Origin of the sequence: Burkholderia sp. 9775_39 (genome assembly GCF_015712225.1) — a bacterium.
GTDB lineage: Bacteria > Pseudomonadota > Gammaproteobacteria > Burkholderiales > Burkholderiaceae > Burkholderia > Burkholderia cenocepacia.
Genome location: NZ_JACCQC010000011.1, coordinates 111,681 through 221,926, shown reverse-complemented (window position 1 = coordinate 221,926; position 110,246 = coordinate 111,681). Strand labels below are relative to the sequence as shown.

Genomic DNA, 110,246 nt, shown 5'->3' with positions numbered 1-110,246 from the left:
ACAAGCAGATGGGCTGGGACACGTCGAAGGTGAACGTGAACGGCGGGGCGATCGCGATCGGTCACCCGATCGGTGCGTCGGGCTGCCGGATCCTGGTGACGCTGCTGCACGAGATGGTCAAGCGCGACGCGAAGCGCGGGCTGGCGTCGCTGTGCATCGGCGGCGGGATGGGCGTTGCGCTCGCGGTCGAGCGCGTCGGAGCAGCGGCCTGACGACACGGTTCGCTTGCGGCGTGGGCCAGTGCCGCGGGCGAGCCGGACGGTTTTCGCGCAACACAGGCAGTCAACAACAAAGCGCGGTGCCGATGCGCGACGCGTCCGCGAAGCGGGCGGGGGCTGCGCATCGAAGCGGTGGGGCGGCGGCATGTCCGATGCCGTCGCCCCGCCTTTCATCGATTACTTTTTTGTCGGTAATTCATAGTATGACTAAGCGAATTGCAGTTGTGACGGGTGGGATGGGCGGCCTCGGCGAAGCGGTCAGCATCAGGTTGAACGACGCGGGTCATCGGGTAGTCGTCACGTATTCGCCGAACAACACCGGCGCGGACCGCTGGCTGACCGAGATGCATGCGGCCGGCCGCGAATTCCATGCGTATCCGGTGGACGTGGCCGATCACGATTCATGCCAGCAATGCATCGAGAAGATCGTGCGGGACGTCGGCCCGGTCGACATTCTCGTGAACAATGCGGGCATCACGCGCGACATGACGCTGCGCAAGCTCGACAAGGTCAACTGGGATGCGGTGATCCGCACCAACCTCGACTCCGTGTTCAACATGACGAAGCCGGTCTGCGACGGCATGGTCGAGCGCGGCTGGGGCCGCATCGTCAACATCTCGTCGGTGAACGGCTCGAAGGGGTCGGTCGGCCAGACCAACTATGCGGCCGCGAAGGCCGGCATGCACGGCTTCACGAAATCGCTCGCGCTCGAGATCGCGCGCAAGGGCGTGACGGTGAACACGGTGTCGCCCGGCTATCTCGCGACGAAGATGGTCACCGCGATCCCGCAGGACATCCTCGACACGAAGATCCTCCCGCAGATTCCGGCGGGCCGGCTCGGCAAGCCCGAGGAAGTCGCGGCGCTGGTGGCCTATCTGTGCTCGGAGGAGGCCGGCTTCGTGACGGGCTCCAACATCGCGATCAACGGCGGTCAGCACATGCACTGACGCGCGGCGGCCCGCACGGCGTTCGCGCCCGGGCGGGCCGCGTTCCGCACCATTCCGTGCCGAAGCGGCAGGCGCGCCGCTTCGGCCTCGCATTCCGGAGAACGCATGGGCGACACCTGGATGGGACTCGTGATCGGCGGCTCGGCACTGGCCGTCGCGCTGACGATGGCGATCGCGCTCTACTGGCTCGAGCGGCGCCGCGCGCGGCTGCTGCGGAATTTCGATCATCGCGATTGCTGGCTCGTCGCGTACGGCAAGTGCTTCGCGCGCAGGCCGGCGCGGTCGTTGCGCCGCATGCGCGGTGCACGGTGAGCGCGGCGCCGACGCGTCGCGATCGGTGAACGCTCGATCGGCGATCGATGGGCGATCGATGGGCTGTCATGCCCCGCGCGCATGCCGTCGGCCACGCGCGAGGGATGCGCGATCAGTCGTTCCTTTCGCTCTTTCCGGCAGACTCGCCCGAGTCGTTCTTGTGGAAGATCCGCTTCGTCGTGCGCTTGGTGGCTTCCCAGCCTTCGCGCGACGCATGCGCGACGCCGTGCCCGACCGCCTTCGCGGCGCTCGCGGTCGCGTGGCCGAAGCTGCGCGCCGCGTCGCCGGTCTTGTGCGCGGCTTCCTTCGAATCGCGCTTGATGTCCTGCTTCACTTCCGACATGTCCGCGTGGGCGAGCGGGCCGAGCAGCGCCAGAACGAGCGCGGCGCCAATGAACTGACGAACTTTCACGACCGGTTTCCTTGAGGTAAGCCTCTTCATCGAGGATTCGTGTTGCCGGCGGGCGCCGGTTGAAACGCGCCGGCGGCCGATGCGTCGAGCATCACCGCCGCGCGGCCGGACAGCAGCACGCGCTCGCCGCAGCGCAGCGCGAAGCCGTACAGCACCGAGCGGCCGTCGCCGCTCATGCGTTCCGCGTCGACGGTGAGTGGCTGCTCGAAGGTGTCGAGCCGGTCGACGAACGCGTCGACGTTGCGCACGCTCGCGAGATAGCCGACGCGCGGGCGCGCCTCATGCGCACCGAGCAGCGCGCCGTGTACGGCCATCGCCTGCGCCGCGTACTCGATGCCGCAGACCGACGCGAGCCGCCCGTGCGCGCGCAGCGGGTTGTGCGGATCGCGGTGGCTCGTCGCGGTGCAGCGAATTCGTTCGGCATCCCACGCATCGACCGAATCGAGCACGCACATCGTGCCGGCGTGCGGAATGTGCGCGGCAATCCACGCGTGGTCGAGCGGCGCGGTCAATACGACCGTCGTGGTCATCGCGCGCGCTCCGCGAAAGAGTCGGGCATCGCGACGTCGACCTGCACGCGCGTATCGGCCAGGTAATCGAGCACGACGCGCGTCGATTGCCGCGTGGCGAGCGCGTCCAGCAGCGGCAGCACGCGGGCGGCCGGATTGCCGGCGCGCAGTGCGTCGAGCTCGGCATGCGCGAGCGTCGTGGCGGGCGCATCGGTGAGCTGCACGTCGATGCGGGCGAGCGTGCGTTCGCTCGCTTCCGGCGCGAACACGAGCGCGACGCCGAACGCGTCGCCGATCGGCCGCACCGCACGCAACGGTTCCGGATAGTCGGTGTCGTACGCGATCAGCAGGCTCGGCACGCGATCGACGACGACCTGGCACAGGCTTTCGAGCAGGCCGGCGGCAAAGCTGCCGTCGTGCGCGCACAGCACGTTCGACGTCGCCATCGCGCGGGTCGCGATGCTCCAGTAGCCGGCCGGGGCGTTGTGCACCGAGTTGTGGAAGCGGGTCGGCGACAGCTGGCGATCGTCGCCGGCCAGCGTTTCGCAGATCGCGTGGCAGTTCTGGCCGTCGCCGCCGGATGCGCTGAACACGGTCGCGAGCGTCGCGGCATCGCGGCCGCTCGCGGCCACCGCCGCGTGGCCGACCGCGAGCGCGGCGCGCACGACGGGGCCCGTGCGACGCCGCTCGGCGGACGGCAGCCCGGCGGGCGGCGGCAGTTCGGTGCGGGCGGCCGCGTAGGGCGCGCGGCCCGCGAGCACGTCGGCCGCGTGCGGCCAGTCGGTCAATCCCGGCCCGACGAGGCCGACGCTTTCGATGAACGCGGTGAGTGTCATGGCGGGCCTCAACGGCGGGCGCGACCGGCCACGTGCCGGGCGCGGCCGAGGATCAGGCTGCAATTCGTGCCGCCGAAGCCGAACGAATTGGAGAGGACGGCGCGCACGCGCGTGTCGCGGCTCGCGAGCACGTAGTCGGCGACGAGCGCCGGGTCCGGCTGCGTCGTGTTGACGCCGGCCGGCACGAACTGCTCGCGCAGCGCGAGCGTGGCGACGATCGCCTCCAGCGCGCCGGCCGCGCCCAGCGTGTGGCCGGTCGCGCCCTTCGTCGAGCTGCACGGCGTGCGGGCGAACAGCGCGCCGAGCGCGCGGCTTTCCGCTGCATCGTTGCTCGGGGTCGCGGTGCCGTGCAGGTTCACGTAGTCGATATCGTGCGCGCCGAGGCCGGCGGCCGCGAGCGCCTGCTCGATCGCGGCGCGCGCGCCGAGCCCTTCCGGATGCGGCGACGACATGTGATGCGCATCGCTCGATTCGCCGATGCCGAGCAGCAGGATCGCGTCGTCGTCGAGCGCAGCGGGCGGGTCGGGCACACGTTCGACGAGCGCGAACGCGGCGGCCTCGCCGATCGAGATGCCGTCGCGTGCCGTGTCGAACGGCCGGCATGGCCGGCGCGACAGCAGTTCGAGCGAATTGAAGCCGTACAGCGTCGTCAGGCACAGCGAATCGACGCCGCCGACGACGGCCGCGTCGATCAGCCCGGCCTCGATCATGCGGCGCGCGGAGCCGAACGCCTTCGCGCCGGACGAACACGCGGACGAGATCGCCATCGCCGGCCCGCGCAGCGCGAAATACGCGCGCACGAACGCGGCCGGCGAATACGGGTTGTGCGTGTGCGCATAGCGGAAATCGGCCGGCAGCGCGCCGCTCGCCGGATCGCGGCGCTGGTACGCGCGTTCGGTTTCGAGGATGCCGGCCGTGCTCGTGCCGACGAACACGCCGATGCGTGCGGCGCCGTAGCGCGCAGCGGCCGCCGCGACGCGGGCGTCGAAGCCGTCCTGCGTCAGGCCGAGTTGCGCGAGGCGGTTGTTGCGGCATTCGAAGTCGGCGAGATCGGCGCGCACGGGGTGCGCATCGACGCCGTCCACCGCGCCGATCCACGTGTCGAGATCCGCGCGCTCGAAGTTGCACGGCACGAGCCCGCCGCGGGCGCGGCGCAGCGCACCGAGGGTCGCGTCGAGGCCGCGGCCGATGCAGCTGGTGGCGGTGAAGTGCGAGAGCAGGAGAGGGTTCACGAGGGTCGCATCCGGTGGCCGGAACGGGCGCCGCAGCAGGGCTGGCAGGCGCGCCGTTCGCGGTCAGATTTTATCAAACGGGGGTGCCGGCACGCGCGGCTGGCCGGGCGGTTCGGGCGGTTCAGGCGCGAGCGCCGCGCGCAACGTGGTCCAGTGCAACTGCGCGTCGGCGGCCGCGCGCAGCACCGCGTGCAGCACGTCGAGCACGACCGGTTCGCCGCGCGCATCGCGTGCGGCATGACCGTCGTGGACCAGCAGGATGTCGCGCGCCTCGAGGCCGTGAAGCAGGCGGCGCGTGACGGTCGCGGCGTCGCGCGCCCGCGTGTCGAAGCCGCGCCGCGTCCAGCTCGCCAGTTGCAGCCCGAATTCGCACAGCACCGGTTCGAGAAACGGATTGCGCAGGCCCGCCGGCGCGCGGAAGAACAGCGGGCGCGTGCCGGCGATGTCGGTCAGCGTCTGCTGCGCGGCCGCGATCTCGCGCCGCAGCGCGGCCGGCCCCGACAGCGAGAACGTATGGCGGTGCCGCTGGCTGTGGTTCTCCACCGCGTGACCACGCGCGACGATCGCCTCGATCCACCGCGGATGGCGGCGCGCGAGATCGCCGATGCAGAAGAACGTCGCACGCGCGTCGTAACGGTCGAGCAGGTCGAGCACGCGCGGTGTGACGTCCGGGTCCGGGCCGTCGTCGATCGTCAGCGCGATGCGGCGGCCCGCGCCGGCCGGCAGGCGCGTCCAGTTCGGGCCGAGCAGCGTGCTGCGCGGCCACAGGCCCGCCGCGGTCAGCGCGAGATGCGATGCGACCGCGCCACCGACGGCCCACGGCCACGTGGCCGGTTGCGCGACCACGGCGGCGGCCGCGCCCGCGTGCAGTGCCGCGGCGCCCGCGATCAGCGGCGTCGGCTTCCAGCGGCGTGCGTCGCCGGCGTGGCGCGGCGGCATGGACGACGACGCGTTCATGCGCGGCCTCCACGTTCACCATGACCGATCGTCGCCGCGGCGCGCGGCGCGAGAATCGCCGCGAACGCGAGCGCGAGCATCGCGCCGGGGCCGACGGTCAACCCGAAGGTTTCGAGCAGCGGCACGCGCGACAGCGCGAGCAGCCCGAAGCCGGCGACCGTCGCGAGGTTCGCGATCAGCAGCGATACCAGCGTGTACGGCGTGACGGGCTGCGCATCCGCGCGCCGGCAGAAGAACAGCGCGTAGTTCGAGCCGACCGCGACGATCAGCAGCATCCCGACCAGGTGCAGGATCGTCAGTTGCACGCCGGCGAGCGCGAAGCCGGCCGTCACGACCAGCACGGCCGCGACGAGTGGCGCAAGGGCGCGCGCGGCGCGGCGCGGCGATCGCAGCGCGATCAGCAGCAGCACGGCGATCGCGGCGAACCCCGCGAGCGACAGCCGGATGTCCTCGTGCACGTAGCTCACGTACAGGCGATCGGCTTCGGCCTTCATGTCGACGAACAGCGCATCGGGCACGCCCGCGCGCGCGACGGCGGCGCGAATCGGTGTCGCGTCGAGGCTCGACGCCGGTTGCGCGGTGCGTGCGGCGTCCGGCGCACGCAGCGGCAGCATCGCGCTCCAGCGGTCGTCGCGTTCGGTCAGCAGCGCGTCGACGGCGAGCGCCATCGACGTGCCGTGCAGGTCCGCGCGCGTCAGCAGCGGCGCGTGACGCGCGGCGTCGACGTCGGTGAGGAACGGCGCGAACAGGTCGGGCTTCACCGCGATCGGCTGGTGCGCGACGGCATCGCGCATCCGCGCGGCAAGCGTGTTCGCATCCGGCAGGCTCGCCTGGCGGGCGCGCTGCGCGGCGTCGCTCGGCAGGTAGCGGGCCGGATTGTCGAAACCGCCGAGCGTGCCGCGCTCGACGAGCGGCTGCAATTGCGCGGCCACTTTTTCCGCGCCTTCGAGTGCGGCCTGTTCGGTCGGCGCGGTAATCACGACGAGGTAGCGCACGTCGGGCGCGCCGACGTCGGCGCGCAGCCGGGCGTCGAGCGCCTGCGCCGGTGCCGGTACGGGGCTGAGCGCGGCGAGCTCGCGGCTCCACAGGCCGTCGCGATGCAGCGCGAGCGTCGCGCAGGCGGCGACCACGAGCACCGCGAGCGGCCAGCGCAGCCGCGGCGCGGCGTCGGCCGCGCGCGCGAGCACGGCGCCGACGCGCGAGACGTCGCGGATCGCGACATGCTCGCCGCGCAGGTGCGGCAGCACGAAGCGCGTGACGAGCGCGGCGGCCGTCAGGCCGACGATCGAATACAGCCCGAGCTGCACGAGGCCCGGGAAGCCGGAGAACAGCATCGACGCGAACCCGCACACCGACGTCAGCACGCCGAGCCGGATCGTCGGCCAGTACGCGGCGACCCACGCGCGCGTCGCGTCGGCCGGGTGTGCCGTGCCGCGCGTGCCGGCCTGCGCCGATTGCACGAACAGGTAGATCGAATAGTCGACGGCTTCGCCGATCAGCGTCGTACCGAACCCGAGCGTCAGCCCGTGGACCGTGCCGAACGCGACGCTGACCGCCGCGATCCCGGCCGCGACGCCCGTCAGCACCGGCAGCAGGCCGAGCGCGAGCGTGCGCGGCGACCGGTACAGCGTGAGCAGCAGCGCGACGATCAGCACGACGCTCGCCGTCGACAGCCGCTCGACGTCGTGCCGGATCGTGTCGCGCGTGTCGACCGAGAACACGCCGGGGCCGGTCATCGCGAGCGTGGTGCCGGCCGCATTCGGTACGGCCAGCGTCGCGGCCGCGAACGCGCGGCGCACGGCGTCGATCGCGCGGGCCTGCGCATCGGTATCGGAGCCGGCGGCGGCCGTCTGCACGACCAGCACCGCGCGCGTGCCGTCGCGCGACGCCCACACGCCGTCGCGGCTCGCCGGTTCGGCCGCGCTGTCGAGCCCGTCGACGAGCGCGGCGACTTCGCCGGTCGGGTCGCGCGGCAGCATCGCCTTCGCGACGAGGCCGGCCGACGAACTCAGCAGGTCGAGGCTGTCGCCGAGCGCCTGGTGCAGGCCGTCGGCGCTGAAGCGCTGCGGCGTGACGGCCGGGCTCAGCAGGTAGCGATGAGCGAAGACGAATTGCCGGTCGCGCGCGTCGTTCGCGGCTTCGCCGTTGTGCACGGCCGCGAACCGCGGATCGGTGCGCAGCGTGCCGGCGACGCGCCGCGACAGCGCGGCGCGCGTGCCGGCATCGCCGCCATCGATCGCGACGAGGATCAGGCGCGACACGATGCCGTCGCGCAACTGGTCGACGAGCACGCGCTGCCCGGCGCTCGGCGCATTCGGCAGGAACGCGGACAGGTCGGCCGTGAACTGCGCGCGCCCGATCGCGACGCCGCACGCGGCGAGCGCGAGCAGCCACACGAGCACCGCGCGCTGCCGCCACGCGGGTGGGCGACGCGTGACGGGCGAGGGGCGCGTACGATCGTCCATCAGTTCGCGTGCGCCGCGACGGGTTGCAGGCGCATCACCGAACGATCGCCGTCGGCCTGCCGGATCGCGACGCTGCGCAACACGTCACGCGTGCCGTCGAGCGTGATCGTGCTGACGACCTTCAGCATCCGCGAGTCGAGCGGCGTGAGCGTCAGCGTCCAGTCGTCGCCGCGTCCGGCGAGGGCGACCTTGTACACCTGTTCGAGCGCGAAGCGGTTGCCGGCGAGCGTCGCGCGGATGCTGTCGATGAACGCGCCGAGTTCCGGATAGCGCGCGAGCGCGAGCGTGTATTTGCGGTTGTTGCGCTCGACGGTGAGCATCTCGCCGTCGACGACGAGGTGTTCGGGCGTCGGGCGCAGCGTGTGCTTTTCCAGATGATCCGGCGCGACGAACACCAGTTCGCCCGACGATTCGATCGGCTGCGTGGCGATCGACAGGGTCTTCGTCTCGGTGAAGGTCGCGCGGCCCGACTTGTGCTGCGCGAGCGTCGACATCAGCCGGTCGAGGGTCCAGGCCGTTCCGGTATCGGCCGCGTGCGCCGGCACGGCCAGCGCGATCGCGGCGGCGGTGGCGGCGACCACGCGGATAACACCGGCGATGCGGGGCGACGAAAACGGGAGCAGGCAGCGGCGAACGGCGGTCATGCGTCGGAATCCCTCGTGGCGGGCAGGTCGGCGCCGGCGTGCGCCGCCTCGCGGCGCGCGGTTGCGGCCACGGCATCGCCGCCTTGCCAGAAATCGAAATAGTTGAACCAGTTGTACGGCGCCGCGCGGCAGTACCGGTCGAGCAGCGCGACGTAGCGCGCGAGCGCCGCGTCGACCGCCGCCGCGCGCGCATCGCGCCGCACGTCGGAGAAATCGGCGAGCGTCTCGAAGTGCACATCGTAGCGGTTGCCGTCGCGATAGAGGCCCGTCATGAAGATCACCGGGCGCTTCAGCATCGCGGCCATGTAAAGCGGCCCGAGCGGGAACGCGGCCGGCGCGCCGAGCAGCGGCACGCGCCGCAGCGACGCGGCCGCGTCGTCGAGCAGCGTGCGGTCGGCGAGCATGCCGACCATGCAGTTCGCGTCGAGGCGCTCGCGTACCTTCAGCATCGAGTCGACCTGGCCGAGCGGAATCACCTCCGGCTGCGCGGCCGGGTTCACCGCCGCGAGCGTCGCGTTGATCTTGCGCGCGTTCTTCTCGTACATCGTGACGACCACGCGCAGGTCCGGATGCGTGCGGCCGATCGCGCGCACGACTTCGAAGCTGCCGAGATGCGCGCCCATCAGGAACGCGCCGCGTCCGCCCGCGAGCGCATCGTCGACGAGCGTTTCGCCGTGCAGCCGGATGTCGAACAGGTCGAAGCGCCCGTTCATCAGGTACACGCGATCATGGATCGTCGCCGCGAACGTGAACACGTGCCGATAGACGTCGCGCCAGCGCGCGGGGCGCCCGAGCACGCGGCGCAGGTAGTCGCGCGACGCCGCGCACGCGGCCGGCGAGAACAGCACGAAATACGTCGCGATCAGGTGCAGCACGATACGCGCGCGCGGCCGGCCGAAGCGCAGCGAGATCCACGTCATCACGCGCAGCAAGCCCGCGTTGCTGCGCTCCTGGCGTTCGGCCCATGCGGTGCGCTTCATGGCTGCGCGCCATCCTGCACGGACGGTGGTGCGGACAGCACGCCGGTCGCGACCTCGCGCGACCCGGTGCGCACCGTGAAACGGATCGCGCCGCTGGCCGCCGCGTCGTACGCGAGATCGAGCGGTTCGCCGGGCGCGACCGGGCTCAGGAATTTCGCGGACCCGAGCCGCCACGCATGCAGCGGACGGTTCATCGCCGCGCCGATCATGTGGATCGCGTGATCGAGCAGCACGACGCCCGGCACGACCGGATGGCCGGGGAAGTGGCCGGGCAGCGCGGGGTGATCGGCGGCAATCGTGAACGCGAGCGCGGACGAGGGCGTGCGGGCCGGGCCGCGCCCGGCCGGCGGCGTGGGCGTCGCGCCCGTGGCACGCGCATGTTGCGCCACGAGCGCCGCCAGCACGTCGCGCGGCAGCTTGCCCGTTTCGTTGCGCGGCAGCGCATCGACGAACACGAGCGGGCGCGGCATGAACGCCGGATCGATCCGCTCGCGCAGCGCGCGTTGCAGATCGGCGGCCGAGAGCGTCGGCGCGACGACCAGCGCGACGAGCCGCGTGACCGGCTCGAGGGCGGTGTCGCCGTGCGCCGGCGCGGCTTCGTCCGGCATGAAGAACACGCCGTCGACCACCTCCGCGATCGCGTTGAGCTGATGGTTCAGGTACGCGAGCGACGTGCGCTTGCCGGCGATGTTGACGAGGTCGGCCTTGCGGCCGTGCAGCAGGAACCGGCCGTCGCCGAGCAGTTCGAGCGCATCGCCCATCGGCACGGGCGCCTCGACGTGCCCGCCCGATACCCACACGGTCGGCCCGCTGTCGTCGCCGTCCGGTGCGTCGCGGGCATCGAGCCGGATGTCCGGGAACCGTTCCCACGCCGCGCCTTGCGACGTGCGACGGGTCGCGATCTGACCGGTCTCGGTGCTGCCGTAGATCTCGACGAGCGGCGCGTCGAGCGCGGCCTCGGCTTCGCACGCGAGCTTTTCCGACAGCGGCGCGGTGGCCGACAGCACCAGCGCCGCGCGCGGCAGCGCATGGCCGGCGGACAGCAGCGCGCGCAGGTGGATCGGCGACGTGACGAGCACGCGCGGCTGCGGGAGCGCGTCGAGTTCGTCGCGAATGTCGCTCGGGTAGAACGGCTGGCGGTTGCTGAACGCGAGGCCGCCGATCAGCGCGAGCAGCACCGTCGACTCGAAACCGTACATGTGTTGCGCGGGCACCGTGCCGATCAGCGTCGCCGCACGGCCGTCGAGCAGCCCGAGCCGCTCGGCCGCCGCGCGCACGCAGCCGACCAGGAAGCCCCAGGTCTTGCGGTGCGGCACCGGCGCGCCGGTCGAGCCGGACGTGAACACGTAGGCCATGATCCGCGCGGCGTCGATTTGCGGGACGGCGAACGGCGCATCGGCCGCCGGTTCGCCCGGCGCGGCGTCGGGATACGCGAAGCGCGGCAGGTCGATCGCGCAGTCGGGCGCATCGTGCAGGCAGAACGCATCGGGCGCGAACGACGCGAGCTGGCGGACCATTTCCGGCGTGTGCGTCGACGGCAGCAGGCTGATCTTGCCGGCGACGAGCGCCGCGCACAGGCTGACCGCGAAGCGATAGCGGTCGCGGCACACGTTGAACACGTGGCCGCCGGCGGGCAGCGCGGCGGCCACGCGCGCGACGTCGGCGACGAACGCGCGCACGGTGACGGGAGAGCCGTCGCGCCAGGCGATCGTCCGGTCGGGCGAGGAATGGAATACCAGCGGGTGAGTCGGCATAAATCGGTCAAGACGGGAACGAAGGCCGGCGCGGCCATGGAGCCGCGCCGGTCATGAATTCATCGCGAGGCCTGCGATGCGTGGGTCGACGCGCGATACGCGCGCACCGCGTCGACCATTCGCGGCTGCGGCTCGTGCGGCAGCGCGACACGCCGGCACGCATGCTCGGCGGCGAACATCACGGCGACGAGCGGCAGCGACAGGTAGTTCGCGAAAGTCGACCACGTGACGATCGGCGCGGTCGCGAACAGCAGCGTCGACACGGCGGCGGTCGCGACGAAGAACAGCGTCCACGCGAGCGTGATCCGGCGCGTGTAGCGCGCGACGGCCGGCGTGACGGTGCCGTGGATCATCGCGGCGAAGCGGGTGCACAGCGGCACGTCGCCGGCCACGAGCGTGCGGCCGAACAGCAGCGCCATCGCGACGTTGAAGCTCGCGTGCTCCAGATACAGGCCCCATTCGAAGTGCTGAGCGAGCGGCGCGCGCGCGGCCCACAACGCGGCGGCGGCCAGCAGCCATGCCGGCACGAGCCACGCGCGCCGCGGCGAGCGCAGCGCCACGCCGAGCGCGAGCAGCAGCGGCGGCACGAGCGCCATCGCGAGGCCGACGCCGTGCGCGCCCGGTGTCGCGCTCGCGTAGTGCGCGCCAATCTGGTACGCGGCCACGGCGCCGACCGCTGCGACGCCGCGCACGACGGGCAGCAGCCGGCTCATCGACGGCCTCCGGGCGCACGGCGCGCGCACCGGCCGGCGGCCGGGCTGCAGCGGCTGACGGGCGGGCGAACCGGAACGGGGCGCAAGGGCGGACGCGGCATCACTGGAAACATCGGGCGGATCGTGGCCGGACGCGGGGTCGGGCCGTCAAACATCATATGAATGGCGGCCGGGACGCGAGTCCGGGCCGATGGTCGGGCACGCTCATTTTAGGGCCGCGGCGGGGCGGCTTCGGGCCGCCCGCGACCGGGTTTTGTAACCGATTGTATGGCACCGGGCGAACGGTTTCGCGGGGTCGGTCCATTTCCATCCAAAGCGGCTCAAGCGTCTCGTCCATTCCCGTGCGCAACGGGCCGCGGCGCCGGCTAGCGAGTCTGTAACCATTCGCGGTATACGACCCGATACCCATCGTCTAGAATCCGCGTAACTTTTACAAACGATCCCCACATGACGCAGGCGGGGAAGCCGGCAGACGCCGGAGGGACGGAGATTTGCACGCGCCGGGCGTGCACGACGGTTGCCGTTTCCGGGCGCCTCCCGCTGCCATGGGCCGCCTGCCCGCACGCATGATGAACGCACTGGAACAAGAGCTCGCCACGCTGATCATCGGCGAACTGAATCTCGAAGACGTCCCGCTCGAAACAGTGACGGCCGACACCCCGCTGTATGGCGAAGGTTTCGGGCTCGACTCCATCGACATCCTGGAAATCGCGCTGCTGATCTCGAAGAAATACGGCTTCGAACTGCGCTCGGACAATCCGGACAACCAGACGATCTTTGCGACGCTCGGTGCGCTGGCTGCCTACGTCGCCGCGCATCGCACGAAGTGACGGCGTCGCTCGGCGGACGATGCGCGACGGCATCGATCGAGGGGAAAACGCGATGAACGGAGCAAGGCGATGCGGGCGCTCGTGACGGGCGGCAGCGGTGTGCTGGGGCAGGCGATCTGCACGGCGCTCGCGCAGGCCGGCCATGAAGTGTGGGTGCATGCGAACCGCCATCTCGCGCAGGCGGAGGCGGTCGCGCAGCAGATCGTCGCGGCCGGCGGCGCCGCGCACGCGATCGCGTTCGACGTGACCGACGCCGACGCGACGCTCGCCGCGCTGCAGCCGTTCATCGACGATGCGCCGGTGCAGATCCTCGTCAACAACGCGGGCATCCACGACGACGCGCCGATGGCCGGCATGTCGCGCCGGCAATGGCACAGCGTGATCGACGTGACGCTCAACGGCTTTTTCAACGTCACGCAGCCGTTGCTGCTGCCGATGATCCGCACGCGGCGCGGACGGATCGTCAACATCGCATCGGTGGCCGGTGTGACCGGCAATCGCGGGCAGGCCAACTACGCGGCCGCGAAGGCGGGGCTGATCGGCGCGACGAAGTCGCTGTCGCTGGAGCTCGCGTCGCGCGGCATCACCGTGAACGCGGTGGCGCCGGGCATCATCGCGTCGCCGATGGCCGAACAGGCGTTTCCCGCCGAACGCATCAAGCAGCTCGTGCCCGCGCAGCGCGCGGGCCGGCCCGACGAAGTCGCGGCGATGGTCGCGTATCTCGTGTCCGACGCCGCGGCCTATGTGACGGGGCAGGTGTTGTCCGTCAACGGCGGGCTCGCATGACGAAGCGCGCCGCGTGGGCCTGACGTAACGCAACGCGGTGCAGGGCCGCGTGATCGCGCGGCCCGTGCCGCATCGTGAGGAAATCGAAGTGTCCGTGCATCCAGTCGACGCCGAACGGCGTCCGTGTCCGATGTTGCCCGCCGCCGCGCCTGCGGCCGCGCCGTTCGCGCACGGCGGCGGCCTCGCGCTGCGGCTCGTCCAGGCGAGCCATGCGAGGCTCGTCGCGCTGCTGCACGATGCGCGCGGCCGGGATGACGGATTCGATCGCGTGTTTCCCGGCGCGCTGGGCGCGGTGTGCATCGGCGCGGCGGGAACACCGGACGCCTCGCGCGCGGCCGCCATGGCGCGGATGCTGACCGATGCCGCGCCCGGCCTGCCGGTCGCACCGGTACAGATGGCGCTGCTCGGCGCCGACGTCGCACCGGACGATGCGGTCTGCGAAGTGTGGCAATGCGATGCGCACGACCTGCGCAGCGAACGGCGCGGTGCGCTGCATTACCGCTACAGCGAAGCGGCGGGGCTCGTGTTCGGCAGCCTCGTCGTGCACGAGACGGATGCGGCGTACGATGCGCGGCGCGACGGCGGCACGCCGCTCGAACGCGCGACGTTCGACGCGTACCGCGCGCTGTTCGAGCTGCTCGATACGCTGGGCATGCCGCATCCGCTGCGGATCTGGAACACCGTGCCGGCAATCAATGCGGTGCAGTTCGCGATCGAGCGCTATCGTCAGTTCAATATCGGCCGTCAACAGGCGTTCGACGCGTGCCGCCGCGCACTGACGGGCGGCGTGCCGGCCGCGTGCGCGCTCGGCTCGGTCGTGCCGGTCGCCGGCGATGCGTCGCCGGCCGCGCCGCTCGCGATCCATTTCCTCGCGAGCCGCACGCCGGCCGATTCCATCGAGAATCCGCGCCAGGTGAGCGCCTATCACTATCCGGCGCAGTACGGCCCGCGCGCGCCGACGTTCGCGCGCGCCGCCGCGTGGGCCGACGGCGACGCGACGCCGGTGCTGTTCGTCTCGGGCACCGCGAGCATCGTCGGGCACCGTACCGTGCATCGCGGCGACGTCGTCGCGCAGACGCGCGAGACGGTCGCGAACCTCGCGGCGGTGCTCGAGCAGGCCGCGCGGCAGGGGCACGGCCCGTTCTCGCTCGCGGACCTCGGCTATCGCGTCTACGTGCGCGACGCCGGCGACCCCGCGGCGCTGGCCGCGATCGGCCGCGTGCTGCGCGAGGCCGCCGGTCCTCACGTGCGGCCGCTGTTCGTGCATGCGGACGTGTGCCGCGACGACCTGCTGGTCGAGATCGAGGCCAGCGCCGGTCATGCGATGGAGTGGCTGTCATGAAGCGCGAGAGCCTCACGATCCGGCCACCGGTCGGGCAGGCGGCCGGGGTCGGCGAAGCGTGCCGGCGTTCGTCGGCCGGTCATACACTTTTGTCAGGATCCCCGTCTTCGTCATCGGCTGTTTCCATGTTCAAGCTGCACGCGTCGCCCACTCATCTCGTCCTGATTCCGAGCTACAACCCGGGCGCCAAGGTCGACACGACCGTGCGCCATGCGCGCGCGCAGTGGAACCCGGTGTGGGTCGTCGTCGACGGCAGCACCGACGGCAGCGCCGAACGGCTGCAGGCGATGGCCGAGCGCGATCCCGGCTTGCGCGTGATCGTGCTGCCGGAGAATCGCGGCAAGGGCGCCGCGGTGCTCGCGGGGCTCGACGCGGCGGCCGCGAGCGGCTTCACGCACGTGCTGACGATGGATTCCGACGGCCAGCATCCGGCCGACCTGATTCCCGCCTTCATGGCGGCATCGCAGGCCGCGCCCGATGCGATGGTGCTCGGCGTGCCGAAGTTCGACGCGAGCGCGCCGCAGTTGCGTGTGCAGGGGCGCCGGCTGTCGAACGCGTGGGCCGACCTCGAGACGCTGTGGGCCGGGATCGGCGATTCGCTGTACGGTTTTCGCGTGTATCCGGTCGCGCCGCTGGCGGCGATCATGCGGCGCCAGCCGTGGATGCGCGGCTTCGACTTCGATCCCGAAGCCGCCGTGCGGCTGTGCTGGGCCGGCGTGCGGCCGATCCGCATCGACGCGCCGGTGCGCTATTTCGGCCGGGACGAAGGCGGCGTGTCGCACTTTCACTACGGCCGCGACAACGCGCTGCTCGCGTGGATGCACCTGCGCCTGTTCGCCGGCTTCGCGATGCGGCTGCCGATGCTGGTCGCCCGGCGTCTGACGCGGCGGCGCGACCAGACGGCCTGAGCGAAGAGCCGGCCGTTTCCTTCGCGGTCGCCGCCCCGCGTGCGGCGATTACCCTGCTTTTCGTCGCCAATCCGGTGCCGGATCGCCGCGTCATGTCAATCCACCGAGTAATGAACGTGTCATCCGATGTAAACATCTGGTAATTTTCTGCCGGATTATGCAAAATCGCCGCTCCCAAATACAACTATCGAGGGATTCCGGGATGCAACTCAAGAAAGCGGTGGCGGCGTGTGGCGTGGCGTTTCTGTTGAGCGCATGCGGCGGGGTACAGAGCCTTGACGCGAACAGCCTGACGTCGGCGGGGACCAACCTGTACAAGGCAGCGACGCTGTCGGACAGCGACATCGCCGCGCTGTCGAACGAATCGTGCAAGTCGAGCGACGCCGAATCGAAGATCGCGCCGGCGAACAGCGCCTACGCGAAGCGCCTGACGAAGGTGATGAAGGGCTTCGGCGACATGACGCTGAACGGCCAGAAGATCAACTACAAGGTCTACCTGACCAAGGACGTCAACGCGTGGGCGATGGGCAACGGCTGCGTGCGCGTGTACAGCGGCCTGATGGACATGATGAACGACGACGAGCTGCGCGGCGTGATCGGCCATGAAATGGGCCACGTCGCACTCGGCCACTCGAAGAAGGCGATGCAGACCGCATACGCGGTGAGCGCGGCGCGCAGCGCGGCCGGCGCGGCCTCGCCGGGCGTGGCGGCACTGTCGAGCTCGCAGCTCGGCGACATCACCGAGAAGTTCATCAACGCGCAGTTCTCGCAGTCGCAGGAAAGCGCGGCCGACGACTACTCGTTCGACCTGATGAAGCAGAAGGGCATGAGCCAGAAGGGCCTCGTCACCGGCTTCCAGAAGCTCGCGCAGATGGACGGCGGCCAGAGCTCGATGATGAGCTCGCACCCGTCGTCGGCGAGCCGCGCGCAGCACATCCAGGATCGCATCGCGAAGGGCAGCTGATCGCGCGGCGGAGCGCCGGCCGTTCGCGCCGGCGATCGGCAAGCGACATGAAAAACCCCACGCTCGTGGTTCGGGCGTGGGGTTTTGTTTTGGGCCGTGCCTGCGCGCCGCTTACGGCACCATCCCCGGCAGCACGTACGCCTGCACGAGCGTGATCAGCCCGACGATCACCGCGAACAGCAGGCTGTGCCGCACCGTGAAGCGGAACAGCTCGGATTCCTTGCCGACGAGGCCCGTCGCCGCGCACGCGACCGCGATCGATTGCGGCGAGATCATCTTCGCGGTCACGCCGCCCGTCGTGTTCGCGGCGACCGCGAGCGTCTCCGGCACGCCGAGCTGATGGGCGGTGGCCTGCTGCAGCGAGCAGAACAGCGCGTTCGACGACGTGTCCGAGCCGGTCAGGAACACGCCGAGCCAGCCGAGGAACGGCGAGAAGAACGGGAACGCTGCGCCGGTCCCGGCCAGCATCAGCGCGAGCGTCGACGACATCCCCGAGTAGTTCGCGACGAACGCGAACGCGAGCACGAGGCCGATCGACAGGATCGGGCGCGTCAGTTCCTTCAGCGTCTCGCCGAACGTGACGCAGGCGTCGCGCGGCTTCATCCGCAACAGCGCCATCGAGATCAGCGCGGTCACGAGAATCGCGCTGCCGACCGCCGACACGAGATCGATCTTCAGCACCGCGTCGAGCGCCTTCGGCGTCGCGGCGATCGGCGCGGTCTTCACGACGAGCTGGTCGAGCCCGGCCACGTGAAATTTCAGCACGGTCGACGCGAGCGCGCCGTGCGCGGCGAACAGCGCCTTGAACGGTGCGATGCTCCACACGGTGACGACGGCCGTCAGGATCAGGAACGGCGACCACGCGCGCACGGTCTGCGCGAGCGTGTACGGCGACGGCTGGCGGCTCGTGCCGGAGCCGTTGCCGCCTGTACCGAACCCCGCGAGCGCCGCACCGCCGCCGGACGCGACGATGCCGCCCGCCGTCTGCTTCGCGCGGCTCGGCTGCCAGACCTTCAGGAACGCGGCGAGCGCGACGAGGCTGACGAGCGACGACGTGATGTCCGGCAGCTCGGGCCCGATGTGGTTCGACGTGAAGTACTGCGTCACCGCGAAGCTGCCGCCCGCCACGAGCGCGGCGGGCCAGGTCTGCCGCACTCCGCGCAGCCCGTCCATCATGAACACGAGCCAGAACGGCACCGCGAGCGACAGCAGCGGCAACTGGCGGCCGGCCATCGCGCCGATGTGGAACGCATCGATGCCCGTCACCTGCCCGGCGACGATGATCGGGATGCCCATCGCGCCGAACGCGACCGGCGCGGTGTTCGCGATCAGGCACAGCCCGGCCGCGTGCAGCGGCTTGAAGCCGAGGCCGACGAGCAGCGCGGCGGTGATCGCGACGGGCGCGCCGAAGCCGGCCGCGCCTTCGAGGAACGCGCCGAACGAGAAGCCGATCAGCAGCATTTGCAGGCGCTGGTCGTCGGTGATCGACAGCACGGACGCGCGGATGATGTCGAACTGGCCGGTCTTCACGACGATCTTGTACAGGAACACGGCCGCGACGATGATCCACGCGATCGGCCACAGGCCGTACGCGAAGCCGAAGCCGGCGGCCGCGAGCGCCTGCGGCACGGGCATCCCGTACGCGAGAATCGCGACGCCGAGCGACAGCAGCAGCGTGATCGCGGCCGCGACGTGGCCCTTCATCCGCAGCGCGGCCAGCGCGACGAAAAAGAAGATGATCGGAATCGCGGCGACGAACGCCGACAGCCCGAGGCTGCCGAGCGGGGTGTAGATCTGGTGCCAAACCTGCATGGGTGTCTCCTCCATGGATTTATCGGGGTACGGGTTTGAAAGCGGGTGCTATTCGGGCTGGCCGCGTGCGCGCAGCAGGTCGGACAGGCTGCGCGGCGCCGGTTCGAGCGGCGTGCGGTGCTGCGTCCAGCCCATCTGTTTCGCGGGCGTCAGCGCGCGCAGGCGCGTCGCGGTCCAGCGGAAGGCGCGGTACGCACGCGGATGCGCGAACGCACCCGACCAGAAGCGCCACACGAGTTCTTCCGCGCGGTGGTAGTTCGCGCCCTGGCCGCGCAACGGATGCGCGACCGGCTCGTCGGGCTTGCGGTTCGCTTCGGTGCGCAGCCGCACGAGCAGTTGCGGGATCGGGATCCGCACCGGGCACACCTCGCCGCAGGCGCCGCACAGCGTCGACGCGGTCGGCAGGTCGGCCGTCGCGTCGAGGCCGAGCAGGTGCGGCGAGATGATCTTGCCGATCGGGCCCGGGTAGGTCGTGCCGTACGCGTGGCCGCCGATGCGCGTATAGACGGGGCAGTGATTCATGCACGCGCCGCAGCGGATGCACTGCAGCGTCGCGCGCAGTTGTTCGTCCGCGTACGCCTGCGTGCGGCCGTTGTCGAGCAGCACGAGATGCAGCTCGCGCGGGCCGTCGCGTTCGCCGTCGCGGCGCGGGCCGGAGATCAGGTTGAAGTAGGTCGTGATCGCCTGGCCGGTGGCCGAGCGCGTGAGCAGGCTCGACAGCGGCACGATGTGCTCGAGCTTCTCGACGACCTTCTCGATTCCCATGATCGCCACGTGCGTGTCGGGCACCGTCGTCGACAGGCGGCCGTTGCCTTCGTTCTCGACGAGCCACAGCGTGCCCGTGTCGGCGGCCGCGAAGTTCACGCCCGACAGGCCGATGTCGGCCTCGGCGAACGCACGGCGCAGCGCGCGCCGGCCGGTCTGGATCAGTTCGTCGACGTCTTCCGTGTAGCGCGTGCCGGGCAGGTGCGCCGCGAACAGTTCGGCGATGTCGCCGCGGGTCTTGTGGATCGCCGGCATCACGATATGCGACGGCTTTTCGCCCGCGAGCTGCACGATGAATTCGCCCATGTCGGATTCGATGCAGTCGACGCCGTGCTCCGCGAGGTAATGGTTCAGCTCGATTTCCTCGCTCGCCATCGACTTGCCCTTGATCACGCGGCGCGCCTTCTTTGCCTGCGCGATGCCGAGCACGATCGCGTTCGCGTCGGCGGCGGTTTCGGCCCAGTGCACGTGCACGCCGGCTTCGGTGAGCTTCGTCTCCAGCCGTTCGAGCAGCACGGGCAGTTGCGCGAGCGCATGCTGCCGCACGGCTTCGCCGAGATCGCGCAACCGTTGCAGCTCGGTGTCGTCGGGGAACTGCGTCGCACGCTTGCCCTGCAGGAAGTCCATCGCGCCGCGAAAGCTCTGGCGCAGCGCCGGATCGTCGAGCGCGGCGCGCGCACGGGTCTTGAAGTCGCCGGGGGCGACGAATTGCAGCGGGTGGTTGCTCATCGCGGCAGGTCCTCGCAGGCGGGGGCGGCCGGCGGCGCGGCCGAATCGGTGACGATCACGACCCACAGGCGGCGCGGGCCGTGTGCGCCATAGGCGAGCGTCTGCTGGATGTCGGACGTCTTCGACGGGCCCGATACCAGCACGAGATTGGTCGGCATGCCGGCTTGCCAGCGTTCCGCGTGCACGGCGGCGTGCAGGTCCGCATGCACCGTGTTCGCGTGAACGAGCGCGATGTGCAGCGGCGGCACCAGCGACACCGTGCGCGGCGTGCCGGCATCGGGCGCGAGCACGACGGTGCCGGTGGCCGCGATGCCCGAGCGCGCGACGGTGAAGCCGGCGTCGATCGTGTCGAACAGTTCGGCCTTCCATGCGTCGATCGGCCGGTCGAACGGTACGGGTGCGACCGTCTCGGGCAGCGCGCGGGCGAGCGCCGCGGATTCGGCGCGGACCGGGTCGAGCAGCAGGCGGCGCACGCCGGCGTCGGCGAGCCGCGCGGCCAGCTGCGCGGGCCATGCGTCGGCGCTCGCGCACCAGACGTCCGCGTGCGAGGCGGCGAGCGCGGTCTGCATCGTCTGCGCGAGCGCCAGAGGATCGGGCGCGACCCGCGTACGCCGTGCCGCGTAGTGTGTGTCGATGCGCGCGTCGAGTGCAGCGGCCGCGTTCGTCGCGACATCCGGGGCGGCCGCGCGCAGCCGCGCGAGGATCGCGTCGCGCGCGCTCATTGCGACTCTCCGCGCAGCGAGCCGGCGCCGGCCGTGCGGCGCCACAGGAAGCTCGCGAGATGTTCGACCGGCAGCGACGCGCCGGCCTTGGCCGCAGCGTGGCCGATGTTCAGCAGGCAGCCGCAGTCCGCGGACACGAGCCGGTCGCAGCCGGTCGCGCAGGCCGACGCGACCTTGTCGCGCACCATCGCGCCGGAGATGTCCGGATGCTTCAGCGAGAACGTGCCGCCGAAGCCGCAGCATTCGGATTCGCGTTCGTGTTCGATGCGCGTCACACCCGGCAGCGCGTCGACGAGCGCGACCCCGTGCACGCGCGTGCCCATCTCGCGCCGCGCCGCGCACGACGTGTGCAGCACGACGCGTTCGTCGGGCCCGGCGCCGGCCGCGATCGCGTCGAGCCGTACGTCGAGCACGTGGACGAGGAATTCGGCGAGTTCGTAGGTCCGCTCCGCGATCGCGCGCGCCTTCGGGCCGTGAACGGGATCGTCGGCGAACAGCGCCGGCCAGTGGTGCCGGATCATGCCCGCGCACGAGCCGGACGGCACGATCACCGGCCACGGTTGCGCGAACAGGTCGAGCTGCGCGGCCGCGACGCGGCGCGCTTCGTCGGGATTGCCGCTGCTGTAGGCCGGTTGCCCGCAGCAGCTCTGGCCGCGTGGATAGTGGACCGTCAGGCCCTCGCGTTCCAGCAGGCGGACCGCGTCGAGTCCCGCTTCGGGGACGAACAGGTCGACCAGGCAGGTCGCGAACAGATAGACGTGCGCGGGGGCGGTGGGGTACGGCCTTGGGTTCATGTCTCGCTCCAGAGGCGACGGCCCGGCATGCGGAGCGTCGATTTCGCTGCATAATTCCCGCGTCCGCGCCGTAGCTCAAATTGGTTGGGCCAATCGGCGCGGCACGTATTCCGCGGGGAGACGCGACGATGGCAGCGATGACGGCACGGGGCCGGACCGAAGTGGTGATGCGCAAGATCGAGACGGCGCTGCTCGACGGCACGTGGCCGGCCGGCGCGCGGCTGCCGGCCGAGCGCGTGCTCGCGCAGCAGTACGGCGTCGCGCGCAATACGGTGCGCGAGGCGACCCAGCGGCTCGTCGCGCGCGGGCTGCTGCAGAGCCGGCGCGGCGCGGGCGTCTACGCGACGGACCAGTTGCGCGCCGGCATCGCGTCGCCGTGGGGCCAGCTGGTCGCCGACCATCCGGCGCTGCGCGACGACATCCTCGAATTCCGCCGCGTGCTGGAAGGGGCGACCGCCTATTTCGCCGCGCTGCGGGCCGATGCGAACGACCGGCGCCGGATCCGCGCGCTGCTGCGCGAGCTCGAAACCGCGCACGCGAACGATGACGCGGCCGTCGAGGCCGCGACCGACGCGAAGCTGCACGAGGCGATCGCGCTCGCGTCGCACAACACGATGTTCCTGCACCTGCATACGAGCGTGATCGGAATGTTGCGCGAGCACATTTCGATCAACGTGGCCGGGATGACGATGGAGGACGAGCAGGCATCCGAGTTGCTCTTGCTGCAGCACCGGGTCGTGTGCGAGGCGATCTGCGCGCAGCGGCCCGAAGAGGCGCGCACCGCGATGCAGACGCATATCGACTACGTGCGCAGCCATTTCGAACGCAGCGGCGATACGTCGTGAGATTGGTCGGACCAGTGACGGCGGCAGCCCGCGCGGCGGCCGGTCGCGCATCGCGCGCCACCCTGCCCGGCGCGCGGTGCGGCTGCGCGGCCCGCGCGATTGACCGGTTCGTCGGGCGCCTACTAGAATCGACCGGAACCGCTTGTCAGCCGCGCGCCGCGGCGATGACGTGCCCATTGATCCGATTGTCGAGGAAGCTTCCGTGCTCACGTCCTTGATCCGGCGCGCACCGGTCGCGCTGTCGTGGCGCGCCGCCTGCCGCCAGGCCCGCGCGCTGGTCGTCTGCGCGCTGCTGCCGCTCGCCGCGTGCGCGACGCATCCGCCCGCCACCTCGCTCGATCGCCCGGTCTCCCGCGCGTTGTCCGCCGATACCGCGACGCCGCTGCGCGATGCGCTGGCCGCGCCGGAAGCCGCGCATCCGGGGCAGTCGGGCTTCCGGCTGCTGGCCGACGGCGCCATCGCGTTGCAGATGCGCATCGCGCTCGCGCGAGCGGCGACGAAGACGCTCGACATGCAGTACTACATCGCGACCGAGGATACGACCGGCAAGCTGCTGCTCGGCGCCGCGCTGTACGCGGCCGATCGCGGCGTGCGCGTGCGGATGCTGGTCGACGACCTGAACTTCGACGATATCGACCGCGTGATGGCCGCGCTGAATACGCACCGGAACATCGAGATCCGCGTGTTCAACCCGTTCGGCGCGTCGCAGCGCGGCATGGTCGAGCGCACGACCAACTTCTTCACGCGGATCGACAGCTTCACGCGCCGGATGCACAACAAGGCGATGATCGCCGACAACCAGATCGCGATCGTCGGCGGCCGCAATCTCGGCGACGAATACTTCAGCGCGAGCCCGACGCTGCAGTTCCGCGATCTCGACGTGCTCGCGGCCGGCCCGGTGACGAACGACATCTCGAAGAGCTTCGACGACTACTGGGCGAGCGCGAGCAGCTATCCGTTGCGCGTGCTCAATCATCAGACGTTCGATCCGAAGGATCTCGACGCGATGCGCGACGAGCTGCGCGACCACTGGCGCAAGAACGCCGATCCGTACAACGCGAAACCGCTGAACGCGACGCCGCTCGCCCGGCAGATCGCGCGCGACGAACTCGAGCTCGTGTGGGCGCCGGCCGAATTCGAGGTCGATGCGCCGGACAAGGTCGCGCGGCCGACCGGCACCTACGTGAGCCCGCCGATGCAGCGGCTGGCCGAGCTGACGCGCGGCGCGCAGAAGGAATTCCTCGCGTTCTCGCCGTACTTCGTGCCGCACGACGCCGGCGTGAAGATCCTCGGCGACACGGCCGCGCGCGGCGTGCGCGTCGCGATCGTCACGAATTCGCTCGCGGCGACCGACGCGGTCGCGGTGCAGGCCGGCTATGCGCCGTATCGCGTGCCGTTGCTGCAGCGCGGCGTCGAGCTGTACGAGTTCAAGTCGCAGCCGGACCAGCAGCCCGCGCGGCTGTTCGGTTCGCGCTCGCGCGCGAGCCTGCATGCGAAGGCGTACGTGATCGACCGGCAAATCCTCGTGATCGGCTCGCTGAACCTCGACCCGCGTTCCGCGTACCTGAACACCGAGCTCGCGCTCGTGATCCACAGCCCGGTGCTCGCGCAGCAGGCCGCGGCGATCTTCGCGCGCGTGACGCAGCCGGACGAAAGCTACCGCGTCACGCTCGCGAAGCGGACCGACGGCAGCCCGCCCGCGCTCGAATGGACGGGCACCGACGGCGGCCAGCCCACCACCTATCACGTCGACCCGCATGCGGGGCTGCTGCGCAACGTGATGACGGGCATCTTCACGCTGCTGCCGGTCGACGACCAGTTGTAAGGGCGGGAACGGCTCCGGCAAAACCCGCGATACCGGTGCGCGGGGAAAGGTGATATGGTTGTGCGCGCAACGATATGTGAATCGTGAGGGCGCCGCCGGTCCGCTCGCACCATGCGGGCGCGGAACGCGCCGAACGGCGTGCCGCCGCACGGGCGTGTACGCACCGCGCGCGGCGCCGGCACGCGATGGACGATGCGCGCCGCCATTCGCCCGGGGCCGCGCGCCCCCGCAACCGGAGTTCCTCATGCAACGTGTACCGAACCAGCCGTTCACGCGTCCCGCGCGCTTCTCCGAAGCCGAATGGCAGGCGCGGGTGCAGCTCGCGGCCGCCTACCGCATCTTCGATCATCTCGGCTGGACCGAGCTGATCTACAACCACATCTCGCTGCGCGTGCCGGGCGAGGACGGTCATTTCCTGATCAACCCGTTCGGGCTCCATTACCGCGAGGTATGCGCGTCGAATCTCGTGAAGATCGACATCGACGGCAACGTGATCGGTCACTCCGACTGGCCGATCAATCCGGCCGGCTTCACGTTCCACAGCGCGATCCATGCGGCGCTGCCCGATGCGCACTGCGTGATGCACGTGCACACGACGCCGACGATGGCCGTGTGCTGTTCGCGCGACGGGCTGTCGTTCTCGAATTTCTATTCGGCGCAGCTGTACGGGAAGATCGCGTATCACGACTTCGAAGGCATCACCGTGCATCTCGAGGAAGGCCGGCGCATCGTCGAGAGTGCGGGCGGGCGGCCCGTGCTGCTGTTGCGCAACCACGGACCGGTGACGATCGGCGCGACGCTCGCGCAGACGTTTTCGCTGATGTGGTTGCTCAACCGCGCATGCGAGGTGCAGGTCGCGACGCATGCGATCGGCGACGCATTGCCGATCGCGCCGCCAGTGCTCGAAGGGTGCGTGCGCGATTCGCTGAATTTCGATCCGAAGCATGGCGCGGGACAGGACGCGTTCGACGCGCTGCAGCGTATCGTCGACCGGATCGATCCGGGCTACCGCGCGTGACGCGGGCGGTAGCCCGGTGAGGGCGCCGGGCTAGAACCGGTAGCCGACGCCGGCCTGGATCACGTCGGTGTCGCGGTCGTAGCGCGTGACCACGCGGTTCCAGGTGACGCGCGTGAGCCAGCGGTCGGAGATCCGGTAGCTGGCCGAGATCGACACGATGCCGGAGAACCGGCCGTCACCCGGGCCCGGCTGGCCTTCGCGGTTGCGCTGGTTGACGGTGAAATACGCGCCGGCGCCAGCCGACAGCGTGACCTTGTCGTTCAGGAACGCGCGCGTGAGCCACAGCTCGGACGCGATGCCGTTGCGGCGAACCGACTGCTTCGCGCCTTCGTACATCCACGTCGCGGTCCAGTCGAGCGAACGCGTGAGGCCGCGCCGGTATTCGATGCTGCCGCCGAGCGTCGACGGCGACGAGCGGCTGTTCAGAATCGTCTCGCCGAGCATCGCCGTGACTTCGTTGTGCGTGACCTTGCGCGTGCGCGGCAACGCGGTGTCGCGCGGGCCCGGCGTGTCGGGTGCATCGAGCTGATAGCCGACGCCGAACATCACCGACGTCGTGTCGGGCCCGCCGAACACCTGCGCGCGGTTGACCTGAAGCTGCGCGATCCAGCGGCGCGACGTGTAGTACGCGGCGCGCACGCTCATCAGCACGCCCCAGCCATGCGTATTCGAGTAGCCGCGGCCTTCGGCGGCCGGCACCGTGTCGAAGTAGCGATACGGGCCCGCGCCGGCCGACAGCACCAGGCGGCGGTTCGCGAGCGGCACGCGGCCCCAGAACTGCACTGCCTGGCCGTCGCGGTGATGATTCGGAATGTGCCCTTCGTTGTACCACGTGAAGCCGAGCGCGGTATGCGGGCTCAAGCCTTCCTGGTAATCGAACGCCCAGGAATACGTGCGTTGGCCGCCGCCCCACAGCGGGCCGGTGAACAGCGCGAATTCCTGTGCGTCGGCGGGCGCGCCGTAGAGCGCGGCGACGGAGCAGAGGCCGGCCACCAGCGGGCGGACACGGGCGGGGCGGGTCGGGCAGGGCATCGGGAGACGGGCCGGCACGGTTCACTTCTTTCCAGTCACGACAACACGCGGTCATTGTCCTGCGCACGAAAACACGTGTCGACCCGGCTGCGCGCAATAACGTATTACGCACATCGGGACAACATGCGGGTTGCGGTACTGGTCGACACGCGTTTCGATCGCGACGTGTGCGCGACGAAGCATGATTCGTCCTGCTTGATGATGAGCAGGGCCAAAGCGCGGCGTTCGCGCGCGGCATTCCGCTTGCCGTTCGAGACACGCAAAAAAAACGCGGCCGGGGTGGCCGCGTGAATACTCGCAGACTCCTTCGGACGAAGGAAACAAGCAACTGTGAAACGAAGTGTAGCGAAAGCCCGTGCACGGATTCAGGGGCCGTGCTGCAAAGGTCTCTTCCAGGTTTCGGCAGGCTGCCGGAGCGGGCGCCGATCGACTACCATCACGGGTGACGCCGCCGCCCGGGCGGCGTACCACGTCGTACAAGGAGAATCCATGCTCAAGCTGCGTTTGCTCCAGGTCGCGTTATGCGCGGGCGTGCTGGCGGCCGGCAGCGCCGCTGCCGAAACGGTGCGCCTGTCCGCCAGCCTGCAGCCGTCGAGCGAAGTGCCGCCGACGGCGACCAAGGGCTCGGGCGCCGTCGCCGCCACCTACGACACGGCCACCCACATGCTGCAGTGGACGGTCACTTACGAACACCTCACGGGGCCGGCCACGGCCGCGCATTTCCACGGGCCCGCGCCGGTCGGCCAGAACGCCGGCGTGCAGGTGCCGATTCCGAAGGACGAGCTGGCGAGCCCGATCAAGGGTTCGAAGGCGCTCACCGACGCGCAGGTCACCGACCTGATGGGCGGCAAGTGGTACTTCAACATTCATACGAAGGAACACCCGTCCGGCGAGATCCGCGGCCAGGTGATGCCGGCGAACTGAGCGCCGGCGTTTGATATAGAGGCACCTGTCGAGCGGCGCGGGAGCGTTCGCACGTACCATCGTCACACTGCGATGACGGAGTGCGTCCGATGAGTTGGCAAAGCAAGTTCGCCTGCTGGCTGCTGCGCTGGCAGTTTCGTCCGGAAACCATGCGCGAGGTGCTCGACCCCGCGCGTGCCCGGCGCTTCACCGACCTGCGGATGTTCGTGCCGCGCCGCCCGCCGTCGGGCTACCGGCTGCGGCAGTGCTACGGCACCGGTGACGCGCCGCTGCGCGGCGAATGGCTCGAGCGCACCGACACGGGCGCGGGCCGCGGGCCCGGCCGCACGCTGCTGTATTTCCACGGCGGCGGTTACTACTTCTGTTCGACGAAGACCCACCGACCGCTGGTGTTCGGCCTGACGAAGCGCGCGGGCGTCCGTTCGTTCTCGCTCGACTACCGGCTCGCACCCGAAAACCGTTTCCCCGCCGCGCTCGACGATGCGCTCGCCGCCTATCGGCAACTGCTGGCGCTCGGCACGCCGCCCGAGTCGATCGTGCTCGGCGGCGATTCGGCGGGCGGCGGCCTCGCGCTCGCGACGCTCGTCGCGCTGCGTGATCGCGGCGAGCCGCTGCCGGCCGGCGCGATCCTGTTCTCGCCGTGGACCGACCTGGCCGGCACTGGCGGCACGATGCGCAGCAACGACGGCGTCGATCCGATGTTCGCGGCCGCGGCGCTGCCGAAGGCGGCGAAGCTGTATCTCGGCGACGAGCCCGCGACGAATCCGTACGCATCGCCGCTCTACGCGGACTTCACGGGTCTGCCGCCGCTGTACATCCAGGCCGGCAGCACCGAGGTGCTGCTGGACGATTCACGCCGCGTCGCCGAGAAGGCAAAGGCGGCCGGCGTTCAGGTCGAAATCGAGGTGTGGCCCGACATGCCGCACGTGTGGCAGCTGTACGCGCCGATGGTGCCGGAAGCGCGCGACGCGCTCGACCGCGCGGCCGCGTTCCTGCGCCGCGTCGCGGTCGAGCGCGCGGTTCAGCGCGTGGGCGAGGCGTCGATCGCCTGATAGGCGGCCTTGACGGCCACCGAGCCGTACTTGCGTTCGAGCCGGCGCACGGTGAAGTGGCCGTGCGCCATCTGCTGGAAGTGGTCGATGAACAGCGTGTTGACGGTCGCGCCGAGCACGGCGCCGATCGCCGGGATCGACTTCGCGGCCATCTGTTCGGTCACCTGCACCGAGAAGCGCGAGGCCACCGTCTGCACGAGCTTGAACACGGCCGCCGAGCTGTGCGCGGCGATGCCTTTCGCCGTGATGTCCGACGACGCCTTCGAGATCGCCTGCGCGAGCGCGCCGCGCAGCACGAAATAGCCGAGATCGGCGTCTTCCTCCTGCTTGTCCGGGTTGCCGCCCATGCCGAGCACGGCCAGGCACTGCAACTGCGTATCGACCGACGTCAGGTCCTCGCCCTCGCTGCGCGCGATGTCGCACACCGAGCGGAAGATCAGCGTGGTCGTCACCGGCAGCTCGACCGGCAGCGCGAGAAAACCGAACGCGCCGCCCGCCGCGCCGGTCGTCGCGACCGCGAGCTTGTGCAGCAGGTTACTGGGTTTCTCGGGCTCCGCGTCCGGCGCCTGCGGCTTGCCGAGCGTGCGCAGCGCGATGTTCAGGCACTTGCGCAGCGCGAGCTGCGTCGCGTCGTTGATCTTGCCGGTCGCGAAGTCCGGCAGCCGCGCGATCATCTTCTCGATCGGCGCGCCGAGCACGCCCGTCAGCTTCATCGTCAGCGACGGGCTTTCCAGCACCTGTTTCGCGCGCCGCAGCGCGTCCCGATCCTCCGGCGACAGCGCCGTCGCGGGGGTGATTGAAATCGGTTCCATCTTTCTCCTTGGCCTGAGCGGGCCCTGAACCATCGCCAGCCTAGATTACTCTGGCATGCTAGAATTTTGAGATTCTTTGACTCGGCAAAAGTTGCATCGACAAAAAATGGCCGTTCACACCGCCGCCCACCATTCGAGCGGGCAAGTCCTGCCGTTCCGCGAGTCGCTGCTGGCGATGATCGGGATCTCGTTCGTCACCATGCTGGTCGCGCTGGACCAGACGGTCGTCGGCACGGCGCTGCCGACCATCGTCGCCGAACTCCGCGGCTTCGACCTGTACGCGTGGGTCGCGACCTCGTACCTGCTCAGTTCCGTGATCACGGTGCCGATCTTCGGCCGGCTCGGCGACTATTACGGCCGCAAGCCGTTCGTGATCGCGTCGATCGTCGTGTTCACCGGCGCGTCGGTGCTGTGCGGGATGGCCAACGACATGCTGACCCTCGTGCTCGCGCGCGGACTGCAGGGAATCGGCGGCGGGATGCTGGTCGGCACCGCGTTCGCGTGCATTCCCGATCTGTTCCCCGATTCCGTCGTGCGGCTGCGCTGGCAGGTGCTGATGAGTTCCGCGTTCGGCATCGCGAACGCGGTCGGCCCGTCGCTCGGCGGGTTCCTGACCCAGTCGTTCGGCTGGCGCTCGGTGTTCTACGTCAACCTGCCGATCGGCATCCTGTCGCTGATTTTCGTGTGGCGCTACCTGCCGCATCTGCGCCACGTCGAACACGATCGCAAGATGCGGCTCGACTGGCCGGGCGCGCTCTTGATCGCGCTGTCGCTCGGTGCGCTGCAACTGTTCGTCGAATGGCTGCCGAAGTACGGCGTCATGAGCTGGGCGTCGCTGCTGCTCGTCGTCGCGGTCGCGGCGGGCGTCGGCCTGTGGCACTGGGAGAAACGCTGTGCGCAACCGATTTTGCCGTTCGACATGTTCGGCAACCGTGCGCTGTCGGCGCTGTTCGTGCTCGCGATCCTCGCCGGTTTCTCGATGTTCTCGCTGCTGTTCTACGCGCCGCTGCTGTTCCAGGGCGGCTTCGGGATGTCGCCGAAGGAGGCCGGGCTCGTAATCACGCCGCTCGTCGTGTTCATCACGATCGGCAGCATCATGAACGGCCGCGTCGTCACGCGCATCCGCAACCCGAACGCGATGCTGCACGTCGGCTTCGTGCTGTTCGCCGTCGCGTGCGCGGGCATCGTCGTGGCGACCCACACGACGCCGGCCTGGATGCTGATGGCGCTGATGGTCGCGGGCGGCATCGGGCTCGGTTTCGTGTTGCCGAACCTCACCGTGTTCGCGCAGCAGACGGCCGGCCGCGAGCATCTCGGCATCGCGACGGCGCTCTTGCAGTCGCTGCGGATGGTCGGCGGGATGCTGGGCACCGCGCTGACGGGCACGCTCGTCAACCAGATGTATTCGAGCGGTGTGCGCAACGCGCTGTCGGCCGACCACGCGATGCAGTGGCACGCGCGGCTCGCCGATCCGCAGATCCTGATCGATCGCGCGGCGCAGGGCGGTCTCGTCGCGGAGTTGACGCGTGCCGGGCATAATGGCGCGCTGCTGCTGGAAGCGGCCCGCGAATCGCTGGTCGGCGCGATTCACCTGGGGGTCGCGATGGCGGCCGTCGTCGCCGTGGTGTCGGTGTGGCAGTGCCGTCGCGTGCCGCCGATCGCGCTGCGGCGCAAGATCGAACCGCACGTCGCGGCCGACTGACCGGTCAGGCGATCGAGCGATTCGACGACTCAACGATTCACCGGAACGAAATCAGCGCATGGAAGAACAGGACCGCGTCGCGATCTTGCAGCAATTCGGACGCACGTATCGCGCCTTCATGACCGCGTTCGAAGCGCACGTCGGGCAGCCGATGCCGCGCTGGCGCATCATGGTCGCGCTGCACACGATGGACGGGCATGCGTCGCAGAAGAAGCTCGTCGAAGTGCTGCGCATCGATCCGGGCGCGCTCACGCGCCAGTTGAAGTCGCTCGACGCGCTCGGCTGGATCGAGCGCGAATCGGACGCGCGCGACAACCGCGTGACCAACGTCACGCTGACGGAAGCCGGCCGCGCGGCGTTCGACGCGTGCCTGCCGCGCCGCAAGGCGTTTCTCGACCAGACGATGGCGCAGTTGCCGGACGATGTGCTGAATGCGCTGTCGGGTGCGCTCGCGATGCTGGAATCGCGGATCGCGGATGTCGGGTCGACGCCGGTCGCGCGTTGATGCGCGGGGCCGGGCGGTACTTGAGCGCCGCCGGCCGCCGCTTCATTTCATTCTGATCAGGTGACGGTTTACAGCTCGATGCGCGTGCCGAGCAACGCGAGGAACTGCGCGAGCCAGGCCGGATGCGCAGGCCACGCGGGCGCGGTGACGAACGGCGCGTCGGTCACGGCCGCGTCGACCGGGATGTCCGCGTATTCGCCGCCCGCGAGCTTCACTTCCGGCGCGCAGGCCGGGTAGGCCGAAATGCGCTTGCCGCGGATCACGTCGGCGGCCGCGAGCAGTTGCGCCGCGTGGCAGATCGCCGCGATCGGCTTGCCGGCCTCGGCGAACTCGCGCACGAGCGAGATCACCTTCGGATCGAGTCGCAGGTATTCGGGCGCACGGCCGCCCGCGATCGCGAGCGCGTCGTAGCGCGCCGCATCGACGTCGTCGAATGCCGCATTCAACGTGAACTGGTGGCCGGGCTTCTCGGTGTAGGTCTGGTCGCCTTCGAAATCGTGGATCGCGGTCTTGATCTTGTCGCCCGCGCGCTTGCCCGGGCAGACTGCATCGACGTGGTGGCCGACGGCCTGCAGCGCCTGGAACGGCACCATCGTTTCGTAGTCTTCGGCGAAATCGCCGGTCAGGAACAGGATCTTCTTCGCGGCCATGGCTTTCTCCAGTGAAGCAGCGTTGAAGGCCCGGTCGCGCCGTGCATGACGGCGACGACGGGCCCCGAGGACGAAAGCGCAGTGTACTCCGGCAGATTGAAGCGCGCGTGACGGCCGCCGCGCGCGAGCGGCAGGGCGGCGTCGCGCGCGGCGTGCGTCAGAAGAACGTTTCGACGACTTCCGTCACGCGGAATTGCGGATCGAGCACGAGCACCTGGCGCCACTTGTCGAACGTCAGGCACGGGTGCGAGATGTCGAACGCGACCATGTCGCCGACCTTCACGTCCGCGCCCGGCGGAATCTGCAGGTACGCGTGCTGGTCCATCATCCCGGTGACGGCCCAGCCTTCGGTGGCGGCGACGTCGCGCGGCGCGCTGTCGCGGCCCGGGCGGAAGTGGCGCGCCGGCTCGGGCAGGCCCGCGTCGAACGCCGCATCGCGCTTGCCGAGCGCGACGATCGCGCGATCGGGCTCCGGCACCGACTGCACGTACGCCCACAGCTGCAGCGCCGGCAGCAGCCCTTCGCCCATCGAGCGGGCGATCGGGTTGCGCGCGAACACGTCGCTCTGCGCCTTCTTGTAGATGCCGACGTCGTGCGTCAGGTAGCAGCCCGGACGCAGCACGACTTCCGCGAAGCCCGCGTCGGACGCCTTCCTGAATTCTTCCGCGACCACGTCGTACCACGCCGAACCGGCGCCGGACAGGATCGCCGGCGTGCGCGCGAAGCGGCCGGCTTCGGCCAGCTCGCGCGTGAGCGCGACCGCCTGCTGCAGGAACGCGCGGATCTCGCCTTCCTCTTTCAGCACGCCTTCATAGAGCTCGATGCCGGCCAGCTTCAGCGTGTCCGGATAGCGCGCGATCGCGGCCAGCACGGCCTCGCGCTGCGCGGCATCGCGCACGCCCGCGCGGCCGCCCGGCACGCCGAGCTCGATCAGCACGTTCAGCGACTTCTGCGCGGCGCCGAAGAAGCGGCCGAGCTGGTCGACGCTCTCCGCGGAATCGACGAGACAGAAGAACTCGAAATCGGGATCGGACAGCAGCCCCGCGATGATCGTCATGTTCTGGCGGCCGACCAGCTGGTTCGCGAGCAGCACGCGCCGCACGCCGCCGTGATACGCGGCCTGCGTCTGGTGCGCGGTGGCGAGCGTGATGCCCCACGCGCCAGCGTCGAGCTGGCGGCGGAACAGTTGCGGCGCCATCGTCGTCTTGCCGTGCGGCGCGAACTTGACGCCGTATTTCTGCACGAACGCCTGCATCCAGTTCAGGTTGTGCTCGACGCGATCCTCGTAAAGCACGGCGGCCGGCAGACTGACGTCTTCCGCGAGCAGGTTCCATTCGAGCCGGCCCGCGTCGCCGAGCGGCACGCTCGCGCTCGGCAGATTGCCCAGGCCCTTGCCGAACGGATCGATCGTCGCTTCCTGATAGTTTGTAACTTTCATGTCATCCCGCTCCATCATCACTATGCATTGCACTGAAGTTGACATGCAGATGGTACAGAAAGTAGCATCGGCGCGGTGATGTTATTTAATAACATCCAGCTTCGTATCCTTTTCCGCAGATGAATACGCCCGCTTCCCCGTCCGCTCCGCCAGCCGCCGAGCCCTATCCGGCTCAGGCCGCTCCGCCGGTCCTCGACATCGTCGCGCGGATCGCCGAATGCGCGCCCGAGTTGCGCGAGGCCGAGCGCAAGGTCGCCGCGTTCATCCTCGCCGATCTGGCCCGCGCCGCGCATGCGAGCATCGGTGCGCTCGCGCGCGACGCGGAGGTCAGCGTCGCGACGGTCACGCGTTTCGCGAAGGCCGTCGGCTGTCGCGACGTGCGCGAACTGAAGGTGCTCGTCGCGCAGGCGGCGGCCGTCGGCCAGCGCTTCCTGGTGCCGTCCGACGACACGCCGGCCGACGACGCGAGTCCCGCGTCGATGGTCTACGACGAGATCCGCGTGGCGCTCGCCCACAATCACCAGCTGTTGCGCAACACGTCGTTCGACGCGGCGGCCGACCTGCTCGCCGGCGCGAAGATGACGTACGTGTACGGGCAGGGCGGCGGCTCGACCGCGCTCGCCGACGAGCTGCGCTTCCGGCTCGTGCGCTTCGGCCGGCCGGTCGCGAGCTACCAGGACAGCCTGCTGCAGCGGATGGTGGCCGCGACGCTGTCGGGCGACACCGTCGTCGTCGCGTTGTCGGTGAGCGGGCGCGTGCCCGAGCTGCTCGAGAGCTGCCGGCTCGCGAAGCGCTACGGCGCGAAGCTGATCGCGATCACCGCGCCGGCGTCGCCGCTCGCGAAGCTCGCCGACCACCTGATCCCGGTCGTCGCGTTCGAAACCGATTTCATTTACAAGCCGTCGACCTCGCGCTACGCGATGATGATGGCGATCGACGTGCTCGTCACCGGCGTCGCATTGCGGCTCGGCGATGCGGGCCGGGAATCGCTGCGCCGCATCAAACACGCGCTCGACGCGCACCGCGGCGGCGGCGACCGTCAACCGGTAGGAGACTGACCATGCATTCGCATCCCGAAGCGGCCGATACGCTGATCGTCGGCGCGCAACTGTACGACGGCACCGGCGCGCCGCCCGTCACGCGCGACGTCGCGATCCGCAACGGCCTGATCGCGGCGATCGGCAACCTGTCGAACTGGCTCGCGGAGCACGTCGTCGACGCGAACGGCCGGGCGCTCGCGCCGGGTTTCGTCGACGTGCATACCCACGACGACACGCACGTGATCCGTGCGCCGGAGATGATCCCGAAGATCTCGCAGGGCGTGACGACCGTGATCGTCGGCAACTGCGGGATCAGCGCATCGCCGGTGACGCTCGCGGGCGACCCGCCCGACCCGATGAACCTGCTCGGCGAGCGCGGCGCGTTCCAGTACCCGACCTTCGCCGCTTACGTCGCGGCCGTGAACGACGCGCGCCCGGCCGTGAACGTCGCGGCGCTCGTCGGCCACACGGCGCTGCGCAACAACCAGATGGACCGCCTCGACCGCGCGGCGACCGACGGCGAGATCGCCGGCATGCGCGCGCAGCTCGAGGAGGCGCTCGCGAACGGCGCGCTCGGCCTGTCGTCGGGTCTCGCGTACGGTTCCGCGTTCGCGGCGCCGACCGAGGAAGTGATGGCGCTCGCCGAGCCGCTCGCCCGCTCCGGTGCGCTGTACACGACGCACATGCGCACCGAGTTCGACGCGATCCTCGACGCGATGGACGAAGCCTATAGCGTCGGCCGTCACGCGCAGGTGCCGGTCGTGATCTCGCACCTGAAATGCGCGGGCCCGTCGAACTGGGGGCGCAGCACCGAGGTGCTCGCGTCGCTCGAAGGCGCGCGCCGCTACCAGCCGGTCGGCTGCGACTGCTATCCGTACAGCCGCAGTTCGTCGACGCTCGACCTGAAGCAGGTGACGGGCGACATCGACATCACGATCACGTGGTCGGAGCCGCACCCGGAAGTCGCGGGCAAGCTGCTGAAGGCGATCGCGGCCGACTGGGGCGTGACCGAGCAGGAAGCCGCGCAGCGCATCCGTCCGGCCGGCGCCGTGTACCACAACATGTCCGAGGACGACGTGCGCCGGATCCTGTCGCATCCGGCGACGATGGTCGGTTCGGACGGCCTGCCGAACGATCCGCTGCCGCATCCGCGGCTGTGGGGCGCGTTTCCGCGCGTGCTCGGCCATTACGTGCGCGACACCAACCTGCTGCCGCTCGAGGAGGCGATCCGCAAGATGACGTCGCTGTCCGCGCGTCGCTATGGCATCCCGAAGCGCGGCGAGGTACATGTCGGCTATCACGCGGACCTGGTGCTGTTCGATCCGGCGAGCGTGATCGACGCCGCGACGTTCGAGAAGCCGCAGCAGCCCGCGCACGGGATCGACGCCGTGTGGGTGAACGGCGTGCTGACCTATGAAAACGGCCAACCGACCGGCGAGCGCGCCGGCGGTTTCGTCGCGCGCGGCGAGCGCGTGCCGGCCAGTGCCGATGCGGCGTTCTGAACGCGCGCATTCCGATCTTCCGTGCGCGCCGCAGCAGCCGGCGCGTGCATCCGTAACCGAAATGTGAGGAGTGAAACGATGAAGCGATATGGCGTAGGCGAAGCGAAGGGCACCGGCGGCCAGGTGATGCCGTTTGCACGGGCGGTCGAGGCCGACGGCTGGCTGTACGTGTCGGGCCAGACGCCGATGGTGAACGGCGAGGTCGTCGAAGGCGGGATCGTCACGCAGTCGAAGCAGGCGATCGAGAACGTGATCGCGATCCTGAAGGAAGCCGGCTACGGACTCGAGCACGTCGTGCGCTGCGGCGTGTGGCTCGATGACGCGCGCGATTTCGCGTCGTTCAACAAGGTGTTCGTGTCGTACTTCGGCGAGCATCCGCCGGCACGCGCGTGCGTGCAGTCGAGCATGGTCATCGACTGCAAGGTCGAGGTCGATTGCATCGCGTACAAGCCGCCGGTGAAGTAACGCGGCCGCGGCGAGTCGATACGCGCAACGGGCCCGGTGTGAACTGCACCGGGCCCGTTTTGTCATTTTCCGGGCGCGGTCCGACGGACTCGACGCCGTCACGCGGCTGCAACCGTTGCAACGCATTCAGCCCGTTGGTGTAACGTGCTGTCCGAACGACTGAAAGGACATGTATGGAATGGGCTGCACTGGTGCCGGAGCTGATCTGCTCGGACCTTGCCGGAAGCGTGCGCTTCTATCGTGACGTGCTGGGTTTCCGGATTCGCTTCGAGCGTCCGGAAGACGGATTCGCGTACCTCGAGCTCGGAGGGGCTCAGCTGATGCTCGAGCAGCAGAGCCCGGAAAGCTGGCTGACGGGCGCGATGGAGCCGCCGTTCGGGCGGGGAATCAACCTGCAGATCGAGGTCGATGCGGTCGGCCCGATTCATGGCCGGATCGTCGCCGCGGGCGTGGCGCTGTTCGCCGACCCCCGAACCTCCTGGTATCGGCAGGACGACATCGAACACGGCCAGATCGAGATGCTGGTGCAAGATCCCGACGGCTACCTGCTGCGCCTGGTGGAAATCCTCCCGGAGCGCCCGGTGCAAGGATGAACCAGGCCGTCCGCCGCCCGGAAGGGGCGGGCGAACGGTCGCCGGCGGGTTTCACTGCCGCGCGGTCCGCGCGTTGTCCGGCATCGGCTGGTTGTAATTCGTGCGGAACGGATTGATGTCGAGCCCGCCGCGGCGCGTATAGCGCGCGTACACCGCGAGCTTCACCGGTTTGCACGCGTGCAGGATGTCGAGGAAGATCCGCTCGACGCACTGCTCGTGAAAGCCCGTGTGATTGCGGAACGAGATGATGTAGCGCAGCAGCCCTGCGTGGTCGATCTGCGGCCCGACGTAGTGGATCTGCACGCTGCCCCAGTCGGGCTGGCCCGTGACCGGGCAGTTCGAGCGCAGCAGGTCGGACACGAGCGTCTCCTCGACCGGTGCTTCGTCCTCGCCGTCGGCCGCCGACAGCAGCGACGGATCGGGTTCGTACACGTCGGCGTCGAGGTCGAGCCGGTCGAGCGACAGCCCGTCGAGCTCGTCCATCTCCAGCTTGCGGAAATCGTGCGCCGACACCAGCTGGACCGACACGCTCGCGCCGCACGCGGCCGACACGTCGCGCTTCAGCACGTCGCGCACCGCGTCGACCGAGTCGAACTTCGACTGTGCGAACGAGCCGAGATACAGCTTGAACGACTTCGATTCGACGATGTTCGGCGATTCGGCCGGCACGTAGAACGTCGCGATCGCGACCTGCGGCTTGCCGCGCGCGTTGAGCCACGACAGTTCGTACGCGTTCCAGATGTCGGTGCCGAAGAACGGCAGCGCCGACGTGATGCCGAGCTGCTCGCGCGCGCCGGCGCGCGGGATCGGGAACAGCAGCGACGCATCGTACTGCGCCGCGTAGACGGTGGCCTTGCCGAGCGGGGATTGTTCGGGATTCATTGCACGCAGCCTTTACGACAGGAAGAGGCGGTAAGCCGGGTTGGCGCTCTCTTCGACATACGGATAGCCGAGCGCCGCGAGGAAGCGTTCGAATTCGGCGCGATCGGCCTGCGGCACCTGCAGCCCGACGAGGATCGAGCTGTAGTCCGCGCCCTGGTTACGGTAGTGGAACAGGCTGATGTTCCAGTCCGGCGCCATCGACGACAGGAACTTCATCAGCGCGCCCGGCCGTTCCGGGAATTCGAAGCGGAACAGGCGCTCGTCGAGCGCGAGCGGCGAGCGGCCGCCGACCATGTAGCGGATGTGCTCCTTCGACAGCTCGTCGTGCGTCAGGTCGACGCTCTTGAAACCGTGCGACTCGAAGTTCGCGGCGATCTCCGCCGATTCGCCGCGACGGCGGATCTGCACGCCGACGAAGATGTGCGCGGACTTCTCGTCGGCGATCCGGTAGTTGAACTCGGTGACGTTGCGATCGCCGACCAGCGAGCAGAAGCGCTTGAAGCTGCCGCGTTCCTCGGGGATCGTGACCGCGAACACCGCTTCGCGCGCTTCGCCGACCTCGGCGCGCTCGGCGACGAAGCGCATCCGGTCGAAGTTCATGTTCGCGCCGGACGTGACCGCGACGAGCGTCTGGTTCTCGATGCCTTCGCGTTCCGCGTACAGCTTCGCGCCCGCGACCGCGAGCGCGCCGGACGGCTCGAGCACGCTGCGCGTGTCCTGGAACACGTCCTTGATCGCCGCGCACAGCGCGTCGGTGTTGACCGTCACGACGCCGTCGAGGAATTCGCGGCACAGCCGGAAGGTTTCCTCGCCGACGAGCTTCACCGCGGTGCCGTCCGCGAACAGGCCGACCTCGCTCAGCTCGATGCGCTCGCCCGCGTCCAGCGACTGCTTCATCGCGCACGAGTCCTCGGCCTGCACGCCGATCACCTTGATCTCCGGACGCACCGCCTTCACGTACGCGGCGACGCCGGACGCGAGCCCGCCGCCGCCGATCGGCACGAAGATCGCATGGATCGGGCCCTGGTGCTGACGCAGGATCTCCATCGCGATCGTGCCCTGGCCGGCGATCACGTACGGGTCGTCGAACGGGTGAACGAACGTGAGGTCGCGCTCCTGCTGGACCTTCACCGCGTGCGCGTATGCATCGCTGTACGATTCGCCCGCCTGGATCACCTCGACGCTCGGGCCGCCGTGCGCGCGCACCGCGTCGACCTTTACCTGCGGCGTCGTGACCGGCACGACGATCACGGCCTTGATGCCCATCCGGGCCGCCGAGAACGCGACACCCTGCGCGTGGTTGCCGGCCGACGCCGTAATCACGCCGCGCGCGAGCGCATCCGTCGGAATGTGCGCCATCTTGTTGTACGCGCCGCGCAGCTTGAACGAGAACACCGGCTGGTTGTCCTCGCGCTTCAGGTAAACGGCGTTGCGCAGCCGGGCCGACAGGTTGCGGGCGGGTTCGAGTTCCGTCTCGATCGCGACGTCGTAGACGCGCGCGGTGAGGATTTTCTTCAGGTAATCGTGGGATGCCATGGGCGCTCGCGTGCAGTGCGGATGCAGACGGTAAAGGGTCAATGATAGCGCCAAGGGTCCGCCCGTACGCAAGCGGCATGCCGGGCGGGCGGCTGCGGGCGGCCGGGTGGGCGTGCCGGCAGGGGAGGCGCGCCGCCGGGCGCCGTTTTTTATCGGCTTAACCGCGTGGTTACCGACCGGACGGACGGCGAATGATCGCATGAAACCGCGCCGAGCCCCGCCCGGCGCGGCTCGCGGCGATAGCCCCACGACCTGTCCGGCGTGTCACGGACCGCCCGATCATGGGTTAGAATTCCGTTTTGAATCAAGGATTCGGAAGATGCAGAGGCACCCTCGGATCGCACCGTTGAAGCCGACGCCGCGCGCAGCCAGCCCCGCGGCCGAACGGCATGCGCGCCGCGCGCGATCGTGCTGATGATCCCGAGTGCCGCCAGGCCCTGTCGCCGGCCAGGAGGGGCGAGTCGCCCGCTCCGGCCCCATGAAGGACAGCCGCGCGCCTGGTAACAGAACAGATTTCCCCAAGATTGCGCCCACGCGCTTGCCGACGCCCGTGCACGGTGTATCGGCCCTCCGAGTCGTCCGAACATGAACGCACCACAAGTTTTCGATCCGCATGGCGCGGCCGCCGCCGTCGCCGCCGACCCCGCGCCCCGCCTGCGCGAGATTCCCTACAACTACACGTCCTTCTCGGATCGCGAGATCGTGATCCGCCTGCTCGGCGAAGAGGCGTGGTCGGTGCTCGACGAGCTGCGCGCCGAGCGCCGTACGGGCCGCTCGGCGCGGATGCTGTATGAAGTGCTCGGCGACATCTGGGTCGTGCGTCGCAACCCGTACCTGCAGGACGACCTGCTCGACAACCCGAAGCGCCGCGCGCTGCTGATCGAGGCGCTGAACCACCGTCTGACCGAGATCGGCAAGCGCCGCAGCGCGGATCTCACCGAGCATCGCGACGACGCGGGCCGCGAGCGCGCGTCGCGCGTCGAGATGCTCGAGACCGCCGCGCAGCGTGCGGTCAACGAGTTCGCGGACGAATTCGACAAGATGGCCGAGCTGCGCCGCCGCGCGACCAAGGCGCTCGGCCGCTGCACGCAGAAGGACAACATCCGCTTCGACGGGCTGTCGCGCGTGTCGCACGTGACCGACGCGACCGACTGGCGCGTCGAATACCCGTTCGTCGTGCTGACGCCCGATACCGAAGCCGAGATCGCCGGCCTGATCAAGGCGTGCTTCGAGCTCGGCCTGACCGTGATCCCGCGTGGCGGCGGCACCGGCTACACGGGCGGCGCGGTGCCGCTCACGCCGTTCTCCGCGGTGATCAACACCGAAAAGCTCGAACAACTGGGCGCGGTCGAGCTGACCGAGCTGCCCGGCGTCGCGCACAAGGTGCCGACGATCTTCTCCGGCGCGGGCGTCGTCACGCGCCGCGTGACGGAAGCGGCCGAGGCGGCCGGCTACGTGTTCGCGGTCGATCCGACGTCGCTCGACGCCTCGTGCATCGGCGGCAACGTCGCGATGAACGCGGGCGGCAAGAAGGCCGTGCTGTGGGGCACCGCGCTCGACAACCTGGCCTGGTGGCGGATGGTCGACCCGGACGGCAACTGGCTCGAAGTCACGCGCCACGAGCACAACCAGGGCAAGATCCACGACATCGCGGTCGCGCGCTTCGAGCTGAAGTGGTTCGACGGCGCGTATGCGCCGGGCGAGAAGCTGCTCAAGAGCGAGATGCTCGAGATCGAAGGCCGCCGGTTCCGCAAGGAAGGGCTCGGCAAGGACGTGACCGACAAGTTCCTCGCCGGCCTGCCGGGCGTGCAGAAGGAAGGCTGCGACGGGCTCATCACGTCCGCGCGCTGGGTGCTGCACAAGATGCCCGCGCACACGCGCACCGTCTGCCTCGAATTCTTCGGCCAGGCGCGCGAGGCGATCCCGAGCATCGTCGAGATCAAGGATTACCTGTTCGAGACGTCGAAGCAGGGCGGCGCGATCCTCGCGGGCCTCGAGCACCTCGACGAGCGCTACCTGCGCGCGGTCGGCTACGCGACCAAGAGCAAGCGCAACGCATTCCCGAAGATGGTGCTGATCGGCGACATCGTCGGCGACGACGCCGACGCGGTCGCGCACGCGACGTCCGAAGTGATCCGGATGGCGAACGGCAAGAGCGGCGAAGGCTTCGTCGCGGTCAGCGCGGAGGCGCGCAAGCGCTTCTGGCTCGACCGCAGCCGCACGGCCGCGATCGCGAAGCACACGAACGCGTTCAAGATCAACGAGGACGTCGTCATCCCGCTGAACCGGATGGGCGAGTACACCGACGGCATCGAGCGGATCAACATCGAGCTGTCGCTGAAGAACAAGCTGCAGCTGGTCGACGCGCTCGAAGCGTTCTTCCGCGGCGGCAACCTGCCGCTCGGCAAGACCGACGACGCGAACGAGATCCCGAGCGCGGAACTGCTCGAGGATCGCGTCCAGCAGGCGCTGGAACTGCTCAAGCGCGTGCGCGCGCGCTGGGAATTCGTGCGCGACCGGCTCGACCAGCCGCTGCGCGAGGCGCAGCACTACCTGGTGCAGCTCGGCTACGAGGCGCTCGCCGAGAAGTTCGCGGATCGTGCGGACGAACAGCCGGGCGCGACCGTGTTCCACATCACGCAGGACCGCACGGTCCGCATCTCGTGGAAGCAGGAAATCCGCGCGGAGCTGCGCGCGATCTTCAACGGCGGCGCATTCAAGCAGATCCTCGACGAGGCGCAGGCGATCCACAAGCGCGTGCTGCGCGGCCGCGTGTTCGTCGCGCTGCACATGCACGCGGGCGACGGCAACGTCCACACCAACATCCCGGTCAACTCCGACAACTACGAGATGCTGCAGGACGCGCACGCGTCGGTCGCCCGCATCATGACGCTCGCGCGCTCGCTCGACGGCGTGATTTCCGGCGAACACGGGATCGGCATCACGAAGCTCGAATTCCTGACCGACGACGAGATCGCCGAATTCCGCGCGTACAAGCAGCGCGTCGACCCGAACGGCCGCTTCAACAAGGGCAAGCTGCTCGACGGCGCCGACCTGCGCAACGCGTACACGCCCAGCTTCGGGCTGATGGGCTACGAATCGCTGATCATGCAGCAGTCCGACATCGGCGCGATCGCCGATTCGGTGAAGGACTGCCTGCGCTGCGGCAAGTGCAAGCCGGTGTGCGCGACCCACGTGCCGCGCGCGAACCTGCTGTACAGCCCGCGCAACAAGATCCTCGCGACGTCGCTGCTGGTCGAGGCGTTCCTGTACGAAGAACAGACGCGCCGCGGCGTGTCGATCAAGCACTGGGACGAGTTCAACGACGTGGCCGACCACTGCACGGTGTGCCACAAGTGCGCGACGCCATGCCCGGTGAAGATCGATTTCGGCGACGTCACGATGAACATGCGCAACCTGTTGCGCAAGATGGGCAAGAAGAAGTTCAACGCCGGCAACGCGGCGGGCATGTTCTTCCTGAACGCGACCAATCCGCAGACGATCAATGTCGCGCGCGGCGTGATGATGGGCGTCGGCTACAAGGTACAGCGCTTCGCGAACGACATGCTGAAGAAGGTCGTGACGAAGCAGACGCAGCACCCGCCCGCGACGACCGGCAAGCCGCCGGTGGTCGAGCAGGTGATCCACTTCGTCAACAAGAAGATGCCGGGCAACCTGCCGAAGAAGACGGCGCGCGCGCTGCTGGACATCGAGGACAACAAGATCGTGCCGATCATCCGCAACCCGAAGTCGACGACCGTCGATTCGGAGGCGGTGTTCTACTTCCCGGGCTGCGGCTCCGAGCGCCTGTTCTCGCAGGTCGGGCTGGCCACGCAGGCGATGCTGTGGGAAGCGGGCGTGCAGACGGTGCTGCCGCCGGGCTACCTGTGCTGCGGCTATCCGCAGCGCGGTTCGGGCCAGTACGACAAGGCCGAGAAGATCGTCACGGACAACCGCGTGCTGTTCCACCGCGTCGCGAACACGCTGAACTACCTCGACATCAAGACGGTCGTCGTGTCGTGCGGCACCTGCTACGACCAGCTCGCGGGTTACGAATTCGACAAGATCTTCCCGGGCTGCCGGATCATCGACATCCACGAGTTCCTGCTCGAGAAGGGGATGAAGCTCGACGGCGTGACGGGCACGCGCTACATGTATCACGACCCGTGCCACACGCCGATCAAGACGATCGACCCGGTGAAGCTGGTCAACGAGCTGATGGGTTCGGAGAAGGACGGCTACAAGATCGAGAAGAACGATCGCTGCTGCGGCGAATCGGGCACGCTGGCGGTCACACGGCCGGACATCTCGACGCAGGTCCGCTTCCGCAAGGAGGAAGAGATCCGCAAGGGCGCCGCGAAGCTGCGCGCGATTCCGGTGGTCGCGGGCGACGCGCCGGCGCCGGCCGCCGCGGCCGCGAACGGCCCGGACGTGAAGATCCTGACGAGCTGCCCGTCGTGCCTGCAGGGCCTGTCGCGCTACAGCGAGGACGCGAACCTCGAAGCCGACTACATCGTGGTCGAAATCGCGCGTCAGGTGCTCGGCGAGAACTGGATGGCCGATTATGTCGCACGCGCGAACCATGGCGGGATCGAGCGCGTGCTGGTCTAATGCGGGCATGACGAGCGCCCGACCGGGCCGGGAATGAGCGGGCGCCGGCGCGGCATGCCGGCGCCCGTCCACATGGGAGCGACGATGGAATGCGTGTTTTGCCGTGAAGACGGCGGCGAGGTGCTCTGGCAGGACGATGCGCTGCGCGTCGTGCTTGCCACCGGCGAGCACGAGTATCCGGGCTTCTGCCGGGTCATCTGGGCCGCGCACGTGGCCGAGTTCTCCGATCTCGGCGAGCCCGAGCGGGCACATCTGATGCGCGTGGTCTACGCGGTCGAGCGGGCCGTGCGCCGCGTGATGCAGCCGAACAAGGTGAATCTCGCGAGCCTCGGCAACATGGTGCCGCACGTGCACTGGCACGTGATTCCGCGCTTTTCCAACGACGCCCATTTTCCGCAGCCCGTGTGGGCGCCGCGCCAGCGCAGCGTGTCCGAGGCGCTGCTGCGTTCGCGCGCGGCGCAGGCCTCGCTGCTGCACAATGCGGTGCGCGAGGAAATTCAACGCATGACCGATTCGAGGCAAGCATGAGCGGTTTGACTTCCACGACGCCGATTCCGTCCGGCGTCGTCGTGCACGCGGTGTCGCGCGTGCTCGAATTGCAGTACCCGAACGGCGAGAGTTACCGGATTCCGTTCGAGCTGATGCGCGTCTATTCGCCGTCGGCCGAGGTGCGCGGCCACGGGCCCGGCCAGGAAACGTTGCAGACCGGCAAGCGCGAAGTGACGATCACCGCGCTCGAGGGCGTCGGCAACTACGCGCTGCAGCCGACGTTCTCCGACGGCCATTCGACCGGGATCTACTCGTGGGACCTGCTGTACGAGCTGGCGACGCAGCAGGACGCGCTGTGGCGTGACTATTTCGACAAACTGAAGGCGGCGGGCGTCGAGCGCGACGCGCCGATGCAGGCGGCCGGCGCGCCGCACGGCCACTGCCACTGAAATCGACGGCGCCCGCTCGGCGCCGTCTTGCCATTTACTGAGGATCAACGCGATGAGCAAAACCCACTTCGGCTTCGAGAGCGTCGAGGAAAACGAAAAAGCGAAGAAAGTGGCGGGCGTGTTTCATTCGGTCGCGAGCAACTACGATCTGATGAACGACCTGATGTCGGCGGGCATGCACCGCGCGTGGAAGGCGTTCACGATCGCGCAGGCGAACGTGCGCCCCGGCTTCAAGGTGCTCGACATCGCGGCCGGCACCGGCGACCTGACGAAGTCGTTCGCGAAGGCGGCCGGGCCGACGGGCGAGGTCTGGCATACCGACATCAACGAATCGATGCTGCGCGTGGGCCGCGACCGGCTGCTCGACAAGGGCGTCGTGACGCCGTCGCTGCTGTGCGACGCCGAGAAAATTCCCTTCCCGGACAACTACTTCGACGTGGTCACGGTCGCGTTCGGGCTGCGCAACATGACGCACAAGGATGCCGCACTGGCCGAGATGCGCCGCGTGACGAAGCCCGGCGGTCGCGTGATGGTGCTGGAATTCTCGAAAGTCTGGGATCCGCTGAAAAAAGCGTACGATCTGTATTCTTTCAAAGTATTACCGTGGCTTGGCGACAAGTTCGCGAAAGATGCCGAAAGTTATCGGTATCTTGCTGAATCTATCCGGATGCACCCCGATCAGGACACGCTGAAGACGATGATGGAACAAGCGGGCCTCGATGCCGTCAAATATTACAATTTGTCAGGTGGCGTGGTAGCTTTACACCTAGGGACCAAGTACTAAGGGGTTCTTTCCATACATTCGCCTTACATCTGGAGAAGCTGATGTCCGAAACGCGTTCGTTGTTCAACCGTAGCAAGCCGTCGAAGCCGTGGGCTCGACGGGTCGGCACGCTGCTGATGGTCGGCCTGCTCACGGCCGGCACGTTCGCATCGCTCGACGCTGAAGCCAAGCGCATGGGCGGCGGGCGCAGCATCGGCCGCCAGAATTCCACCGTCACGCAGCGCCAGGCCACGCCGCCTGCGCAACAGCCGATGCAGCAGGCCGCGCCGTCGCAGGCGCAGCGCACGAACCCGGCTGCCCCCACGCCGGCCGCGCAGCCCAACCGCTCGCGCTGGCTCGGGCCGATCGCCGGCCTCGCGGCCGGTCTCGGTATCGCGGCGCTGCTGTCGCACTTCGGTCTCGGCGGCGCATTCGCGAGCATGATGGCGAACGTCATCGTGATTGCGTTGCTCGCGATGGTCGGCATCTGGCTGATCCGCAAGTTCATGAACCGCCGTCGCCCGCAGGAGCCGGCGTATTCGGTCGGCGGCGCCGCATCGTCGTCGGGCGGCTACTCGCAAAGCCCGTCGTTCCAGCAAGGCAATGCCGGCAGCAACTACGCGGGCAGCGGCAGCAGCTATGCGAACGAAGCGCAGGGCGTGTTCGGCGGCGGTGCGGCGGCCGCCGGCGCGGCTGCGGCGGCAGCGGCGCCCCTGCAGGTGCCGGCCGGCTTCGACACCGAAGCGTTCCTGCGCAGCGCGAAAGTCTATTTCGTGCGCCTGCAGGCCGCGTGGGACCAGGGCAACCTGGCCGACATCCGCGAGTTCACGACGCCCGAAATGTTCGCCGAGATCAAGATCGACCTCGATTCGCGCGGCAACGACGCGAACCAGACCGACGTCGTACAGCTCGACGCGGAACTGGTCGCGATCGAGGATCGCGGCATCGAGCAGTCGGCGAGCGTGCGCTTCCACGGCCTGATCCGCGAATCGGCGAATACGTCGGCGGCGCCGTTCGACGAGGTGTGGAACCTGTCGAAGTCGGGCAGCCAAGGCTGGCTGCTCGCGGGTATCCAGCAGATCAACACGCACTGAGCGTGGCCGGCGGCCCGCGCCGCCGGGCACCCGGGCGACGGCCGCCGCACTGCGACCGCTTGCCGCCCGGGTGTACGGTCAGGCACGGTCCGCCATCGATCCGACGTTACAATAGAAACCCGCGTGGGCGCCCGGCCTGCGCGGGTTTTTTCTTTCCCAGCCCGATGACCTTTGCCGCCAAGCCTTTTGCTGCTGCCGTCAATCACCTGCTCGCGCGCGAATCGTGGGCACGCGACCGCCTGATTCCCTATGCGGGCAAGACTGCCCGGATCGACGTGCCTCCCGTCACGCTCACGCTGCTGGTGCAGCCCGACGGTTATCTGTCGGCCGTCGACGCGCACGATGCGCAACAGGTCGACGTGTCGATCGCGCTCGCCGGCGACACGGTCGCCGCGTTCCTGCAGGGCGGCCAGGCGGCCGTGATGAAGCACGTGAAGATCGAAGGCGACGCGGAATTCGCGACGCAGATCGCGAAGCTGGCCGAGCACCTGCGCTGGGAACCGGAAGAAGATCTCGCGAAGCTGGTCGGCGACGCGGCGGCGTACCGGATCGCGACGGTCGTGCGCGACGCCGGCGCGCGCGCACGCCGCACCGGCCGCAATGTGCTCGATTCCGTCGCCGAATACTGGCTCGACGAGAACCCGCAAGTCGTCCGGCGCACGTCGCTCGGCGGCTTCGACGCCGAGCTGGCGCGCGCACGCGATGCGCTCGCGCGGGTCGAAAAGCGGGTCGAGCGACTCGAACAAAAAATCGGCGCGCGCACGGGCTCCGGCCCGCGCGGCGCGCACTGAGGGCCGCAGGGCATGCGCATTTTCCGTTTCATCAAGATTGTCTACACCGTCATCCGCTTTGGCCTCGACGAAGTGATGCTGTCCCGGATCGACGACCGGCGGGTGAAGCTGCTGCTGCGGATCACGACGATCGGTCGCCGCTTCTCCGATCCGCCGGCCGTGCGGTTGCGTCACGCGCTCGAAAGCCTGGGCCCGATCTTCGTGAAGTTCGGCCAGGTGCTGTCGACGCGCCGCGACCTGCTGTCGGTCGATTTCGCGAACGAACTCGCGAAGCTGCAGGACCAGGTGCCGCCGTTCGATTCGGCCGTCGCGATCGCGATCATCGAGAAGTCGCTCGGCGCGCCGGTCGACGAGCTGTTCGACGAATTCGAGCGCGAGCCGATCGCGAGCGCGTCGATCGCGCAGGTGCACTTCGCGAAGCTGAAGCAGGGCGTGCACGCGGGCAAGGCCGTCGCCGTCAAGGTGCTGCGGCCGAACATGCTGCCGGTGATCGATTCCGACCTCGCGCTGATGCGCGACATCGCGACGTGGACGGAACGCATGTGGGCCGACGGCCGGCGCCTGAAGCCACGCGAGGTCGTCGCCGAATTCGACAAGTACCTGCACGACGAGCTCGACCTGATGCGCGAGGCCGCCAACGGCAGCCAGCTGCGCCGCAACTTCGCGGGCCTCGACCTGCTGCTCGTGCCCGAGATGTTCTGGGATTTCTCGACGTCGCAGGTGCTCGTGATGGAGCGCATGACCGGCGTGCCGATCAGCCAGGTTGAGACGCTGCGCTCGGCCGGCGTCGACATCAAGAAGCTCGCGCGCGAAGGCGTCGAGATATTCTTCACGCAGGTGTTCCGCGACGGCTTCTTCCACGCGGACATGCACCCCGGCAACATCCAGGTGAGCCTCGACCCGAACACGTTCGGCCGCTATATCGCGCTCGATTTCGGGATCGTCGGCGCGCTGTCCGATTTCGACAAGAACTACCTCGCGCAGAACTTCCTCGCGTTCTTCAAGCGCGACTACCACCGTGTCGCGACGCTCCACCTCGAATCGGGCTGGGTGCCGCCGGAGACCCGCGTCGAGGAGCTCGAAAGCGCGATCCGCGCGGTGTGCGAGCCGTATTTCGACCGCGCGCTGAAGGACATCTCGCTCGGCCAGGTGCTGATGCGCCTGTTTTCGACGTCGCGCCGCTTCAACGTCGAGATCCAGCCGCAGCTCGTGCTGCTGCAGAAGACGATGCTGAACGTCGAAGGGCTCGGCCGCTCGCTCGATCCCGAACTCGACCTGTGGAAGACCGCGAAGCCGTATCTCGAGCGCTGGATGACCGAGCAGATTGGCCTGCGCGGCTGGTACGAGCGGTTCAAGGTCGAGGCGCCGCAGTGGAGCAAGACGCTGCCGCAACTGCCGCGCCTGATCCACCATGCGCTGGCCGCGCGCCACGATGCGCCGCGCGCCGCGAGCGAGGAACTGATGCGTCAGGTCCTCGTCGAGCAGAAGCGGACGAACCGGCTGCTGCAGGCGTTGCTGATCTTCGGCCTGGCCGTCGGCGTCGGGGCGCTCGTCGCGCGCGTGCTGCTCGCGCTCGCGTACGGCGCTTGATCGAAAGGAGCACGGCGATGTCCGATCCGAAGCAACCGGCCGCACCGTCGGCCACCGATTTCGCGACACGCGACCCGGGCAGCGCGTCGTTCTGGAACGAGCGCTTCGAGCGCGGCGTGACGCCGTGGGAATTCGGCGGCGTGCCGGACGGCTTTCGCGTGTTCGCGCAGCGGCTGGCGCCGCGCGCGGTGCTGATTCCCGGCTGCGGCAGCGCGCAGGAGGCCGGCTGGCTCGCGCAGGCCGGCTGGCCGGTGCGGGCGATCGATTTCGCCGCGCAGGCGGTCGCTGCGGCGAAGGCGCAGCTCGGCGCGCATGCGGACGTCGTCGAGCAGGCCGATTTTTTCCAGTACCGGCCGCCGTTCGACGTGCAGTGGGTGTACGAGCGTGCGTTCCTGTGCGCGTTGCCGCCGAGCCTGCGTGCCGACTATGCGGCGCGCATGGCCGAGCTGCTGCCCGCGGGCGGATTGCTGGCCGGCTATTTCTTCGTGGTGGCGAAACCGAAGGGGCCGCCGTTCGGGATCGAGCGCGCGGAACTCGATGCGCTGCTCGCGCCGCACTTCGAGCTGGTCGAGGATTTGCCCGTGACCGATTCGCTGGCCGTGTTCGACGGGCACGAGCGCTGGCTCACGTGGCGTCGCCGCTGATGCGCGGGCGTCGCGGCCATTGCCGGAGCGCGCCAGGGTTTCGGCTATAATTCAAGGTTTTGCAAGCCGTTTCCAGTTTCTGCGGGAAAAATATCATGCCGATCTACGCCTATCGATGCGAAGCGTGCGGTTTCGCGAAGGACGTGCTCCAGAAGATGAGCGACGCGCCGCTGTCGCAATGCCCTGAATGCGGGAAGGATGCTTTTCGCAAACAGGTGACCGCCGCCGGTTTCCAGCTGAAGGGCTCGGGGTGGTATGTCACCGATTTCCGCGGCGGCTCGGGCGGCACCAGCGCGCCGGCGACGGCGTCGGGCGACGCGGCGCCGGCCGCACCGGCGGCTGAAGCCGCACCCGCCGCGGCCGCGCCGGCTGCGGCGAGCAGTTCGGGCAGTACCTCGACGACGAGCGCCGCGCCGGCTCCGGCCGCAGCGCCCGCCGCCGGTAGTTGACCGTCGCGGCCCGTCCGGGTCGCGACCAACCCGCGCCGCCGGCGCGGTTCATTGACGGCAGATGATGAAAAAGACGACCCTGAAAACGGTGTTCCTGACCGGCCTGCTGGTTCTCGTCCCGCTCGCGATCACGCTGTGGGTGCTCGGCCTCATCATCGGCACGATGGACCAGACGCTGCTCCTGCTGCCCGAATCGTGGCAGCCCGAGCGGATGCTCGGCTTCCATCTGCCGGGGATCGGCGCGGTGCTGACGCTCGCGTTCATCTTCGTCGTCGGGCTGGCCACGCAGAACTTCATCGGCCAGAAGCTCGTCACGTGGTGGAACGCGGTCGTGCGTCACATCCCGGTCGTCGGGCCGATCTACACGAGCGTCAAGCAGGTGTCCGACACGCTGCTGTCGAGCAGCGGCAATGCATTCCGCAAGGCGCTGCTGATCGAATACCCGCGCCGCGGCTCGTATACGATCGCGTTTCTGACCGGCACGCCCGGCGGCGACGTGGTCAACCATCTGACGGAAGAGTACGTGAGCGTGTACGTGCCCACGACGCCGAACCCGACGTCGGGCTTCTTCCTGATGCTGCCGAAGAGCGAAGTCATCGAACTCGACATGTCGGTCGATGCCGCGCTCAAGTACATCGTCTCGATGGGCGTCGTGGCGCCTTCGGCGCCGGCTCCGGCGCCCGCCCGCCGTCCCGTCGAGCCGCCGCTGTAAGTAAAGAATCATCGCCCGGGCCGCGCGTTGCGGCGCCCGTTGATCAAACCGAACGAAAGCAAACATCATGTCGATGCGTACTGAATACTGCGGTCTCGTGACCGAACACCTGCTGGGCCAAACCGTGTCGCTGTGCGGCTGGGTGCAGCGCCGCCGCGATCACGGCGGTGTGATCTTCATCGACCTGCGCGATCGTGAAGGCCTCGTGCAAGTGGTGTGCGACCCGGATCGCGCCGAGATGTTCGCGACCGCCGAAGGCGTGCGCAACGAGTTCTGCGTGCAGATCAAGGGCCTCGTGCGCAACCGTCCGGAAGGCACGGTCAACGCCGGCCTGAAGAGCGGCAAGATCGAAGTGCTGTGCCACGAACTGAACGTGCTGAACGCGTCGGTCACGCCGCCGTTCCAGCTCGACGACGACAACCTGTCGGAAACGACGCGTCTCACGCACCGCGTGCTCGACCTGCGCCGCCCGCAGATGCAGCACAACCTGCGCCTGCGCTACCGCGTCGCGATCGAGGCGCGCAAGTACCTCGACGAGCAGGGCTTCATCGACATCGAGACGCCGATGCTGACGAAGAGCACGCCGGAAGGCGCGCGCGACTACCTCGTGCCGTCGCGCGTGAACGCGGGCCAGTTCTTCGCGCTGCCGCAGTCGCCGCAGCTGTTCAAGCAGCTGCTGATGGTCGCGAACTTCGACCGTTACTACCAGATCACCAAGTGCTTCCGCGACGAAGACCTCCGCGCGGACCGTCAGCCGGAATTCACGCAGATCGACTGCGAGACGTCGTTCCTCGGCGAGCAGGAAATCCGTGACCTGTTCGAAGACATGATCCGTCACATCTTCAAGACGACGATCGACGTCGAGCTCGACGCGAAATTCCCGGTGATGCCGTACTCGGAAGCGATGGCGCGTTTCGGTTCGGACAAGCCGGACCTGCGCGTGCAGCTCGAATTCACCGAATTGACCGACGCGATGAAGGATGTCGACTTCAAGGTGTTCAGCACGCCGGCCAACGCGAAGGACGGCCGGGTTGCGGCGCTGCGCGTGCCGAAGGGCGGCGAGCTGTCGCGCGGCGACATCGACGGCTACACGGAATTCGTGCGCATCTACGGCGCGAAGGGCCTCGCGTGGATCAAGGTCAACGAGAAGGCGAAGGGCCGCGACGGCCTGCAGAGCCCGATCGTCAAGAACCTGCACGATGCATCGATCGCGGCGATCCTCGAGCGCACCGGCGCCGAAGACGGCGACATCATCTTCTTCGCGGCCGATCGCGCGAAGGTCGTCAACGACAGCCTCGGCGCGCTGCGCCTGAAGATCGGCCATTCGGAATTCGGCAAGGCGAACGGTCTCGTCCAGGCCGGCTGGAAGCCGCTGTGGGTCGTCGACTTCCCGATGTTCGAATACGACGACGAAGATGCACGCTACGTCGCCGCGCACCATCCGTTCACGAGCCCGAAGGACGAGCACCTCGAGTACCTCGAGACCGACCCGGGCCGCTGCCTCGCGAAGGCGTACGACATGGTGCTGAACGGCTGGGAAATCGGCGGCGGCTCGGTGCGTATCCACCGCGAGGAAGTCCAGAGCAAGGTGTTCCGCGCGCTGAAGATCGGCGCGGAAGAAGCGCAGGCGAAGTTCGGCTTCCTGCTGGACGCGCTGCAGTACGGCGCGCCGCCGCACGGCGGTATCGCGTTCGGTCTCGACCGCATCGTCACGATGATGGCCGGCGCCGATTCGATCCGCGACGTGATCGCGTTCCCGAAGACGCAGCGTGCGCAGGATCTGCTCACGCAGGCGCCGAGCCCGGTCGACGAGCGTCAGCTGCGCGAGTTGCACATCCGTCTGCGTCAGCCGGAGCAGCCGAAGGCGTAACGCGCTTCTCGCCCCGGTCGTGTGCGTGGTCACGCGCACACGACGCCCATGAAAAAGGCGCAGTGATGCGCCTTTTTCATTTTTTGCGGTACAGTCGCAGCACTTGCCGCACGTTCGGGCGCAGGCCCGGCGCACGGCCCTGTGCCGCATGAAACAAAGATGACGAAGCCGCCGAAAATCCCCGAATCCGTTCTCGTCGTGATCTACACGCCCGACCTCGATGTGCTCGTGATCAAGCGTGCCGACCAGCCCGATTTCTGGCAATCGGTCACCGGCTCGAAGGACGCGCTCGACGAGCCGCTCGCGCTCACCGCCGCGCGCGAAGTGGCCGAGGAAACCGGCATCGCGGTCGGCACGCCGGACGTGCCGGCCAGCGCGCTCGTCGACTGGCACCACCGGATCGAATACACGATCTATCCGCAATACCTGCATCGCTATGCGCCGGGCGTCACGCGCAACGTCGAGCACTGGTTCGGCCTGTGCGTGCCGCATCGCGTCGACGTGACGCTGTCGCCGCGCGAGCATGTCGACCATGCGTGGCTGCCGTTCCGCGAGGCGGCCGCTCGCTGCTTCTCGCCGTCGAACGCCGAGGCGATCCTGCAATTGCCCGCGCGCGTGGCCCTCGCGCGTGCGCCGCACGGCTCGTCCGCATGAATGCGGAGACCCGCAAGCGCTTCGCGCAATTGCGGCAGATGTTTCTGCAGGAGCGCGGCTCCGCGTCGCGGCTCGCGTTTACGGCCGGCAACACGGTGCGGCTGTGCGAAACCGGCGGCGAATTCTTCCACGCGCTGATCGAGCGGATCGACGCCGCCCGCGAGCAGGTGATGCTCGAAACCTACATCTTCTGCGACGACGCGGCCGGCCGCCCGGTGTCGGACGCGCTGATCCGCGCGGCGCAGCGCGGCGTGCGCGTGCGGGTGATCACCGACGGTATCGGCACCGCACGCCTGCCGCTGTTCGACACGTGGGCCGAGTCCGGCGTCGAGCACTGCATCTACAACCGTTTCCTGTTCGGCCGCTTCGGCTTCTCGCGCACGCACCGCAAGCTCGCGGTGATCGATCATGCGGTCGCGTTCTGCGGCGGCATCAACATCGTCGACGACTACACGCAGGGCAGCGCGACGCTGCCGTTCCCGCGCTGGGATTTCGCGGTCGAGATGGCCGGGCCCGCGGTGTCCGACGTGCGTGCCGCGTTCGAGCTGCAATGGCACCGGATCCAGTTCGGCCACAAGCCGTACGCGCAGTACGCGGCCGGGCTGCACGGCGGCGAAGCGTTCCCGGACATGTTCCGGCGCTGGATGCGCAGCCACCGGTGGATCAAGGCCGGCGCGCTGCGGGTCGTGACGGAGCCGAGCGTCGCGTTCGTCGCGCGCGACAACGTCGTGAACCGCCGCGCGATCGAGAAGGCCTATCTCGCGGCAATCGGCCAGGCGCGCCAGCGGATCCTGCTCGCGAATCCGTATTTCATGCCGGGCCGCAAGCTGCGTCGCGCGCTGACGGGCGCGGCGCGGCGGGGTGTCGACGTGCAGGTGCTGATCGGCCGCAAGGAATTCGCGGCGCTCGATACGGCCGTACCGTTCCTCTATCACACGCTGCTGCGCGCGGGCGTGCGCGTCGCCGAATACGACAAGACGATCCTGCACGGCAAGGTCGCCGTGATCGACGACAACTGGGCGACGGTCGGCTCGTCGAATCTGGACGCGCTGAGCCTGATGCTGAACAATGAAGCGAACGTCGTGCTGGTGCGCTACGATGCAGTGACGAACCAGTTGCGCGACGCGATCGCCACCGCGTTCGCCGAAGGCCGGGAGATCGATGCCGCGCACTACGCGGCGCGCCCGCGCGTCGAGCGGCTGCTGAACTGGCTCGCGTACACGACCTACCGTGTCGTGATGAAGGCGCTGACGGTCGGCGGTTACGACTGACGCCGACTAAGTATTCGCTTCAAAAAATCTGTCCGCACGTTCGTGCGGAAAAGCCGCTCCGGTCCCGCCGGAATCGCGCAAAATAGCGGCTCGGTTAGACACCGGTTTCTAATAATTTCCTTGTTTCGCGAGCGGCCGCACTCAATAATAGTACGGCCGTTCGATTTTATTCGAACCCCCGAACGGTTACAGAAATAGCTATGCGAAAAGGCGAACAGACGCGTGCCGCGATACTTGAAGCTGCTTTGGACCTCGCCAGCCGTGACGGGCTGGAGGGGCTGACGATCGGCCTGCTGGCCGAGCGCATGCAGATGAGCAAGAGCGGCGTGTTCGCGCACTTCGGATCGCGCGAAGACCTGCAGGTCGAGGTCGTCCGCGAGTACCACCATCGTTTCGAAAACGAGGTGTTCTTTCCGAGCCTGCGCGAGTCGCGCGGTCTGCCGCGTCTTCGGGCGATGCTGGCGCGCTGGATCGAGAAGCGCATCCAGGAGGTGACGACCGGGTGCATCTACATCAGCGGCGCAGTGGAGTACGACGACCGGCCGGACAGCCCCGTGCGCGAGCAGTTGATCGCGAGCGTGACCGCCTGGCGTGCCGCGTTGCTGCGCGCCATTTCGCAGGCGATGGAAGAAGGGCATCTGCGCACGGACACGGATCCGGAACTGATGCTCTTCGAGTTGTACAGCTTCACGCTCGGCCTGCATCACGACGCACGCTTCCTGCATTCGCCGGACGCCGTGCGCCTCACGTGGGCCGCGCTGGAAAAGACGATTGTTTCGTATCAGAGCGAGAGCCGTTAGCGGCGCGTGACCCGCCCGCCAGGAGCTCGAGCCGTTTTGCCCACCTTTGGAGAGAGTCATGGGACAGTACGCCGCGCCGCTGCGCGACATGCAATTCGTGTTGCACGAGCTTCTGAACGTCGAAGCCGAAGTCAAGCAAATGCCCAAGCATGCGGACCTCGACGCCGACACGATCAACCAGGTCCTCGAGGAAGCGGGCAAGTTCTGCTCCGAGGTACTGTTCCCGCTGAACCAGGTCGGCGACCGCGAAGGCTGCACGTATGAAGGCGACGGCGTCGTGAAGACCCCGACCGGCTTCAAGGAAGCGTATCAGCAATACGTCGAGGCCGGCTGGCCGGCGCTCGGCTGCGATCCGGACTACGGCGGCCAGGGCCTGCCCGCGTTCGTGAACAACGCACTCTACGAAATGCTGAACTCGGCGAACCAGGCGTGGACGATGTATCCGGGCCTGTCGCACGGCGCGTACGAATGCCTGCACGCGCACGGCGCGCCGGAACTGCAGCAGCAATATCTGCCGAAGCTCGTGTCGGGCGAATGGACGGGCACGATGTGCCTGACCGAGCCGCACTGCGGCACCGACCTCGGCATCCTGCGCACCAAGGCCGAACCGAACGGCGACGGCTCGTACTCGATCAGCGGCACGAAGATCTTCATCTCGAGCGGCGAGCACGACATGTCGAAGAACATCATCCACCTCGTGCTCGCGCGCCTGCCGGACGCGCCGCAAGGCACGAAGGGGATCTCGCTGTTCATCGTGCCGAAGTTCATTCCGGACGCCGCGGGCGAGCCGGGCGAGCGCAACGGCATCAAGTGCGGCTCGATCGAACACAAGATGGGCATCCACGGCAACTCGACGTGCGTGATGAACCTCGACGGCGCGAAGGGCTGGATGGTCGGCGAGCCGAACAAGGGCTTGAACGCGATGTTCGTGATGATGAACGCCGCGCGCCTCGGCGTCGGCATGCAGGGCCTCGGCCTCACGGAAGTCGCGTACCAGAACTCGCTGACGTACGCGAAGGAGCGCCTGCAGATGCGCTCGCTGACGGGCCCGAAGGCACCGGACAAGCCGGCCGACCCGATCATCGTGCACCCGGACGTGCGCCGCATGCTGCTCACGCAGAAGGCCTACGCGGAAGGCGCGCGCGCATTCACGTACTGGTCCGCGCTGCAGATCGACAAGGAGCTGTCGCACGCCGACGAAGCGGTGCGCAAGGAAGCGGCCGACCTCGTCGCGCTACTCACGCCGATCATCAAGGCGTTCCTGACCGACAACGCGTTCGAGTCGACCAACCACGCGATGCAGATCTACGGCGGCCACGGCTTCATCTCCGAGTGGGGCATGGAGCAATACGTGCGCGACGCGCGGATCAACATGATCTACGAAGGCACGAACTCGATCCAGTCGCTCGACCTGCTGGGCCGCAAGGTGCTCGGCGACATGGGCGCGAAGCTGAAGAAGTTCGGCAAGCTCGTCACCGAATTCGCGGAAGCCGAAGGCGTGAAGCCGGAGATGGCCGAGTTCATCAACCCGCTCGCCGACATCGGTGAAAAGGTGCAGAAGCTGACGATGGAAATCGGCATGAAGGCGATGCAGAACCCCGACGAAGTCGGCGCGGCCGCCGTGCCGTACCTGCGCACCGTCGGCCACCTGGTGTTCTCGTACTTCTGGGCGCGCATGGCGCGTCTCGCACTCGACAAGGAAGCGTCGGGCGATCCGTTCTACAAGTCGAAGCTCGCCACCGCCCGCTTCTACTTCGCGCGTCTGCTGCCTGAAACGGCATCGACGATCCGCGCCGCGCGCGCCGGTTCGAAGACGCTGATGGAAGTCGACGAATCGCTGTTCTGACGCGATTCAGGGCGGTGCGCGCCGCGCGCCGCCCGGACGCAACGGTTCCTGGTACTCACTTCGCCGTGCAGCCCTCACATTCCGCGCTGCACGACACTATCCGGAGACATCCCGTGAGCAATTTCCTGATTCGCAAGGTCGCCGTGCTGGGCGCCGGCGTGATGGGCGCGCAGATCGCCGCGCATCTCATCAACGCGCGCGTGCCGGTGCTGCTGTTCGACCTGCCGGCCAAGGAAGGCCCGAAAAACGCGATCGCGCTGAAGGCGATCGAGAACCTGAAGAAGCTGTCGCCCGCGCCGTTCGGCGTGAAGGACGATGCGAAGTACCTCGAAGCGGCGAACTACGAAGACGACATCGCGAAGCTGGCCGAATGCGACGTCGTGATCGAGGCGATCGCCGAGCGGATGGACTGGAAGCACGACCTGTACAAGAAGGTCGCGCCGCACATCGCTTCGCACGCGATCTTCGCGACCAACACGTCGGGCCTGTCGATCACGAAGCTGTCCGAAGGTTTCTCGGACGAGCTGAAGTCGCGCTTCTGCGGCGTGCACTTCTTCAACCCGCCGCGCTACATGCACCTCGTCGAGCTGATTCCGACCGCGCATACGCGCCCGGAGATCCTCGACCAGCTCGAAACCTTCCTGACGAGCGTCGTCGGCAAGGGCGTCGTGCGCGCGAAGGACACGCCAAACTTCATCGCGAACCGCGTCGGCATCTTCTCGATCCTCGCGGTGATCACCGAGGCCGCGAAGTTCGGCCTGCGCTTCGACGAAGTCGACGACCTGACGGGCAGCCGCCTCGGCCGCGCGAAGTCGGCGACGTTCCGCACCGCGGACGTGGTCGGCCTCGACACGATGGCGCACGTGATCAAGACGATGCAGGACAACCTCGCCGACGATCCGTTCTTCCCGGTCTACCAGACGCCTGCCGTGCTCGCCGAGCTGGTGAAGCAGGGCGCGCTCGGCCAGAAGACGGGCGGCGGCTTCTACAAGAAGGAAGGCAAGGCGATCAAGGTGCTCGACGCGAAGACGGGCACCTACGTCGATTCGGGCGCGAAGGCGGACGAAACGGTCGGCCGCATCCTGAAGCGTCCGCCGGCGGAACGCCTGAAGCTGCTGCGCGAGACGGATCATCCGCACGCCCAGTTCCTGTGGTCGATCTTCCGCGACGTGTTCCATTACATCGGCGTGCATCTCGAGTCGATCGCCGACAACGCGCGCGACGTCGACCTCGCGATCCGCTGGGGCTTCGGCTGGAACGAAGGTCCGTTCGAAGGCTGGCAGGCCGCCGGCTGGAAGCAGGTCGCCGAGTGGGTGCAGGAAGACATCGCGGCCGGCAAGGCGCTCGCGAACGTGCCGCTGCCGTCGTGGGTGCTCGAAGGCCCGGTCGCCGAGAAGGGCGGCGTGCACACGGCCGAAGGCTCGTGGGCGCCGGCCGCGAAGCGCTTCGTGCCGCGCTCGGACCTCGCGGTCTACGGCAAGCAGGTATTCCGTGCGCCGCTGCTCGGCGAAGCGGGTGCCGATCCGAAGACGTACGGCAAGACGCTGTTCGAGACCGACGCGGTGCGCGCATGGGTCGACGACCGCGCCGGTGAAGACGACGTCGTGATCGTGTCGTTCAAGTCGAAGATGAACACGATCGGACCGAGCGTGATCGACGGCCTCGTGCAGGCGATCGAACTCGCGGAGAAGGACTACAAGGGCGTGGTGATCTGGCAGCCGACGTCGCTGAAGCTCGGCACGCCGGGCGGCCCGTTCTCGGCCGGCGCGAACCTCGAGGAGGCGATGCCCGCGTTCATGATGGGCGGCGCGAAGGGCATCGAGCCGTTCGTGAAGAAGTTCCAGGAAGGCATGCTGCGCGTGAAGTACGCGAACGTGCCGGTCGTCGCGGCCGTGTCGGGCATCGCGCTCGGCGGCGGGTGCGAGCTGATGCTGCACAGCGCGAAGCGCGTCGTGCACGTCGAGAGCTACATCGGTCTCGTCGAAGTGGGCGTCGGCCTCGTGCCGGCGGGCGGCGGCCTGAAGGAAGCGGCGCTGCGCGCGGCGGACGCCGCGACGGCCGCGAACGCGACCACCGACATCCTGAAGTTCGTCACGAAGTCGTTCGAGAACGCGGCGATGGCGAAGGTGTCGGCGTCCGCGCACGACGCCCGTGCGATGGGCTACGTGAAGTCGTCCGACACGATCGTCTTCAACGTGTTCGAACTGCTCGACACCGCGAAGAAGGAAGCGCGTGCGCTGGCCGACACCGGCTACCGCGCACCGCTGCGTGCGAAGGACGTGCCGGTTGCAGGCCGTTCGGCGATCGCGACGATCAAGGCATCGCTCGTCAACATGCGTGACGGCCGCTTCATCAGCGACCACGACTACCTGATCGCGAGCCGCATCGCCGAAGCCGTGTGCGGCGGCGACGTCGAAGCCGGCAGCCTGGTCGACGAAGAATGGCTGCTCGCGCTGGAGCGTCGCGCATTCGTCGAGCTGCTCGGCACGCAGAAGACGCAGGAACGGATCATGGGCATGTTGCAGACCGGCAAGCCGGTGCGTAACTGAGCGAGCGGATAACTTTGTATGGGGCCCGGGCCGGCGCTGAAGCGCCCGCTCGGGTCGACAGGAGTCTGAAATGAGCAAACAACTGCAAGACGCATACATCGTCGCCGCCAGCCGCACGCCGATCGGCAAGGCCCCGCGCGGTGTCTTCAAGAACACGCGGCCGGACGAGCTGCTGGTCCACGCGATCAAGTCGGCGGTCGCGCAGGTGCCCGGCCTCGACACGAAGGTGATCGAGGACGCGATCATCGGCTGCGCGATTCCGGAAGCCGAGCAGGGCCTGAACGTCGCGCGCATGGGCGCGCTGCTCGCCGGCCTGCCGCAGACGGTCGGCGGCGTGACGGTCAACCGCTTCTGCGCGTCGGGCATCACCGCGCTGGCGATGGCGGCCGACCGCATCCGCGTCGGCGAATCGGACGCGATCTTCGCGGGCGGCTGCGAATCGATGAGCATGGTGCCGATGATGGGCAACAAGCCGTCGATGTCGCCGCACATCTTCGATCGCAATGAAGATTTCGGCATTGCATACGGGATGGGCCTGACCGCCGAGCGCGTCGCCGAGCAGTGGAAGGTGAGCCGCGAAGACCAGGACGCGTTCTCGGTCGAGTCGCACCGCAAGGCGCTCGCCGCGCAGCAGGCCGGCGAGTTCAACGACGAGATCGCCGCCTACACGATCAGCGAGCGTTTCCCGAACCTCGCGACGGGCGAAATCGACGTGAAGACGCGCGAGATCAAGCTCGACGAAGGTCCGCGTGCGGATACGTCGCTCGAAGGCCTCGCGAAGCTGCGCACGGTGTTCGCGAACAAGGGCTCGGTCACGGCCGGCAACAGTTCGCAGACGTCGGACGGCGCGGGCGCGCTGCTCGTCGTGTCGGAGAAGGTGCTCAAGGAATTCAACCTGACGCCGCTCGCGCGCTTCGTGAGCTTCGCGGTGCGCGGCGTGCCGCCGGAAATCATGGGCATCGGTCCGAAGGAAGCGATTCCGGCCGCGCTGAAGGCCGCCGGCCTGAAGCAGGACGATCTCGACTGGATCGAGCTGAACGAAGCGTTCGCCGCGCAATCGCTGGCGGTGATGCGCGACCTCGGCCTCGATCCGTCGAAGGTCAACCCGATGGGCGGCGCGATCGCGCTGGGCCACCCGCTCGGCGCGACCGGCGCGATCCGCGCGGCGACCGTCGTGCACGGCCTGCGCCGCCGCAACCTGAAGTACGGGATGGTCACGATGTGCGTCGGCACCGGCATGGGTGCGGCGGGCATCATCGAACGCCTGTAAGCGGGACGCGACGACAAGCGACGACGGTGCGCGGGCCACGAGCTCGCGCACCGTTTTTTCATTCCGGTAGAGACAGTCAAAGGAGACGGTTGTGGCCGACATTCAAGTGGAACGCGCCGACGGCGTGATGACGATCACGATCGCGCGCCCGGCGAAGAAGAATGCGCTGACGGCGGCGATGTACCAGACGATGGCCGATGCGCTCGCCGATGCGCAGGAAGACAAGGCGGTTCGCGTGATCCTGCTGCGCGGCAGCGACGGCAATTTCAGCGCGGGGAACGATCTCGAGGATTTCCTGAAGTCGCCGCCGAAGGACGACACCGCGTCGGTCTTCCAGTTCCTGGCGCGGATCAGCAGCGCGAGCAAGCCGGTCGTGGCGGCGGTGCCGGGCATCGCGGTCGGCGTCGGCGTGACGATGCTGCTGCACTGCGATCTGGTCTACGCGGCCGATACCGCGACGTTCTCGCTGCCGTTCGTGCAGCTCGGGCTGTGCCCGGAGGCCGCATCCAGCGCGCTGCTGCCGCGTCTGGCCGGCCATCAGGTCGCGGCCGAGAAGCTGCTGCTGGGCGAGCCGTTCGACGCGCTGGAAGCGCACCGGATCGGCATCGTCAACCGCGTGCTGCCGGCGGCCGAACTCGACGCGTTCGCGGCGAAGCAGGCGGCGAAGCTGGCGGCATTGCCGGCGGCATCGCTGCGTGTGACGAAGGCGCTGCTGAAGGAGACGGGCGGCGTGGCGACGCCCGCGCGGATGGCCGAGGAAGCGCGCCACTTCGCGACGATGCTGCGCGCGCCGGAAGCGCGCGAGGCGATGACGGCGTTCTTCGAGAAGCGCAAGCCGGATTTCCGTCAGTTCGACTGACGGAGCGGGCCGCGCCGGCGGCGGAGCGCCGGCGCGATCCGTTGATTGCGGTCAGGCCGTGCCGTAGTCGACGTGGCCGGTTTCGCGGCAGAAACTGACGAGCCGCAGGCCAGCCGCCTTCGCGATCTCGATCGCGAGCGACGACGGCGCGGAGATGGTCGCGACCAGCGGGATGCCGACCCGCGCGGCCTTGCGTACGAGCTCGTAGCTCGCGCGGCTCGACAGGAACACGAAACCGTCGGTGGTATCGGCGCGCGACAGCACGAGCGAGCCGATCAGCTTGTCGAGCGCATTGTGGCGGCCGACATCCTCGAATGCCGCGCGGATCGCGCCTGCTGCGTCGCACCACGCGGCCGCATGCAGGCCGCCGGTCAGTTTCGTGAGCGCCTGATGCGCCGGCAGCGCATGCGCGGCGCGCGCCAGTGCGTCGGGCGCGAGGCGTGCGAGAAAGCCGGTATCGGGCACGCGTTCGGGCGCAAGGTCGAGCAGGTCGATGCTCTCGATGCCGCAGACGCCGCAGCCCGTGCGCCCCGCGAGTGCGCGGCGCCGGTCCTTCAGCGCGGCGAACGCCTGCTGGACCACGTCCAGATGGACTTCCGCATGCGGCAGCGGCGCGTCGGCGTGCAGGATCACCTCGATGTCCTTGATGTCGCTGCCGCGCGCGACGATCCCTTCCGAGATCGCGAAGCCGACCGCGAACGCTTCGAGGTCGCATGGCGTACACATCATCACCGCGTGCGAGATGCCGTTGAAGACGAGTGCGACCGGCCATTCCTGGCCGACGAAGTCGTGCGCGGTGTCGACCGCGCCGCCGCGCGTGCGGCTGACGGGCAGCTCGATCGCGCCGCGCGGTTCGTCGCGAAGTTCGTCGCGCAGTTCGTCTGATTGGGTCGGATTCACGAGCACTCCCGTTGATTCGAAGCACGGCCGGCGACGATCGTGCCGCCGCCCGCGCGCAGAGGTTCTAAAATACCCCAGGCAAGCCGGCCGCGCCGGCATCCGCCACGTCAGGTAACGACCATGGGACTCAGCGACGCTCCGTTGCTCTTCAACTTCGAACACGATTCGTCGGAAAACTTCACGTACATCCCGATGATCGTGCGTTTCAATCTCGACCGCTTCGGCCTGCGGATTTCGCTCGACCAGTGGCAACTGCTGCCGCTCGAGGACCGCAAGCTGCTCGCGCGCTTTCCGGCCGACGACGACACCGCGATCGAGCCCAATTTCGATCATGCGCTGTTCGAAATGCTGCGCACGCACGCCGATCTGGAGCCGTCGTGGTTCCAGCCGGACGAGCAGCCGGCCTGGCGCGCGGTCGACACGGTGCCGGAGTCGCTCGTGCAGCAGAGCGCGCTGGCCGGGCTGCCGGCGCCCGCGCTCGCGCAGTGGCAGCGGCTCGCGCCGTTCCAGCGCTACGTGCTGGTCAAGCTGTCGCGCAAGCCGACGCTGAATCACGATTTCCTGCCCGCGATGCGGGAGTTCGGGCTGACGGCCACGCACTGACGGCCATCTGCCGCGCGGTGGCGCGGCGCGTGCCCGTCAGAGCGGCGGCAGTTGCCGCGGCTTGCGGTCCGGGCCGGTCGCGACGTACGTGAGCGTCGCTTCGGTGACCTTCACGACTTCGCCCATCAGGCGCATGCGCTGCGCGTATACCTCGACGTCGACCGTGATCGACGTGTTGCCGGTGCGCATGATGGTGGCGTAGAAGCTCAGCAGATCGCCGACGAATACCGGCTGCTTGAACACGAACGAGTTGACCGCGACCGTCGCGACGCGGCCGTTCGCGCGCTGGCTCGCGGGGATCGAGCCGGCGATGTCGACCTGCGACATGATCCAGCCGCCGAACACGTCGCCGTGGACGTTCGCGTCGTGCGGTTGCGGGACGACGCGCAGCGCGGGCTGCTTCTGCGGAAGTTCGAGGGTCGAATCGGTCATGGCGGGGGCTTTCATCCTGTAATAAATGGACCGCCGCGCGCAGGCGGGCCGGCGAGGGCGCCGGCAGCGGCGCGAAGCGGCTTCTGCGACAATACAACGTTCACAAATTGTACGAGAAAGCGCGCGAGCCGGCCGTCGGAAGACGGATCCGGCACCGCCGCGCAATCCTTCCCCCATGCGCCGATTTCCCGCTTCCGGCGAGCCCGCGCCGGCTTCGACCGGGCCACGCAACGACTGGCAGACCGTCCGGTCGCTGCTGCCGTACCTGACCACCTACAAATGGCGCGTCGCGCTGGCGCTCGGCTGCCTGATCGGGGCGAAGGTCGCGAACCTCGGCGTGCCGGTCGTGATGAAGCGCATCGTCGACCACCTGTCCTACGTGCAGCAGCTCACCGCGCTCGGCCGTGCCGAACAGTCGGCCGGCATCGTGCTCGCGGGCGGCGTCGGGCTGCTGGTCGTCGCGTATGCGCTCGTGCGGCTGTCGACGTCGCTGTTCACCGAGCTGCGCGAAATCCTGTTCTCGAAGGTCACCGAGAGCGCGGTGCGCCAGCTCGCGCTGCAGGTGTTCCGGCATCTGCACGGGCTGTCGCTGCGGTTTCATCTCGAACGCCAGACGGGCGGCATGTCGCGCGACATCGAGCGCGGCACGCGCGGCATCCAGCAGCTGATTTCGTATTCGCTGTACAGCATCCTGCCGACGCTCGTCGAGGTCGGGCTCGTGCTCGGCTTCTTCGTCGTCAAGTACGAGGCCTACTACGCGTACGTGACGTTCGCGGCGCTCGTCACGTACATCGTGTTCACCGTGAAGGTCACCAACTGGCGCACGCATTTCCGCCGCACGATGAACGAGCTCGATTCGCGCGCGAACTCGCGGGCGATCGATTCGCTGATCAACTACGAGACGGTCAAGTACTTCGGCAACGAGGAGTGGGAAGCGCAGCGCTACGACGAGAACCTGAAGCGCTACCGGAAGGCCGCGATCCGCTCGCAGAACTCGCTGTCGGTGCTGAACTTCGGCCAGCAGGCGATCATCGGCACGGGGCTGGTGTTCATCCTGTGGCGCGCGACGCAGGGCGTGCTCGCGGGCAAGCTGACGCTCGGCGATCTCGTGCTGATCAACACGTTCATGCTGCAGCTGTACATTCCGCTGAATTTCCTCGGCGTCGTCTATCGCGAGCTGAAGCAGAGCCTGACCGACATGGACCGGATGTTCGGGCTGCTGTCCGCGCCGAAGGAAGTGGCCGACCGGCCCGATGCGCCGCCGCTCGCGGTGACCGGCGCGCAGGTGCGCTTCGAGCACGTGAACTTCGCGTACGAGCCGTCGCGGCCGATCCTGCACGACGTGACGTTTACGATCGAGGCCGGCACGACGACCGCGGTGGTCGGCCACAGCGGGTCGGGGAAATCGACGCTGTCGCGGCTGCTGTTCCGTTTCTACGATCTCGACCGGCAGGCCGGCGGCGCGATCCGGATCGACGGCCAGGACATCCGCGACGTCACGCAGGAATCGCTGCGCGCATCGATCGGGATCGTGCCGCAGGACACCGTGCTGTTCAACGACTCGATCTATTACAACATCGCGTACGGGCGGCCGACCGCGACCCGCGACGAGGTGGTCGCGGCCGCGCGCGCCGCGCACATCCACGACTTCATCGAAAGTCTGCCGAAGGGCTATGACACGCCGGTCGGCGAGCGCGGGCTGAAGCTGTCGGGCGGCGAGAAACAGCGCGTCGCGATCGCGCGCACGCTGCTGAAGGACCCGCCGGTGCTGCTGTTCGACGAAGCGACGTCGGCGCTCGATTCGCGCTCGGAACGCGCGATCCAGCACGAACTCGACCAGATCGCGCGGCATCGCACGACGCTCGTGATCGCGCACCGGCTGTCGACCGTCGTGCACGCGCAGCAGATCCTCGTGATGGACCACGGGCGGATCGTCGAGCGCGGCACGCACGACGAACTCGTGCGCGCCGACGGGTTGTATGCGCAAATGTGGGCGCTGCAGCAGCAGCGCGCGGCGGCTGGCGGGGAAGAGGCCGAGGCCGCGTGAGCGCGCAGGCGCCGCGCGACATGGCGGGCGGCGGGAATGGATGGTGGGCGTCCGTCCGGCAGCGGGCGGTGTAGCGGCGTCGCGGTCGGGTGACCGGGCGGATGCCCGCGGGCACGTGATCCGGGCTCGGCCGGGCATTCATCGGCCCGTCAGGCCATCGGCGCCGCGCCGGCTACCCGACGACCGGCGCCCGGCCACGAGACGATCAGCCCGCGGCGGCGCGCAGCCGCGCGTCGAGCTCGCCGAGCTGCGCGGGCGTGCCGACGTTCTCCCAGATGCCTTCGTACAGTTCGCCGCTCGCGTGGCCGGCTTCGATCGCCGCGCGATAGTACGGCGTCAGCGCGCGCCGCGTGCCGGGCGCGAGGTCGCGGAACATCCGCGTGTCGTACAGGCCGATGTTGCCGAACGTGAAGCGCGCGGCGCCGTCGAGCGCCAGACGGCCATCGTCGCCGAGCGCGAAGTCGCCGGCCGGGTGGAACGGCGGGTTCGGCACCATCACGAGGTGCATCGCCGGCGTGTCGAGCGCGGCCATCCGGGCCGCGCGCGGCGCGAGCGTCCGGTAGTCGAACGCGCAATACACATCGCCGCTGACCGCCGCGAACACGGCCGGCTGCCCGTCGCGCTCCAGCAGCGGCAGCGCCTGCGCGATGCCGCCGGCGGTTTCCAGTGCGTCGCCCTCGGCCGAATAGGCGATCCGCACGCCCCAGCGCGAACCGTCGCCGAGCGCGGCCTCGAGCTGCGCGCCGAGCCATGCATGGTTGATCACGATGGTCTCGATGCCCGCCCGCGCGAGCGCCTCGATCTGCCACACGATCAGCGGCTTGCCGCCGGCTTCGAGCAGCGGCTTCGGGCGGGTGTCGGTCAGCGGGCGCATCCGTTCGCCGCGTCCGGCGGCGAAGATCATCGCCGTGGTCAGGGTAGTGCTCATGTTCGACTGGGTGTGGGGGCGGTCAGAACGTATAGCCGACGTCGGCCGGCGCGTTGCCCTCGAGCTCGTCGAGCAGCTTCGCGAACGGCACGAGCGGGCGGTAGCGCAGCGCGACCTTGCGCGCATAAGCCAGGAAGCGCGGCAGGTCGTTCAGGTAGTGCGGCTTGCCGTCGCGGTAGTTGATGCGCGCGAACAGGCCGAGGATCTTGATGTGGCGCTGCAGCCCCATCCATTCGAGCTGGCGGTAGAACTCGCCGAAATCGGGATCGACCGGCAGGCCGGCCTTTTTCGCCTTTTCCCAGTAGTACGCGAAGCAGTCGAGCTCGAACTCCTCGTCCCAGCTGATGAACGCGTCGCGCAGCAGCGACACGACGTCGTACGTCAGCGGCCCGTACACGGCGTCCTGGAAGTCGAGCACGCCCGGATTCGGCTCGCAGACCATCAGGTTGCGCGGCATGAAGTCGCGCAGCATGAAGCCTTGCGGCTGCGCGTGCGCGCTCGCGACCAGCAGCGCGAAGGTGCGCTCGAGCGTGCCGCGCATCGCGTCGGTGACCGGCTTGCCGAGGTGGCGGCCGACGAACCATTCGGGCAGCAGCTCCATTTCGCGGCGCAGGAACGCTTCGTCGAACGGCGGCAGCACGTCGGGCTTCGACGTGAGCTGGAAGCGGATCAGCGCATCGAGCGCGGCGCGCATCAGCGGACGTGCGGCGGCCGGGTCGGCCGGGTCGAGCACCGAGATGTACGACGTGCGGCCGAGGTCGGTCACGAGCATGAAGCCTGCGTCGAAATCGTGAGCCAGCACGTCGGGCACGTGGTCGCCGGCCGCGGCGAGCAGCTGCGCGACCTGGACGAACTCGCGGCATTTCTCGGGCGGCGGCGCATCGACGGCGATCAGCGTGCCGCCGGCACTGGTGGCCGACGCGACCCGGAAATAGCGGCGGAAACTGGCGTCCGACGACGCGGGCGCGAGGGTCGACAGATCGAGGGCGTAGCGCCCGGCGAGCGGGTGCAGCCACGCGGTGAGCGCTTCGAGGCGGGCGTCGGGCTGGGATGCGGCGGATGGGGGCGTCATGAAACTCGGCGGAGGGGGGAACGTCTTGCCATATAATACCCCACGACTTTTTTGACGCGCCCCCGCGTCAGCTTCCGCCGTGCAGGCCCGCCGCCTGTCGCGCCGTCCGCCCGATCGCCTCCCCGGTTTGCGAAGAGCCGCAGTCGCGGCTCGACGGCGCGGCCCGCCGCGCGCGAAGGTGCCGTGCAGGCGCGGTTGACAAGGGGCGATTCGCCAAACGATAGATGCCGCCCAAACCGCTATTCCCGAATGTTTTCCCCGGTGACGGGGCGCCGCGCAAACGGCGGCTCGCGCTCGCGCTCCTGGCCGTGCCCGGCCTCGTGCCGGCCGTGTCGTACGCGCAGCTGTCGGGCGCGGCTGCGCAGCCGCAGCCGCTCGACTCGCCGTGGGATCTGCGTCTCGCACCCCAGCTCGAGGATCATCCGCTGAAGGACGGCGCGAAGCCGGCCGCCTTCGTGATCGCCGACCACACGAGCGGCACCGCCGAGCAGGATCTCGCCGCGAAGGGCTCCGCCGAGCTGCGGCGCGGCGACGCCGTCGTGAAGGCCGACGCGATCCACTACGATCAGGATACCGACATGGCCGATGCGTACGGCCAGGTCAAGGTGGTCAATGGCGGGATGTCGTTCGCGGGCCCCGAGGCGCACATGAAGATCGAGGCGAGCCAGGGCTTCATGACCGCGCCGAAGTATCACTTCAACGTGACGGGCGGGTCGGGTAGCGCGGAGCGCGTCGACATGGTCGACAACGAGCGCTCGGTGTTCGTCAACGGCACATATACGGCGTGCCAGTGCTCGACGAACCCCGCGTGGTACATCAAGGGCAGCCGCTTCGACTTCGATACGGGCGCCGACGAGGGCACCGCGCGCAACGGCGTGCTGTTCTTCCAGGGCGTGCCGATCTTCGCGAGCCCGTGGATGACGTTCCCGCTGTCGGGCGAGCGGCGCAGCGGCCTGCTGCCGCCGACGTTCTCGATGAACTCGAACAACGGCTTCGAGCTGTCGCTGCCGTACTACTTCAACATCGCGCCGAACCGCGACCTGACGCTCACGCCGCGCATCATCTCGCGGCGCGGCGTGATGACCGAGGCGACGTTCCGCTACCTGTCGCCGTCGTATTCGGGCACGTTTACGGCCAATTACCTGCCGGATGACCGGCTCGCGCACCGCAACCGCTACGCGATCTACTGGCAGCACCAGCAGAATTTCGGCGGCGGTTTCGGCGGCTACGTCTACTTCAACAAGGTCTCGGACAACACGTATCCGGAAGACCTCGGGTCGACGAACCAGTTCGTCAACGGGACGCAGACGCTGTACCAGCAGGAAGCCGGCCTCACGTACAACAACGGCCCGTGGTCGGTGCTCGCGCGCTACCAGCACTGGCAGACGCTGCCGCCGTCGATCGCGCCGTACAGCCGCGAGCCGCAGTTGAACGTGAAGTACACGAAGTACAACGTCGGCGGTTTCGACTTCGGCGCGGAAGCCGACTATTCGCGGTTCCGCATCACGACCGCCGATGCGACCCAGGGCGACCGGATCGTCTTCAACCCGTACATCTCGTACGGCGTGTACGGCCCCGGCTACTTCGTCGTGCCGAAGGTCCAGTATCACTTCGCGTCGTACGACCTGGGCTACCTGTCGTCGACCACGCCGAACAACCCGAAGCGCTTCACCGAGTCGATCCCGACCGTGAGCGTCGATTCGGGCCTGATCTTCGACCGTTCGGTGCGCCTGTTCGGCCAGGACTTCATCCAGACCCTCGAGCCGCGCCTGTACTACGTGTACACGCCGTATCGCGACCAGTCGAACGCGCCGCTGTTCGACACCGCGGAATCGGACTTCGGCCTCGCGGAGATCTACCAGCCGAACACGTTCGTTGGTAACGACCGGATCGCCGATGCGAACCGGATCACGGCCGGCCTGACGTCGCGCTTCATCGATCCGCGCACCGGCGACGAGCGCGCGCGCTTCGTGATCGCGCAGCAGTACTACTTCGCCGATCAGCGCGTCACGCTGACGCCGGGGCAGAGCGCCGTGCTGGCGCGCCACTCGGACCTGATCGTCGGCGCCGCGCTGAAGCTCGGCTCGGGCTTCATGTCGGAAACGGCGTTCCAGTACAACCAGAACAACAACCAGCTCGTGAAGTCGAGCGTCGGTTTCGGCTACAGCCCGGGCGAGCGCCGCGTGATCAACGTCGGCTACCGCTATACGCGCGCGAACACCACGCTCGACAACCAGCCGATCAACCAGTTCCTGGTGTCCGCGCAATGGCCGCTCACGCGCCGCCTGTATGCGATCGGCCGTTTCAACTACGACCTCGCCGGAGATCGCGTGGTCGACGGTCTGGTCGGCTTACAATACGACGCGGACTGCTGGGCGCTCGGGGTCGGGGTCCAGCGATTTGCGAACGGCATCAATACGTCGGGACAGCAGAACTCGTCGACGCGATTCATGATGCAGCTGACGCTCAAGGGCCTGTCGACCGTCGACAACGGCCTCGTGTCCGCGTTCCGCGCCGGGGTGCCGGGCTACACGCCGTTGCCGCCGCCGCCGCCGCCGATGTCCCGCTTCAGCAACTACGAGTAACGCCGGCATGTCTGCACCGGTCAGCACGATTTCAATGGAGTTTCAGTGGCAATGAAGAAAACCCTTCGTTTCGCGGCAGTCGTGTCCAGCCTTGCCGCGTCCGCCGCGCTGCTCGCCGCCGCGCCGGCCGCGGCGCAGGCGCTCGGTTCGCAAGGTGCGCAGCTCGCCGACGAAGTCGTCGCGGTCGTCAACAACGACGTGATCACGGGCCGTGAACTCGACCAGCGTGTCGGCTTGATCGCGCGCCGGCTGCAGCAGCAGAACGCGCCGGTGCCGCCGGCCGACCAGTTGCGCGGGCAGGTGCTGAACCAGATGGTGCTCGAACGTATCCAGGTGCAGAAGGCCAAGGATGACGGGATCCGTGTCGACGACGCGACCGTGCAGGCCACGCTGCAGCGTCTCGCGCAGGCGAACGGGATGACGCTCGACCAGTACCGCGCGCGTCTCGAGGCGCAAGGCGTGCCCTGGAGCATCTTCACGAACGACGCGCGCACCGAGCTGACGCTGTCGAAGCTGCGCGAGCGCGAGGTCGACGGCAAGATCACGGTGTCGGACGCCGAGGTCGCGAACTACATCGCGAGCCAGCGCGGGCCGAACGCGTCGCAGCAGCAGGACCTGCGCTTCCAGCACATCTTCATCAAGGCGCCCACCAACGCGCCGCAGGCCGACATCGAAGCCGCGCAGAAGAAGGCGGAAGCGCTGCTGCAGCAGGCGAAGTCGGGCGCCGATTTCGAGCGGCTCGCGAAGAACAACTCCGAAGCGAACGACGCGAAGAAGGGCGGCGATCTCGGCTTCAAGTCGCCGAGCGCGCTGCCGGCCGACGTCGTCGAGGCCGCGTCGAAGCTGCGCCCGGGCCAGGTCAACCCGACGCTGATCCGCGTGCCGGACGGCTTCGAGATCGTGCGCCTCGTCGATCGCCGCCAGAGCCAGGGCGCGAGCGCCGCGGCGCCGAAGATCGTCCAGACGCACGTGCGCCACATCCTGCTGCGCGTCGGCGAAGGCAAGTCGGAAGGCCAGGCGCGTCAGCAACTCGTTGACATCCGCAACCAGGTCGAGGCCGGCGGCGATTTCGCGAAGTTCGCGCGCACCTACTCGCAGGACGGGTCGGCGTCGCAGGGCGGCGATCTCGGCTGGATCAGCCCGGGCGAGACCGTGCCGGAATTCGAGCGTGCGATGAACAACCTGCAGGACGGCCAGATCAGCCAGCCGATTCGTACCGAGTACGGCTACCACCTGATCCAGGTGCTGAACCGCCGCGAAGCGGAAGGGTCGGTGCAGCAGCAGATGGACATCGCCCGCCAGGCGATCGGCCAGCGCAAGGCCGAACAGGCCTACGCCGACTGGCTGCGCGAGCTGCGCGATTCTTCGTACGTGCAGTACAAGATCGGCGGCGTCGGCCCGGCGAACTGAGCGAGCATCGAATGACCACGCCCGCGCTGCAGATCGCGATCACGACCGGCGAACCCGCGGGAGTCGGCCCGGAGCTGACCGTGCAGGCGCTGCGTGACGCCGCGCAGCGTTGGCCCGACGCGCATTTCACCGTGCTCGGCGATGCGGCGTTGCTCGACGCGCGGGCCGCGGCGGTCGGCATCGACCCGGCCACGCTGGCCGGCGGCGCGCAGGTGTCGGTCGCGCATCGCGCGCTGGCCGTGCCCGCGCAGGCGGGCAAGCTGGACGCGGCGAACGGCCGCTACGTGCTCGGGCTGCTCGACGCGGCGATCGACGGCGCGCTGGCGGGCCGGTACGACGCGATCGTCACCGCGCCGCTGCAGAAAAGCACGATCAACGATGCGGGCGTGCCGTTCACCGGCCATACCGAATATCTGGCCGAGCGCACGCATACGCCGCGCGTCGTGATGATGCTGGCCGGCACCGGCCACCGGCCGCTGCGTGTCGCGCTCGCGACCACCCACTTGCCGCTGAAGGACGTATCCGCCGCGCTGACGATCGACGGGCTCGTCGAGACGCTCGCGATCATCGATCGCGACCTGCGGCGCGACTTCGGTCTCGCCACGCCGCGCATCCTCGTGACGGGCCTGAACCCGCACGCGGGCGAGAACGGTTATCTCGGCCGCGAGGAGATCGACGTGATCTCGCCGGCGCTGGCCCGTGCGCATGCGCAACACATCGATGCGCGCGGCCCGTATCCGGCCGACACGCTGTTCCAGCCGCGCCATCTGGCCGATGCCGATTGCGTGCTGGCGATGTTCCATGACCAGGGCCTGCCCGTGCTGAAGTACGCGACGTTCGGCGAGGGCATCAACGTGACGCTCGGGCTGCCGATCATCCGCACGTCGGTCGACCACGGCACCGCGCTCGATCTGGCCGGCACGGGCCGCGCCGATCCGGGCAGCATGATCGCCGCGCTCGATACGGCCGTCACGATGGCGCGCCATCGCCGCGCAGCCTGACGCTGCCGGCTTACCCCATTCGTCGTATTTTTCGTTTTACTCAGTCGATGTCGAACAGCAGACAGCACCAAGGCCATTTCGCGCGCAAGCGCTTCGGGCAGAACTTCCTCGTCGATCACGGCGTGATCGATTCGATCGTCGCGACGATCGGCCCCGCGCGCGGCCAGCGGATGGTCGAGATCGGGCCCGGGCTCGGCGCGCTGACCGAGCCGCTGATCGAGCGTCTCGCGACGCCCGAGTCGCCGCTGCACGCGGTCGAGCTCGACCGCGACCTGATCGGGCGCCTGCAGCAACGCTTCGGCGCGCTGCTGGAACTGCACGCGGGCGATGCGCTCGCATTCGACTTCCGCTCGCTCGCGGCGCCCGGCGACAAGCCGTCGCTGCGGATCGTCGGCAACCTGCCGTACAACATTTCCAGCCCGCTGCTGTTTCATCTGATGACGTTCGCCGATGCGGTCATCGACCAGCATTTCATGCTGCAGAACGAAGTCGTCGAGCGGATGGTCGCGGAGCCGGGCACGAAGGCGTTTTCGCGGCTGTCGGTGATGCTGCAGTACCGCTACGTGATGGAAAAGATGCTCGACGTGCCGCCGGAGTCGTTCCAGCCGCCGCCGAAGGTCGATTCGGCGATCGTCCGGATGATTCCGTACGAGCCGCACGAACTGCCGGACGTCGATCCCGTGCTGCTCGGCGAAATCGTCACCGCCGCGTTCTCGCAGCGCCGCAAGATGCTGCGCAATACGCTCGGCGACTACCGCGAGACGATCGATTTCGACGCGCTCGGCTTCGATCTCGCGCGCCGTGCGGAGGACGTGAGCGTGGCCGAGTACGTCGGCGTCGCGCAGGCGCTTGCGGCGGTGCGCAAGGCCGGATGACGCGGGTCGCGCGCGCCACCGGCTGTATCGAAGAGGCTGCCTGACCGGCGGCCTTTTTTATTGCCCGCGCATCTCGCGTCGGTCGTCACGCCCGCCGGCGCGGCGGCGCGTTGACGAGCGCGATGCCGGTCAGCACGAGCGCGGCCGCGGACATGAAGCGCCAGCCGACCGATTCGCCGAGCAGCAACACGCCGAACGCGACGCCGAACAGCGGCGACAGGAACGTGAAGACGGACAGCCGGGACGCGCTGTAGCGCGTCAGCAGCCAGAACCACGACAGGTAGCTGACGAACGCGACGATCACCGACTGGTACGCGAGGCTCGCCAGCGCGACCGGCGTCACGTGCGCGAACGACATCTGGCCGGACAGCGCGGCGAGCGCGACCAGCACGACCGCCGATACCGCGAGCTGGTAGAACAGCGTCTTGCTCGCGCTGGCCCGCGCGAGCGCCGTCGAGCGCACGACGACCGTCGTCGCGGCCCACATCGCGCCGCCGAGGATCCCGAGCGCGTCGCCGGCGAGCCCGGCCAGCACGGACGCGCCGGGCGCGCGCGGCTTCAGGAAGCCGTCCGCGAACGCGAGCGCGATGCCGGCGAAGGCGAGACCGACACCGGCCCATTGCGTGCGCTGCAGCCGCTCGCCCGGGGCGAACAGGTGCAGGCCGAGCGCGGTGAAGCACGGCGCCGTGTACAGGAAGATCGCCATGTGCGACGCGCTCGTCAGCGTCAGTCCGAAGAACACGCAGATGAATTCGCCGGCGAACAGCGCGCCGGCGGCGAGCCCCGCGCCGAACGTGCCGTCCGCCTGGAACAGCGGCGTGCCGCGCGTGCGGGCCCAGCCCCATAGCAGCACCGCCGCGATCACCGAGCGCAGCCCGGCCTGGAACATCGGTGCGATCGCGGCGTTCGTGCTCTTGATCGCGACCTGCTGGAAGCCCCAGATCGCGCACAGCAGCAGCATCAGGCCGACCGCGCGCGTATCGAGCGCGCGGCGCACGGGGGCGGCGGCAAGCGCGGTCATCGGCGCGCCTCGCGGGTCCGGTATGACGGCGGCGAGGTCAGGCGGGCGGCGCGTCCGGCGCGCTCGAATCGGCGGTTTCGCACGGCAGTGTGGGGTAGGGAAGAGTGGGTGGTCGCGGTCGGGCGGCGGGACGCATGCCCGCTTTTGGTGCGAAGTGGAAGGATGTTACCCGATCGGCGCGGTGGTCGGGCGGGCCGGAGTGTGACGTTTTCTGCCGTTGCGCTTGCGTCGGGTCAACCGATGCGCCGCCTCGGCCGTGCGCCGGGCGGGGCGCCTCCAGCTGGGCGCCCCCGGCTGGGCGCCCCCGGCTAGGCGCCCCCGGCGAAATTCACCCGTCTCCGGTAGAATTTCCGGTTCTGGAAAGTCCCCACAGGAGTACAACACATGCGTTTGCTGCATACGATGCTGCGAGTCGGCGATCTCGACCGCTCGATCAAGTTCTACACCGAATTGCTCGGCATGAAGCTGCTGCGTCGCGAGGATTATCCGGAAGGCAAGTTCACGCTCGCGTTCGTCGGCTACGAAGACGAGAGCACGGGCACCGTGATCGAACTCACCCATAACTGGGAGACGCCGTCCTACGATCTCGGCAACGGCTTCGGCCATCTGGCGGTAGCGGTCGACGATGCGTACGCGGCCTGCGAGAAGATCAAGGCGCAAGGCGGCAAGGTCACGCGCGAGGCAGGCCCGATGAAGCACGGCACGACCGTGATCGCGTTCGTCGAGGATCCGGACGGCTACAAGATCGAGTTCATCCAGAAGAAGTAAGCGCGGGATGAACCGGGCCGCGGCGTGCGATGTGCGCCGCGGCAGCGAAAAAGGGCGATGCGGGGTAATCCGCATCGCCCTTTTTCGTTGGAGCCGAAGCCGCGCGCGTCAAAGCGACGGCAGCAACTCGGGCGGATGATGCTTGAGCGTATGCCGCGCTTCGCGGAACTCGGGGAAGATCGATTCGACGGTCTGCCAGAAGGCCGGGCTGTGGTTCATCTCGCGCAGGTGCGACAGCTCGTGCGCGACGACGTAGTCGATGATCGACATCGGGAAATGGATCAGCCGCCAGTTCAGGCGGATCTTGCCGTCGCTCGAGCAACTGCCCCAGCGCGTCGCGGCCGACGACAGCGCATACATCGAATACGTGACGCCGAGCTTTTCCGCGTAGACGACGAGGCGTTCGCCGAAGATGCGTTTCGCTTCGCCCTGCAGCCAGCCCTGCACGCGATCCTTGATCTGCTGCATGTCGGCCTGCACGGGCAGCGGCAGCGACAGCCGCAGCGCATCGGCATCGAACGCGACGGCGCCCGCGCCGAGCGCGATCGTCACCGTCTTGCCGAGATACGGCAGCTGCGCGCCGTCGCGCCAGTCAATTTGCGGCAGCGCGCGCTGCTCGGTGCGCGTCTTCCACTCCGCGAGCTTCGCGAAGATCCAGCGTTGTTTCTCCGCGATCGCCGCTTCGATGTCGGCGAGCGTGACCCAGCGCGGCGCGGTGATCGACAGCCCGCTGCCGTCGATCGTGAAGCCGATCGTACGGCGCGCCGAGCGCTTCAGCCGGTATTCGAGCACGCGGCTGTCGAGCGCGAACGTGCGCACGCGCGAGCGATCGGGCGCCGGGCCCGGATCGAGCGGTGCGGCGGGTGCGACTTCAGGCGGCGCCGGCGGGGCGGCGGGCGCCGACGGCGCCGCGGCCGGCCCGTCGAAGAGCGGCAGATCCATCTGGCGATGATCGAGGGCCACGACGGCAGGCCGTGGCCGCGGACGCTGTTTCATCAGTTCGCTTCTTTTTGTCGTACGCAACGGCTGCAATCCGGGGCTTCAGGCGCGCGCGGCATCGCGTGTGCCGGCGTTGCCCGCCTGACGATACGCATCGGGATCGATGCGGCGCATTTCCGCTTCGATCCATGCTTCGACCTGCGAGTTCAATGCATCGGGCGTCAGCCCTTCGCTCGCGATCGGCTTGCCGATCGACACCGTGACGACGCCCGGGAATTTCGTGAACGAGTTACGCGGCCACACCCGCCCTGCATTGTGCGCGATCGGCACGACCGGCGTGCCGGTTTCGATCGCGAAGCGCGCGCCACCCGTCTTGTACTTGCCCTGCTTGCCGACCGGCGTGCGCGTGCCTTCGGGGAACATGATCATCCATGCGCCTTCCGACAGGCGCTTCTTGCCCTGGCGGATCACCGAATTGAACGCGTTCTTGCCTTCCTTGCGGTTGATGTTGACCATGTGCAGCAGCCCGAGCGCCCAGCCGAAGAACGGCACGTACAGCAGCTCGCGCTTGAACACGTAGCAGAGCGGCTTGGGCATCAGCGCCGGGAACGCGAGCGTCTCCCACGCGGACTGGTGCTTCGACAGCAGCACGGCCGGGCCGTCGGGCAGGTTTTCCATCCCTTCGATCCGGTAGCGGATGCCGTTCAGCCAGCGCACGACCCACAGCGTCGACTTGCACCAGCCGGCCGCCATCCAGTAGCGCGCGTCGGGGCGCATGAACGGAAACGCGATGAAGCACGCGGTGGCGTACGGCACCGTGTACAGGATGAAGTAGATCAGCAGCAGCAGGGAGCGGACGAAGCGCATCGGCGTGAGTCTGGCGTTGGGGAGGATGCGCGCGGCAGCCGCATCACTCGTGTTCGTGTGAAAGAAAATCGAGCGCAAACGCGCGCAGGTCGTCGTGGACCTTCGTGCCGGGCGGCAGATTGCCCGCGGCGAGCGTTTTCTTGCCCTTGCCGGTCAGCACGAGGTGCGGCTGGAAGCCGACCGCGACGCCGGCCTGCAGGTCGCGCAGCGAATCGCCGACGACCGGCGTGTGATCGGGATCGATCTCGAAGCGCTCGGCGATCATCTGCATCATGCCGGGTTTCGGCTTGCGGCAGTCGCAATGATCTTCGGCCGTATGCGGGCAGAAGAACACCGCGTCGATGCGCGCGCCGACCGCGGCCGCCGCGCGATGCATTTTCAGGTGCATCTCGTTGAGCGCGGCCATGTCGAACAGCCCGCGACCGATGCCGGACTGGTTGGTCGCGACGACCACGCGGTAGCCCGCGTGGTTGAGCCGGGCGATCGCCTCGAAGCTGCCGGGCAGCGCGATCCATTCGTCGGGCGTCTTGATGAACGCGTCCGAATCGACGTTGATCACGCCGTCCCGGTCGAGGACGACGAGCTTTCGGTTGGGGCTGGTCGGCATCGGGCGGCCCTTATGCGGCGAGCTTCGAGATGTCGGCGACGCAGTTCATCTGCTGGTGCAGCGCGGACAGCAGCGCGAGACGGTTCGCGCGCAGGGCCGGATCTTCCGCGTTGACCATCACGTCGTTGAAGAACGTGTCGACCGGCGCGCGCAGCGCGGCGAGCGCCGACAGCGCGCCCGTGTATGCACGCGCCTCGAGCTGCGACTGCACGTGCGGCGTGACGGCCGCGAGCTGTTCGTGCAGCGCCTTCTCGGCGGCCTCGACGAGCAGCGTCGGCTGCACCGCGCCGTTCGCGCCGCCTTCCGACTTCTTCAGGATGTTCGAGATCCGCTTGTTCGCGGCCGCGAGCGCTTCGGCTTCCGCGAGGCGCGTGAATTCGCGCACCGCGTCGAGACGCGCGACGAGATCGTCGATGCGCGTCGGATTCAGGCTCAGCACCGCGTCGATTTCGCCGGCCGAATAGCCGCGCTCGCGCAGCAGGCCGCGCAGGCGATCCATGAAGAACGCGAAGATCGCGTCGGTCGATTCGGCAACGCCCGGCACGCCGTTAAAGCGTGCATGGGCCGTGCGCAGCAGCGAGACGAGATCGAGCGGCAACTGCTTTTCGAGCAGCAGGCGCAGCACGCCGAGCGCGTGGCGGCGCAGCGCGAACGGATCCTTCTCGCCGGTCGGCGCGAGGCCGATGCCCCAGATGCCGACGATCGTTTCGAGCTTGTCCGCGAGCGCGACGGCGGTCGACACCGGCGTGGTCGGCAGTGCGTCGCCGGAAAAGCGCGGCTGGTAGTGCTCGGCGCATGCGAGCGCGACGTCGTCGGCTTCGCCGTCGTGGCGCGCGTAGTACGTGCCCATCGTGCCCTGCAGTTCCGGGAACTCGCCGACCATGTCGGTCAGCAGGTCGGCCTTCGCGAGGCGCGCGGCGCGCTTCGCGTGCGCGGTGTCGGCGCCGATCGCAGGGGCGATTTCGCCGGCCAGCGCCTCGAGGCGCTCGACGCGGGCGAGCGCCGAACCGAGCTTGTTGTGATAGACGACGTTCGCGAGTTGCGGCACGCGGTCGGCGAGCGGCTTCTTCTTGTCCTGCTCGAAGAAGAACTTCGCATCGGCGAGGCGCGGGCGCACGACGCGCTCGTTGCCCTCGATGATCTCGCCCGGCGTCTTCGTCTCGATGTTCGACACGATCAGGAAGCGCGAGCGCAGCTTGCCGGCGACGTCGGTCAGCGCGAAATACTTCTGGTTCGTCTGCATCGTGAGGATCAGGCATTCCTGCGGCACCTGCAGGAATTCGTCCTCGAAGCGGCACGGGTAGACGACCGGCCATTCGACCAGCGACGTGACTTCGTCGAGCAGCGATTCGGGCATCACGACCGTGTCGCCGTTCGCATGTTCGTTCAGCTGCGTGCGGATCGTTTCGCGGCGATCGGCGAAGTGCGCGATCACGCGGCCCTTGTCGCGCAGCGTGTCGGCGTACGCGCGGGCGTGCTGGATCGCGACCAGGCCGTCGGACAGGAAGCGGTGGCCGAGCGTCGTGTCGCCGGCGTCGACGCCGAACGCGGTGACGGGCACGATGCGGTCGTCGTGCAGCACCGTCAGGCGATGCACCGGGCGCACGAACTTCACGTCCGAGCCGTCCGGGCGCTGGTACGTCATGAATTTCGGGATCGGCAGCTTCGCGAGCGCCTCGTCGAGCGCGGCCTGCAGGCCGTCGGCGAGCGTGGCGCCGGCCGCCGAGTAATTGATGAAGAACGCTTCGGCCTTGCCGTCCTGCGCGCGCTCGAGATCGGCGATCGACAGGTTCGGGTGGCCGAGCGCCGCGAGCTTCTTCGCGAGCGGGGCCGTGGGCTTGCCTTCGGCGTCGAGCGCGACCGACACGGGCAGGACCTTTTCGCGGACCTGCCGGTCAGGCGCGACGGCGCGCACGTTCTGCACGACGACCGCGAGGCGGCGCGGCGTGGCGTAGCGTTCGAACACGAGTTCGCCTTCGACGAGGTCGCGCGCCGCGAGGCGTTGCGCGAGACCTTCGGCGAATGCGTCGCCGAGGCGCGCGAGGGCCTTCGGCGGCAGCTCTTCGGTCAGCAGTTCGACGAGCAGGGGGGCGGGATGATTGTGCGTCATGGTTGGATTGAATCTCGTCTCGTCAGACCTGATCGATCTTGCGTTCGACCTTGAGCGGCGGCGCCCATGCCGGCTGGGCGGCGTCCTGGGCGTCGGTGGTGAGGCCCGGCACGCCCGGCGGGTTGCCGAGCATCGGGAAGCCGAGCTTCTCGCGCGAGTCGTAGTAAGCCTGCGCGACGAGACGCGACAGTGCGCGGATGCGGCCGATGTACGCGGCCCGCTCGGTCACCGAGATCGCGCCGCGCGCGTCGAGCAGGTTGAACGTGTGGCCGGCCTTCAGCACGAGTTCGTACGCGGGCAGCGCGAGCTGCGCGTCGATCATCTTCTTCGCTTCCGCTTCGTAGCTGTTGAAGAACGTGAACAGCAGGTCGACGTTCGCGTGCTCGAAGTTGTAGGTCGACTGCTCGACCTCGTTCTGGTGGTACACGTCGCCGTACGACAGGCGGCGCAGCTCGGGGCCGTTCGGGCCTTGCTCTTCCCACTCGGTCCACACGAGGTCGTACACGTTCTCGACCTTCTGCAGATACATCGCGAGGCGCTCGAGGCCGTACGTGATCTCGCCGAGCACCGGCTTGCATTCGAGCCCGCCGACTTCCTGGAAATACGTGAACTGCGTGACTTCCATCCCGTTCAGCCACACTTCCCAGCCGAGGCCCCACGCGCCGAGCGTCGGGTTCTCCCAGTCGTCCTCGACGAAGCGCACGTCGTTCTGCTTCAGGTCGAAGCCGAGCGCCTCGAGCGAGCCGAGGTACAGGTCGAGGATGTTTTCCGGCGCCGGCTTGAGCACGACCTGGTACTGGTAGTAGTGCTGCAGGCGGTTCGGGTTTTCGCCATAGCGGCCGTCCTTCGGGCGGCGCGACGGCTGCACGTACGCGGCGCGCCACGGCTCGGGGCCGACCGCGCGCAGGAACGTGTGGACGTGCGACGTGCCCGCGCCGACTTCCATGTCGATGGGCTGGAGCAGGGCGCAACCCTGCTTGTCCCAGTAGGACTGCAGCGTCAGGATGATTTGCTGAAACGTAAGCATGAAGAGCCTTCGTGGCGCTGGCGCTCCGTTGCGGACGGCGCTCCGGGCGGGCCCGGAGGGTCGGCTCGCGCGGCGGCGCGGCTTGTTAGTGTGCTGAAACGCGTAATTTTACCGGATCGGCGACCGGATGCGGCCGGAAGGCCGATGCGGGCATCGCCGCACCGCTCCCGCGGCCTGCGCGCACGCGCGCGGCGCCCCTGCCGCGGCGCGTCGCGCGGGCGGTAAGATGCGCGTATTGCGGCGCGCCACGCGTGCCGCGTCACCGCTTGCCGATGCCGATTGCATGGACGAACCGACCGACATTCTGATTCCGCTGCTTCCGCCGTTCCTCGCGCTGCTCGGGCAGGCCGCCGACGCGCAGGCGCGCGGCGAGCGCCCCGCGCACGATCTGTGGCTGGCCGCTGCCGCCCATCTGCATGCGGTCGATGCCGACGCGCTCGTGCGGCTCACGACGGCGCTCGTCGCGCGGCAGCGCACGGCCGACGCGCTCGCGCTCGCCGAATGCGCGGTGCGCGTGCAGCCGGGCGCGGCCACACACTTCAACCATGGCTATGCGCTGCAGATGGCCGGCCGTCACGCGGACGCGGTCGCGCCGTACCGCGCGGCGCTCGCGATCGATGCCGGCTGGCCGTCGCTGCGCAACAACCTCGCGATCGCGCTGCGCTTGTCGGGCGCCGATCGCGCGGAAGAGATCGCGTTGCTCGATGCGGCCGTGCAGCACGATCCGCGGGACGTGCAGGCATGGATCAACCTCGTCGTCGCGCGGATCGCGACGCACGACCTGGACGGTGCGCTCGCGTGCGCCGCGCGGCTCGTCGAGCTCGCGCCCGACAACGCGCTCGCGATGAACAACGTCGCGATGGCGATGAAGGAGGCGCAGCGCTGGGACGAGGCCGAGCGCCATGCGGCGCGCGCCTGCGAACTCGCGCCCGACGATGCGTCGTTCCGCTTCAATCTCGCGATCATCCAGCTGGTGCGCGGCAACCACGCGGCCGGTTGGCGTGGCCACGAGGCGCGCTGGGACGGCGCGGGCGAGTTGCGCGGCCGCCGGCCGGCGCTGCCGGGCCCGCGCTGGCAGGGCGAGCCGCTCGCCGGCAAGACGCTGCTGGTGTGGGGCGAGCAGGGGCTCGGCGACGTGCTGCAGTTCTGCCGCTTCGTCGTGCCGCTCGCCGAACGCGTGCATCGCGAAGGCGGCCGGCTCGCGTGGAATACGTTTCCGGCGCTCGGCACGCTGATGCAGCGCAGTCTCGGCGCGCACGCGGACGTGTTCGGCGCGGGCGGCGGCATCGACGCGCTGCCGGCATTCGATTACGAAGTGCCGCTGATCGGCCTGCCGCTGATGCTCGGGATGGAGGCGTCGACGCTCGCCGCGTCGGTGCCTTACCTGCGGGCCGAACCACGCGCACGTGATGCATGGCGCGCGCGGCTCGCGGGCGATGGCCGGCTGAAGGTCGGGCTCGTGTGGACGGGCAGCGCGGGCCATCAGCGCAATCCGTTCCGGCGCGTCGGGCTCGAGCGCTATGCCGACGCGTTTCGCGGCATCGACGGCGTCGCGTTCTATTCGCTGCAGCCGGGTGCGGATGCGGATGTCGCCGCCGCGCGCGCGGCGGGCTTCGCGATCGACGACTACACGGCCGAGTTGAAGAGCCTCGACGATACGGCCGCGTTCATCGGCGCGCTCGATCTCGTGATCACCGTGTGCACGTCGGTCGCGCACCTGGCCGGCGCGCTCGGTGCGCGCACCTGGGTGCTGCTCGACGTGAATCCGCACTGGCCGTGGCTGCTCGATCGCGCGGACAGCCCGTGGTATCCGACCGCGACGTTGTACCGGCAGCCGACGTTCGGCGCGTGGGCGCCGGTGATGGAGGAAGTGAGCCGCGATCTGCGCGGCCTTGCCGCGCAGCCGGCGCAACAGGATCGATCGAACTGATCGTCCCGGCCCGCCTGAGCGGCCGGCCGGTTCGTGGTCACGGGCCGCCGCGCGCGGCAGCGGCCCGCTGCATCATGCCGCTTCGTCGTCGCCGGGCTTGCGGCCGTTGCGCCGCCGCAGCCCGGGCCCGAACGTGAAGCCGAACGCGAGCAGCACGAGCGACACCGCGAGCACGATATTGTTGCCGCTCGTCACGTACGGCGTGAAGCCGCTCGTGCCTTCGATCCGCACGTCGAGCGAGCCGATCGTGAACGGCTTCAACTGGCCGAGCACGCGGCCGTGCGCGTCGATCGCGGCCGTCATCCCGGTGTTGGTCGAGCGCAGCATCGGCCGGCCCGTTTCGAGCGAGCGCATCCGGGCGATCTGCAGGTGCTGGTCGAGCGCGATCGTGTCGCCGAACCACGCGAGGTTCGTCACGTTGACGAGCACGCCCGGCGGCTGCGGGTTGTCGCGGATCGTCGCGGCGATTTCCTCGCCGAACAAGTCCTCGTAGCAGATGTCGGCCATCACCGGCTGGTTGTGCACGAGGAACGGCTTCTGCACGGGCGCGCCGCGCGCGAAGTCGCCGAGCGGCATCTTCATCAGGTCGACGAACCACCGGAAGCCCCACGGAATGAACTCGCCGAAGGGCACGAGGTGGTGCTTGTCGTAGTGATAGATGTCGCGCGAGTTCGGCGTCACGCCGTACAGGCTGTTCGTGTAGTCGACGTAGTGGCCGTCCTCGGTCACCGACGCGCCGACCGCGCCGAACAGCACGGCCGAGCCGGTCGTGTCGCTGAACTTGCGGATCGCGACCGCGAACGGCTCGGGCAGCTCCTGGATCATCACCGCGATCGCGGTCTCGGGCGTGACGATCAGGTCGGCCGGCTTCTCGACGATCATCTGCTGATACATCTTGATCGCTGCGTCGATGCCTTCCTGCTCGAACTTGATGTCCTGCTTCACGTTGCCCTGCAGCAGCCGCACGGTGAGCGGCGCGTTCGCGGGCACGGTCCAGGTGACCTGCGACAGTCCGAGGCCGGCCGCGACGAGCGCGACGGCGATGCCGGCCGGCGCGGCGACGCGCACGCGGGCGTTGCCGCCGGATGCGCCGGCTCCGTTGTCACGCACCGGCGACGGACGCGCGGCGACGAGCGCCTGCACGACCAATGCGGCGAACAGCGCGAGCACCCACGCGATCCCGTACACGCCGACCACCGGCGCAAAGCCGGCGAACGGGCCGTCGACCTGCGGGTAGCCGCTGCCGAGCCACGGAAAGCCGGTGAACACGGTGCCGCGCAGCCATTCGCCGAGCGCCCACGCGCTCGCGAACGCAAACGCGCCGTGCCAGGTCGGCGAGAACGGCCGCGGGTCGGGCGCGCGGCGATGCCACGCATGGCCCGCGCAGAACGACCACAGCCCGGCCGAGAATGCCGGGTACAGCGACAGGTACAGCGAGAACAGCACGAGCGCGCCGCCCGCGAGCGGCGCGGCCATCTCGCCGTACACGTGCATGCTGATGTAGAGCCACCAGACGCCGCTGACGAAGTTGCCGAAGCCGAACGCGCCGCCGGTGAGCGCGGCGCCGCGCCAGCTCGACGTGCGCGTCAGCTGTGCGAAAAACCAGACGAATACGACGAGCTGCAGCCAGCCGCCGTGCGGCGTGGGCGCGAAGCTGAGCGTATTGGCGGCGCCGGCGAGCAGCGCGGCCGGATAATGCCAGCGCGGCAGCGCGCGGCCGGGGGGCGGCGCGAGAAGGCCGCCAGCCGGGCGGGACGGGATCGGATCGTCCATGTGAAGCGGAAGTGGGCGAGCGGTTGAAGGAGGCGCGGCTGGCGCGGAACGGTCAGTCTTCGTGCGAGGTTTCGGCGCGACGGCTGGCGAGCGGGTTGCGGCGCACCAGCAGCACATGAACCTGGCGCGCATCGCCGCGCTGGATTTCGAACGCGAGGTTGCCGAGCTGCAGCTTCTCGCCGCGGTGCGGCACGCGTCCGAAATGATGGGTGATCAGCCCGCCGATCGTGTCGACTTCGTCGTCGGGGAAATCGGTGCCGAACACCTCGTTGAACTGTTCGATCTCGGTGAGCGCACGCACGCGGTAGCGGCCGTCCGGCCCCGCGATGATGTTGCCGGCTTCCTCGTCGAAGTCGTATTCGTCCTCGATGTCGCCGACGATCTGTTCGAGCACGTCCTCGATCGTGATCAGGCCCGCGACGCCGCCGTATTCGTCGACGACGATCGCCAGGTGGTTGCGGTTCACGCGGAAGTCGTGCAGCAGCACGTTCAGGCGCTTCGATTCCGGAATGAACACGGCCGGGCGCAGCATCCCGCGCACGTCGAACTCTTCCTCGGCGTAGAAGCGCAGCAGGTCCTTCGCGAGCAGCACGCCGATCACGTTGTCGCGGTTCTCCTCGTACACGGGGTAGCGCGAGTGCGCCTTTTCGAGGACGAACGGGATGAAATCCTCGGGCTTGTCGGCGATGTTGATCGCGTCCATCTGCGCGCGCGGCACCATGATGTCGCGGGCGCACAGATCGGATACCTGGAACACGCCTTCGATCATCGACAGCGAATCGGCGTCGATCAGGTTGCGTTCGTGGGCGTCCTGGAGGATTTCCAGCAGCTCGCCGCGGGATTCGGGCTCGGGCGAGATGAAGTCGGTCAGGCGCTCGAGCAGCGAGCGCTTTTCTTGCGGTTTGTCGGTTGACTTACGACTGGGATACGAATCGTTCATGGTGGTGCGCCCGGGTCATGCCGGGGCGCGCGGTCACGGAGTAGGCAAGGATACACCAAGGGCACGACGCGACCGTGTCACCCCGGCCGCACGGCCAGGATGGGCGGCTCGCGCGGGCCCGCTCGCGGACGGCCGCGCCGGGCGCGACGCCGTCCTCGGGTCCATCCTAGCGCAGAAAGAGTCGGCGGGGCGGGGCGGCAAAAAAACGGTGGCGGCAAGGGCGGCGCGGCCCGACGCGGGACATCGGTCGTGAGCGCGGCATTCTGCCGCAGGCGGGCGCCGCCGGCGCTCGGTTCAGAACCGCATGCCGGCCGAGCAGCCGCCGGCGGCCGCGCCGTTGGTCGCGGCGCCGCCGCAGCCGAGGATTCCGCAGCCGGACAGCGCGACGCTCGCGGCGACGAGCAGCGCGGCGATCCTGCCACGCGACCAGTTTGACGGTTTCATCGGGGATGTCCTCGTTCGGATGCGCGGGCGGCGTGGTGTCGCATCACCGGCATCGCGCCAGCAGCCCTTCCAGCGCGCGGTCGGGGATGCCGCTCGCGCGCAGCGCGTCGACCGTGCGGCTCACGTAGTCGAGCGTCGTGCCGTAGCGGCCGGCCGCGCAACTGAACACTTCCTTCACGACGGGATCGGTCAGCTTGCCCGTATAGGTCGGTGCATCGCGGCGCATCACGAATGCGAGCGCGTTCACGCGTTCGCCGGTCTCGAGCGAGCACGGCAGCCACGCGGGCCGGTACGAGCCCATCGGCATCTCGCGTTTCCACAGCGTCTCGAGATGCGGCTGCGCGGTCGGGCCGGAGAGCCGGAACGCGATGCCCGAGCACGAGCCGCCGCGATCGAGCGCGAGCACGAGGCCCGGCCGCTCGGGGGTGCCGCGGTTCACGCGCGACCACAGGTAGAGCCCGCGGTGATAGCCGTGCACCTTGCCGCGTACGGCGGCGACGGTCGGCAGCCCGGGGTTCCAGATCAGCGAGCCATAGCCGAACAGCCACAGATCCTGCCGGCCGTCCCAGTCGCGCATCGTATGCGCGAGCGACGCCGCGAGCTCGTCTTCCGTCAGCAGACGGCCTTCGCCGATCGACGGCGGGTAGGCGGGCGGCAGCATCGCGGCGTTACGCATCGGGCGGACGGCTTACTGGTACGGGTTCGGGAAACCCAGTTTAGCGAGGATGTCGACTTCGAGCGCTTCCATTTCGGCCGCGTCCTCGTCGCTGGTCTCGTGGTCGTAGCCCTGCGCGTGCAGCGCGCCGTGCACCAGCAGGTGCGCGTAATGGGCCATGAGCGGCTTGCCCTGGTCGTGCGCTTCCTTCTCGACCACCGGGCAGCACAGCACCAGGTCGCCGATCACGGTGCCGTCGGGCGCCGCGTCGTACGCGAAGGTCAGCACGTTGGTCGGATAGTCCTTGTGGCGGTAGCCGGCGTTCAGCGTACGGCCTTCGTTCTCGCCGACGAAGCGCACGGTGAGCTGCGCGCTCGCGAACAGCGCCGGCTCGAGCCATTCGGCGATCAGCTTGCGCTTGGGGAGCGTCTTGCGCACGTCGCTCGTGATCTCGTCGCCGTACTGCACCGACAGGTCGAGTTCCAGCGCGCGCGGCTCGTCTTCCGGATCGTCCTCGCGCGGCGCGAACTCGGCGCCGACGTGCAGCGTCACGCTGTCGTAATGCTCGGGTTGCAGCGCGAGCTTCGCGCGCATCGCCGGATCGTTGTGCTGCGCGACGATCGCGACGGCCGCGTCGCCCGAGCTGCCCGACAGGTCGAACATCAGGCTGCGGCCGTCCGGGAAGTCGATCCGCAGCCCTTGCGCGTTGACGGTGCGGGCTTTGCCCTTCGCGTCGAACAGCGAAAGGCGGGGGGATTCGGACGCGGCGGACTGGGCGCGACCGGACTTGCGGGAACGGGAGGATTTCATGACGCGTGCGGCGATTGGGACGCGTTGAGGATACACCAAACGGCCGATCGCGCCCGAATTCGGCCGGGCGGCGCGCGGGCGAAAAAAAGCCCGGCGCGCCATGACGGCGGGCCGGGCCGGCAGGCCTGGGGCAGCGCACGCGCGCCGCCGCTCAGCCGTCCTGGTGCTGCGCGTGGAATTCGTCGTACGCCTCGACGATGCGCGCGACGAGCGGATGGCGCACCACGTCCGCGCTCGTGAAGCGGGTGAGCGCGATGCCGCGCACGCCGCCGAGCACCTGCTGCGCCTCGACGAGGCCGCTCTTGTGGCCGCGCGGCAGGTCGACCTGGCTCGTGTCGCCGGTCACGACCGCCTTCGAGCCGAAGCCGATCCGCGTGAGGAACATCTTCATCTGCTCGGGCGTCGTGTTCTGCGCCTCGTCGAGGATGATGAACGCGTGGTTCAGCGTGCGGCCGCGCATGTACGCGAGCGGCGCGATCTCGATCATCTGGCGCTCGAACATCTTGGCCGTCTTGTCGAAGCCGAGCAGGTCGTACAGCGCGTCGTACAGCGGACGCAGGTACGGGTCGACCTTCTGCGCGAGATCGCCGGGCAGGAAGCCGAGCCGCTCGCCGGCCTCGACGGCCGGGCGCGTCAGCACGATCCGCTTGACCTGGTCGCGCTCGAGCGCGTCGACCGCGCACGCGACCGCGAGGTAGGTCTTGCCGGTGCCGGCCGGCCCGATGCCGAACGTCACGTCGTGCGACAGGATCTGCTTCAGGTATTCGCGCTGAGCGGGCGTGCGGCCGCGCAGGTCGGCGCGCCGCGTGTAGAGCTTCGGCGCCGGCTCTTCGTCCGGCTCGTCCGCGTCGAGCTGCACGACCGGTTCGTCGAACGGATGATCGGGGTCGCCGCGAAAGCGCACGTCGAGCGTGTCCTGGCGGCCGTTGCCGGCCGTGTGGCGCACCTCGACCAGCGCGAGCTGGATGTCGTCGACCGACAGCGGATCGCGCGCGCGGTTGTAGAAGTTTTCGAGCGCGGCGAGCGCGAGCTTGGCGCCGCGCCCGCGGATCGTGATCCGGTGGCCGCGCCGCGCGAGCGTGACGTCGAGCGCCTGTTCGATCTGCCGCAGGTTCTCGTCGAGCGGGCCGCAGAGGTTGGCGAGGCGCGCGTTGTCGTCGCGCGGGGCGGTGAATTCCAGTGCTTGGACGGTCTTCAAAGTAGCGTCGGGCTCCTGTCGGGCGTCAATCAGTGGGTGGCCGCGCTCGCGTCGTCGCTGACGATCACGAGCTCGCCGCGCAGCGAGTGCGGGTACGCATGGTTGATCTTCACGTCGATCATCTGGCCGATCAGGCGCGGGTGCGACGCGAGCGGCGCCGGGAAATTCACGACCCGGTTGTTCTCGGTGCGGCCCGCGAGTTCGTTCGGGTCCTTGCGCGACGGGCCCTCGACGAGGATCCGCTCGACCTTCCCGACCATCGACTGGCTGATGCGCGCGACGTTCTCCTCGATCGTCGCCTGCAGATGTTGCAGGCGTTTGAGCTTCACGTCGCGCGGCGTGTCGTCGGCGAGGTTCGCGGCCGGCGTGCCGGGGCGCGGGCTGTAGATGAACGAGAAGCTGGTGTCGTAGCTCATCTCGTGCACGAGCGCCATCATCTTGTCGAAATCGTCCTTGGTCTCGCCGGGGAAGCCGACGATCATGTCGGTCGACAGCGACAGGTCGGGGCGGATCGCGCGCAGCTTGCGGATCACCGACTTGTATTCGAGCACCGTGTAGCCGCGCTTCATCGCCATCAGGATGCGGTCGGAACCGTGCTGGACCGGCAGGTGCAGGTGGTTCACGAGCTTCGGCACCTTCGCGTAGGTGTCGATCAGGCGCTGCGTGAATTCCTTCGGATGCGACGTCGTGTAGCGGATCCGCTCGATGCCGGGGATGTCGGCGACGTATTCGATCAGCGTCGCGAAATCGGCGATCTCGGACGAGCCGGCCGCCAGCGCGCCGCGGTAGGCGTTCACGTTCTGGCCGAGCAGCGTGACTTCGCGCACGCCCTGGTCGGCGAGGCCGGCCACTTCGGTCAGCACGTCGTCGAGCGGGCGCGACACTTCATCGCCGCGCGTGTACGGCACCACGCAGTAGCTGCAGTACTTCGAGCAGCCTTCCATGATCGACACGAACGCGCTCGGCCCCTCGACGCGCGCGGGCGGCAGGTGGTCGAACTTCTCGATTTCGGGGAACGTGATGTCGACCTGCGCGCGGCCGCTCGCGCGGCGCGCGTCGATCATCTGCGGCAGGCGGTGCAGGGTCTGCGGGCCGAACACGAGGTCGACGTACGGCGCGCGCGACACGATCGACGCGCCTTCCTGGCTCGCGACGCAGCCGCCGACGCCGATCAGCAGGCTGGGCTTCGCTTCCTTCAGCTCGCGCACGCGGCCGAGATCGGAGAACACCTTTTCCTGCGCCTTTTCACGCACCGAGCACGTGTTGAACAGGATGATGTCCGCGTCTTCCGGCGTGTCGGTCTTTTCGAGGCCTTCGGCCGCGTTGAGCACGTCCACCATCTTGTCCGAGTCGTACTCGTTCATCTGGCAGCCGAAGGTCTTTACGTAAACTTTCTTGGTCATGGGGATTCGCCGTTCGCAGTGGTTGACCTGGGGGCGTCGTCAAGGGTGAGTCGGGACGGCCGTGCGCGGCACGCGAATCGCGCGCACGGACAGGAAAGGCCGTCGGGAAAGCCTTCCATTATAGCTTTTCATGCCAAGACGGACGGGCGGCCGGTTGCGGGCGCGCGACGCCGGTTTTCGCGTTCCGACCCCGCAGTGGTGACGGCCCGGCCGTCAGCGACACGCGTTCAGCAGATCGTCGAGCGCGGCTTCCTCGCGCGCGAAGCGTTCGGCGAGAAAGTCGAGCAGCACGCGCACGCGCGGCGCCATGTAGCGCTTGCTGTGATAGATCGCGTGCAGCGGCGCGTCCTGGTGCCGCCACTCGGGCAGCAGCACGCGCAGCCGGCCCGCGCGGACGTCGTCGGCGATGTCCCACAGCGACTTCAGCGCAATGCCGTGGCCGCGCAGCGTCCATTCGCGCGTGAGCCCGCCGTCGTTGGTCTCGAACGCCGTCGACACGGGCACCGTGTGGATCTGCACTTCGTCGCCGCGCGTGAAGTGCCAGGTGTTCATCGGGCCGGACGCGATCGTGATCACGTTGCACGGAAAGCGGGCCAGATCGTGCGGATCGGCCGGCACGCCATGGCGCTCGACGAACGACGGCGCCGCGCACAGCACGCGCCGGTTGGTCGCGAGCCGGCGGGCGATCAGCGCGCCGTCGGGCGGCGCGGCGAAGCGGATCGCGAGGTCGATCTCGTCCTGCCACAGGTTCGACGACGAATCGGACGCCGTCAGCGAGAACGTGACGCCCGGATGCAGCGTCGTGAATTCGTGGAGCCAGTCGAGCAGCTGATGGCGGCCGAAATCGGACGTTGACGACAGCCGCACCTTGCCGCTTACGACATTGCGGCCTTCCTGCAGCATCGCGTCCGCGTCGTCGAGCGCCTGCAGCGCCTGGCGGCAGCAGTTCAGGTACAGCTTGCCTTCGTCGGTGAGCCGCAATTGCCGCGTCGAGCGTTCGAACAGCCGCGTCGCGATCTTCGCCTCGAGCTTCGCGAGCCGCGCGCTCGCGGCGGCCGGCGTGAGGTTCAGCTTGCGCCCGGCGGCGGACAGGCTGCCCAGCTCCGCCGCCTCGACGAACAGCCGGATGTCGCCCAGTCGGTCCATGCGATTTTCCAGAAATATTTGAAAATGGTTCAAATGCCACGCCAATTATCAAATATAGACGTCTTCGGGACAATGCGCGCACATCCCGCTTTTTTGTGCGGTGCGGCACCGATCGGGCGCCGCGGCCGCCGCCTTCCGGAGAACGTCATGCCCATTCCGTTACTGGCGCTCGCGATCAGCGCCTTCGCCATCGGCACCACCGAATTCATCATCATGGGCTTGCTGCCCGAAGTTGCGCACGACCTGGCCGTGTCGCTGCCGTCGGCCGGCCTGCTCGTCACCGGCTACGCGCTCGGCGTCGCGGTCGGCGCGCCGCTGCTCGCGGTGCTGACGAGCCGCATGCCGCGCAAGGCTGCGCTGCAGTTGCTGATGGCGATCTTCATCGTCGGCAACGTGCTGTGCGCGACCGCGTCCGGCTACGCGATGCTGATGGTCGCGCGCGTCGTCACGTCGTTCGCGCACGGTTCGTTCTTCGGCATCGGTGCGGTGGTCGCCGCGTCGCTCGTGCCGGCCGACAAGCGCGCGAGCGCGATCGCGCTGATGTTTACCGGACTTACGCTGTCGAACGTGCTCGGCGTGCCGTTCGGCACGTTCGTCGGCCAGTTGCTCGGCTGGCGCGCGTCGTTCTGGATCGTCGCCGCGCTCGGCGTGCTGGCGCTCGGCGGCGTGGCCGCGCTGGTGCCGAACCGCCACGACAGCGGGCCGGTCGGCCTCGGCCACGAAGTGCGCGTGCTGAAGGAGCCGCAGGTGTGGCTCGCGCTGCTGATGACCGTGCTCGGCTTCGGCGGCGTGTTCGTGGTGTTCACGTACATCGCGCCGATTCTCGAGACCGTGTCGGGCTACTCGCCGCGCGCGGTCGCGCTGATCCTCGTGCTGTTCGGCGCGGGGCTGACGATCGGCAATACGATCGGCGGCAAGCTCGCCGACCGCGCGCTGATGCCGTCGCTGATCGCGATCCTCGTCGCGCTGATGGCCGTGATGGCCGTGTTCGCGAAGACGAGCCACCTGCCGGTCGCGGCGGCCGTCACCGTATTCGTCTGGGGGATCGCCGCGTTCGCGACGGTGCCGCCGCTGCAGGCGCGCGTGGTCGAGAAGGCCGCGAGCGCGCCGCATCTCGCGTCGACGCTGAACATCGGCGCGTTCAACGTCGGCAATGCGGGCGGTGCGTGGCTCGGCGGCCTCGCGCTGGAACACGGCTTCGCGCTCGATGCGCTGCCGTGGGTCGCGGTCGCGGTGACGTTCGCGGCGCTGATCGTCACGTGGCTCGCGATGCGGCTCGACGCGCGCGGCCCGGCCCGCGGCGCCGCGCCGGCGGCCCAGTGAGCGTCGGCCCCGGCGCGCCGACGGCGACGCCATAGCGGCAGGAAAAGGTTCGCGAGAAACGCATTCCTCCGCGATGCTGATAACGGTGTGAAGATAACTTCGTTTGCCCGTGCCAGGCCGGGTGATAGCGTCTCGATACGCGCCAATGACCGGCGCAACCCGATTCCGATTCCGGCTTACCCCCTACGCAGGGCCGCGCGGCGGCCCGGAGGCAATGCTATGTCTTCATCCCTGGCGCTCGTGCGCGACGTGTCTTCCTTCGAGTCCGGCCATGCCGCCGACCTGCGCGCGTCCGCGTCGCTCGACGTGCTCGAGCAGGTCGTCGGCGTGAACCTCGCGCGCTTGCGCGCCGAGCGGCAACTGTCGCTCGATGCGCTCGCGCGGCTGTCCGGCGTGTCGCGCGCGATGCTCGCGCAGATCGAATCGGCGCGCAGCGTGCCGTCGATCAAGGTGCTCTGCAAGATCGCCGCGGCGCTGAAGGTGTCGGTCGCCGCGTTTCTGCGGCGCCACGCGGTGAACGGTTTCGAGCATCTGGCGGCCGAGCGCGCGTCGCGCGTCGTCAGCTCGAACGGCCGTTTCTCGGCGCGTGCGCTGTATCCGGAAGGCGAGCCGGCCGCGGCCGAATTCCACGAGCTGCGCATCGCGCCGCTGCATACGGAGCCCGGCGCGCGTCGCGCCCCCGGCACGACGGTCAACCTCGTCGTCAGCGAAGGCACGCTCGAAGTCAGCGTGCACGACCGCCGCCAGTTGCTCGCGACCGGCGACGCGATCGTGTTCGATGCCGACCAGCCGTACAGCCTGCGCAACCCGGGCGACAGCGAAGCGCGGGCGTTTCGCGTGACGGTGAGCCCCGAGGTGCCGCCGCGCTGGCTCGTGCCCGACGCGGCGCACACGGCGGCCGCCAACTGATCGCGCGGGCCGCGCGGCGCGACTGCGCTCCCGGATTCTCGCGGGATCGCGGGCGGGTGCGTCGGCCGTTCGGACGATGCCGTTAGACAGGGTCGTCAGTAAGGTTTTACCGGTAGTGGGCTGCGCGTCGCGCGCGGCTGTTGTATGCTTGGCCCGCCGGTGACGGGGCGTTCCCGTCCGGCAATCAGTGCGTCTTCAGGGCGGGGCGAAATTCCCCACCGGCGGTAGGCTGGCGTAAGCCGGCGAGCCCGCGAGCGCCCGCGAATTCGCGCGGGGTCAGCAGATCTGGTCGAATGCCAGAGCCGACGGTCACAGTCCGGATGAGAGAAGATGTGCAGATAGTCATGTCCGTCAGGGCCGCTTCGCGCTGCGTGCGAAGCGGGTTGTCGTTCTGTCTGTTTGCAATGCCCTGAAACGTTTTTCGCCCAAATCGTATTTGCGAGGAGCGTTTCACATGTCCTTGATGTCCGTTTCGTCGGCGCCTGCCGACGCCTTTGCCGATCTCCCGTTGCTGGATTCCGAACCGGTGCCGCCGCGCATCGCCGCCGCGCTCGACGCGATGCGCGCCGGCCGCGCGGTCGTGCTGCAGGATGACCACGACCGCGAGAACGAAGCCGACCTGATCGTCGCCGCCGAGCGCATCACGCCCGAGACGATGGCGCTGTTGATCCGCGAGTGCAGCGGCATCGTCTGCCTGTGCCTGACCGACGACACGGTGCGCGCGCTCGAACTGCCGCCGATGGTGCAGACCAACGAAAGCCGCAACGGCACCGCGTTCACCGTCTCGATCGAGGCGCGCGAAGGCGTGCATACCGGTGTGTCGGCCGCCGATCGCGTGACGACGATCCGCGCGGCGATCGCCGACGGCGCGAAGCCGCACGACATCGTGCGCCCCGGCCACGTGTTTCCGTTGCGTGCGCAACCGGGCGGCGTGCTGGCGCGCCGCGGTCATACCGAAGGCACGGTCGACCTGTCGATCCTCGCGGGCCTGAAGCCGGCCGGCGTGCTGTGCGAGCTGATGAATCCGGACGGCACGATGACGCGCGGCGACGATGTCGAGCGCTTCGCGCAACGGCACGGGCTGCCGATGCTGACGATCGCGGAACTCGTCGCGTTCCGCGAGGCGTTGGCGGCCGCGCGCGAACGCTGCTGCGAGCCGGCCTGAGCGAAGGAAGGCGGGCGCGTACGCGCGCCCGCGGCATGGCCGGATCGACCCGGTCCGGCCCGAATGACGATCAGGACTGCATGTCGCCGAATTCGCCGCGCATGCCGGCTTCGACGAGCGCCGGCAGTTCGTCCATCCGGCGCATGATCCGCGTGATGCCCATCGCGCGCAGCGCGTCCGCGTAGTTGTCGGGGATGTGGCTCGCGCCGACGAACGCGATCGTCTTCATCCCGGCCGCCCGCGCGGCATTCAGCCCCGAGATGCTGTCCTCGACGACGACGCAGCGCGCCGGCTCGACGCCGAGCGTGTGCGCCGCATGCAGGTAGACGTCGGGGTAGGGCTTCGGCCGCGCGACCTGTTCGGAACTGAACACGCGCTCGCCGAAGATCTCGGTGAGCGACGCGCGCTTCAGCGAATTGCGCACGCGCACGAGCCGGCTGTTCGACACGACGGCGGCCGGCAGCGTGACCTTCAGCAATGCGTCGCGCACGCCGCTGATCGGCGCGAGCGATTGCGCGAGCGCGATTTCGATGTTGTGCTCGATGGTCTCGATGAAGTTGGCGGGCATCTCGATGCCGAAGCGGGATTCGATGCCGGTGAGGAAGCGCGACGTCTGCTGGCCGAATGCCGACTTCGCGGCGGCTTCGAAATCGAGGTTGGGAAACGTGGCGGACAGCGTGTCGAGCAGCACGCGGTCGGCGATGACTTCGCTGTCGACGAGCACACCGTCGCAGTCGCAGATGAGGTGATCGAGCATGGTGATGAAAACGCGGGATATCGGCGACGCCGATCGATTCGCCATCATACGTGCTTTCATGCGCCTGCCGCGCGACGTGGCGGCAAATTTGCCCGATGCGGCCGTGCTACTGCGGCGACGCGTGCCCGAGTGCCGCCGGTCGTGCGGCTGCGGCGACCCGGTTGCGCGGGCCGCCGCCGTTCACGGCGTCACAGCGCGATCACGCGCCCCGTTTTCCACGACGTCATCGCGGCTTCGGCCAGCTCGAGCGCGGCGAGCCCGTCGTCGATCGTCGTCCGGACCGGCGTGCCGTCGCGCAGCGCGTCGACGAAGTGCGCGATCTCGGCCGCGTACGCGTGCCGGTAGCGTTCGAGGAAGAACGGCTCCGGCACGTCCGTCGCGATGCCGCCCGCGAGCCAGGCGCTCACCTCGGTCGGCCGCACGTTGCCGGCCTGCAGCATCCCGTGGCTGCCGAGCAGCTCGAAGCGCTGGTCGTAACCGTAGGCCGCGCGCCGCGACGTGTTGATCTGGCACAGCAACCCGCGCCGCGTGCGGATCGTCACGGCGGTCGAATCGATGTCGCCCGCGTCGTGCACGGCCGGATCGGTCAGGCAACTGCCCGTCGCGTGCAGCGTCTGCGCTTCGTCGCCGAGGATCCAGCGGAACACGTCGAAGTCGTGGATCAGCATGTCCTTGAAAATGCCGCCCGAGCTGCGAATGTAGTCGGCGGGCGGCGCGCCCGGATCGCGGCTCGTGACGACCAGCATTTCCGGCGCGCCGATCTCGCCGCGCTCGACGCGCGCCTTCAGCGCCGCGAAGGTCGGGTCGAAGCGGCGCTGAAAGCCGATCATGCAGGTCACGCCGGCGCGCCGCACGACGTCCGCGCATGCACGCGAGCGTTCGACGGTGAGGTCGACCGGTTTCTCGCAGAACACCGCCTTGCCCGCGTTCGCGGCGGCGACGATGAGATCCGCGTGCGTGTCGGTGCTCGACGCGATCACGACAGCCTGCACCGACGCGTCGCCGAGCGCGCGCTCGACGTCGGCGACCTGCGCGCCGTGCGTACGGGCGAGCGCTTCTGCCGACGGCGCGTGCCGGTCGATCACGTATGTCAGTTTCGCGCCCGGCTGGCGCGCGAGATTCGCCGCGTGGATCTTGCCGATGCGGCCCGCGCCGAACAAAGCGAATTCGATCATTCCGTTCTCCTGTGGATTGCGTTGTCTTGCCGATGCGCTCAGCGATCCGCCAGCTCGCCGCGCACGTAGTCGATGCTCGCCCGCAGCCGGTCTTCGATGTCGTCGGCTTCGGCGATCTCGCTCGCGAACGGCTCGAACGACAGCGCGCCGCGGTAGCCGCGCGCGAGCAGTTCGCGCAGTTGCCGGATGTTGCCGAGCCGGTCGGCGCCGCCGACCAGCACGCGGTGGCCGTCGCGCATCCGCTCGATCGGCAGGTCGGCTTCCTCGACGCCCGAGATGTGCACGAGGCCCGTCAGGTTCGGGAAGAAGATGTCCTCGCCGGCGAGATGATGGTGGAACGTGTCGTGCACGAGCCGGAACACCGGCTCGCCCGCCGCCGCGTAGATGCCCTTCACCGCGTCCGACTTGCGGCGCAGCGCGCATTCCTCGAAACCGAGCGGCTCGATGAAGCCGAGCAGGCCGCGGGCCGCGAGGATCGGCTTCAGCGCCTGCAGCGCCGTCACGAGATCCGCGTGGCGGGCGTCCGCGCTGCGCGTGTCGGCGCGGCTGTTGGTCGGGCACAGCACCAGCGCACGCGCGCCGCATTGCGCCGCGTAGTCGGCCAGCGCGGTCGCCTCGTCCGCGCGCTCGGCGTTCCACTGCTCGAAGCGCTGCAGCGCGTTGATCGTCAGGATCGTCACGCCGCCGGCCTCGGCCGTTGCGCGCACGGCGGCGGCCGGCGTGCCGTCGGCGAGCTCGACGCCGTCGAGATCGTTGCGGATCTCGATCGTGTCGACACCGAGGCGCCGGCACAGCGCGACGTAGCGGTCGAGCGGCAAGCGCGGCGCGCTCATCCGGTTCAGCGAAAAGTGGCAGGCTTGCGTCATCGTTCTGTCCTTGGAGCTTGAGTGGGGCGTGGGGGGCGAATCAGGTGCCGGCATGCGCGGCGAATGCTTGCCACGTGTCGCGCAGCCATTGCGCGCACGCGACGTTGTTGTCGAAGATCGAATAGCGTGCGCCGCCGCCGTAGTCGGGAAACGGGATGAACTCGCAGCTGATCTGCTCGAGTCGTGCCGGCTGCGCGGGAGCGGGAGCGTGAACCTCGGCCTGCGCTTGCGCGTGCAGCAACTGGCGCAGCGCGGCTTTCCACGGATCGAGCGACGCCGCACGCCATTCGCCGTGATAGGCGCCCGGCGCGGGTTCGACGAACGGGTACTGGATACCGCGCCCGGGCCGGCCGTCCGCGCGGCGCATCCAGCGGTTGGCGGGATTGTTCGGCGTCACGCTGCGCGCATGCGCATGCCGGACCCAGCCGCGCGCGATCCAGTCGGTGTAGATCGCGGCGGGCGACGCCGGGTCGAGCATCGCGCAGCCGCCGTCGGCCGATTCGCGAAGCCCCGACGCGTCGAGCTCGGCGCGGTTGCCGATCTTGAACAGCAGATGCGAATGATCGAGCGTGATCCGGAACGGCGCGCCGGCCTGCTCGACCAGCCGCGCGACGCGCGCCACGCGGGCGACATCCTCGCTCCACATGTCGACGTGCACTTCGAGGCTCGGCAGGCAGCCGACCGGCTCGCCCGATGCGTAGGCGCGCAGGTAGAAATCGGCGACTTCGCGGTCCGACAGCGGATGGCCGTCCGCGTGATGCGCGAACAGCTGGCAGTTGAGCACCGTGCTGCCGAAGCGCGCGCCCGCCGCGACGATCTCGGCGACATGCGCTTCGTCGCGGCCGGCGCACCAGATGCCGCCGATCACGCGAATCGGCAGCGCGTGGCGGTCGACCAGCGCGAAATACGGCGACAGGTCCTCGCCGCGTACCGGGTTCTTTTCGATGTAATCGAACACGCCGGCAGCGGCGACCCGCCGGAAGCGCTCGGCGGGCGTGGGCGGCGGCAGCCCGTCGTGTTCGAGCACGCCGTCGAGGTTCACGCCGATGAGGATCGGTTCAGCCATCGTCTCCTGTCCGTTGTCGGTTATCGATGGCTGACCAATGTACGGAGGCGCGGCGCGACCCGCATGACAAACGTTGGCGAAAAATCGCCAACGCGACGGTCGATTTTTTCGCCACGAGCACACGGTCCGCCGCGCGGCGCGATTCACGGCTGCAGGTACGCGCTCGTCCTCACGTTCGCCGGACAGAACACGCGGAATTCGACCGGATCGTCCGGCGGCGGCTGTTCGACGATGCCGCATGCATGCAGCACGTGCTGCAGCGCGGAAATCGCCTGTCCGTCCGGATCCTGGTCGATCGCGAGATCCATCGCGCCGGCTTCGATGAAGGCGCGATGCTGGTCGATCATCTCGTGGCCGATCCATACGACGCGCCCGATCGCGCCGGCCTTGCGCAGCGCCGCTTCGATGCCGGCCGAACCGGCGCCGCTGTTGTAGATCGCGACCACGTCGTCGTGCGCCTGCAGCGCCTTCGACACCGCGCGGTAGCAGCGGTCGTCCTGATCGAGCGTCTCGACCGGCGCGTCGTCGCAGCGCACGGCGGCGAACGCGTCGGCGAGCTGGTCGCGGCAGCCGGCCATCCGGTCGACGTGCGCGCGGTAGCCCATGCGCCCGCCGAGCAGCAGCACGCGGCCGGGGCGCGCCGCGAGGCGGCCGATGTAGTAGCCGGCCGTGCGCCCGGCGCGATAGTTGTCGATGCCGGCGAAGTGCGTGCGGTCGATGCCGCCGATGTCGGTGACCATCGTGACGACGGTCTCGCCCCGCGCGATCGCGCCGGCCAGCGCGTCGCGCACGCGGGCCGTGTCGTGCGCGGTGACGATCAGCGCCGCGCGCCGGTACGCGGGCCGTTCGATCAGCGTCGCGGCGCGCGCGTCGTCCGCGGCGGGCAGGATCGTCCGGTGCACGACCACGCGCCGGTCGAGCATCTGCAGCGAGCGCTGCAGCGCCTGCTGCAAGCGTCGGAAGAATGGCGCGTCGGTGTCCGGCAGCAGCACGTCGACGTGGATCAGCCCGTGCCGCGTGTCGGGCAGCTGCCGCGGCACGCCGAGCTGCCGCGCGGCCGCCACCACGCGTTCGCGCGCCTGCGCGGAGACGCTGCCGCGCTCGTTCAGCACGCGGTCGACGGTGGTCGTGCTGACGCCGGCGAGCGCCGCGATCTCGTCGAAGCGCGCGGTACGCTTGCGCCAGCGCGGCCCGGATTCACCTGCCATGGTCGTCTCCATCGTGAGGGTCGCCATCGATCGCGTGGCGTTGTCGGGAACGCTAAAGCGGTGGCGAAATTTCGTCAACGTTTCGATTGAGGCGGGGCGGCCGCTCGCCTAATTTCGTTCCTATGGCGAAGCGCTTGCCGCGCTTCCCCCGCACGAGAACCCCAGGAGACAGACGTGGCCCAACCCGACGACCCGGCACGCGAACCCACGGCGGCGCGCCGTCAGGCATACCGAATGATTGGCGGCGCCGGCGAGCGCGCGCACGCGGCCGGGCTCGTCAACGCCGCGTGGTACCGCTGCGCGGTGCCGCGGCCGCTGATGAAGCAGCTGATGCAGCGCGGCGATGCGCGTGCGATTCGCGACACGCTGATCTGGTACGCGGCGATTGCAATCAGCGGCGCGCTCGCGTGGCTGGCGTGGCGCGCGCACTCGGCGTGGGCGATCCCCGCATTCTTCGTGTACGGCACGCTGTACTGCAGCCCGGCCGATTCGCGCTGGCACGAATGCGGGCACGGCACCGCGTTCCGCACGCGCTGGATGAACGACGCGCTGTACCAGGTCGCGTCGTTCCAGGTGTTCCGCCGCGCGACTGCCTGGCGCTGGAGCCATGCGCGCCATCACACCGATACGCTGATCGTCGGGCGCGATCCGGAAATCGCCGCGCCGAAGCCGACCGACTGGCTCGCGCTCGCGCTGAACGTCGTCGCGCTGAAGCACGTGGCCGGCGAACTGCGCAAGATGATCGCGGTGTCGTTCACCGGCCGGCTCGACGACGAGGAGCGCACCTACGTACCTGCATCGGAATGGCCGAAGGTCGTGCGCGAGTCGCGCATCCATCTCGCGATCTACGCACTCGTGACGGGCGCCGCGCTGTACTGGCACACGCTCCTGCCGCTGCTCTACATCGGGCTGCCGAGCCTCTACGGCGCGTGGCTGTACCTGTATTTCGGCCTCACGCAGCACGCGGGCATGCCGGAGAACGTGCTCGATCACCGGCGCAATTGCCGGACCGTGATGATGAATCCGGTGTTCCGCTTCCTGTACTGGAACATGAACTATCACGTCGAGCACCACATGTTCCCGATGGTGCCGTTCCATGCGTTGCCGAAGCTGCATGAAGCCGTGAAGGCCGACATGCCGCCGCCGTACCGCAGCACGCTGGCCGCGTACGCGGAGATCGTGCCGGCGCTGGTCCGGCAGACGCGCGACCCGTCCGCTTGCGTCGTGCGGCCGGTGCCCGATGCCGCGCGCGCCTAGCCGTTATCCAATATCCCGACGAAGGAGACACACACCATGACGCAATGGATCGACACCGGCGCGCTCGACGATATCGACGATGAAGACGTCGCACGCTTCGACCACGGCGGCCGCACGTACGCGATCTACCGGATCGGCGGCCACGTGTATGCGAGCGATGGCCTGTGCACGCACGAGCAGGTGCATCTCGCGGACGGGCTCGTGATGGATCACGTGATCGAATGCCCGAAGCACAACGGCCGCTTCGACGTGCGCGACGGCCGGCCGCTGTCGGCGCCCGCGTGCGAGAAGCTGCGCACGTACCGCGCGAAGATCGAAGACGGCCGCATCCTGATCGAGGTATGACGCAATGAACAGCGACCGGGTGATGGCGATCGTCGGTGCGGGCCATGCGGGCGGCCGCGCGGCGCAGGAGCTGCGCGCGTGCGGCTGGCGCGGGCGCATCGTGCTGATCGGCGCGGAGCCGCATCCGCCGTACGAGCGGCCGCCGTTGTCGAAGGGCGTGCTGACGGGCGAGCGCAGCGCGGCGCAATGCCGGTTGCGCGATGCGCAAGCCTGGGCGGCCGATCGCATCGAACGGATCGTCGCGACCGTCGAGCGCATCGAACCGCACGCACGCGAAGTGCGGGTGTCCGGCGGGCACGTGTTCGGCTACGACGCGCTGCTGCTGGCCACGGGCGGCCGTGCGCGTCGCCTGGCCATCCCGGGCGCGGCGCTCGACGGGGTATTCGCCTTGCGCACGCTCGACGATGCGGCGGCGCTCGGCGCGCGGCTCGTTCCCGACGCGCGGATCGTGCTGATCGGCGGTGGCTTCATCGGTCTCGAAGTCGCGGCGTCGGCGCGGCAGCGCGGCTGCCGCGTGACCGTGCTCGATGCGGCGCCGCGACTGCTCGGCCGCGCGGTGCCGGCCACCATCGCGACGCGCGTGCATGCGCTGCACGACGCACGGGGCGTGGCGATTCGTCTGAACCGGACGCCGGTGGCGATCGAGCGGACCGCGGGCGGGGCGCTGGCCGTCGTGCTCGACGACGGCGACACGCTGATCGCCGACACGGTCGTGGCCGGCATCGGCATCGAACCGGCCGACGAGCTGGCGCGCGATGCGGGCCTCGCGGTCGAGCGCGGGATCGTCGTGAATGCGCAGCTCGAGACGTCGGCGCGCGGCATCTACGCGGCCGGCGACGTCGCCGTGTTTCCGAGCGCGTTATCGGGCCAGCTGGTTCGACAGGAGACCTGGCACGGCGCCGAGACGCAAGCGCACGTCGCCGCCCGCAACATGCTCGGCGCGGGCGAGCCGTATCGCGATACGCCGTGGTTCTGGTCCGATCAATACGATGCGCAGTTGCAGGTGGCTGGGGAGCCGGCGCTCGGCACGCGGTCGGTCGCGCGCGTGCTCGGCGACGATGCGGAAATCCATTTCCACTTCGACGCGCGCGCGCGGCTCGTCGCGGCGAGCGGCTTCGGCCGTGCAGCGGGATTCGTGAAGGACATGCGCGTGGCGAGAATGCTGGTCGAGCGCGGGACCGACGTGACGCCGGCGGCGGTCGCGGACGTCGACGTGAAGCTGAAATCGCTGGTGACGGCCGTGAATGACCGGTAGAACGACGCAGGGGCGTGAAGCGCGCGGCAGTGCAGGCCGCGCGCTTCGTTCAAACCGCGATCAGATCGTGGTGTGCAGGTGCAGATACAGGCCGGCCGCCGCGGCGCCGCCCAGCAGCGGGCCGACGACCGGCACCCATGCATAGCGCCAGTCGCTGTCGCGCTTGCCGGGAATCGGCAGCAGCGCATGCATGATGCGCGGCGACAGGTCGCGCGCGGGGCTCATCGCATAGCCGGTCGGGCCGCCGAGCGAGATGCCGATGCCGAGCACCAGCAGGCCGACGGGCAGCGCGTCGAGTGCGCCGAGGCCGACCTGCGGCGACGCGAGATACAGCACGCCGAGGATCAGCACGAACGTGCAGATCGCTTCGGTCAGCACGTTGTGCGTGACGCTGCGGATCGCCGGCGCCGTGCAGAACACCGCGAGCTTCAGGTCCGCATCGGCTTCCTTCGCGAAGTGCTGGCGATACGCGAGCCACACGAGCAACGCGCCGGCCATCCCGCCGAGCATCTGCGCGAGGACGTAGCCGCCGACTTTCGACCACGCGAACTTGCCCGCGAGCGCGAGGCTGATCGTGACGATCGGGTTCAGGTGCGCGCCGCTGAACGACGCGGTCACGTAGACCGCGACGAATACCGCCATCGCCCAGCCCATCACGATCACGATCAGGTCCGCGCCTTTGCCCTTGGTCTTTGCAAGCAGCACGTTTGCGACCGCGCCGTTGCCGAGCAGCACGAGGATCGCTGTGCCGATGAATTCTGCAATGTAAGGTGACATGATTGTCTCTCGTATGTCACGGCGGACTCGCGCATCGCGCGGTCCGCCGGTGTTGTTGTATGTCGTCCGGACTGATTCGGATTACTGGGCGTCGTCGGCCCATGCCTTCGCGGCGCGCACCGCCCGCTGCCAGCCGGCCATGCGCTGCTCGACTTGCTCCTTCGGCATCGACGGTGCGAAGCGGCGATCGAGCTGCCACTGGTCGCGCACTTCGTCGAGGTTCTTCCAGTAGCCGATCGCGAGGCCCGCGAGGTAGGCCGCGCCGAGCGCGGTCGTCTCGGTGATCTGCGGGCGCACCGCGTCGACGCCGAGCAGGTCGGCCTGGAACTGCATCAGCAGGTCGTTCGCGCTCGCGCCGCCGTCCACCCGCAGCTCGCCGATGCTGATGCCCGAATCGGCTTCCATCGCGGCCAGCACGTCGAGCGACTGGTACGCGATCGCATCGAGCGCCGCGCGCGCCAGATGCGCGGCGCTCGTGCCGCGCGTGACGCCGAACACCGAGCCGCGCGCCCGCGCGTTCCAGTGCGGTGCGCCGAGGCCGGCGAAGGCCGGCACGAGATACACGCCGTCGGTATGCGGCACGCTGGCGGCGAGCGCCTCGATTTCCGCGGCCGTCTTGATGAGGCCGACGCCGTCGCGCAGCCACTGCACGACCGCGCCGGCGATGAAGATGCTGCCTTCGAGCGCGTACTGCACGTCGTCGCCGATCTGCCAGGCGATCGTCGTGACGAGGTTGTTCTTCGATTCGATCGGCTTGTCGCCGGTGTTCATCATCAGGAAGCAGCCGGTGCCGTAGGTGTTCTTCACCATGCCCGACGTCGTGCACATCTGGCCGAACAGCGCCGCATGCTGGTCGCCGGCGATGCCCGCGAGCGGGATCTTCGATGCGAACACGGTGGTCTTCGTGTGGCCGTAGATTTCCGACGACGCCTTCACTTCGGGCAGCATGCTGCGCGGGATGTCGAGCAGTTCGAGCAGCTCGCTGTCCCACTCGCGCGTATGGATGTTGAACAGCATCGTGCGCGACGCGTTGGTCACGTCGGTCACGTGCAGCTCATGCTTCGTGAAGTTCCACACGAGCCAGCTGTCGACGGTGCCGAACGCGAGCTTGCCCTGGCGCGCCTTGTCGCGCGCGCCCGGCACGTTGTCGAGGATCCAGCGGATCTTCGTCGCGGAGAAGTACGAGTCGATCGGCAGGCCGGTCTTCGCGCGCACCTTCGCTTCGAGGCCCTGCTTCTTCAGCGAGTCGCAGAAGTCGGCCGTGCGGCGATCCTGCCAGACGATCGCGTTGTAGACGGGCTGGCCCGTCTCGCGATCCCAGACGATCGTGGTTTCGCGCTGGTTCGTGATGCCGATCGCGGCGATCGACGTGCCGTTCAGGCCCGTGCGCGTGACGGCTTCCGCGGCGACGCCGGCTTGCGTCGACCAGATTTCCTGAGGGTCGTGCTCGACCCAGCCGGGTTGCGGGTAGATCTGTTCGAATTCCTTCTGGGCGATCGATACGATATTGCCCTGGCGATCGAACAGCATCGCGCGGGAACTCGTGGTGCCCTGGTCAAGCGCGAGGATGTACTGGTCCTGCATGTCTCTCATCTCCATCCGTGGATTGGCTTAGTTGTGATGCGCGCCGCATGTGAGCGGCGCGTCGGTGAGTCAACGTCGGTCAGGCAACTGCAACTGCATTCGGATCAGGCGTGCGGCGCATGCGCGGCGGCGAACCATGCGTCGACCGCGGCGGTCACGGCGTCGAGCGTGCCGGGCGCGACGTGCAGCCCGAGCTTCGAGCGGCGCCACAGCACGTCCTGCGCGCAGGTCGCCCATTCGGCGTCGCGCAGGTAGCGCAGTTCCGCATCGTGGATGCCCGGCGCGATTTCGGCGCCGAGATCGGCGAGCGACTTCGCGTCCGCCACCACGCGCTCCGCACGCGTGCCGTACGCCCGTGCATAGCGGCGCGCGAGCGCGGCGGGCAGCCACGGATGGCGTTTCGCGAACGCGCTGGCGAACCCGTCGAACTTCGCGTCCGCGATGTCGCCGCCCGGCAGCGCGACGCCGGCCGTCCAGGTCTTCGCGTCGCGGCCGAGCGCGCGGCACAGCATGTCGCCGGCTTCTTCCGCGAGCTTGCGGAACGTCGTGATCTTGCCGCCGAACACCGACAGCAGCGGCGCGCCCGCGCCGTCGTCGAGTTCAAGGCGATAGTCGCGCGTGACGGCCGATGCGTTCGCCGCGTTCTCGTCTTCCAGCAGCGGGCGCACGCCCGAATAGGTCCAGTGCACGTCTGCCGGCGAGATCTTGCGCTTGAAATAGCGGTTGATCGAATCGCACAGGTACTGCGTCTCGTCGCGATCGATCGCGACCTTCGCCGGATCGCTCGTGTATTCGACGTCGGTCGTGCCGATCAGCGTGAAGTCGTGCTCGTACGGAATCGCGAAGATGATCCGCTTGTCCGTGTTCTGGAAGATGTACGCGTGATCGTGATCGAACAGGCGGCGCGTGATGATGTGGCTGCCCTTCACGAGCCGCACGCTGTGATGCGCGCCGCGGCCGAGCGCGCCGTGCAGCACGTCGCCGACCCACGGGCCGGCCGCGTTTGCGATCGCGCGCGCCTGCACGACGCGGATCGAACCGTCGGCCTGCTGCAGCCGCGCTTCCCATTCGTCGCCGCGGCGTTCGGCGGATAGGAGCTTCGTGCGCGTCAGGATCTCGGCGCCGCGCTCCTTCGCGTCCATCGCGTTCAGCACGACGAGGCGGGCGTCGTCGACCCAGCCGTCGGAATACACGAAGCCGCGCTTGATGGAGTCGATCAGCGGCGCGCCGGCCGCATGGCGGCGCATGTCGATGCCGCGCGAGCCGGGCAGCAGCTCGCGTTTCGCGAGGTGATCGTAGAGGAACAGGCCGATGCGGATCAGCCAGGCCGGGCGCAGGTTCGGCATGTGCGGCATCACGAAGCGCAGCGGCCACATGATGTGCGGCGCCGCGCGCAGCAGCGTTTCGCGCTCCTGCAGCGCCTTGCGCACCAGTCCGAACTCGTTGTACTCGAGGTAACGCAGGCCGCCGTGAATCAGCTTCGTGCTGGACGACGACGTATGCGACGCGAGGTCGTCCTGCTCGCAGAGCATGACCGACAGGCCGCGGCCGGCCGCATCGCGCGCGATCCCCGCGCCGTTGATGCCGCCGCCGACGACGAGCAGATCGTAGCGATTCGGTTGGGTCACCTGCTGTCCTTATCGTCTGTTGAAATGGGGCGAACATGAAATGTTCGAATTCGAAATTTAACGAACGGAATCGAAAAAGTAAAGTTCGAAAAAGCGGGGCCAGTAGCGCGCGACACGATCCCGGACGATACTGGCGGAATCGACCGTTTCGCGAGGTGAATCATGCGTATTGGGATGTGGGTCGGCGTGTGCGCCGTCCTTCTGGCGGGGTGCGGCGCGGGTATGCCGCCGCTCGCCGGCAACTGGCGGGCGCCGTCGTTCGTCGACCTGCAGACGTCGTGCGGCGGCGCGGCGCGCGACTGGGGCGCGGACGCGCAGCCGGTCTACTCGACGCTGTACGACGCGTACGTGGCGAAACGGTATCGCGGGCTGACCGAAGCGAACTATTGTGCGTTCGTAAACGAACTTTCGACCCACTATGTGGCGCCTGACGCGGCGGCACGCGCCGGCTGGATCGCGTATTTCAACGGGGCGCGTGCGCAGGCCATCAGCTGGCGGGCGGCGGTCGATCCGACGCTGCGCGGCGGTTGAGGCCGACGGCGACGAACGGGCAGGCGGGAGGCAGGAACGACCGCGCGGCCGATTCCGGCCGCGCGAGCAGGTTCAGGTCAGGGAGCGGCGGAGCTTACGAATAGCGGTATTTGATGGATCGCAGCGCGGCGTCGCCGGTCTCGGTCACGCAGTATTTGCGCCCCGAGCCGAGCCCTTCCAGGCGGACGAGCTGTTGTTCGAGCAGGATGTCCAGTTCATCCCGATCCATGTCGCGCTGATCAGGCGCGTCCTTCACAAGCAATAGCGTGGCGAATTCATGCGGACTCAGCATCGTTTCTCTCCATGGCAATCGGACTGCCCGCGCGGCCGGCGCACCGCCGACGCGCGATACCCCGCGGGGTATGGCTTGGGGGGAAAGCTGTCTTCGCCGGCCCTGCGATTCGCACCGCCCTGGCACAGGCGGATCGGCGAACGGGCCGGGGAACTGGAGTCTAGTCGAGCGCGCAGGCAACGACAAATCGTGCCCCGTTAATTTTCCGTTTGACAGAAGGGCCCGCCACAAGCGGTTTGCGCGCGGCGCCAACTTCTTGATTTCACTTGAAGTTTCAGGTGCGGTGCAGCATCGCAACGGTCATTCCGCGACGTACACCTGGGTGCCGGCGGCCGCCACCGTATCGGCCATTTCGGGCGGCAGCGGCTTGTCGGTGAAGAGCGCATGCACCTGGCTCAGATGGCCCTGGCGCACCAGCGCCGGGCGGCCGACCTTCGAATGGTCGGTCACGAGGTAGACCGTGCGCGCATGCTGCATGATCGCCTCGGCGACGCGCACCTCGCGCGTGTCGAAATCGCGCAGCGTGCCGTCGGCCTCGATCGCCGACGTGCCGATGATCGCGTAGTCGACCTTGAACTGGCGGATGAAGTCGATCGCGAGCTCGCCGACGATGCCCTTGTCCCACGGCCGCACGATGCCGCCCGTGATCAGCACCTCGCAGTCGGGGTAGCCGCTCATCATCGACGCGACGTTCAGATTGTTCGTGATCACGTGCAGCCCGTGATGGCGGTTCAGCGCGCGCGCCACTTCCTCGGTCGTCGTGCCGAGGTTGATGAACAGCGACGCCTGGTCGGGGATGTGCGACGCCGCGAGCGCCGCGATGCGCCGCTTCTCGTCGTGGAACATCCGCTGGCGCGCGGTGTACGACACGTTCTCCGAGCTGGTCGGCAGGCTCGCGCCGCCGTGGTAGCGGCGCAGCAGGTTCAGGTCGGCGAGCCAGTTCACGTCGCGGCGAATCGTCTGCGGCGTCACCGCGAAGTGCGCGGCGAGATCGTCGACGGTCACGAAGCCGTCGCGCTGCACCCATTCGAGCAATTCCTGCTGGCGCGCGTTGAGGGTGAGGCGGGGATCTCGGGTCATGGCTCGATGGTCGTGTCGTGAGACGGAGCGGGTATTGTAAGGGCGGCAACGGCGTTCGGCCGGCCTGCGGAACATCGCCGCGCGCGATTCATGTAGAAAACGCATGGATTCATTTGACAAATGAATTTGTGCGATCGCGCGGATCGCGCTGCAATGGCGGATTGCCCGTTCACGCGGGGCACGTTCATTCAGCTTTCGACGAGGTGGTATCGATGAGTGGCTTCAACTGGCACAACCCGTATCCGACGACCCGCATTCCGGTGTTCGCGCGCAACGTCGTGTCGACGTCGCACCCGCTGGCCGCGCAGGCCGGGTTGCGGATGCTGTGGAAGGGCGGCAACGCGGTGGACGCGGCGCTGGCCGCCGCCGCCGCGATCACGGTCGTCGAGCCCGTGTCGTGCGGGCTCGGCGGCGATGCATTCGCGCTCGTGTGGGACGGCGAGCGGCTGTCCGGGCTGAACGCATCGGGCGTGGCGCCGGCCGCCTGGAACGTCGACTACTTTCGCAAGCGCCACGGCGAGGACGCGCACGGCATCGCGAACAAGCCGACGCGCGGCTGGGACACCGTCACGGTGCCGGGCGTGATCGCGGGCTGGGAAGCGCTGCACGCGAAGTTCGGTTCGCTGCCGTTCGCGGACCTGCTCGAGCCGGCGATCGAGATCGCGGAGCGCGGCTATTCGGTGCCGCCGATCGTCGCGCACAAGTGGGCGGCGGCCGTTCCCGAACTGCAGGGCCTGCCGGGCTTCGCGGACACCTTCATGCCGCGCGGCCGCGCACCGCTCGTCGGCGAACGCGTGTGCCTGCCCGGTCATGCGCAGACGCTGCGCACGCTCGCGAAGGACGGCGCCCGTGCGTTCTACGAAGGGGCGCTCGCCGAGCGTATCGCCGCGTTCGCGCGCGAAGGCGGCGGCGCGCTGACGGAAGCCGACCTGCGCGCGTACCGGCCGGAATGGGTCGAGCCGATCGGCAAGCGCTTCGGCCGCCACACGATTCACGAGATTCCGCCGAACGGGCAGGGTATCGCCGCGCTGATCGCGCTCGGCATCGCCGAGCATGCGGGCGTGACCGAATGGCCGGTCGACTCGGTCGATTCGCAGCATCTGCAGATCGAGGCGATGAAGCTCGCGTTCGCGGACGTCTATCGCTACGTCGCCGATCCGCGCGCGATGGAGGTCACGCCCGAACAGATGCTCGACGATGCGTATCTCGCCGAACGCGCGAAGCTGATCGATCGCGCGCGGGCGACGCACTTCGCCGCCGGCCGTCCGCATTCGGGCGGCACGATCTACCTGTCGGCGGCCGACGAGCGCGGGATGATGGTGAGCTTCATCCAGTCGAACTACATGGGCTTCGGTTCGGGGCTCGTCGTCCCCG

The 110,246-nt window shown here is 68.7% G+C and carries 101 protein-coding genes, 1 pseudogene and 1 riboswitch (1 of these 103 only partly in view); of the genes and pseudogenes, 54 read left to right on the top strand and 48 right to left on the bottom strand.

The window, feature by feature from the left end:
- The 3 genes and pseudogenes from H0X90_RS17490 to H0X90_RS17480 form a co-directional block, all read left to right on the top strand.
- Positions 1 to 212: pseudogene (locus H0X90_RS17490) on the top strand (acetyl-CoA C-acetyltransferase); the annotation flags it as partial.
- Positions 213 to 421: 209 nt separating this feature from the next.
- The gene (gene phbB / locus H0X90_RS17485) at positions 422 to 1,165 is read left to right on the top strand and encodes an acetoacetyl-CoA reductase (RefSeq protein ID WP_012492403.1); all 744 of its coding nucleotides are present in this window, start codon (positions 422 to 424) and stop codon (positions 1,163 to 1,165) included.
- Between the two features lie 105 nt (positions 1,166 to 1,270).
- On the top strand, positions 1,271 to 1,477 hold the full coding sequence (locus H0X90_RS17480; protein WP_006481510.1) for a hypothetical protein: 207 nt from the start codon (positions 1,271 to 1,273) through the stop codon (positions 1,475 to 1,477).
- A gap of 112 nt (positions 1,478 to 1,589) precedes the next feature.
- On the opposite strand, the gene H0X90_RS17475 is transcribed toward H0X90_RS17480, so the two are convergent.
- The 10 genes from H0X90_RS17475 to H0X90_RS17430 all read right to left on the bottom strand — a co-directional run bounded on the left by H0X90_RS17475 (position 1,590) and on the right by H0X90_RS17430 (position 11,979).
- Positions 1,590 to 1,919 carry a hypothetical protein gene (locus H0X90_RS17475; RefSeq protein ID WP_012492404.1) on the bottom strand — a complete coding sequence of 110 codons (330 nt, stop codon included), beginning with the start codon at positions 1,917 to 1,919 and terminating at the stop codon, positions 1,590 to 1,592.
- Positions 1,916 to 2,419, bottom strand: a complete 504-nt coding sequence (locus H0X90_RS17470; protein ID WP_058901814.1) for a hotdog family protein — start codon at positions 2,417 to 2,419, stop codon at positions 1,916 to 1,918. The genes H0X90_RS17475 and H0X90_RS17470 overlap by 4 nt, the downstream gene beginning before the upstream one ends.
- Positions 2,416 to 3,234: a beta-ketoacyl synthase chain length factor gene (locus tag H0X90_RS17465; RefSeq protein WP_034201361.1), complete on the bottom strand. Its 819-nt coding sequence runs from the start codon at positions 3,232 to 3,234 to the stop codon at positions 2,416 to 2,418. Before H0X90_RS17465 ends, H0X90_RS17470 begins: the two co-directional genes overlap by 4 nt.
- Positions 3,235 to 3,242: 8 nt before the next feature.
- Complete coding sequence (locus H0X90_RS17460) at positions 3,243 to 4,466, bottom strand: beta-ketoacyl-[acyl-carrier-protein] synthase family protein (RefSeq protein ID WP_077189736.1); 1,224 nt, start codon at positions 4,464 to 4,466, stop codon at positions 3,243 to 3,245.
- A 63-nt stretch (positions 4,467 to 4,529) separates the two neighbouring features.
- Complete coding sequence (locus H0X90_RS17455) at positions 4,530 to 5,423, bottom strand: polysaccharide deacetylase family protein (protein WP_006497413.1); 894 nt, start codon at positions 5,421 to 5,423, stop codon at positions 4,530 to 4,532.
- Positions 5,420 to 7,888, bottom strand: a complete 2,469-nt coding sequence (locus H0X90_RS17450; protein WP_077189735.1) for an MMPL family transporter — start codon at positions 7,886 to 7,888, stop codon at positions 5,420 to 5,422. Before H0X90_RS17450 ends, H0X90_RS17455 begins: the two co-directional genes overlap by 4 nt.
- Positions 7,888 to 8,532, bottom strand: coding sequence for an outer membrane lipoprotein carrier protein LolA (locus H0X90_RS17445; RefSeq protein WP_077189734.1), 645 nt, complete (start codon positions 8,530 to 8,532; stop codon positions 7,888 to 7,890). Before H0X90_RS17445 ends, H0X90_RS17450 begins: the two co-directional genes overlap by 1 nt.
- The gene (locus tag H0X90_RS17440; RefSeq protein ID WP_006497410.1) at positions 8,529 to 9,512 is read right to left on the bottom strand and encodes an acyl-CoA synthetase; all 984 of its coding nucleotides are present in this window, start codon (positions 9,510 to 9,512) and stop codon (positions 8,529 to 8,531) included. The genes H0X90_RS17445 and H0X90_RS17440 overlap by 4 nt, the downstream gene beginning before the upstream one ends.
- Positions 9,509 to 11,266 (bottom strand): acyl-CoA synthetase family protein, encoded by a 1,758-nt coding sequence (locus H0X90_RS17435; RefSeq protein ID WP_060263663.1) that lies wholly within the window; start codon positions 11,264 to 11,266, stop codon positions 9,509 to 9,511. Before H0X90_RS17435 ends, H0X90_RS17440 begins: the two co-directional genes overlap by 4 nt.
- A gap of 59 nt (positions 11,267 to 11,325) precedes the next feature.
- Entirely contained in the window at positions 11,326 to 11,979 is a 654-nt protein-coding gene (locus tag H0X90_RS17430; protein WP_034201366.1) for a membrane protein, read from the bottom strand.
- Between the two features lie 545 nt (positions 11,980 to 12,524).
- Between H0X90_RS17430 and H0X90_RS17425 the strand changes: the two genes are divergently transcribed.
- The 5 genes from H0X90_RS17425 to H0X90_RS17405 all read left to right on the top strand — a co-directional run bounded on the left by H0X90_RS17425 (position 12,525) and on the right by H0X90_RS17405 (position 16,809).
- Positions 12,525 to 12,809 (top strand): phosphopantetheine-binding protein, encoded by a 285-nt coding sequence (locus H0X90_RS17425; protein ID WP_006490634.1) that lies wholly within the window; start codon positions 12,525 to 12,527, stop codon positions 12,807 to 12,809.
- 69 nt (positions 12,810 to 12,878) lie between these two features.
- On the top strand, positions 12,879 to 13,595 hold the full coding sequence (gene fabG, locus H0X90_RS17420) for a 3-oxoacyl-ACP reductase FabG (RefSeq protein ID WP_006497407.1): 717 nt from the start codon (positions 12,879 to 12,881) through the stop codon (positions 13,593 to 13,595).
- A gap of 37 nt (positions 13,596 to 13,632) precedes the next feature.
- Positions 13,633 to 14,937, top strand: a complete 1,305-nt coding sequence (locus H0X90_RS17415; RefSeq protein WP_077189733.1) for an endoribonuclease L-PSP — start codon at positions 13,633 to 13,635, stop codon at positions 14,935 to 14,937.
- 125 nt (positions 14,938 to 15,062) lie between these two features.
- On the top strand, positions 15,063 to 15,845 hold the full coding sequence (locus tag H0X90_RS17410) for a glycosyltransferase family 2 protein (protein WP_012492410.1): 783 nt from the start codon (positions 15,063 to 15,065) through the stop codon (positions 15,843 to 15,845).
- A 202-nt stretch (positions 15,846 to 16,047) separates the two neighbouring features.
- Positions 16,048 to 16,809, top strand: coding sequence for a M48 family metalloprotease (locus H0X90_RS17405; protein WP_006477817.1), 762 nt, complete (start codon positions 16,048 to 16,050; stop codon positions 16,807 to 16,809).
- Positions 16,810 to 16,920: 111 nt separating this feature from the next.
- Here the strand turns inward: H0X90_RS17405 and H0X90_RS17400 are convergent, their stop codons facing one another.
- From H0X90_RS17400 to H0X90_RS17385, 4 genes are read right to left on the bottom strand one after another with little or no spacing between them, the layout of a single operon-like run.
- Positions 16,921 to 18,621 (bottom strand): lactate permease LctP family transporter, encoded by a 1,701-nt coding sequence (locus H0X90_RS17400; RefSeq protein WP_006488730.1) that lies wholly within the window; start codon positions 18,619 to 18,621, stop codon positions 16,921 to 16,923.
- Positions 18,622 to 18,669: 48 nt separating this feature from the next.
- Positions 18,670 to 20,115 (bottom strand): LutB/LldF family L-lactate oxidation iron-sulfur protein, encoded by a 1,446-nt coding sequence (locus H0X90_RS17395; RefSeq protein ID WP_006488727.1) that lies wholly within the window; start codon positions 20,113 to 20,115, stop codon positions 18,670 to 18,672.
- Positions 20,112 to 20,837, bottom strand: coding sequence for a lactate utilization protein C (locus H0X90_RS17390; protein WP_077189732.1), 726 nt, complete (start codon positions 20,835 to 20,837; stop codon positions 20,112 to 20,114). The genes H0X90_RS17395 and H0X90_RS17390 overlap by 4 nt, the downstream gene beginning before the upstream one ends.
- Positions 20,834 to 21,631, bottom strand: a complete 798-nt coding sequence (locus H0X90_RS17385) for a (Fe-S)-binding protein (RefSeq protein ID WP_077189731.1) — start codon at positions 21,629 to 21,631, stop codon at positions 20,834 to 20,836. Before H0X90_RS17385 ends, H0X90_RS17390 begins: the two co-directional genes overlap by 4 nt.
- 128 nt (positions 21,632 to 21,759) lie before the next feature.
- On the opposite strand from H0X90_RS17385, the gene H0X90_RS17380 reads away from it, so the two are divergent.
- The 3 genes from H0X90_RS17380 (at position 21,760) to H0X90_RS17370 (ending at position 25,319) form a co-directional block, all read left to right on the top strand.
- Positions 21,760 to 22,476 carry a FadR/GntR family transcriptional regulator gene (locus tag H0X90_RS17380; RefSeq protein ID WP_012492411.1) on the top strand — a complete coding sequence of 239 codons (717 nt, stop codon included), beginning with the start codon at positions 21,760 to 21,762 and terminating at the stop codon, positions 22,474 to 22,476.
- Between the two features lie 202 nt (positions 22,477 to 22,678).
- Positions 22,679 to 24,301, top strand: coding sequence for a phospholipase D family protein (locus H0X90_RS17375; RefSeq protein WP_077189729.1), 1,623 nt, complete (start codon positions 22,679 to 22,681; stop codon positions 24,299 to 24,301).
- Between the two features lie 244 nt (positions 24,302 to 24,545).
- A complete protein-coding gene (locus H0X90_RS17370) occupies positions 24,546 to 25,319 on the top strand; it encodes a class II aldolase/adducin family protein (RefSeq protein ID WP_006497398.1) in 774 nt (257 codons plus the stop codon).
- Positions 25,320 to 25,349: 30 nt separating this feature from the next.
- Here H0X90_RS17370 and H0X90_RS17365 read toward each other — a convergent pair whose 3' ends face one another.
- Positions 25,350 to 26,351 carry a hypothetical protein gene (locus H0X90_RS17365; protein ID WP_077189728.1) on the bottom strand — a complete coding sequence of 334 codons (1,002 nt, stop codon included), beginning with the start codon at positions 26,349 to 26,351 and terminating at the stop codon, positions 25,350 to 25,352.
- Positions 26,352 to 26,426: 75 nt separating this feature from the next.
- Between H0X90_RS17365 and H0X90_RS35760 the strand changes: the two genes are divergently transcribed.
- The 3 genes from H0X90_RS35760 to H0X90_RS17350 all read left to right on the top strand — a co-directional run bounded on the left by H0X90_RS35760 (position 26,427) and on the right by H0X90_RS17350 (position 28,327).
- Positions 26,427 to 26,642, top strand: coding sequence for a hypothetical protein (locus tag H0X90_RS35760; RefSeq protein ID WP_226245082.1), 216 nt, complete (start codon positions 26,427 to 26,429; stop codon positions 26,640 to 26,642).
- Positions 26,643 to 26,840: 198 nt separating this feature from the next.
- Entirely contained in the window at positions 26,841 to 27,275 is a 435-nt protein-coding gene (locus H0X90_RS17355) for a CHRD domain-containing protein (protein ID WP_006487921.1), read from the top strand.
- Between the two features lie 89 nt (positions 27,276 to 27,364).
- Entirely contained in the window at positions 27,365 to 28,327 is a 963-nt protein-coding gene (locus H0X90_RS17350; RefSeq protein WP_077189727.1) for an alpha/beta hydrolase, read from the top strand.
- Here H0X90_RS17350 and H0X90_RS17345 read toward each other — a convergent pair.
- Positions 28,297 to 29,139, bottom strand: coding sequence for an EcsC family protein (locus H0X90_RS17345; RefSeq protein WP_077189726.1), 843 nt, complete (start codon positions 29,137 to 29,139; stop codon positions 28,297 to 28,299). The genes H0X90_RS17350 and H0X90_RS17345 overlap by 31 nt on opposite strands.
- A gap of 106 nt (positions 29,140 to 29,245) precedes the next feature.
- Here H0X90_RS17345 and H0X90_RS17340 point away from each other — a divergent pair, with 106 nt between their 5' ends.
- Positions 29,246 to 30,841 (top strand): MDR family MFS transporter, encoded by a 1,596-nt coding sequence (locus H0X90_RS17340; protein ID WP_048987449.1) that lies wholly within the window; start codon positions 29,246 to 29,248, stop codon positions 30,839 to 30,841.
- Positions 30,842 to 30,899: 58 nt separating this feature from the next.
- Entirely contained in the window at positions 30,900 to 31,346 is a 447-nt protein-coding gene (locus H0X90_RS17335) for a MarR family winged helix-turn-helix transcriptional regulator (protein ID WP_006487928.1), read from the top strand.
- Between the two features lie 68 nt (positions 31,347 to 31,414).
- Here the strand turns inward: H0X90_RS17335 and H0X90_RS17330 are convergent, their stop codons facing one another.
- Both H0X90_RS17330 and H0X90_RS17325 read right to left on the bottom strand, forming a co-directional pair.
- Positions 31,415 to 31,996 carry a DJ-1/PfpI family protein gene (locus H0X90_RS17330; protein ID WP_006487930.1) on the bottom strand — a complete coding sequence of 194 codons (582 nt, stop codon included), beginning with the start codon at positions 31,994 to 31,996 and terminating at the stop codon, positions 31,415 to 31,417.
- 157 nt (positions 31,997 to 32,153) lie between these two features.
- On the bottom strand, positions 32,154 to 33,434 hold the full coding sequence (locus H0X90_RS17325) for an amino acid deaminase (protein ID WP_020979402.1): 1,281 nt from the start codon (positions 33,432 to 33,434) through the stop codon (positions 32,154 to 32,156).
- 119 nt (positions 33,435 to 33,553) lie between these two features.
- Here H0X90_RS17325 and H0X90_RS17320 point away from each other — a divergent pair, with 119 nt between their 5' ends.
- The 4 genes from H0X90_RS17320 to H0X90_RS17305 all read left to right on the top strand — a co-directional run bounded on the left by H0X90_RS17320 (position 33,554) and on the right by H0X90_RS17305 (position 37,034).
- Positions 33,554 to 34,492 carry a MurR/RpiR family transcriptional regulator gene (locus H0X90_RS17320; protein ID WP_006487897.1) on the top strand — a complete coding sequence of 313 codons (939 nt, stop codon included), beginning with the start codon at positions 33,554 to 33,556 and terminating at the stop codon, positions 34,490 to 34,492.
- 2 nt (positions 34,493 to 34,494) lie between these two features.
- Entirely contained in the window at positions 34,495 to 35,976 is a 1,482-nt protein-coding gene (locus H0X90_RS17315) for an amidohydrolase family protein (protein ID WP_077189725.1), read from the top strand.
- Between the two features lie 78 nt (positions 35,977 to 36,054).
- Positions 36,055 to 36,441: a RidA family protein gene (locus H0X90_RS17310; protein ID WP_060317960.1), complete on the top strand. Its 387-nt coding sequence runs from the start codon at positions 36,055 to 36,057 to the stop codon at positions 36,439 to 36,441.
- A gap of 173 nt (positions 36,442 to 36,614) precedes the next feature.
- Positions 36,615 to 37,034 carry a VOC family protein gene (locus H0X90_RS17305; RefSeq protein ID WP_077189724.1) on the top strand — a complete coding sequence of 140 codons (420 nt, stop codon included), beginning with the start codon at positions 36,615 to 36,617 and terminating at the stop codon, positions 37,032 to 37,034.
- A gap of 51 nt (positions 37,035 to 37,085) precedes the next feature.
- Here the strand turns inward: H0X90_RS17305 and queF are convergent, their stop codons facing one another.
- Both queF and ilvA read right to left on the bottom strand, forming a co-directional pair.
- Complete coding sequence (gene queF / locus H0X90_RS17300) at positions 37,086 to 37,916, bottom strand: NADPH-dependent 7-cyano-7-deazaguanine reductase QueF (protein ID WP_048987453.1); 831 nt, start codon at positions 37,914 to 37,916, stop codon at positions 37,086 to 37,088.
- Positions 37,917 to 37,928: 12 nt separating this feature from the next.
- Complete coding sequence (gene ilvA / locus H0X90_RS17295) at positions 37,929 to 39,452, bottom strand: threonine ammonia-lyase, biosynthetic (RefSeq protein ID WP_006487895.1); 1,524 nt, start codon at positions 39,450 to 39,452, stop codon at positions 37,929 to 37,931.
- A gap of 585 nt (positions 39,453 to 40,037) precedes the next feature.
- On the opposite strand from ilvA, the gene H0X90_RS17290 reads away from it, so the two are divergent.
- From H0X90_RS17290 to H0X90_RS17205, 18 genes are all read left to right on the top strand, one after another.
- Positions 40,038 to 44,063 carry a DUF3683 domain-containing protein gene (locus tag H0X90_RS17290; RefSeq protein WP_006497389.1) on the top strand — a complete coding sequence of 1,342 codons (4,026 nt, stop codon included), beginning with the start codon at positions 40,038 to 40,040 and terminating at the stop codon, positions 44,061 to 44,063.
- 84 nt (positions 44,064 to 44,147) lie between these two features.
- Positions 44,148 to 44,591, top strand: coding sequence for an HIT family protein (locus H0X90_RS17285; RefSeq protein WP_006487903.1), 444 nt, complete (start codon positions 44,148 to 44,150; stop codon positions 44,589 to 44,591).
- A complete protein-coding gene (locus H0X90_RS17280; protein WP_006487879.1) occupies positions 44,588 to 45,001 on the top strand; it encodes a gamma-butyrobetaine hydroxylase-like domain-containing protein in 414 nt (137 codons plus the stop codon). The genes H0X90_RS17285 and H0X90_RS17280 overlap by 4 nt, the downstream gene beginning before the upstream one ends.
- Positions 45,002 to 45,053: 52 nt before the next feature.
- Complete coding sequence (ubiE, locus tag H0X90_RS17275; RefSeq protein WP_006477837.1) at positions 45,054 to 45,785, top strand: bifunctional demethylmenaquinone methyltransferase/2-methoxy-6-polyprenyl-1,4-benzoquinol methylase UbiE; 732 nt, start codon at positions 45,054 to 45,056, stop codon at positions 45,783 to 45,785.
- A gap of 41 nt (positions 45,786 to 45,826) precedes the next feature.
- Positions 45,827 to 46,858: a Tim44 domain-containing protein gene (locus tag H0X90_RS17270; RefSeq protein WP_077189723.1), complete on the top strand. Its 1,032-nt coding sequence runs from the start codon at positions 45,827 to 45,829 to the stop codon at positions 46,856 to 46,858.
- A 164-nt stretch (positions 46,859 to 47,022) separates the two neighbouring features.
- Positions 47,023 to 47,649, top strand: coding sequence for an SCP2 domain-containing protein (locus H0X90_RS17265; RefSeq protein WP_034201379.1), 627 nt, complete (start codon positions 47,023 to 47,025; stop codon positions 47,647 to 47,649).
- A 12-nt stretch (positions 47,650 to 47,661) separates the two neighbouring features.
- A complete protein-coding gene (ubiB, locus tag H0X90_RS17260) occupies positions 47,662 to 49,239 on the top strand; it encodes a ubiquinone biosynthesis regulatory protein kinase UbiB (protein WP_006487907.1) in 1,578 nt (525 codons plus the stop codon).
- Positions 49,240 to 49,256: 17 nt separating this feature from the next.
- Positions 49,257 to 49,883, top strand: a complete 627-nt coding sequence (locus tag H0X90_RS17255) for an SAM-dependent methyltransferase (RefSeq protein WP_006487899.1) — start codon at positions 49,257 to 49,259, stop codon at positions 49,881 to 49,883.
- A 95-nt stretch (positions 49,884 to 49,978) separates the two neighbouring features.
- On the top strand, positions 49,979 to 50,332 hold the full coding sequence (locus tag H0X90_RS17250; protein ID WP_006497387.1) for an FmdB family zinc ribbon protein: 354 nt from the start codon (positions 49,979 to 49,981) through the stop codon (positions 50,330 to 50,332).
- A 61-nt stretch (positions 50,333 to 50,393) separates the two neighbouring features.
- Positions 50,394 to 51,044 (top strand): DUF502 domain-containing protein, encoded by a 651-nt coding sequence (locus H0X90_RS17245; RefSeq protein WP_006477842.1) that lies wholly within the window; start codon positions 50,394 to 50,396, stop codon positions 51,042 to 51,044.
- A 67-nt stretch (positions 51,045 to 51,111) separates the two neighbouring features.
- Entirely contained in the window at positions 51,112 to 52,914 is a 1,803-nt protein-coding gene (gene aspS / locus H0X90_RS17240) for an aspartate--tRNA ligase (protein WP_006485737.1), read from the top strand.
- A 159-nt stretch (positions 52,915 to 53,073) separates the two neighbouring features.
- On the top strand, positions 53,074 to 53,568 hold the full coding sequence (gene nudB, locus H0X90_RS17235) for a dihydroneopterin triphosphate diphosphatase (RefSeq protein WP_006485748.1): 495 nt from the start codon (positions 53,074 to 53,076) through the stop codon (positions 53,566 to 53,568).
- Positions 53,565 to 54,839, top strand: coding sequence for a cardiolipin synthase ClsB (clsB, locus tag H0X90_RS17230; protein WP_006485739.1), 1,275 nt, complete (start codon positions 53,565 to 53,567; stop codon positions 54,837 to 54,839). Before nudB ends, clsB begins: the two co-directional genes overlap by 4 nt.
- A gap of 200 nt (positions 54,840 to 55,039) precedes the next feature.
- Positions 55,040 to 55,639, top strand: coding sequence for a TetR/AcrR family transcriptional regulator (locus H0X90_RS17225; RefSeq protein WP_006485742.1), 600 nt, complete (start codon positions 55,040 to 55,042; stop codon positions 55,637 to 55,639).
- Between the two features lie 58 nt (positions 55,640 to 55,697).
- Positions 55,698 to 57,485, top strand: coding sequence for an acyl-CoA dehydrogenase C-terminal domain-containing protein (locus H0X90_RS17220; protein ID WP_006485746.1), 1,788 nt, complete (start codon positions 55,698 to 55,700; stop codon positions 57,483 to 57,485).
- Between the two features lie 113 nt (positions 57,486 to 57,598).
- Positions 57,599 to 60,034, top strand: coding sequence for a 3-hydroxyacyl-CoA dehydrogenase/enoyl-CoA hydratase family protein (locus tag H0X90_RS17215; protein ID WP_077189722.1), 2,436 nt, complete (start codon positions 57,599 to 57,601; stop codon positions 60,032 to 60,034).
- A gap of 70 nt (positions 60,035 to 60,104) precedes the next feature.
- Complete coding sequence (locus H0X90_RS17210) at positions 60,105 to 61,304, top strand: acetyl-CoA C-acyltransferase (protein WP_006485733.1); 1,200 nt, start codon at positions 60,105 to 60,107, stop codon at positions 61,302 to 61,304.
- Positions 61,305 to 61,395: 91 nt separating this feature from the next.
- Positions 61,396 to 62,163 carry an enoyl-CoA hydratase gene (locus H0X90_RS17205; protein WP_006485740.1) on the top strand — a complete coding sequence of 256 codons (768 nt, stop codon included), beginning with the start codon at positions 61,396 to 61,398 and terminating at the stop codon, positions 62,161 to 62,163.
- A 51-nt stretch (positions 62,164 to 62,214) separates the two neighbouring features.
- Here the strand turns inward: H0X90_RS17205 and fdhD are convergent, their stop codons facing one another.
- Positions 62,215 to 63,069, bottom strand: coding sequence for a formate dehydrogenase accessory sulfurtransferase FdhD (gene fdhD / locus H0X90_RS17200; RefSeq protein ID WP_102898858.1), 855 nt, complete (start codon positions 63,067 to 63,069; stop codon positions 62,215 to 62,217).
- A gap of 114 nt (positions 63,070 to 63,183) precedes the next feature.
- Between fdhD and H0X90_RS17195 the strand changes: the two genes are divergently transcribed.
- Positions 63,184 to 63,666, top strand: a complete 483-nt coding sequence (locus tag H0X90_RS17195; protein WP_012492415.1) for a nitrate reductase associated protein — start codon at positions 63,184 to 63,186, stop codon at positions 63,664 to 63,666.
- Positions 63,667 to 63,702: 36 nt separating this feature from the next.
- On the opposite strand, the gene H0X90_RS17190 is transcribed toward H0X90_RS17195, so the two are convergent.
- Positions 63,703 to 64,098, bottom strand: coding sequence for an acyl-CoA thioesterase (locus tag H0X90_RS17190; protein ID WP_006485741.1), 396 nt, complete (start codon positions 64,096 to 64,098; stop codon positions 63,703 to 63,705).
- A 175-nt stretch (positions 64,099 to 64,273) separates the two neighbouring features.
- Here H0X90_RS17190 and H0X90_RS17185 point away from each other — a divergent pair, with 175 nt between their 5' ends.
- Positions 64,274 to 66,145: an ABC transporter ATP-binding protein/permease gene (locus tag H0X90_RS17185; protein ID WP_077189721.1), complete on the top strand. Its 1,872-nt coding sequence runs from the start codon at positions 64,274 to 64,276 to the stop codon at positions 66,143 to 66,145.
- Positions 66,146 to 66,350: 205 nt separating this feature from the next.
- Here the strand turns inward: H0X90_RS17185 and murU are convergent, their stop codons facing one another.
- The gene (gene murU, locus H0X90_RS17180; protein WP_043205701.1) at positions 66,351 to 67,073 is read right to left on the bottom strand and encodes an N-acetylmuramate alpha-1-phosphate uridylyltransferase MurU; all 723 of its coding nucleotides are present in this window, start codon (positions 67,071 to 67,073) and stop codon (positions 66,351 to 66,353) included.
- 22 nt (positions 67,074 to 67,095) lie between these two features.
- The gene (locus H0X90_RS17175; protein ID WP_006485734.1) at positions 67,096 to 68,145 is read right to left on the bottom strand and encodes an aminoglycoside phosphotransferase family protein; all 1,050 of its coding nucleotides are present in this window, start codon (positions 68,143 to 68,145) and stop codon (positions 67,096 to 67,098) included.
- Positions 68,146 to 68,369: 224 nt separating this feature from the next.
- Between H0X90_RS17175 and H0X90_RS17170 the strand changes: the two genes are divergently transcribed.
- From H0X90_RS17170 to rsmA, 4 genes are read left to right on the top strand one after another with little or no spacing between them, the layout of a single operon-like run.
- Positions 68,370 to 70,730: an LPS-assembly protein LptD gene (locus H0X90_RS17170; RefSeq protein ID WP_006485743.1), complete on the top strand. Its 2,361-nt coding sequence runs from the start codon at positions 68,370 to 68,372 to the stop codon at positions 70,728 to 70,730.
- 51 nt (positions 70,731 to 70,781) lie between these two features.
- Positions 70,782 to 72,140 (top strand): peptidylprolyl isomerase, encoded by a 1,359-nt coding sequence (locus H0X90_RS17165; RefSeq protein ID WP_034178516.1) that lies wholly within the window; start codon positions 70,782 to 70,784, stop codon positions 72,138 to 72,140.
- Between the two features lie 11 nt (positions 72,141 to 72,151).
- The gene (pdxA, locus tag H0X90_RS17160) at positions 72,152 to 73,141 is read left to right on the top strand and encodes a 4-hydroxythreonine-4-phosphate dehydrogenase PdxA (RefSeq protein WP_062884331.1); all 990 of its coding nucleotides are present in this window, start codon (positions 72,152 to 72,154) and stop codon (positions 73,139 to 73,141) included.
- Between the two features lie 47 nt (positions 73,142 to 73,188).
- Positions 73,189 to 74,016, top strand: coding sequence for a 16S rRNA (adenine(1518)-N(6)/adenine(1519)-N(6))-dimethyltransferase RsmA (gene rsmA / locus H0X90_RS17155; protein WP_034201387.1), 828 nt, complete (start codon positions 73,189 to 73,191; stop codon positions 74,014 to 74,016).
- 85 nt (positions 74,017 to 74,101) lie between these two features.
- Here the strand turns inward: rsmA and H0X90_RS17150 are convergent, their stop codons facing one another.
- Complete coding sequence (locus H0X90_RS17150) at positions 74,102 to 75,037, bottom strand: DMT family transporter (RefSeq protein WP_006491616.1); 936 nt, start codon at positions 75,035 to 75,037, stop codon at positions 74,102 to 74,104.
- A 384-nt stretch (positions 75,038 to 75,421) separates the two neighbouring features.
- Here H0X90_RS17150 and gloA point away from each other — a divergent pair, with 384 nt between their 5' ends.
- Complete coding sequence (gene gloA, locus H0X90_RS17145; RefSeq protein ID WP_006477863.1) at positions 75,422 to 75,805, top strand: lactoylglutathione lyase; 384 nt, start codon at positions 75,422 to 75,424, stop codon at positions 75,803 to 75,805.
- Between the two features lie 108 nt (positions 75,806 to 75,913).
- On the opposite strand, the gene H0X90_RS17140 is transcribed toward gloA, so the two are convergent.
- The 5 genes from H0X90_RS17140 to glyQ are packed head-to-tail and all read right to left on the bottom strand — an operon-like array spanning position 75,914 to position 81,355.
- Complete coding sequence (locus tag H0X90_RS17140) at positions 75,914 to 76,801, bottom strand: M48 family metallopeptidase (RefSeq protein ID WP_034201389.1); 888 nt, start codon at positions 76,799 to 76,801, stop codon at positions 75,914 to 75,916.
- Between the two features lie 45 nt (positions 76,802 to 76,846).
- Positions 76,847 to 77,611, bottom strand: a complete 765-nt coding sequence (locus H0X90_RS17135) for a 1-acyl-sn-glycerol-3-phosphate acyltransferase (RefSeq protein ID WP_006488592.1) — start codon at positions 77,609 to 77,611, stop codon at positions 76,847 to 76,849.
- Positions 77,612 to 77,654: 43 nt separating this feature from the next.
- A complete protein-coding gene (gene gmhB / locus H0X90_RS17130; RefSeq protein WP_006488591.1) occupies positions 77,655 to 78,218 on the bottom strand; it encodes a D-glycero-beta-D-manno-heptose 1,7-bisphosphate 7-phosphatase in 564 nt (187 codons plus the stop codon).
- Positions 78,219 to 78,228: 10 nt separating this feature from the next.
- Entirely contained in the window at positions 78,229 to 80,328 is a 2,100-nt protein-coding gene (gene glyS / locus H0X90_RS17125; protein WP_006488597.1) for a glycine--tRNA ligase subunit beta, read from the bottom strand.
- Positions 80,329 to 80,350: 22 nt separating this feature from the next.
- A complete protein-coding gene (gene glyQ, locus H0X90_RS17120; RefSeq protein ID WP_006488593.1) occupies positions 80,351 to 81,355 on the bottom strand; it encodes a glycine--tRNA ligase subunit alpha in 1,005 nt (334 codons plus the stop codon).
- 283 nt (positions 81,356 to 81,638) lie between these two features.
- Between glyQ and H0X90_RS17115 the strand changes: the two genes are divergently transcribed.
- On the top strand, positions 81,639 to 83,285 hold the full coding sequence (locus H0X90_RS17115) for a hypothetical protein (protein WP_077189720.1): 1,647 nt from the start codon (positions 81,639 to 81,641) through the stop codon (positions 83,283 to 83,285).
- A gap of 72 nt (positions 83,286 to 83,357) precedes the next feature.
- On the opposite strand, the gene lnt is transcribed toward H0X90_RS17115, so the two are convergent.
- The 8 genes from lnt to H0X90_RS17075 all read right to left on the bottom strand — a co-directional run bounded on the left by lnt (position 83,358) and on the right by H0X90_RS17075 (position 91,654).
- Positions 83,358 to 85,058: an apolipoprotein N-acyltransferase gene (lnt, locus tag H0X90_RS17110; RefSeq protein WP_077189719.1), complete on the bottom strand. Its 1,701-nt coding sequence runs from the start codon at positions 85,056 to 85,058 to the stop codon at positions 83,358 to 83,360.
- Positions 85,059 to 85,110: 52 nt separating this feature from the next.
- Complete coding sequence (locus H0X90_RS17105; RefSeq protein ID WP_006487531.1) at positions 85,111 to 85,998, bottom strand: HlyC/CorC family transporter; 888 nt, start codon at positions 85,996 to 85,998, stop codon at positions 85,111 to 85,113.
- A 294-nt stretch (positions 85,999 to 86,292) separates the two neighbouring features.
- Complete coding sequence (locus tag H0X90_RS17100; protein WP_006497373.1) at positions 86,293 to 86,442, bottom strand: hypothetical protein; 150 nt, start codon at positions 86,440 to 86,442, stop codon at positions 86,293 to 86,295.
- 43 nt (positions 86,443 to 86,485) lie between these two features.
- The gene (locus H0X90_RS17095) at positions 86,486 to 87,118 is read right to left on the bottom strand and encodes a gamma-glutamylcyclotransferase (RefSeq protein ID WP_006486595.1); all 633 of its coding nucleotides are present in this window, start codon (positions 87,116 to 87,118) and stop codon (positions 86,486 to 86,488) included.
- Between the two features lie 12 nt (positions 87,119 to 87,130).
- Positions 87,131 to 87,907, bottom strand: a complete 777-nt coding sequence (ybeY, locus tag H0X90_RS17090) for an rRNA maturation RNase YbeY (RefSeq protein WP_006497372.1) — start codon at positions 87,905 to 87,907, stop codon at positions 87,131 to 87,133.
- Between the two features lie 151 nt (positions 87,908 to 88,058).
- Positions 88,059 to 89,105, bottom strand: a complete 1,047-nt coding sequence (locus H0X90_RS17085) for a PhoH family protein (protein ID WP_006486600.1) — start codon at positions 89,103 to 89,105, stop codon at positions 88,059 to 88,061.
- Positions 89,106 to 89,134: 29 nt separating this feature from the next.
- Positions 89,135 to 90,508, bottom strand: a complete 1,374-nt coding sequence (gene miaB, locus H0X90_RS17080; RefSeq protein WP_077189718.1) for a tRNA (N6-isopentenyl adenosine(37)-C2)-methylthiotransferase MiaB — start codon at positions 90,506 to 90,508, stop codon at positions 89,135 to 89,137.
- A gap of 213 nt (positions 90,509 to 90,721) precedes the next feature.
- On the bottom strand, positions 90,722 to 91,654 hold the full coding sequence (locus H0X90_RS17075) for a LysR family transcriptional regulator (RefSeq protein ID WP_006486591.1): 933 nt from the start codon (positions 91,652 to 91,654) through the stop codon (positions 90,722 to 90,724).
- Positions 91,655 to 91,801: 147 nt separating this feature from the next.
- Between H0X90_RS17075 and H0X90_RS17070 the strand changes: the two genes are divergently transcribed.
- The 3 genes from H0X90_RS17070 to ribB all read left to right on the top strand — a co-directional run bounded on the left by H0X90_RS17070 (position 91,802) and on the right by ribB (position 95,051).
- Entirely contained in the window at positions 91,802 to 92,977 is a 1,176-nt protein-coding gene (locus H0X90_RS17070) for an MFS transporter (protein ID WP_006497370.1), read from the top strand.
- A 219-nt stretch (positions 92,978 to 93,196) separates the two neighbouring features.
- A complete protein-coding gene (locus tag H0X90_RS17065) occupies positions 93,197 to 93,886 on the top strand; it encodes a helix-turn-helix domain-containing protein (RefSeq protein ID WP_006489265.1) in 690 nt (229 codons plus the stop codon).
- Positions 93,887 to 94,073: 187 nt separating this feature from the next.
- Positions 94,074 to 94,222, top strand: a riboswitch (FMN riboswitch).
- A gap of 118 nt (positions 94,223 to 94,340) precedes the next feature.
- Complete coding sequence (gene ribB / locus H0X90_RS17060) at positions 94,341 to 95,051, top strand: 3,4-dihydroxy-2-butanone-4-phosphate synthase (protein ID WP_012329192.1); 711 nt, start codon at positions 94,341 to 94,343, stop codon at positions 95,049 to 95,051.
- Positions 95,052 to 95,121: 70 nt separating this feature from the next.
- Here ribB and H0X90_RS17055 read toward each other — a convergent pair whose 3' ends face one another.
- From H0X90_RS17055 to H0X90_RS17035, 5 genes are all read right to left on the bottom strand, one after another.
- Positions 95,122 to 95,808: an HAD family phosphatase gene (locus H0X90_RS17055; protein WP_058902291.1), complete on the bottom strand. Its 687-nt coding sequence runs from the start codon at positions 95,806 to 95,808 to the stop codon at positions 95,122 to 95,124.
- 188 nt (positions 95,809 to 95,996) lie between these two features.
- Positions 95,997 to 96,983: an inositol 2-dehydrogenase gene (iolG, locus tag H0X90_RS17050; RefSeq protein ID WP_077189717.1), complete on the bottom strand. Its 987-nt coding sequence runs from the start codon at positions 96,981 to 96,983 to the stop codon at positions 95,997 to 95,999.
- Positions 96,984 to 97,021: 38 nt separating this feature from the next.
- Entirely contained in the window at positions 97,022 to 97,849 is an 828-nt protein-coding gene (locus H0X90_RS17045; RefSeq protein ID WP_077189716.1) for a TIM barrel protein, read from the bottom strand.
- Positions 97,850 to 97,889: 40 nt separating this feature from the next.
- A complete protein-coding gene (locus H0X90_RS17040; protein ID WP_058901786.1) occupies positions 97,890 to 98,915 on the bottom strand; it encodes a hypothetical protein in 1,026 nt (341 codons plus the stop codon).
- Positions 98,916 to 99,058: 143 nt separating this feature from the next.
- Positions 99,059 to 100,123 carry a LacI family DNA-binding transcriptional regulator gene (locus H0X90_RS17035; protein ID WP_048987471.1) on the bottom strand — a complete coding sequence of 355 codons (1,065 nt, stop codon included), beginning with the start codon at positions 100,121 to 100,123 and terminating at the stop codon, positions 99,059 to 99,061.
- A gap of 174 nt (positions 100,124 to 100,297) precedes the next feature.
- On the opposite strand from H0X90_RS17035, the gene H0X90_RS17030 reads away from it, so the two are divergent.
- From H0X90_RS17030 to H0X90_RS17020, 3 genes are read left to right on the top strand one after another with little or no spacing between them, the layout of a single operon-like run.
- Entirely contained in the window at positions 100,298 to 101,380 is a 1,083-nt protein-coding gene (locus H0X90_RS17030; RefSeq protein ID WP_077189715.1) for a fatty acid desaturase family protein, read from the top strand.
- Between the two features lie 36 nt (positions 101,381 to 101,416).
- The gene (locus H0X90_RS17025; protein ID WP_077189714.1) at positions 101,417 to 101,725 is read left to right on the top strand and encodes a non-heme iron oxygenase ferredoxin subunit; all 309 of its coding nucleotides are present in this window, start codon (positions 101,417 to 101,419) and stop codon (positions 101,723 to 101,725) included.
- Between the two features lie 4 nt (positions 101,726 to 101,729).
- Positions 101,730 to 102,980: an NAD(P)/FAD-dependent oxidoreductase gene (locus H0X90_RS17020; protein WP_077189713.1), complete on the top strand. Its 1,251-nt coding sequence runs from the start codon at positions 101,730 to 101,732 to the stop codon at positions 102,978 to 102,980.
- A gap of 60 nt (positions 102,981 to 103,040) precedes the next feature.
- Here the strand turns inward: H0X90_RS17020 and H0X90_RS17015 are convergent, their stop codons facing one another.
- The 3 genes from H0X90_RS17015 to glpD all read right to left on the bottom strand — a co-directional run bounded on the left by H0X90_RS17015 (position 103,041) and on the right by glpD (position 106,969).
- Positions 103,041 to 103,757: an MIP/aquaporin family protein gene (locus tag H0X90_RS17015; RefSeq protein ID WP_006484467.1), complete on the bottom strand. Its 717-nt coding sequence runs from the start codon at positions 103,755 to 103,757 to the stop codon at positions 103,041 to 103,043.
- An 81-nt stretch (positions 103,758 to 103,838) separates the two neighbouring features.
- On the bottom strand, positions 103,839 to 105,341 hold the full coding sequence (gene glpK / locus H0X90_RS17010) for a glycerol kinase GlpK (RefSeq protein ID WP_006497360.1): 1,503 nt from the start codon (positions 105,339 to 105,341) through the stop codon (positions 103,839 to 103,841).
- Positions 105,342 to 105,445: 104 nt separating this feature from the next.
- Complete coding sequence (gene glpD, locus H0X90_RS17005; RefSeq protein WP_077189712.1) at positions 105,446 to 106,969, bottom strand: glycerol-3-phosphate dehydrogenase; 1,524 nt, start codon at positions 106,967 to 106,969, stop codon at positions 105,446 to 105,448.
- Positions 106,970 to 107,131: 162 nt separating this feature from the next.
- On the opposite strand from glpD, the gene H0X90_RS17000 reads away from it, so the two are divergent.
- Positions 107,132 to 107,500 (top strand): hypothetical protein, encoded by a 369-nt coding sequence (locus tag H0X90_RS17000; protein WP_012492423.1) that lies wholly within the window; start codon positions 107,132 to 107,134, stop codon positions 107,498 to 107,500.
- A gap of 94 nt (positions 107,501 to 107,594) precedes the next feature.
- On the opposite strand, the gene H0X90_RS16995 is transcribed toward H0X90_RS17000, so the two are convergent.
- Together H0X90_RS16995 and H0X90_RS16990 are read right to left on the bottom strand one after the other, a co-directional pair.
- Positions 107,595 to 107,792 carry a hypothetical protein gene (locus tag H0X90_RS16995; RefSeq protein WP_006477892.1) on the bottom strand — a complete coding sequence of 66 codons (198 nt, stop codon included), beginning with the start codon at positions 107,790 to 107,792 and terminating at the stop codon, positions 107,595 to 107,597.
- A gap of 300 nt (positions 107,793 to 108,092) precedes the next feature.
- Positions 108,093 to 108,872 (bottom strand): DeoR/GlpR family DNA-binding transcription regulator, encoded by a 780-nt coding sequence (locus H0X90_RS16990; RefSeq protein ID WP_006493999.1) that lies wholly within the window; start codon positions 108,870 to 108,872, stop codon positions 108,093 to 108,095.
- Between the two features lie 212 nt (positions 108,873 to 109,084).
- On the opposite strand from H0X90_RS16990, the gene H0X90_RS16985 reads away from it, so the two are divergent.
- A protein-coding gene (locus H0X90_RS16985) for a gamma-glutamyltransferase family protein (protein WP_006484465.1) crosses the window boundary here: on the top strand, positions 109,085 to 110,246 show its 5' portion. 479 nt of this gene lie beyond the right edge of the window; 1,162 of the gene's 1,641 nt are visible here — the first part of the coding sequence; its start codon is at positions 109,085 to 109,087; its stop codon lies off the right edge, out of view.

Excerpts from the sequence above, each read along its gene's own strand:
- H0X90_RS17265 (WP_034201379.1), top strand. The coding sequence starts at position 47,023 with ATGACCTTTGCCGCCAAGCCTTTTGCTGCTGCCGTCAATCACCTGCTC.
- H0X90_RS17380 (WP_012492411.1), top strand. The coding sequence starts at position 21,760 with ATGGCAGCGATGACGGCACGGGGCCGGACCGAAGTGGTGATGCGCAAG.
- aspS (WP_006485737.1), top strand. The coding sequence starts at position 51,112 with ATGTCGATGCGTACTGAATACTGCGGTCTCGTGACCGAACACCTGCTG.
- H0X90_RS17465 (WP_034201361.1), bottom strand. The coding sequence starts at position 3,234 with ATGACACTCACCGCGTTCATCGAAAGCGTCGGCCTCGTCGGGCCGGGA.
- H0X90_RS17440 (WP_006497410.1), bottom strand. The coding sequence starts at position 9,512 with ATGAAGCGCACCGCATGGGCCGAACGCCAGGAGCGCAGCAACGCGGGC.
- H0X90_RS17095 (WP_006486595.1), bottom strand. The coding sequence starts at position 87,118 with ATGCGTAACGCCGCGATGCTGCCGCCCGCCTACCCGCCGTCGATCGGC.
- ybeY (WP_006497372.1), bottom strand. The coding sequence starts at position 87,907 with ATGAAATCCTCCCGTTCCCGCAAGTCCGGTCGCGCCCAGTCCGCCGCG.
- H0X90_RS17305 (WP_077189724.1), top strand. The coding sequence starts at position 36,615 with ATGGAATGGGCTGCACTGGTGCCGGAGCTGATCTGCTCGGACCTTGCC.
- H0X90_RS17320 (WP_006487897.1), top strand. The coding sequence starts at position 33,554 with ATGAATACGCCCGCTTCCCCGTCCGCTCCGCCAGCCGCCGAGCCCTAT.
- H0X90_RS17480 (WP_006481510.1), top strand. The coding sequence starts at position 1,271 with ATGGGCGACACCTGGATGGGACTCGTGATCGGCGGCTCGGCACTGGCC.
- pdxA (WP_062884331.1), top strand. The coding sequence starts at position 72,152 with ATGACCACGCCCGCGCTGCAGATCGCGATCACGACCGGCGAACCCGCG.
- H0X90_RS17025 (WP_077189714.1), top strand. The coding sequence starts at position 101,417 with ATGACGCAATGGATCGACACCGGCGCGCTCGACGATATCGACGATGAA.
- H0X90_RS17045 (WP_077189716.1), bottom strand. The coding sequence starts at position 97,849 with ATGACGCAAGCCTGCCACTTTTCGCTGAACCGGATGAGCGCGCCGCGC.
- glpK (WP_006497360.1), bottom strand. The coding sequence starts at position 105,341 with ATGCAGGACCAGTACATCCTCGCGCTTGACCAGGGCACCACGAGTTCC.
- gloA (WP_006477863.1), top strand. The coding sequence starts at position 75,422 with ATGCGTTTGCTGCATACGATGCTGCGAGTCGGCGATCTCGACCGCTCG.
- H0X90_RS17040 (WP_058901786.1), bottom strand. The coding sequence starts at position 98,915 with ATGGCTGAACCGATCCTCATCGGCGTGAACCTCGACGGCGTGCTCGAA.
- H0X90_RS17035 (WP_048987471.1), bottom strand. The coding sequence starts at position 100,123 with ATGGCAGGTGAATCCGGGCCGCGCTGGCGCAAGCGTACCGCGCGCTTC.
- H0X90_RS17385 (WP_077189731.1), bottom strand. The coding sequence starts at position 21,631 with ATGAACCCAAGGCCGTACCCCACCGCCCCCGCGCACGTCTATCTGTTC.
- H0X90_RS17370 (WP_006497398.1), top strand. The coding sequence starts at position 24,546 with ATGCAACGTGTACCGAACCAGCCGTTCACGCGTCCCGCGCGCTTCTCC.
- H0X90_RS17290 (WP_006497389.1), top strand. The coding sequence starts at position 40,038 with ATGAACGCACCACAAGTTTTCGATCCGCATGGCGCGGCCGCCGCCGTC.
- H0X90_RS17435 (WP_060263663.1), bottom strand. The coding sequence starts at position 11,266 with ATGCCGACTCACCCGCTGGTATTCCATTCCTCGCCCGACCGGACGATC.
- ilvA (WP_006487895.1), bottom strand. The coding sequence starts at position 39,452 with ATGGCATCCCACGATTACCTGAAGAAAATCCTCACCGCGCGCGTCTAC.
- H0X90_RS17270 (WP_077189723.1), top strand. The coding sequence starts at position 45,827 with ATGTCCGAAACGCGTTCGTTGTTCAACCGTAGCAAGCCGTCGAAGCCG.
- clsB (WP_006485739.1), top strand. The coding sequence starts at position 53,565 with ATGAATGCGGAGACCCGCAAGCGCTTCGCGCAATTGCGGCAGATGTTT.
- H0X90_RS17395 (WP_006488727.1), bottom strand. The coding sequence starts at position 20,115 with ATGAGCAACCACCCGCTGCAATTCGTCGCCCCCGGCGACTTCAAGACC.
- H0X90_RS17140 (WP_034201389.1), bottom strand. The coding sequence starts at position 76,801 with ATGAAACAGCGTCCGCGGCCACGGCCTGCCGTCGTGGCCCTCGATCAT.
- H0X90_RS17190 (WP_006485741.1), bottom strand. The coding sequence starts at position 64,098 with ATGACCGATTCGACCCTCGAACTTCCGCAGAAGCAGCCCGCGCTGCGC.
- H0X90_RS17350 (WP_077189727.1), top strand. The coding sequence starts at position 27,365 with ATGAGTTGGCAAAGCAAGTTCGCCTGCTGGCTGCTGCGCTGGCAGTTT.
- H0X90_RS17315 (WP_077189725.1), top strand. The coding sequence starts at position 34,495 with ATGCATTCGCATCCCGAAGCGGCCGATACGCTGATCGTCGGCGCGCAA.
- H0X90_RS17015 (WP_006484467.1), bottom strand. The coding sequence starts at position 103,757 with ATGTCACCTTACATTGCAGAATTCATCGGCACAGCGATCCTCGTGCTG.
- H0X90_RS17470 (WP_058901814.1), bottom strand. The coding sequence starts at position 2,419 with ATGACCACGACGGTCGTATTGACCGCGCCGCTCGACCACGCGTGGATT.
- lnt (WP_077189719.1), bottom strand. The coding sequence starts at position 85,058 with ATGGACGATCCGATCCCGTCCCGCCCGGCTGGCGGCCTTCTCGCGCCG.
- H0X90_RS17475 (WP_012492404.1), bottom strand. The coding sequence starts at position 1,919 with ATGAAGAGGCTTACCTCAAGGAAACCGGTCGTGAAAGTTCGTCAGTTC.
- queF (WP_048987453.1), bottom strand. The coding sequence starts at position 37,916 with ATGAATCCCGAACAATCCCCGCTCGGCAAGGCCACCGTCTACGCGGCG.
- H0X90_RS17340 (WP_048987449.1), top strand. The coding sequence starts at position 29,246 with ATGGCCGTTCACACCGCCGCCCACCATTCGAGCGGGCAAGTCCTGCCG.
- H0X90_RS17345 (WP_077189726.1), bottom strand. The coding sequence starts at position 29,139 with ATGGAACCGATTTCAATCACCCCCGCGACGGCGCTGTCGCCGGAGGAT.
- H0X90_RS17250 (WP_006497387.1), top strand. The coding sequence starts at position 49,979 with ATGCCGATCTACGCCTATCGATGCGAAGCGTGCGGTTTCGCGAAGGAC.
- ubiB (WP_006487907.1), top strand. The coding sequence starts at position 47,662 with ATGCGCATTTTCCGTTTCATCAAGATTGTCTACACCGTCATCCGCTTT.
- H0X90_RS17355 (WP_006487921.1), top strand. The coding sequence starts at position 26,841 with ATGCTCAAGCTGCGTTTGCTCCAGGTCGCGTTATGCGCGGGCGTGCTG.
- H0X90_RS17410 (WP_012492410.1), top strand. The coding sequence starts at position 15,063 with ATGTTCAAGCTGCACGCGTCGCCCACTCATCTCGTCCTGATTCCGAGC.
- H0X90_RS17405 (WP_006477817.1), top strand. The coding sequence starts at position 16,048 with ATGCAACTCAAGAAAGCGGTGGCGGCGTGTGGCGTGGCGTTTCTGTTG.
- H0X90_RS17285 (WP_006487903.1), top strand. The coding sequence starts at position 44,148 with ATGGAATGCGTGTTTTGCCGTGAAGACGGCGGCGAGGTGCTCTGGCAG.
- glyQ (WP_006488593.1), bottom strand. The coding sequence starts at position 81,355 with ATGCTTACGTTTCAGCAAATCATCCTGACGCTGCAGTCCTACTGGGAC.
- H0X90_RS17170 (WP_006485743.1), top strand. The coding sequence starts at position 68,370 with ATGCCGCCCAAACCGCTATTCCCGAATGTTTTCCCCGGTGACGGGGCG.
- iolG (WP_077189717.1), bottom strand. The coding sequence starts at position 96,983 with ATGATCGAATTCGCTTTGTTCGGCGCGGGCCGCATCGGCAAGATCCAC.
- H0X90_RS17365 (WP_077189728.1), bottom strand. The coding sequence starts at position 26,351 with ATGCCCTGCCCGACCCGCCCCGCCCGTGTCCGCCCGCTGGTGGCCGGC.
- H0X90_RS17245 (WP_006477842.1), top strand. The coding sequence starts at position 50,394 with ATGATGAAAAAGACGACCCTGAAAACGGTGTTCCTGACCGGCCTGCTG.
- H0X90_RS17000 (WP_012492423.1), top strand. The coding sequence starts at position 107,132 with ATGCGTATTGGGATGTGGGTCGGCGTGTGCGCCGTCCTTCTGGCGGGG.
- H0X90_RS17310 (WP_060317960.1), top strand. The coding sequence starts at position 36,055 with ATGAAGCGATATGGCGTAGGCGAAGCGAAGGGCACCGGCGGCCAGGTG.
- H0X90_RS17390 (WP_077189732.1), bottom strand. The coding sequence starts at position 20,837 with ATGAGCGCGCGCGACGCGATCCTCGCGCGGCTGCGCGCGGCCGCCCCG.
- H0X90_RS16990 (WP_006493999.1), bottom strand. The coding sequence starts at position 108,872 with ATGACCCGAGATCCCCGCCTCACCCTCAACGCGCGCCAGCAGGAATTG.
- H0X90_RS17195 (WP_012492415.1), top strand. The coding sequence starts at position 63,184 with ATGGGACTCAGCGACGCTCCGTTGCTCTTCAACTTCGAACACGATTCG.
- H0X90_RS17055 (WP_058902291.1), bottom strand. The coding sequence starts at position 95,808 with ATGCTCGATCACCTCATCTGCGACTGCGACGGTGTGCTCGTCGACAGC.
- H0X90_RS17100 (WP_006497373.1), bottom strand. The coding sequence starts at position 86,442 with ATGAAACCGTCAAACTGGTCGCGTGGCAGGATCGCCGCGCTGCTCGTC.
- H0X90_RS17280 (WP_006487879.1), top strand. The coding sequence starts at position 44,588 with ATGAGCGGTTTGACTTCCACGACGCCGATTCCGTCCGGCGTCGTCGTG.
- H0X90_RS17325 (WP_020979402.1), bottom strand. The coding sequence starts at position 33,434 with ATGAAAGTTACAAACTATCAGGAAGCGACGATCGATCCGTTCGGCAAG.
- H0X90_RS17175 (WP_006485734.1), bottom strand. The coding sequence starts at position 68,145 with ATGACGCCCCCATCCGCCGCATCCCAGCCCGACGCCCGCCTCGAAGCG.
- fabG (WP_006497407.1), top strand. The coding sequence starts at position 12,879 with ATGCGGGCGCTCGTGACGGGCGGCAGCGGTGTGCTGGGGCAGGCGATC.
- rsmA (WP_034201387.1), top strand. The coding sequence starts at position 73,189 with ATGTCGAACAGCAGACAGCACCAAGGCCATTTCGCGCGCAAGCGCTTC.
- H0X90_RS17430 (WP_034201366.1), bottom strand. The coding sequence starts at position 11,979 with ATGAGCCGGCTGCTGCCCGTCGTGCGCGGCGTCGCAGCGGTCGGCGCC.
- H0X90_RS17330 (WP_006487930.1), bottom strand. The coding sequence starts at position 31,996 with ATGGCCGCGAAGAAGATCCTGTTCCTGACCGGCGATTTCGCCGAAGAC.
- H0X90_RS17255 (WP_006487899.1), top strand. The coding sequence starts at position 49,257 with ATGTCCGATCCGAAGCAACCGGCCGCACCGTCGGCCACCGATTTCGCG.
- H0X90_RS17065 (WP_006489265.1), top strand. The coding sequence starts at position 93,197 with ATGTCTTCATCCCTGGCGCTCGTGCGCGACGTGTCTTCCTTCGAGTCC.
- ubiE (WP_006477837.1), top strand. The coding sequence starts at position 45,054 with ATGAGCAAAACCCACTTCGGCTTCGAGAGCGTCGAGGAAAACGAAAAA.
- H0X90_RS17210 (WP_006485733.1), top strand. The coding sequence starts at position 60,105 with ATGAGCAAACAACTGCAAGACGCATACATCGTCGCCGCCAGCCGCACG.
- H0X90_RS17075 (WP_006486591.1), bottom strand. The coding sequence starts at position 91,654 with ATGGACCGACTGGGCGACATCCGGCTGTTCGTCGAGGCGGCGGAGCTG.
- H0X90_RS17020 (WP_077189713.1), top strand. The coding sequence starts at position 101,730 with ATGAACAGCGACCGGGTGATGGCGATCGTCGGTGCGGGCCATGCGGGC.
- H0X90_RS17220 (WP_006485746.1), top strand. The coding sequence starts at position 55,698 with ATGGGACAGTACGCCGCGCCGCTGCGCGACATGCAATTCGTGTTGCAC.
- ribB (WP_012329192.1), top strand. The coding sequence starts at position 94,341 with ATGTCCTTGATGTCCGTTTCGTCGGCGCCTGCCGACGCCTTTGCCGAT.
- H0X90_RS17455 (WP_006497413.1), bottom strand. The coding sequence starts at position 5,423 with ATGAACGCGTCGTCGTCCATGCCGCCGCGCCACGCCGGCGACGCACGC.
- H0X90_RS17150 (WP_006491616.1), bottom strand. The coding sequence starts at position 75,037 with ATGACCGCGCTTGCCGCCGCCCCCGTGCGCCGCGCGCTCGATACGCGC.
- H0X90_RS17135 (WP_006488592.1), bottom strand. The coding sequence starts at position 77,611 with ATGCGCTTCGTCCGCTCCCTGCTGCTGCTGATCTACTTCATCCTGTAC.
- H0X90_RS17105 (WP_006487531.1), bottom strand. The coding sequence starts at position 85,998 with ATGAACGATTCGTATCCCAGTCGTAAGTCAACCGACAAACCGCAAGAA.
- gmhB (WP_006488591.1), bottom strand. The coding sequence starts at position 78,218 with ATGCCGACCAGCCCCAACCGAAAGCTCGTCGTCCTCGACCGGGACGGC.
- H0X90_RS17185 (WP_077189721.1), top strand. The coding sequence starts at position 64,274 with ATGCGCCGATTTCCCGCTTCCGGCGAGCCCGCGCCGGCTTCGACCGGG.
- H0X90_RS17450 (WP_077189735.1), bottom strand. The coding sequence starts at position 7,888 with ATGGACGATCGTACGCGCCCCTCGCCCGTCACGCGTCGCCCACCCGCG.
- phbB (WP_012492403.1), top strand. The coding sequence starts at position 422 with ATGACTAAGCGAATTGCAGTTGTGACGGGTGGGATGGGCGGCCTCGGC.
- H0X90_RS17225 (WP_006485742.1), top strand. The coding sequence starts at position 55,040 with ATGCGAAAAGGCGAACAGACGCGTGCCGCGATACTTGAAGCTGCTTTG.
- H0X90_RS17425 (WP_006490634.1), top strand. The coding sequence starts at position 12,525 with ATGGGCCGCCTGCCCGCACGCATGATGAACGCACTGGAACAAGAGCTC.
- H0X90_RS17400 (WP_006488730.1), bottom strand. The coding sequence starts at position 18,621 with ATGCAGGTTTGGCACCAGATCTACACCCCGCTCGGCAGCCTCGGGCTG.
- H0X90_RS17335 (WP_006487928.1), top strand. The coding sequence starts at position 30,900 with ATGGAAGAACAGGACCGCGTCGCGATCTTGCAGCAATTCGGACGCACG.
- glyS (WP_006488597.1), bottom strand. The coding sequence starts at position 80,328 with ATGACGCACAATCATCCCGCCCCCCTGCTCGTCGAACTGCTGACCGAA.
- H0X90_RS16995 (WP_006477892.1), bottom strand. The coding sequence starts at position 107,792 with ATGCTGAGTCCGCATGAATTCGCCACGCTATTGCTTGTGAAGGACGCG.
- H0X90_RS17115 (WP_077189720.1), top strand. The coding sequence starts at position 81,639 with ATGGACGAACCGACCGACATTCTGATTCCGCTGCTTCCGCCGTTCCTC.
- H0X90_RS17445 (WP_077189734.1), bottom strand. The coding sequence starts at position 8,532 with ATGACCGCCGTTCGCCGCTGCCTGCTCCCGTTTTCGTCGCCCCGCATC.
- H0X90_RS17070 (WP_006497370.1), top strand. The coding sequence starts at position 91,802 with ATGCCCATTCCGTTACTGGCGCTCGCGATCAGCGCCTTCGCCATCGGC.
- miaB (WP_077189718.1), bottom strand. The coding sequence starts at position 90,508 with ATGACCAAGAAAGTTTACGTAAAGACCTTCGGCTGCCAGATGAACGAG.
- nudB (WP_006485748.1), top strand. The coding sequence starts at position 53,074 with ATGACGAAGCCGCCGAAAATCCCCGAATCCGTTCTCGTCGTGATCTAC.
- murU (WP_043205701.1), bottom strand. The coding sequence starts at position 67,073 with ATGAGCACTACCCTGACCACGGCGATGATCTTCGCCGCCGGACGCGGC.
- H0X90_RS17165 (WP_034178516.1), top strand. The coding sequence starts at position 70,782 with ATGAAGAAAACCCTTCGTTTCGCGGCAGTCGTGTCCAGCCTTGCCGCG.